Source organism: Streptomyces profundus (genome assembly GCF_020740535.1).
In the GTDB taxonomy this organism is placed as follows: domain Bacteria; phylum Actinomycetota; class Actinomycetes; order Streptomycetales; family Streptomycetaceae; genus Streptomyces; species Streptomyces profundus.
The window spans coordinates 3,878,304-3,989,783 of record NZ_CP082362.1 but is presented as its reverse complement, the minus strand read 5'-3'; the positions used below and the strand labels follow the sequence as shown (position 1 = coordinate 3,989,783).

General features: G+C 72.7%; 109 protein-coding genes and 1 riboswitch (2 of these 110 running past the window's edge). Of the genes, 63 read left to right on the top strand and 46 right to left on the bottom strand.

Going from position 1 to position 111,480, the window contains the following annotated elements; genetic code table 11:
• Both K4G22_RS17665 and pdxH read right to left on the bottom strand, forming a co-directional pair.
• Positions 1-348: the 5' portion of a PAS domain-containing protein gene (locus K4G22_RS17665; protein ID WP_228081253.1), read on the bottom strand. Its footprint begins 1,086 nt before the window's first position; only the first 348 of its 1,434 coding nucleotides appear in the window; its start codon is at positions 346-348; its stop codon lies beyond the left edge, outside the window.
• A 464-nt stretch (positions 349-812) separates the two neighbouring features.
• On the bottom strand, positions 813-1,439 hold the full coding sequence (gene pdxH / locus K4G22_RS17660) for a pyridoxamine 5'-phosphate oxidase (RefSeq protein WP_228084130.1): 627 nt from the start codon (positions 1,437-1,439) through the stop codon (positions 813-815).
• A 336-nt stretch (positions 1,440-1,775) separates the two neighbouring features.
• Here pdxH and K4G22_RS17655 point away from each other — a divergent pair, with 336 nt between their 5' ends.
• On the top strand, positions 1,776-2,861 hold the full coding sequence (locus K4G22_RS17655) for a citrate synthase 2 (RefSeq protein WP_228081252.1): 1,086 nt from the start codon (positions 1,776-1,778) through the stop codon (positions 2,859-2,861).
• Positions 2,862-2,946: 85 nt separating this feature from the next.
• A complete protein-coding gene (locus tag K4G22_RS17650) occupies positions 2,947-3,846 on the top strand; it encodes a PhzF family phenazine biosynthesis protein (protein WP_228081251.1) in 900 nt (299 codons plus the stop codon).
• A 99-nt stretch (positions 3,847-3,945) separates the two neighbouring features.
• On the opposite strand, the gene K4G22_RS17645 is transcribed toward K4G22_RS17650, so the two are convergent.
• The 3 genes from K4G22_RS17645 to K4G22_RS17635 all read right to left on the bottom strand — a co-directional run bounded on the left by K4G22_RS17645 (position 3,946) and on the right by K4G22_RS17635 (position 10,125).
• Positions 3,946-5,466 carry a sodium:solute symporter family protein gene (locus K4G22_RS17645; protein WP_228081250.1) on the bottom strand — a complete coding sequence of 507 codons (1,521 nt, stop codon included), beginning with the start codon at positions 5,464-5,466 and terminating at the stop codon, positions 3,946-3,948.
• 58 nt (positions 5,467-5,524) lie between these two features.
• A complete protein-coding gene (locus tag K4G22_RS17640) occupies positions 5,525-6,784 on the bottom strand; it encodes an enolase C-terminal domain-like protein (protein WP_228081249.1) in 1,260 nt (419 codons plus the stop codon).
• Positions 6,785-7,284: 500 nt separating this feature from the next.
• On the bottom strand, positions 7,285-10,125 hold the full coding sequence (locus K4G22_RS17635) for an FAD-binding and (Fe-S)-binding domain-containing protein (protein ID WP_228081248.1): 2,841 nt from the start codon (positions 10,123-10,125) through the stop codon (positions 7,285-7,287).
• Positions 10,126-10,335: 210 nt separating this feature from the next.
• On the opposite strand from K4G22_RS17635, the gene K4G22_RS17630 reads away from it, so the two are divergent.
• From K4G22_RS17630 to serC, 7 genes are all read left to right on the top strand, one after another.
• Positions 10,336-11,835, top strand: a complete 1,500-nt coding sequence (locus tag K4G22_RS17630) for an ATP-binding protein (protein ID WP_425336715.1) — start codon at positions 10,336-10,338, stop codon at positions 11,833-11,835.
• Positions 11,832-12,302 (top strand): roadblock/LC7 domain-containing protein, encoded by a 471-nt coding sequence (locus K4G22_RS17625; protein ID WP_228081247.1) that lies wholly within the window; start codon positions 11,832-11,834, stop codon positions 12,300-12,302. The genes K4G22_RS17630 and K4G22_RS17625 overlap by 4 nt, the downstream gene beginning before the upstream one ends.
• A complete protein-coding gene (locus tag K4G22_RS17620) occupies positions 12,299-12,655 on the top strand; it encodes a DUF742 domain-containing protein (RefSeq protein WP_228081246.1) in 357 nt (118 codons plus the stop codon). The genes K4G22_RS17625 and K4G22_RS17620 overlap by 4 nt, the downstream gene beginning before the upstream one ends.
• Positions 12,636-13,247, top strand: coding sequence for a GTP-binding protein (locus K4G22_RS17615; protein ID WP_228081245.1), 612 nt, complete (start codon positions 12,636-12,638; stop codon positions 13,245-13,247). The genes K4G22_RS17620 and K4G22_RS17615 overlap by 20 nt, the downstream gene beginning before the upstream one ends.
• Positions 13,248-13,345: 98 nt before the next feature.
• Positions 13,346-14,539 carry a cytochrome P450 gene (locus K4G22_RS17610; RefSeq protein WP_228084128.1) on the top strand — a complete coding sequence of 398 codons (1,194 nt, stop codon included), beginning with the start codon at positions 13,346-13,348 and terminating at the stop codon, positions 14,537-14,539.
• On the top strand, positions 14,536-15,798 hold the full coding sequence (locus K4G22_RS17605) for a cytochrome P450 family protein (protein ID WP_228081244.1): 1,263 nt from the start codon (positions 14,536-14,538) through the stop codon (positions 15,796-15,798). Before K4G22_RS17610 ends, K4G22_RS17605 begins: the two co-directional genes overlap by 4 nt.
• A 92-nt stretch (positions 15,799-15,890) precedes the next feature.
• Positions 15,891-17,009 (top strand): phosphoserine transaminase, encoded by a 1,119-nt coding sequence (gene serC, locus K4G22_RS17600; RefSeq protein WP_228081243.1) that lies wholly within the window; start codon positions 15,891-15,893, stop codon positions 17,007-17,009.
• A gap of 81 nt (positions 17,010-17,090) precedes the next feature.
• Here the strand turns inward: serC and K4G22_RS17595 are convergent, their stop codons facing one another.
• Genes K4G22_RS17595 through K4G22_RS17585 form a run of 3 tightly spaced genes read right to left on the bottom strand, consistent with a single transcriptional unit; the run spans position 17,091 to position 19,569 of the window.
• Positions 17,091-17,669 carry a Uma2 family endonuclease gene (locus K4G22_RS17595; RefSeq protein ID WP_228081241.1) on the bottom strand — a complete coding sequence of 193 codons (579 nt, stop codon included), beginning with the start codon at positions 17,667-17,669 and terminating at the stop codon, positions 17,091-17,093.
• A 23-nt stretch (positions 17,670-17,692) separates the two neighbouring features.
• Positions 17,693-18,565, bottom strand: coding sequence for an ABC transporter permease (locus tag K4G22_RS17590; RefSeq protein WP_228081240.1), 873 nt, complete (start codon positions 18,563-18,565; stop codon positions 17,693-17,695).
• Positions 18,562-19,569, bottom strand: a complete 1,008-nt coding sequence (locus K4G22_RS17585; RefSeq protein ID WP_228081238.1) for an ATP-binding cassette domain-containing protein — start codon at positions 19,567-19,569, stop codon at positions 18,562-18,564. Before K4G22_RS17585 ends, K4G22_RS17590 begins: the two co-directional genes overlap by 4 nt.
• Positions 19,570-19,748: 179 nt before the next feature.
• Here K4G22_RS17585 and K4G22_RS17580 point away from each other — a divergent pair, with 179 nt between their 5' ends.
• Entirely contained in the window at positions 19,749-20,585 is an 837-nt protein-coding gene (locus K4G22_RS17580) for a TetR/AcrR family transcriptional regulator (protein WP_228081236.1), read from the top strand.
• A 22-nt stretch (positions 20,586-20,607) separates the two neighbouring features.
• Here the strand turns inward: K4G22_RS17580 and K4G22_RS17575 are convergent, their stop codons facing one another.
• Positions 20,608-21,648: a hypothetical protein gene (locus tag K4G22_RS17575; RefSeq protein ID WP_228081234.1), complete on the bottom strand. Its 1,041-nt coding sequence runs from the start codon at positions 21,646-21,648 to the stop codon at positions 20,608-20,610.
• Between the two features lie 100 nt (positions 21,649-21,748).
• Here K4G22_RS17575 and K4G22_RS17570 point away from each other — a divergent pair, with 100 nt between their 5' ends.
• The 3 genes from K4G22_RS17570 (at position 21,749) to K4G22_RS17560 (ending at position 24,270) form a co-directional block, all read left to right on the top strand.
• Positions 21,749-22,267, top strand: a complete 519-nt coding sequence (locus tag K4G22_RS17570; RefSeq protein ID WP_228081232.1) for a hypothetical protein — start codon at positions 21,749-21,751, stop codon at positions 22,265-22,267.
• Between the two features lie 253 nt (positions 22,268-22,520).
• Complete coding sequence (locus K4G22_RS17565; protein ID WP_228081231.1) at positions 22,521-23,087, top strand: hypothetical protein; 567 nt, start codon at positions 22,521-22,523, stop codon at positions 23,085-23,087.
• A gap of 184 nt (positions 23,088-23,271) precedes the next feature.
• Positions 23,272-24,270: an aldo/keto reductase gene (locus K4G22_RS17560; protein WP_228081230.1), complete on the top strand. Its 999-nt coding sequence runs from the start codon at positions 23,272-23,274 to the stop codon at positions 24,268-24,270.
• 152 nt (positions 24,271-24,422) lie between these two features.
• Here K4G22_RS17560 and thpR read toward each other — a convergent pair whose 3' ends face one another.
• Positions 24,423-24,983 (bottom strand): RNA 2',3'-cyclic phosphodiesterase, encoded by a 561-nt coding sequence (gene thpR / locus K4G22_RS17555; protein WP_228081229.1) that lies wholly within the window; start codon positions 24,981-24,983, stop codon positions 24,423-24,425.
• A gap of 35 nt (positions 24,984-25,018) precedes the next feature.
• On the opposite strand from thpR, the gene K4G22_RS17550 reads away from it, so the two are divergent.
• Positions 25,019-25,522, top strand: a complete 504-nt coding sequence (locus tag K4G22_RS17550) for a GNAT family N-acetyltransferase (protein WP_228081228.1) — start codon at positions 25,019-25,021, stop codon at positions 25,520-25,522.
• Between the two features lie 143 nt (positions 25,523-25,665).
• Here K4G22_RS17550 and K4G22_RS17545 read toward each other — a convergent pair whose 3' ends face one another.
• Positions 25,666-27,021 (bottom strand): MFS transporter, encoded by a 1,356-nt coding sequence (locus K4G22_RS17545; RefSeq protein ID WP_228081226.1) that lies wholly within the window; start codon positions 27,019-27,021, stop codon positions 25,666-25,668.
• 74 nt (positions 27,022-27,095) lie between these two features.
• On the bottom strand, positions 27,096-27,536 hold the full coding sequence (locus K4G22_RS17540) for a MarR family winged helix-turn-helix transcriptional regulator (RefSeq protein WP_228081224.1): 441 nt from the start codon (positions 27,534-27,536) through the stop codon (positions 27,096-27,098).
• 179 nt (positions 27,537-27,715) lie between these two features.
• Here K4G22_RS17540 and K4G22_RS17535 point away from each other — a divergent pair, with 179 nt between their 5' ends.
• Positions 27,716-28,000, top strand: a complete 285-nt coding sequence (locus tag K4G22_RS17535) for a DUF2530 domain-containing protein (RefSeq protein ID WP_228081222.1) — start codon at positions 27,716-27,718, stop codon at positions 27,998-28,000.
• A 31-nt stretch (positions 28,001-28,031) separates the two neighbouring features.
• Here K4G22_RS17535 and K4G22_RS17530 read toward each other — a convergent pair whose 3' ends face one another.
• On the bottom strand, positions 28,032-28,352 hold the full coding sequence (locus K4G22_RS17530) for a hypothetical protein (protein WP_228081220.1): 321 nt from the start codon (positions 28,350-28,352) through the stop codon (positions 28,032-28,034).
• A 146-nt stretch (positions 28,353-28,498) separates the two neighbouring features.
• Between K4G22_RS17530 and K4G22_RS17525 the strand changes: the two genes are divergently transcribed.
• The 3 genes from K4G22_RS17525 to K4G22_RS17515 all read left to right on the top strand — a co-directional run bounded on the left by K4G22_RS17525 (position 28,499) and on the right by K4G22_RS17515 (position 31,138).
• A complete protein-coding gene (locus K4G22_RS17525) occupies positions 28,499-29,341 on the top strand; it encodes a helix-turn-helix domain-containing protein (RefSeq protein ID WP_228081218.1) in 843 nt (280 codons plus the stop codon).
• Positions 29,342-29,361: 20 nt separating this feature from the next.
• Positions 29,362-29,550 (top strand): DUF397 domain-containing protein, encoded by a 189-nt coding sequence (locus K4G22_RS17520; protein WP_228081216.1) that lies wholly within the window; start codon positions 29,362-29,364, stop codon positions 29,548-29,550.
• A gap of 94 nt (positions 29,551-29,644) precedes the next feature.
• Positions 29,645-31,138 (top strand): SLC13 family permease, encoded by a 1,494-nt coding sequence (locus K4G22_RS17515; protein ID WP_228081215.1) that lies wholly within the window; start codon positions 29,645-29,647, stop codon positions 31,136-31,138.
• 116 nt (positions 31,139-31,254) lie between these two features.
• On the opposite strand, the gene K4G22_RS17510 is transcribed toward K4G22_RS17515, so the two are convergent.
• The 3 genes from K4G22_RS17510 to K4G22_RS17500 form a co-directional block, all read right to left on the bottom strand.
• A complete protein-coding gene (locus K4G22_RS17510) occupies positions 31,255-31,692 on the bottom strand; it encodes an RDD family protein (RefSeq protein WP_228081213.1) in 438 nt (145 codons plus the stop codon).
• 191 nt (positions 31,693-31,883) lie between these two features.
• Positions 31,884-32,678, bottom strand: coding sequence for an endo alpha-1,4 polygalactosaminidase (locus K4G22_RS17505; protein ID WP_425336798.1), 795 nt, complete (start codon positions 32,676-32,678; stop codon positions 31,884-31,886).
• Positions 32,675-35,869, bottom strand: coding sequence for a sacsin N-terminal ATP-binding-like domain-containing protein (locus K4G22_RS17500; RefSeq protein ID WP_228081212.1), 3,195 nt, complete (start codon positions 35,867-35,869; stop codon positions 32,675-32,677). Before K4G22_RS17500 ends, K4G22_RS17505 begins: the two co-directional genes overlap by 4 nt.
• Before the next feature lie 102 nt (positions 35,870-35,971).
• Here K4G22_RS17500 and K4G22_RS17495 point away from each other — a divergent pair, with 102 nt between their 5' ends.
• Complete coding sequence (locus K4G22_RS17495) at positions 35,972-36,691, top strand: sulfite exporter TauE/SafE family protein (protein ID WP_228081211.1); 720 nt, start codon at positions 35,972-35,974, stop codon at positions 36,689-36,691.
• Positions 36,692-38,260: 1,569 nt separating this feature from the next.
• On the opposite strand, the gene K4G22_RS17490 is transcribed toward K4G22_RS17495, so the two are convergent.
• Positions 38,261-39,034: a DUF3027 domain-containing protein gene (locus tag K4G22_RS17490; RefSeq protein WP_228081209.1), complete on the bottom strand. Its 774-nt coding sequence runs from the start codon at positions 39,032-39,034 to the stop codon at positions 38,261-38,263.
• A gap of 332 nt (positions 39,035-39,366) precedes the next feature.
• Between K4G22_RS17490 and K4G22_RS17485 the strand changes: the two genes are divergently transcribed.
• Genes K4G22_RS17485 through K4G22_RS17470 form a run of 4 tightly spaced genes read left to right on the top strand, consistent with a single transcriptional unit; the run spans position 39,367 to position 42,937 of the window.
• The gene (locus tag K4G22_RS17485) at positions 39,367-40,755 is read left to right on the top strand and encodes an MFS transporter (RefSeq protein ID WP_425336797.1); all 1,389 of its coding nucleotides are present in this window, start codon (positions 39,367-39,369) and stop codon (positions 40,753-40,755) included.
• Positions 40,756-40,781: 26 nt separating this feature from the next.
• Positions 40,782-41,360 (top strand): hypothetical protein, encoded by a 579-nt coding sequence (locus tag K4G22_RS17480; RefSeq protein WP_228081208.1) that lies wholly within the window; start codon positions 40,782-40,784, stop codon positions 41,358-41,360.
• Positions 41,361-41,382: 22 nt separating this feature from the next.
• A complete protein-coding gene (locus K4G22_RS17475) occupies positions 41,383-42,093 on the top strand; it encodes a futalosine hydrolase (RefSeq protein WP_228081206.1) in 711 nt (236 codons plus the stop codon).
• Positions 42,086-42,937, top strand: a complete 852-nt coding sequence (locus K4G22_RS17470) for a 1,4-dihydroxy-6-naphtoate synthase (RefSeq protein ID WP_228081205.1) — start codon at positions 42,086-42,088, stop codon at positions 42,935-42,937. Before K4G22_RS17475 ends, K4G22_RS17470 begins: the two co-directional genes overlap by 8 nt.
• Before the next feature lie 11 nt (positions 42,938-42,948).
• Here the strand turns inward: K4G22_RS17470 and K4G22_RS17465 are convergent, their stop codons facing one another.
• Positions 42,949-44,187 carry an epoxide hydrolase family protein gene (locus tag K4G22_RS17465; RefSeq protein ID WP_228081204.1) on the bottom strand — a complete coding sequence of 413 codons (1,239 nt, stop codon included), beginning with the start codon at positions 44,185-44,187 and terminating at the stop codon, positions 42,949-42,951.
• Between the two features lie 62 nt (positions 44,188-44,249).
• On the opposite strand from K4G22_RS17465, the gene K4G22_RS17460 reads away from it, so the two are divergent.
• Positions 44,250-45,236 carry a helix-turn-helix transcriptional regulator gene (locus K4G22_RS17460; protein ID WP_228081203.1) on the top strand — a complete coding sequence of 329 codons (987 nt, stop codon included), beginning with the start codon at positions 44,250-44,252 and terminating at the stop codon, positions 45,234-45,236.
• Here the strand turns inward: K4G22_RS17460 and K4G22_RS31835 are convergent.
• Positions 45,233-45,616, bottom strand: a complete 384-nt coding sequence (locus tag K4G22_RS31835; protein WP_322785104.1) for a cold-shock protein — start codon at positions 45,614-45,616, stop codon at positions 45,233-45,235. The two genes, K4G22_RS17460 and K4G22_RS31835, sit on opposite strands and share 4 nt — an antisense overlap.
• Before the next feature lie 163 nt (positions 45,617-45,779).
• On the opposite strand from K4G22_RS31835, the gene K4G22_RS17450 reads away from it, so the two are divergent.
• Positions 45,780-46,040 carry a hypothetical protein gene (locus K4G22_RS17450; RefSeq protein ID WP_228081202.1) on the top strand — a complete coding sequence of 87 codons (261 nt, stop codon included), beginning with the start codon at positions 45,780-45,782 and terminating at the stop codon, positions 46,038-46,040.
• Here K4G22_RS17450 and K4G22_RS17445 read toward each other — a convergent pair.
• Positions 46,013-46,654 carry an HAD family hydrolase gene (locus K4G22_RS17445; RefSeq protein ID WP_228081200.1) on the bottom strand — a complete coding sequence of 214 codons (642 nt, stop codon included), beginning with the start codon at positions 46,652-46,654 and terminating at the stop codon, positions 46,013-46,015. The two genes, K4G22_RS17450 and K4G22_RS17445, sit on opposite strands and share 28 nt — an antisense overlap.
• 64 nt (positions 46,655-46,718) lie before the next feature.
• Between K4G22_RS17445 and K4G22_RS17440 the strand changes: the two genes are divergently transcribed.
• The 5 genes from K4G22_RS17440 (at position 46,719) to K4G22_RS17420 (ending at position 51,235) form a co-directional block, all read left to right on the top strand.
• Entirely contained in the window at positions 46,719-47,774 is a 1,056-nt protein-coding gene (locus K4G22_RS17440; protein WP_228081199.1) for a FecCD family ABC transporter permease, read from the top strand.
• A gap of 34 nt (positions 47,775-47,808) precedes the next feature.
• On the top strand, positions 47,809-48,882 hold the full coding sequence (locus tag K4G22_RS17435; protein ID WP_425336714.1) for a FecCD family ABC transporter permease: 1,074 nt from the start codon (positions 47,809-47,811) through the stop codon (positions 48,880-48,882).
• Complete coding sequence (locus tag K4G22_RS17430) at positions 48,879-49,772, top strand: ABC transporter ATP-binding protein (protein WP_425336713.1); 894 nt, start codon at positions 48,879-48,881, stop codon at positions 49,770-49,772. Before K4G22_RS17435 ends, K4G22_RS17430 begins: the two co-directional genes overlap by 4 nt.
• Before the next feature lie 51 nt (positions 49,773-49,823).
• Positions 49,824-50,792 carry an ABC transporter substrate-binding protein gene (locus tag K4G22_RS17425; protein WP_228081198.1) on the top strand — a complete coding sequence of 323 codons (969 nt, stop codon included), beginning with the start codon at positions 49,824-49,826 and terminating at the stop codon, positions 50,790-50,792.
• A 185-nt stretch (positions 50,793-50,977) separates the two neighbouring features.
• A complete protein-coding gene (locus K4G22_RS17420; protein WP_228081196.1) occupies positions 50,978-51,235 on the top strand; it encodes a hypothetical protein in 258 nt (85 codons plus the stop codon).
• A gap of 18 nt (positions 51,236-51,253) precedes the next feature.
• On the opposite strand, the gene K4G22_RS17415 is transcribed toward K4G22_RS17420, so the two are convergent.
• Complete coding sequence (locus K4G22_RS17415; protein ID WP_228081195.1) at positions 51,254-52,237, bottom strand: hypothetical protein; 984 nt, start codon at positions 52,235-52,237, stop codon at positions 51,254-51,256.
• A 325-nt stretch (positions 52,238-52,562) separates the two neighbouring features.
• Here K4G22_RS17415 and K4G22_RS17410 point away from each other — a divergent pair, with 325 nt between their 5' ends.
• From K4G22_RS17410 to pstB, 5 genes are all read left to right on the top strand, one after another.
• Positions 52,563-53,366, top strand: a complete 804-nt coding sequence (locus tag K4G22_RS17410; protein WP_228081193.1) for a response regulator transcription factor — start codon at positions 52,563-52,565, stop codon at positions 53,364-53,366.
• A gap of 317 nt (positions 53,367-53,683) precedes the next feature.
• On the top strand, positions 53,684-54,808 hold the full coding sequence (gene pstS / locus K4G22_RS17405) for a phosphate ABC transporter substrate-binding protein PstS (RefSeq protein WP_228081191.1): 1,125 nt from the start codon (positions 53,684-53,686) through the stop codon (positions 54,806-54,808).
• Positions 54,809-54,924: 116 nt separating this feature from the next.
• Entirely contained in the window at positions 54,925-55,908 is a 984-nt protein-coding gene (gene pstC, locus K4G22_RS17400; protein ID WP_228081189.1) for a phosphate ABC transporter permease subunit PstC, read from the top strand.
• A complete protein-coding gene (gene pstA / locus K4G22_RS17395) occupies positions 55,908-57,005 on the top strand; it encodes a phosphate ABC transporter permease PstA (protein ID WP_228081188.1) in 1,098 nt (365 codons plus the stop codon). Before pstC ends, pstA begins: the two co-directional genes overlap by 1 nt.
• Before the next feature lie 39 nt (positions 57,006-57,044).
• The gene (gene pstB / locus K4G22_RS17390; RefSeq protein ID WP_228081186.1) at positions 57,045-57,824 is read left to right on the top strand and encodes a phosphate ABC transporter ATP-binding protein PstB; all 780 of its coding nucleotides are present in this window, start codon (positions 57,045-57,047) and stop codon (positions 57,822-57,824) included.
• Between the two features lie 1,356 nt (positions 57,825-59,180).
• Here the strand turns inward: pstB and K4G22_RS17385 are convergent.
• The gene (locus K4G22_RS17385; RefSeq protein ID WP_228081184.1) at positions 59,181-60,080 is read right to left on the bottom strand and encodes a LysR family transcriptional regulator; all 900 of its coding nucleotides are present in this window, start codon (positions 60,078-60,080) and stop codon (positions 59,181-59,183) included.
• A gap of 95 nt (positions 60,081-60,175) precedes the next feature.
• Here K4G22_RS17385 and K4G22_RS17380 point away from each other — a divergent pair, with 95 nt between their 5' ends.
• Together K4G22_RS17380 and K4G22_RS17375 are read left to right on the top strand one after the other, a co-directional pair.
• Positions 60,176-60,913 (top strand): SDR family oxidoreductase, encoded by a 738-nt coding sequence (locus tag K4G22_RS17380; protein ID WP_228081183.1) that lies wholly within the window; start codon positions 60,176-60,178, stop codon positions 60,911-60,913.
• 33 nt (positions 60,914-60,946) lie between these two features.
• The gene (locus K4G22_RS17375) at positions 60,947-61,774 is read left to right on the top strand and encodes a M55 family metallopeptidase (RefSeq protein ID WP_228081182.1); all 828 of its coding nucleotides are present in this window, start codon (positions 60,947-60,949) and stop codon (positions 61,772-61,774) included.
• A gap of 12 nt (positions 61,775-61,786) precedes the next feature.
• Here K4G22_RS17375 and K4G22_RS17370 read toward each other — a convergent pair whose 3' ends face one another.
• A complete protein-coding gene (locus K4G22_RS17370; RefSeq protein ID WP_228081181.1) occupies positions 61,787-64,195 on the bottom strand; it encodes a helicase-associated domain-containing protein in 2,409 nt (802 codons plus the stop codon).
• Between the two features lie 187 nt (positions 64,196-64,382).
• Between K4G22_RS17370 and K4G22_RS17365 the strand changes: the two genes are divergently transcribed.
• The 3 genes from K4G22_RS17365 (at position 64,383) to K4G22_RS17355 (ending at position 68,617) form a co-directional block, all read left to right on the top strand.
• Positions 64,383-65,237 carry a helix-turn-helix domain-containing protein gene (locus K4G22_RS17365; protein WP_228081179.1) on the top strand — a complete coding sequence of 285 codons (855 nt, stop codon included), beginning with the start codon at positions 64,383-64,385 and terminating at the stop codon, positions 65,235-65,237.
• 775 nt (positions 65,238-66,012) lie between these two features.
• Positions 66,013-66,849: a M23 family metallopeptidase gene (locus K4G22_RS17360; protein ID WP_228081177.1), complete on the top strand. Its 837-nt coding sequence runs from the start codon at positions 66,013-66,015 to the stop codon at positions 66,847-66,849.
• Between the two features lie 118 nt (positions 66,850-66,967).
• Positions 66,968-68,617, top strand: coding sequence for a DNA repair helicase XPB (locus K4G22_RS17355; RefSeq protein WP_228081175.1), 1,650 nt, complete (start codon positions 66,968-66,970; stop codon positions 68,615-68,617).
• 14 nt (positions 68,618-68,631) lie between these two features.
• Here the strand turns inward: K4G22_RS17355 and K4G22_RS17350 are convergent, their stop codons facing one another.
• A complete protein-coding gene (locus tag K4G22_RS17350) occupies positions 68,632-69,684 on the bottom strand; it encodes a hypothetical protein (RefSeq protein ID WP_228081173.1) in 1,053 nt (350 codons plus the stop codon).
• A 117-nt stretch (positions 69,685-69,801) separates the two neighbouring features.
• Here K4G22_RS17350 and K4G22_RS17345 point away from each other — a divergent pair, with 117 nt between their 5' ends.
• The 4 genes from K4G22_RS17345 (at position 69,802) to K4G22_RS17330 (ending at position 74,145) form a co-directional block, all read left to right on the top strand.
• Positions 69,802-70,320, top strand: coding sequence for a sigma-70 family RNA polymerase sigma factor (locus K4G22_RS17345; RefSeq protein WP_228081171.1), 519 nt, complete (start codon positions 69,802-69,804; stop codon positions 70,318-70,320).
• The gene (locus K4G22_RS17340) at positions 70,320-71,003 is read left to right on the top strand and encodes a hypothetical protein (protein WP_228081170.1); all 684 of its coding nucleotides are present in this window, start codon (positions 70,320-70,322) and stop codon (positions 71,001-71,003) included. Before K4G22_RS17345 ends, K4G22_RS17340 begins: the two co-directional genes overlap by 1 nt.
• Before the next feature lie 197 nt (positions 71,004-71,200).
• On the top strand, positions 71,201-73,255 hold the full coding sequence (locus K4G22_RS17335; RefSeq protein ID WP_228081169.1) for a HelD family protein: 2,055 nt from the start codon (positions 71,201-71,203) through the stop codon (positions 73,253-73,255).
• A gap of 239 nt (positions 73,256-73,494) precedes the next feature.
• Complete coding sequence (locus tag K4G22_RS17330) at positions 73,495-74,145, top strand: HD domain-containing protein (protein ID WP_228081168.1); 651 nt, start codon at positions 73,495-73,497, stop codon at positions 74,143-74,145.
• Here K4G22_RS17330 and K4G22_RS17325 read toward each other — a convergent pair.
• From K4G22_RS17325 to K4G22_RS17315, 3 genes are all read right to left on the bottom strand, one after another.
• Positions 74,131-75,411 carry a Cmx/CmrA family chloramphenicol efflux MFS transporter gene (locus tag K4G22_RS17325; RefSeq protein WP_228084123.1) on the bottom strand — a complete coding sequence of 427 codons (1,281 nt, stop codon included), beginning with the start codon at positions 75,409-75,411 and terminating at the stop codon, positions 74,131-74,133. The genes K4G22_RS17330 and K4G22_RS17325 overlap by 15 nt on opposite strands.
• A gap of 168 nt (positions 75,412-75,579) precedes the next feature.
• Positions 75,580-75,852: a DUF4031 domain-containing protein gene (locus tag K4G22_RS17320; protein WP_228081166.1), complete on the bottom strand. Its 273-nt coding sequence runs from the start codon at positions 75,850-75,852 to the stop codon at positions 75,580-75,582.
• Positions 75,849-76,214, bottom strand: coding sequence for a hypothetical protein (locus tag K4G22_RS17315; RefSeq protein ID WP_228081165.1), 366 nt, complete (start codon positions 76,212-76,214; stop codon positions 75,849-75,851). Before K4G22_RS17315 ends, K4G22_RS17320 begins: the two co-directional genes overlap by 4 nt.
• A gap of 113 nt (positions 76,215-76,327) precedes the next feature.
• On the opposite strand from K4G22_RS17315, the gene K4G22_RS17310 reads away from it, so the two are divergent.
• From K4G22_RS17310 to K4G22_RS17300, 3 genes are all read left to right on the top strand, one after another.
• Positions 76,328-77,272 carry a MurR/RpiR family transcriptional regulator gene (locus K4G22_RS17310; protein ID WP_228081163.1) on the top strand — a complete coding sequence of 315 codons (945 nt, stop codon included), beginning with the start codon at positions 76,328-76,330 and terminating at the stop codon, positions 77,270-77,272.
• Positions 77,273-77,338: 66 nt separating this feature from the next.
• Entirely contained in the window at positions 77,339-78,253 is a 915-nt protein-coding gene (gene murQ, locus K4G22_RS17305) for an N-acetylmuramic acid 6-phosphate etherase (protein WP_228081162.1), read from the top strand.
• Positions 78,254-78,414: 161 nt separating this feature from the next.
• Positions 78,415-79,056, top strand: coding sequence for a phosphotransferase family protein (locus K4G22_RS17300; RefSeq protein ID WP_228081161.1), 642 nt, complete (start codon positions 78,415-78,417; stop codon positions 79,054-79,056).
• A gap of 178 nt (positions 79,057-79,234) precedes the next feature.
• On the opposite strand, the gene K4G22_RS17295 is transcribed toward K4G22_RS17300, so the two are convergent.
• The 4 genes from K4G22_RS17295 to K4G22_RS17280 form a co-directional block, all read right to left on the bottom strand.
• On the bottom strand, positions 79,235-79,939 hold the full coding sequence (locus K4G22_RS17295) for a class I SAM-dependent methyltransferase (RefSeq protein WP_425336712.1): 705 nt from the start codon (positions 79,937-79,939) through the stop codon (positions 79,235-79,237).
• Positions 79,940-80,035: 96 nt separating this feature from the next.
• Entirely contained in the window at positions 80,036-80,236 is a 201-nt protein-coding gene (locus K4G22_RS17290) for a DUF397 domain-containing protein (protein ID WP_228081158.1), read from the bottom strand.
• A gap of 83 nt (positions 80,237-80,319) precedes the next feature.
• Complete coding sequence (locus K4G22_RS17285) at positions 80,320-80,520, bottom strand: DUF397 domain-containing protein (RefSeq protein ID WP_228081156.1); 201 nt, start codon at positions 80,518-80,520, stop codon at positions 80,320-80,322.
• A gap of 3 nt (positions 80,521-80,523) precedes the next feature.
• The gene (locus K4G22_RS17280; RefSeq protein ID WP_228081155.1) at positions 80,524-81,396 is read right to left on the bottom strand and encodes a helix-turn-helix domain-containing protein; all 873 of its coding nucleotides are present in this window, start codon (positions 81,394-81,396) and stop codon (positions 80,524-80,526) included.
• A gap of 305 nt (positions 81,397-81,701) precedes the next feature.
• Here K4G22_RS17280 and K4G22_RS17275 point away from each other — a divergent pair, with 305 nt between their 5' ends.
• The 5 genes from K4G22_RS17275 to K4G22_RS17255 all read left to right on the top strand — a co-directional run bounded on the left by K4G22_RS17275 (position 81,702) and on the right by K4G22_RS17255 (position 84,008).
• Complete coding sequence (locus K4G22_RS17275; protein ID WP_228081154.1) at positions 81,702-82,148, top strand: NUDIX domain-containing protein; 447 nt, start codon at positions 81,702-81,704, stop codon at positions 82,146-82,148.
• A 17-nt stretch (positions 82,149-82,165) separates the two neighbouring features.
• Positions 82,166-82,339, top strand: a complete 174-nt coding sequence (locus K4G22_RS17270; protein ID WP_228081151.1) for a hypothetical protein — start codon at positions 82,166-82,168, stop codon at positions 82,337-82,339.
• On the top strand, positions 82,336-82,575 hold the full coding sequence (locus K4G22_RS17265) for a DUF7848 domain-containing protein (protein WP_228081150.1): 240 nt from the start codon (positions 82,336-82,338) through the stop codon (positions 82,573-82,575). The genes K4G22_RS17270 and K4G22_RS17265 overlap by 4 nt, the downstream gene beginning before the upstream one ends.
• Positions 82,572-82,973, top strand: coding sequence for a DUF7848 domain-containing protein (locus K4G22_RS17260; protein ID WP_228081148.1), 402 nt, complete (start codon positions 82,572-82,574; stop codon positions 82,971-82,973). Before K4G22_RS17265 ends, K4G22_RS17260 begins: the two co-directional genes overlap by 4 nt.
• 324 nt (positions 82,974-83,297) lie before the next feature.
• Positions 83,298-84,008 carry a hypothetical protein gene (locus K4G22_RS17255; RefSeq protein ID WP_228081146.1) on the top strand — a complete coding sequence of 237 codons (711 nt, stop codon included), beginning with the start codon at positions 83,298-83,300 and terminating at the stop codon, positions 84,006-84,008.
• 26 nt (positions 84,009-84,034) lie between these two features.
• Here K4G22_RS17255 and bla read toward each other — a convergent pair whose 3' ends face one another.
• The 5 genes from bla to thrC form a co-directional block, all read right to left on the bottom strand.
• Entirely contained in the window at positions 84,035-84,976 is a 942-nt protein-coding gene (gene bla / locus K4G22_RS17250) for a class A beta-lactamase (protein WP_228081145.1), read from the bottom strand.
• 94 nt (positions 84,977-85,070) lie between these two features.
• Positions 85,071-86,699, bottom strand: coding sequence for a chaperonin GroEL (gene groL, locus K4G22_RS17245; RefSeq protein ID WP_228081144.1), 1,629 nt, complete (start codon positions 86,697-86,699; stop codon positions 85,071-85,073).
• A gap of 827 nt (positions 86,700-87,526) precedes the next feature.
• Positions 87,527-87,730 (bottom strand): cold-shock protein, encoded by a 204-nt coding sequence (locus K4G22_RS17240; RefSeq protein WP_004986573.1) that lies wholly within the window; start codon positions 87,728-87,730, stop codon positions 87,527-87,529.
• A gap of 440 nt (positions 87,731-88,170) precedes the next feature.
• A complete protein-coding gene (locus tag K4G22_RS17235) occupies positions 88,171-88,446 on the bottom strand; it encodes a MoaD/ThiS family protein (RefSeq protein WP_228081142.1) in 276 nt (91 codons plus the stop codon).
• On the bottom strand, positions 88,443-89,765 hold the full coding sequence (thrC, locus tag K4G22_RS17230; protein ID WP_228081140.1) for a threonine synthase: 1,323 nt from the start codon (positions 89,763-89,765) through the stop codon (positions 88,443-88,445). The genes K4G22_RS17235 and thrC overlap by 4 nt, the downstream gene beginning before the upstream one ends.
• 16 nt (positions 89,766-89,781) lie before the next feature.
• A riboswitch (SAM riboswitch) is annotated at positions 89,782-89,922 on the bottom strand.
• Between the two features lie 230 nt (positions 89,923-90,152).
• Here thrC and K4G22_RS17225 point away from each other — a divergent pair.
• Positions 90,153-91,118, top strand: coding sequence for a glucosyl-3-phosphoglycerate synthase (locus K4G22_RS17225; RefSeq protein ID WP_228081139.1), 966 nt, complete (start codon positions 90,153-90,155; stop codon positions 91,116-91,118).
• 161 nt (positions 91,119-91,279) lie between these two features.
• Entirely contained in the window at positions 91,280-92,734 is a 1,455-nt protein-coding gene (locus K4G22_RS17220; protein WP_228081138.1) for an alpha,alpha-trehalose-phosphate synthase (UDP-forming), read from the top strand.
• A 691-nt stretch (positions 92,735-93,425) separates the two neighbouring features.
• Here K4G22_RS17220 and otsB read toward each other — a convergent pair.
• A complete protein-coding gene (gene otsB / locus K4G22_RS17215; RefSeq protein ID WP_425336711.1) occupies positions 93,426-94,253 on the bottom strand; it encodes a trehalose-phosphatase in 828 nt (275 codons plus the stop codon).
• 4 nt (positions 94,254-94,257) lie between these two features.
• The gene (locus K4G22_RS17210; RefSeq protein ID WP_228081135.1) at positions 94,258-94,515 is read right to left on the bottom strand and encodes a DUF3263 domain-containing protein; all 258 of its coding nucleotides are present in this window, start codon (positions 94,513-94,515) and stop codon (positions 94,258-94,260) included.
• A gap of 92 nt (positions 94,516-94,607) precedes the next feature.
• On the opposite strand from K4G22_RS17210, the gene K4G22_RS17205 reads away from it, so the two are divergent.
• The 4 genes from K4G22_RS17205 to K4G22_RS17190 are packed head-to-tail and all read left to right on the top strand — an operon-like array spanning position 94,608 to position 98,643.
• Positions 94,608-95,531 carry an SIS domain-containing protein gene (locus K4G22_RS17205; RefSeq protein WP_228081134.1) on the top strand — a complete coding sequence of 308 codons (924 nt, stop codon included), beginning with the start codon at positions 94,608-94,610 and terminating at the stop codon, positions 95,529-95,531.
• 42 nt (positions 95,532-95,573) lie between these two features.
• The gene (locus K4G22_RS17200; RefSeq protein WP_228081131.1) at positions 95,574-96,536 is read left to right on the top strand and encodes an ROK family protein; all 963 of its coding nucleotides are present in this window, start codon (positions 95,574-95,576) and stop codon (positions 96,534-96,536) included.
• A gap of 5 nt (positions 96,537-96,541) precedes the next feature.
• Positions 96,542-97,762 (top strand): N-acetylglucosamine-6-phosphate deacetylase, encoded by a 1,221-nt coding sequence (gene nagA, locus K4G22_RS17195; protein ID WP_228084122.1) that lies wholly within the window; start codon positions 96,542-96,544, stop codon positions 97,760-97,762.
• On the top strand, positions 97,759-98,643 hold the full coding sequence (locus K4G22_RS17190; RefSeq protein ID WP_228081130.1) for a class II fructose-bisphosphate aldolase: 885 nt from the start codon (positions 97,759-97,761) through the stop codon (positions 98,641-98,643). Before nagA ends, K4G22_RS17190 begins: the two co-directional genes overlap by 4 nt.
• On the opposite strand, the gene K4G22_RS17185 is transcribed toward K4G22_RS17190, so the two are convergent.
• Both K4G22_RS17185 and cdgB read right to left on the bottom strand, forming a co-directional pair.
• Complete coding sequence (locus K4G22_RS17185; protein WP_228081129.1) at positions 98,624-99,526, bottom strand: carbohydrate-binding protein; 903 nt, start codon at positions 99,524-99,526, stop codon at positions 98,624-98,626. The genes K4G22_RS17190 and K4G22_RS17185 overlap by 20 nt on opposite strands.
• A gap of 235 nt (positions 99,527-99,761) precedes the next feature.
• A complete protein-coding gene (gene cdgB, locus K4G22_RS17180; RefSeq protein WP_228081128.1) occupies positions 99,762-101,399 on the bottom strand; it encodes a diguanylate cyclase CdgB in 1,638 nt (545 codons plus the stop codon).
• A gap of 214 nt (positions 101,400-101,613) precedes the next feature.
• On the opposite strand from cdgB, the gene K4G22_RS17175 reads away from it, so the two are divergent.
• Positions 101,614-102,204: a flavin reductase family protein gene (locus tag K4G22_RS17175; protein ID WP_425336710.1), complete on the top strand. Its 591-nt coding sequence runs from the start codon at positions 101,614-101,616 to the stop codon at positions 102,202-102,204.
• A 10-nt stretch (positions 102,205-102,214) separates the two neighbouring features.
• Here K4G22_RS17175 and arfB read toward each other — a convergent pair whose 3' ends face one another.
• Entirely contained in the window at positions 102,215-102,658 is a 444-nt protein-coding gene (gene arfB / locus K4G22_RS17170) for an alternative ribosome rescue aminoacyl-tRNA hydrolase ArfB (protein WP_228081127.1), read from the bottom strand.
• A 162-nt stretch (positions 102,659-102,820) separates the two neighbouring features.
• On the opposite strand from arfB, the gene K4G22_RS17165 reads away from it, so the two are divergent.
• Both K4G22_RS17165 and K4G22_RS17160 read left to right on the top strand, forming a co-directional pair.
• Positions 102,821-103,396: a TerD family protein gene (locus tag K4G22_RS17165; protein ID WP_228081126.1), complete on the top strand. Its 576-nt coding sequence runs from the start codon at positions 102,821-102,823 to the stop codon at positions 103,394-103,396.
• A gap of 290 nt (positions 103,397-103,686) precedes the next feature.
• On the top strand, positions 103,687-104,220 hold the full coding sequence (locus tag K4G22_RS17160) for a hypothetical protein (RefSeq protein WP_228081124.1): 534 nt from the start codon (positions 103,687-103,689) through the stop codon (positions 104,218-104,220).
• A 20-nt stretch (positions 104,221-104,240) separates the two neighbouring features.
• Here the strand turns inward: K4G22_RS17160 and mqnC are convergent, their stop codons facing one another.
• Positions 104,241-105,431: a cyclic dehypoxanthinyl futalosine synthase gene (mqnC, locus tag K4G22_RS17155; RefSeq protein WP_228081122.1), complete on the bottom strand. Its 1,191-nt coding sequence runs from the start codon at positions 105,429-105,431 to the stop codon at positions 104,241-104,243.
• Between the two features lie 100 nt (positions 105,432-105,531).
• Positions 105,532-106,614, bottom strand: coding sequence for a helix-turn-helix domain-containing protein (locus K4G22_RS17150; RefSeq protein WP_228081120.1), 1,083 nt, complete (start codon positions 106,612-106,614; stop codon positions 105,532-105,534).
• A gap of 203 nt (positions 106,615-106,817) precedes the next feature.
• Between K4G22_RS17150 and K4G22_RS17145 the strand changes: the two genes are divergently transcribed.
• Complete coding sequence (locus K4G22_RS17145; protein ID WP_228081119.1) at positions 106,818-107,477, top strand: DUF4232 domain-containing protein; 660 nt, start codon at positions 106,818-106,820, stop codon at positions 107,475-107,477.
• 10 nt (positions 107,478-107,487) lie between these two features.
• Here the strand turns inward: K4G22_RS17145 and K4G22_RS17140 are convergent, their stop codons facing one another.
• Positions 107,488-109,014, bottom strand: coding sequence for a serine/threonine-protein kinase (locus K4G22_RS17140; protein WP_228081116.1), 1,527 nt, complete (start codon positions 109,012-109,014; stop codon positions 107,488-107,490).
• On the bottom strand, positions 109,014-109,865 hold the full coding sequence (locus K4G22_RS17135) for a menaquinone biosynthetic enzyme MqnA/MqnD family protein (protein WP_228081115.1): 852 nt from the start codon (positions 109,863-109,865) through the stop codon (positions 109,014-109,016). The genes K4G22_RS17140 and K4G22_RS17135 overlap by 1 nt, the downstream gene beginning before the upstream one ends.
• 232 nt (positions 109,866-110,097) lie before the next feature.
• Between K4G22_RS17135 and K4G22_RS17130 the strand changes: the two genes are divergently transcribed.
• Positions 110,098-110,301: a cold-shock protein gene (locus tag K4G22_RS17130; RefSeq protein ID WP_062217329.1), complete on the top strand. Its 204-nt coding sequence runs from the start codon at positions 110,098-110,100 to the stop codon at positions 110,299-110,301.
• Positions 110,302-111,041: 740 nt separating this feature from the next.
• Here K4G22_RS17130 and K4G22_RS17125 read toward each other — a convergent pair.
• Positions 111,042-111,480 carry the 3' portion of an ATP-binding protein gene (locus K4G22_RS17125; protein ID WP_228081113.1) on the bottom strand. The gene runs 119 nt beyond the window's last position, so the window shows 439 of its 558 coding nt (coding positions 120-558); its start codon lies beyond the right edge, outside the window — the gene reads right to left on this strand; the stop codon is at positions 111,042-111,044.

The window sequence follows — 111,480 nt, the reverse complement described above, 5'->3', positions numbered from 1 at the left end:
CTGGCGGGCGTCGGGGCCGGCGTCGGCCGCGGGCCGCGCCACGGCCAGCAGCCCGGCGACGGCCTCGGCCTCGTCCGCCTCGCGGACCAGCCAGCCGCCGAGCCCGGCGCGGCCGACGGCCTGTTCCGCGGTCCAGCCCAGCAGCCCCTCGGCGCGCTGGTTCCAGTGGGTGACGCGGCCCGTGGTGTCGAGAGCGAACAGGGCCGCGTCCATGCCGTCGAGCAGCGCGGAGAGCAGCCGGTCGTCGGGGACCGCCTCCTGGTCCGGCGGAGTCGCCCCCTCGGGGTGGCCGGCGGCCTGCGTGGCCTCGAAGTGATCGGGATGAGCTGCCTCGGAGTGAGTGGTCACCTGCTGTACCCCCAGCACAGAAGAGTGGGCACCGGTCGAGTGCGCGCCGATCCATTCAACTGCACGGTGACGTCCGTCACATAGAGTTTGAACCAAGGTCGTTGTCGCACCGAGACCGGGGCGGAGGTCCTCCCGGGGGCGGGACGAAAATCCCTTGGCGCCGGTGGTGGAGTTCGCCTAACGTCTGAGTCACACGAGAAGGGAGGTGGTTCGTCAGATGTATGACAACCGGACGCGTGAGGTGGCTGCGGCCTAGGCCGCTGGTTCACACGACACGTGGCGAAGCCGGCGACCGCCGGCCTATCCCAAGCAGTCACCCGATCCGCGAGCCGCCGGTAAGTCCGGCCGGCTCCCCGCGGCGCTCAGCGCCCAGGGGACCAAAGGCTCGCGGATCGTTGCTTTTGTGCCCGACGGGCCGAAGGAGTGCGAGCGCCCTCCTTCGGCCCGTCCGCCGTCGTGGCGCCTCAGGGGCAGAGCCGCCCCACGGACCAGCCGCCGTCGGCGGCGCGCTCGTAGCGCAGCCGGTCGTGCAGGCGGTTGGCGCGGCCCTGCCAGAACTCGACGGCCTCGGGACGCACCCGGTATCCGCCCCAGTTGGGTGGGGCCGGCACGTCCTCGCCCTCCGGATAGCGGGCGGCCAGCTCCGCGTACATGCCGTCGAGCGCGGCCCTTGAGGCGACGGGCGCCGACTGCTCGCTGGCCCAGGCGCCCAGCTGGGAGCCGTGCGGCCGGGTGCGGAAGTACGCCGCCGTCTCGTCCCGCCCGGTGCGGGCGACCGGGCCCTGGACGATCACCTGGCGGGCGATCGGGTGCCAGGGGAAGAGCAGGGAGACCTGCGGGTTGCCCTCGATCTCCCGGCCCTTGCGGGAGGCGTAGTTGCTGAAGAAGACGAAGCCCCGCTCGTCGAAGCCCTTGAGCAGGACCGTGCGCTGGCTGGGCCGGCCGGCCTGGTCCACCGTGGCCAGGATCATCGCGTTGGGCTCGTGCAGGCCGCCGTGCACCGTGTCGTCGAACCAGCGTTGGAACTGGGCGATCGGCTCGGCGGCCAACTCCTCCTCGGCGAAGCCGACTTCGCGGTAGTGCGCGCGCATCGAGGCCGGATCCCGCCGCTCGGGCGGCGGGGGCGGTGGGGGCTCCTGCTGGGGCGCGACCTGCCCGAGGGCGGCGGGCGAGGCGCGTCGCCCGCGCTTGGCGCGCCGGGCGGCGGGACGGCGGGGTTGGTCGGCGTTCTCGGCGTGGGACACGCGCCATATCTTGCAACATGGGTCTGACAGAGGCCCACGCCCGGGAGAATCGTTCCCCGAGCCCGCGCCGGAGGGACACGCGTGGTTAAGGTGGCCGCCAGACAGACCACCAGACCGACCGCCGGCCGGAGCGCCGGCAGGACCGCTGGATGAGCCGCCGCACGAGCCGCGAGGAGCCGCCTGATGTCCGCCGACTTCGTACCGGGTCTGGAGGGCGTCGTCGCCTTCGAGACGGAGATCGCCGAACCGGACCGCGACGGGGGGTCGCTGCGCTACCGGGGGGTGGATATCGAGGAGTTGGTGGGCCACGTCTCCTTCGGCAAGGTGTGGGGCCTGCTGGTGGACGGGGCGTTCGAGCCGGGGCTGCCGCCGGCCGAGCCGTTCCCGATCCCGGTGCACTCGGGCGACGTCCGCGTCGATGTGCAGTCCGCGCTGGCGCTGCTCGCGCCGGTCTGGGGGCTGCGTCCGCTGCTGGACATCGACGCGGAGCGGGCCAGGGAGGATCTGGCGCGGGCCGCGGTGATGGCGCTGAGCTTTGTCGCGCAGTCGGCGCGCGGCCTGGGCCTGCCGATGGTGCCGCAGCGGGAGATCGACGGGGCGGAGAGCATCACCGAGCGGTTCCTGCGGCGCTGGCGCGGCGATCCCGACCCCCGGCACGTGGCCGCGCTTGACGCGTACTGGACGTCGGCCGCCGAGCACGGGATGAACGCCTCCACGTTCACCGCCCGGGTGATCGCGTCCACCGGGGCCGATGTGGCGGCGGCGCTCTCCGGCGCGGTGGGCGCGATGTCGGGGCCGCTGCACGGCGGCGCGCCGTCCCGGGTGCTGGGCATGATCGAGGAGATCGAGCGGACCGGGGACGCCGAGGGCTATGTGCGGCGGGCGCTGGACGGCGGCGAGCGGCTGATGGGCTTCGGCCATCGGGTGTACCGCGCCGAGGACCCACGGGCCCGGGTGTTGCGGCGCACCGCGCGGGAGTTGGGCGCGCCCAGGTTCGAGGTGGCCGAGGCGTTGGAGCGGGCGGCGCTGGCCGAGTTGGCCGAGCGGCGCCCGGATCGGGTGCTGGCCACCAATGTGGAGTTCTGGGCGGCGATCGTGCTGGACTTCGCCGAGGTGCCGGCGCACATGTTCACCGCGATGTTCACCTGTGCCAGGACGGCCGGCTGGTCGGCGCACATCCTGGAGCAGAAGCGCACGGGGCGGCTCGTGCGCCCCTCCGCGCGCTATGTCGGCCCGCCGGCGCGTCCGGCGAGCGCCCTGGGCGGTTAGGGCCCCGGGCGGTTGGGGCCCGGTCCTGTCGATCGTGCCGGGAAATGGCCCCGCCCCCGGCGCGGGGGCGATCTACGCTGCCGGGATGAGCCTCTCCTTCCATATCGCGGACGTGTTCACCGACCGCCCCTTCGGGGGGAACCAACTGGCCGTCGTGCCGGGCGCCGAAGGGCTGACGGATGCCCAACTCGCCGACATCGCGCGAGAGTTCAACTTCTCCGAGACGGTCTTCGTGCTGCCGCCCGAGGACCCGGCGCACAGCGCGCGGCTGCGCATCCTGACCCCGGCGGTCGAGCTGCCGTTCGCCGGGCACCCCACGGTGGGGGCAGCCGCCGTGCTGGTGGGGCAGCAGCTGGTCGATCCGGCGGCGACCGGTGGTGTGGTGCTCTTCGAGGAGGGCGTGGGCCTGGTCTCGGTGCGGGTCGACGGGAGCTATGCCGAGCTGACGATGACCGCTCCCCATGTGACCACGGACGACCGTCCGGAGCCGCGCGCGGTCGCGGCGGCGCTCTCGCTGTCGGAGAGCGACGTGCTGGAGTGCTGGTTCGGCTCGGTCGGGGTGCCGTTCTGCTACGCGCGGCTGGCCGACGGCGCGGCGGTGGACCGGGCGGTGTTGAACCAGGCGGCGTGGGCGGCCGGCTTCGGCCCTGAGGTCGGCGGCTTCTCCTCCGATCTCTATGTGTTCGCCGGCGAGTTGACGGACGGGGCGCGGCTGCACGCCCGCTCGTTCATCCCCGGCATGGGGGTGGTGGAGGACCCCGCGACGGGTGCGGCGGCGGCCGGCCTGGTGGCCGGGGTCGCGGCCGGGCACGCGGCCGGCCCCGGCGGCTCGGGCGGCACGTTGTCCCTGACCGTCGACCAGGGCGTGGCGATGGGCCGGCCCAGTGTGATCGAGGCGTCGGCACGGTGGCGGGACGGCGAGCTGGTCGCCACCTCGGTGGGCGGCCACACGGTGCTGGTGGCCTCGGGCACGTTGACCATCTGACAACGGCCGGCGCCGGCCGGGCGCGAACGACCGGGGCCCCCGTCCTGGCAGGTGGACGGGGGCCCCGGGGTGCGGGGTGGATCGCGCGGATCGCGGGCCCTAGGGGGCCGGCACCTGGTCGCGGCCCGGTCGGTCCCCCGTGTCGTCGTCCTCGTCCGGGTCGGTGTCGAGGGAGAGCACCAACGCGTCGCGTTCCGGCGTCGATTCGGGATAGAGGAAGCCGATGCCGATATAGAGGACGAGCGAGGTCACCAGGGGCAGGCCGACGATGGCGGCCTCCGTCGAGCTGTCGATCTGGTAGCGGACGATGTACCAGACCAGCAGGCCCCCCGCCCAGGAGATGATGGCGGCCGTGGGGCCGACCCGGCGGAACCAGGGCAGCAGGCCGAGCATCAGCGGGATGGAGATCGGCCCCATGGTGGCGGCGACCAGCTGCACCACCGTGTCAAGGACGAAGCCCTCGCCTCTGGTGGTGATGGCGATCAGCATGCTGAGGCTGACGAAGAGCACGGTGGTGATCCGGGCGAACGTCAGCTGGGCGGCCTCGGTGAGCCGGCGGACCTTGGGCGCCAGCACGGGCGCGAGGTCCCGGGTGATCACGGCGGTGATCACATTGGAGTCGGAGGCGACCATGGCCATCGTGTGGGAGAAGAAACCGGCCAACATCAGGCCGATCAGGCCGGCCGGCAACAGCTCCTGGGAGAGCGCCACATAGGACTCCTCGCCCGAGGTGAGCCCGGGCACGATCAGCGGCGCGGCGACCATCGGCAGGAAGAGGATCAGCGGCCAGATCAGCCAGAGCACGCTGGAGAGCAGCGCCGAACGCTTGGCCGCCGACCCTGAGGGCGCCGCCATGTAACGCTGCGCCAGGTTCCACATGCCGCCGTTGTACTCGAAGGTCTTGACGAAGAGGAACGCGATCACCAGCCAGGTGGTGACCGAGCCGCTGATCGGGTCGCCGTGTCCGTCCGGCAGGTCGCCCCACATGGTGAACGGGAAGTCGGCGCCGAGCTTGGCCATCACGGCGAAGAGCATCGCGAAGCCGGCGACCGCCTGGATGACGAACTGGCCCATGTCGGTGAGGACATCGGCCCAGAGCCCGCCGACCGTCATATAGGCCATGGTGGCGATGCCGGTGAAGATGATGCCGACTTCGAGCGGGATGTCGGCGAAGCCCTTCAGCAGGATGGAGATCGCGACCCACTTGGCGGCGATGTCCACGACCTTGAGCGCGGCGCCGCTGTAGGCGAGGACCTGCTGGGTGGGCAGGTTGTAGCGCCGGGTCAGGTACTCCAGGGGCGACTTGACGTCGTGTTTGGAGCGCAGCCGGTTCCAGCGGGCGGCGAAGAGGAAGGCGCCGACGCCCACGCCGAGGCCGATGGTCAGGGGCCACCAGAAGTAGACGGTGATGCCGTCGTTGTAGGCGACGGCGGCGAAGGCGACGAACATCACCGCGCTGTAGCCGGACATGTGGTGCGAGATGCCGGAGAGCCACCAGGGTATGCGCCCGCTGGCGGTGAAGAAGTCGGCGACGTTGTGGATGCGTTTCTTGGACCACCAGCCGATGGCCACCACGACGAAGAAGTAGGCGGCGACCACGATCCAGTCGAGTGGGGACATCGCGGCTCCTAAGGGGGGGGAGGTGGGGAACGGGGGCGGTGCCAGGGCCGCTCGCGACTCACCAGTGACCGCGTCTGGGTTGGAACGCGGGGTCGGTGCGCCGCATGTAGGCGGTGTCGTCGCGGCGTTCGACGCCGCACTTCAGATAGTTCTCGTGCAGCACGGCCAGCGCGTCGCGGTCGAGTTCGACGCCGAGCCCGGGCCCCTCGGGGAGCGGGACCGCGCCGTCGACGAAACGCAACGCGCCGGGAGCGACCACGTCCTGTCCCTGCTGCCAGGGGGTGTGGGTGTCACAGGCGTGGTTGATGTTGGGGGTGGCGGCGGCGAGTTGGGTCATCGCGGCCAGGCTGATCCCCAGATGGGTGTTGGAGTGCATGGAGAGCTCCAGGCCGAACGTGCCGCAGAGCGCGGCGACCTGGGTGGAGCGCAGCAGCCCGCCCCAGTAGTGGTGGTCGGTGAGCAGCACGCCGATGGCGCGCCTGGCGATGGCCGGCGGCAGATGGTCGTGGGTGACCACGCACATGTTGGTGGCCAGCGGCATCGGGACCTCGGGGGCGACCTGGGCCATCCCCTCGATCTCGGGGGCCGGGTCCTCCAGGTACTCAAGGACGCCGGCGAGCGCGCGGCCGACCCGGATCGAGGTGGCCGGCGTCCAGGCCGCGTTGGGGTCGATGCGCAGCGGGAGATCGGGGAACGCGTCACGGAGCGCGAGGACCGCGTCGATCTCCTGGTCGGGCGGCAGCACGCCGCCCTTGAGCTTGATCGAGCCGAAGCCGTACTCCTCGACGAACAGCCTGGCCTGGGCGACGATGCCGGCGGGGTCGAGCGCGGGGCCGAAGCGGTCCTCGGGGGCGCCTGGATGTCCCGCCCACTTGTAGAAGAGGTAGGCGCTGTAGGGGACGGCGTCCCGCACGGGCCCGCCGAGCAGGTCGGCGACGCGCAGCCCGGCGGCCTTGCCCCTGATGTCGAGACAGGCGACCTCGAACGGGGAGAAGACCGCGTCCACGGTCTTCTGGTTGCTGCCGGCCCCGGTGAGTCCGTGCTGGTCGACGAAGACGTCCGTGCCGATGCTGGCGGCGACTCGGGCGTAGAGCGCGTGGTGGGCGTGCACCTCAAGACCGATCAGCCCGGGCACGGCGGCCCGCAGCCGGTCGAGGTGCGAGGTGTCGCCGTAGGTCTCCCCCAACCCCGACACGCCCTCGTCGGTGACGACCTCGACGACGGTCCGCAGCGCCCAGGGCTCGTGCACCCCGCTGGCGTTGAGCAGCGGCGGGTCCCGGAACGCGATGGGGGTCAGGTGGATCTCACGTATGCGCATAGCCAGCCATTCACATATTTGAATCTTGGCCATTCTCATGAACAGACCCGGCAACTGTAGAAGTGCGTCTCAGGAGCGTCAAGGGTCTGAACAGCGGGAGCCAACGCCCCTGATTCGGCCGCCTGAACGAGGGGCGGCGGCGGTAACTCCGGGGCCGGGAACCGGCCAGCGGACGGCACGGCGCATGGCTCGCGGGCCTGCGGCCATGGCCTTTCCCTACCGGCGATGTTTACGCACGGCTTCTTGACGGGTAAACGAACTCGCCGCCCACGGAAATAACGTGGCGGAAAAGCATCGTTGTCGACGGCCGGCGCCAACCGCCCCGGCCGCACAGTCCCGCCGGCCCGGCGGCGGAACGGCATTTCCCACGATGGACGAACGCCTCTTCGGACACCGGTCCGGAATTCCCCCGCCCGCCGCTGTCCGGCTTCCGCGAGAGAATCCGGGGCCCCCATCGGCGTCCGCCGGATGGGATGCCGTCGCGTGGACGCCTCTCGGCGCTAATCGGTGCCGGTCGGAGCGGGCCCCTCGATGCCGTCGGCGAGCGTTTCGGCCAGGTGGCGGGCGCGGCGGCCCGTCAGCTGCTCCAGCTGGAGCCGGCAGGAGTAGCCGTCGGCCAACAGCGCGGCGTCGTCGGGGGCTTGGCGCACCGCGGGCAGCAGCTGGTCCTCGGCGCAGGCGACGGAGACCTCGTAGTGCCCCTTCTCGAAGCCGAAGTTGCCGGCGAGTCCGCAACAGCCGCCGGAGAGCGCGCCGTCGAGGCCGGCCCTGGCCCGCAGCCGGCGGTCAGCGACGTCGCCGAGGACCGCGTGTTGGTGGCAGTGCGTCTGGCCGGCGACCGGGCGGCCGATGTTCGGCGGCGTCCAGTCGGGGGCGAGATCGGCCAGTGTCTCGGCGAACGTCCGCACCTGCCCGGCGAGTTGGGCTGCACGTGGATCGTCGGGCAGCAGCTCGGGCAGATCCGTGCGGAGCGCGGCGGCACACGGCGGCTCCAGCACGGTGACCGTGCGCCCGGCGGCCAGCGGCTCGGCCAGCCGGTCAAGGGTGCGGCGGCCGGTGGCGCGGGCGCGGTCCAGCTGCCCGGTGGAGATCTCCGTCAGCCCGCAGCACACCGCGCCCTCGGGCACGCCGACCCGGAGCCCCGCGTCGTCGAAGACCCGGACGGCGGCACGGCCGGCCTCGGGCGCCAGGTAGTTGGTGAAGCTGTCCGGGAAGAGCAGCAGATCGTCACCGCCGGCGCGGCCCTGCCGGGCCCACCAGCGGGTGAACGACTCACGGGCCAGCGGCGGGATGGCGCGCTCGGGCGCGATGCCGCCGAGCCGCTTGGCGATCGCGGCCAGCGGCGGCACCCGCGCCGCCAGGTTGGCGGGCCCGGCCAGCCGCAGCGCCGACGTCAGCCGGAGCCAGGTCGGCAGCCGGCCCATCGCGTAGTGCCCGGCGGGACGCAGCCGGCCGGCATAGTGCTGGTGCAGGAACTCGGCCTTGTAGGTGGCCATGTCGACGCCCACCGGGCAGTCGCTGCGGCAGCCCTTGCAGGAGAGGCAGAGATCGAGCGCGTCCCGCACCTCCGTGGAGCGCCAGCCGTCGGTGACCACGTCGCCCAGCAGCATCTCGTGCAGCAGCCTGGCGCGCCCCCTGGTGGAGTGGGTCTCCTCGCCGGTGGCCCGGAACGAGGGGCACATCACCCCGGCGCCCGCCTCGGTGTTGCGGCACTTGGCCACGCCGACGCAGCGCCGCACGGCGGCCGAGAAGTCCCCGTCGTCATGCGGATAGGAGAACGCGACCGGGGGCCTGGTGGGCAGCCCGGTGAACCGCAGCTGTTCGTCCAGCCTGGCCGGCCGGGCCAGCACCCCGGGGTTGAGCCCGTCGTCCGGATCCCAGGCCGTCTTGAACCGGTCGAAGAGCCCGGTGAGCCGCTCCCCGTACATCCGGGGCAGCAGCTCGGAGCGGGCGAGCCCGTCGCCGTGCTCGCCGGAGAGCGAACCGCCGTGCGCCACCACCAGATCGGCCAGGTCCTGGCTGAACTCCCGGAAGCGCGCGACGCCTTCGCGGCTGAGCAGGTCGAAGTCGATCCGCACATGGATGCAGCCGTCGCCGAAGTGCCCGTAGGGCAGGCCGCGCAACCCGTGGTCGCGCAGCAGGCCGCGGAACTCCCGCAGATAGCCGCCGAGTCGGGCCGGCGGCACCGCGCAGTCCTCCCAGCCCGGCCATGCCTCGCCGCCGTCCGGCAGCCGGGTGGCCGTACCGGAGGCGTCCTCCCTGATCCGCCACAGCGCGCGGCGCGCCGCCGGATCGGTGATCACCGTGTGCCCCGTGGTGGAGCCGGCGAAGGCCCGGCAGAGCGCCGCGGCCGAAGCCGTGGCCTCGGCCTGGTCGGCGCCGCCGATCTCGACGAAGAGCCAGGCGCCGCCGGGCGGCAGCGCCCGCGCCGCCTCCCGGCCCACCAGGTCGACGGCCATCCCCTCGACGGTCAGCGGGCCGTGCGCCAACAGCCCGGAAGCCGCGTCGGCCGCGTCGCCCTCCTCGGGATAGCCCAGCACGGCGAGCGCCCGGGCGGCGGGCTCGGCGACCAGCGCGACCGTGGCCTCGGTGATCACGCCGAGGGTGCCCTCGCTGCCGGTGAAGGCGCGGGCCCAGTCCCGGCCGCGCTCGGGGAGCAGCTCGTCCAGCGCGTAGCCGGAGATGCGGCGCGGCAGATCGGGGAACCCGGTGCGCAGCGTGGCCAGTTCGCCCGTGAGCAGCTCGTCGACGCGCTCCCGCAGCCCCGCCGGCACGCCGGTGGGGCCCCGGCCGAGGCGCGCCGACTCGCCCCGGTAGGTGAGCACTTCAAGATCCCGCACGTTGTCGGCCGTGGTGCCCCAGGCGACGGAGTGCGCGCCGCACGAGTTGTTGCCGATCATCCCGCCCAGCGTGCAGCGGCTGTGGGTGGACGGGTCGGGGCCGAACGTCAGCCCGTGCCGGCCGGCGGCGGCGCGCAGCGTGTCGCAGACGACGCCCGGCTGGACCACGGCGGTGCGGGCCTCGGGGTCGAGGGAGACGACCTCGTTCATATGGCGGGTGAAGTCCAGCACCACGCCGGTGCCGGTGGCCTGACCCGCGATGCTGGTGCCGCCGCCGCGCGCCACCACGGGCGTGCCGTGGGCCCGGCAGACCTCCAGGGCCGCGGCCACGTCCGCCGCGTCCCTCGGCGCGACCACGCCGACCGGAATCCTGCGGTAGTTGGAGGCGTCCATGGTCGCCAGCGCGCGGCTGGCCGCCTCGAATTCCACCTCGCCGCGCATCCGGGCGCGCAGCGCCGCGGCCAACTCCGTCACACCGCCGACGTCCTGTTCATCCGCCATCCCGCGCCTTAGCCGTTCCATAACTCCCAGCCTGCACCCTTTTCCCGCGCGGCGGGGCGTCCGAACACACAGAAAGCACACGCGATTCCGGAGAACCGCCAGAGAACCCCCGAAAGAACTCCGGCCGGCAGGACATCACCACGGTCCTCAACTCACCCTATAGTGTTGGCGAATTAACGCCCCTGACATCCCCCCCGAGGTCGCCGATTCATGACAGCGCACACCCTTCAGGCGCGCCCCAGGGCAGAGCGTCACCCCATGCGCCAGGCGCTGCTCGCCCTGTTGATCTCTCTCGCCGCCACCGGTGTGGCCTGGTTGGTCGCGGTCTACACCGCGCCCGACTCCGCGCGGCTGCCCCTCGCCTGGGGTGCCGGCATCGGCGGCCTGGCGCTGTGCGCCGCGGTGGCGCTCGCCGTACACGGGCGCGCCGAGACGCGGCGCCTGTCCACAACCCTGACCGAACGCGAGCGGCGCGCCGAACTCTTCGCGGACGCGATCGTGCCCGCGCTGGTCGAGCGGCTGCGTGCGGGCGCCTCGGCCGACACCGCGCTCGCCGCCACCGAACAGCCCGGGGACGAGCCCGAGGCGCGGGTGTTGCGGCTGCTGGCCGCGGAGGTCGGGCGCGGCGAGGCCGGCAAGGCCGCCGCCCTGGCCGCCTGCGCCAACGCGGCCGGCCGGATGCAGGCGCTGGCCATCAGCATGCTGGCCGATCTGCGCGAGATGGAGCACCGGCACTCGGACGAGGACGTGCTGGGCGACCTGCTGCTGCTCGACCACCGCACCGCCCAGGCCGGCCGCCTCGCGGACAGCCTCGCCGTGCTCACCGGCGCGCGCTCCGGGCGCCGCTGGGCCAAGCCGATCGTGATGGAGAGCATCCTGCGCGGCGCCATGGGCCGGATCGGCGCCTACCAGCGGGTGCGTCCGCACTCCACGGTGAACGCGGCCGTCGCCGGCCACGCCGCCGAGGGCGTGATGCACGCGCTGGCCGAACTGCTGGACAACGCCGCCAACTTCTCGCCGCCCACCGCCGAGGTGCACGTCTATGTCGAGGAGGTGCAGACGGGTGTGGTGATCACCGTGGAGGACAGCGGTCTGGTGATGAGCGATATCGCGCTGCGCCGCGCCGAGCGCGCCGTCTCGGGTGAGCGCCTCGACCCGACGGCCCTCTCCGGCACCCGCCTCGGCCTCGCCGTGGTCGGCCGGCTGGCCCGCAAGCACGGGCTGACGGTCTCCTTCCGGCCGTCGGCGCGTGGCGGCACCGGCGTGCTGCTGATGATCCCCCAGGAGCTGATCACCCGTCCCAGGGAGGCCGACCAGCTCCCCGTCGCCGCTGCCCCGCAGCCGTCGGCCGCGCCGGTCGCGCCGGCCGCGCCCGCCCTTCCCGACCCGTTCGACGGGCCGGTCGCCACGAGGGAGCACGCGCCGGCCGACGCGTCGAGCACGGACGAGCTGCCCCGGTTCGGCGACAGCGGCCTGCCGAAGCGGCGCCGTGGCCGGACGCTGGCCAACGCCAACCGCCAGGAGCTCATGCGGCAGCGGGCGCCCCAGGAGACGACCGCGGCGAACGGCCACTCGCCGGCCGAGTCCGCCGCCAGGTTCGGCGCCTTCCGCCAGGCCCTGCGGGGACGGGAGCAGACACCGCAACCGAAGGGCGAGGGGACCGACACCTCCCGCAACGCGACGTCCCACCCAGAGGAAGAAGCACCATGACCACATCATCCGCCGGGGCGAACGAGCAGCTGAACTGGCTGCTGGAGAGGCTGCTGGAGCGCACCCCCGGAGCCCGTCACGCGCTGGTGCTCTCGCGGGACGGCCTCAAGCTGTGCCGCACCCCCGAGCTGTCCGAGGACCAGGGCGACCAGCTGGCCGCGATCGCCGCCGGCATCCAGAGCCTGTCGCACGGCGCCTCCATAGAGTTCGGTGACGGCACCGGCGGCGTGCGCCAGTCCATGACCGAGTTCTACGGCGGCATCCTGTTCATCGTGGAGGCCGGCGAGGGCGCCCATCTCGCGATCGTGGCCGATCAGCAGGCGGACGTCGGGCTGATCGGGCACAACATGAACGAGCTGGTCGAGCAGTTGGGCGAGCATCTGAGCGCGGCGCCGCGCTCAGCCGACGCGGCCACCGCCTCGGACGCGGATCCGGGCCGGTCCGACAAAGACGAAGGCCCCGCGTGACGCGGCCCGGCCGGGATGACGACCCGGACCGCCTCTATACCGTGACCAGGGGCCGCAGCCGGGCGGCGTCCACCGCGTTCGACCTGGTCACGCTGGTGGTGAGCGAATCGGAGCCGACGGCTGGGATGCAGTCGGAGCACGTCAGGATCCTGCGGATCTGCCAGTTCCCCACGGCGGTGGTCGAGATCGCCGCCGAGCTGCGGATGCCGATCACGGTGGTGCGGATCCTGTTGAGCGATCTGCTCGACATGGGCCGGATCACCGCGCGCCACCCCAGGACCGCCCACACGGCGGACCACCTTCCCGACTCACATCTCCTTGAGCAGGTGCTCGTTGGACTCCGCAACCTCTGACCGCCTGGCCATACGCACCCCACTCGGCCGGGCAGCCGACAACGGTCTGAAGATCGTGATCGTCGGCGGCTTCGGCGTGGGCAAGACCACCATGGTGCGTTCCGTCAGCGACATCCGCCCGTTGAACACCGAGGAGGTGATGACGCGGGCCGGGGAGCAGGTGGACGACATCTCCGCCATCCAGGGCAAGACGTCCACCACCGTGGCGTTCGACTTCGGGCGGATCACGCTCGACGAGCGCACCGTGCTCTATCTCTTCGGTGCCCCGGGCCAGGAACGCTTCTGGTTCCTGTGGGACCGGCTCTTCACCGGCACCCTGGGCGCCGTGGTGCTGGTGGACACCAGACGGCTGGCCGACTCCTGGTACGCGATCGACCGCCTCGAACACCACGGCACCCCGTTCATCGTGGCCCGCAACGACTTCGGCGGGGCCGAGCACAGCGCGGAGCAGGTGCGGGACGCGCTGGACCTCTCCGACTCCATCCCGCTGATCGACTGCGACGCCCGTTCCCGGCCGTCGAGCAAGAACGTGCTGATCACCCTCGTCGAGCATCTGCACTCGCTGTCCACCGCCCAGGAGGCCACTCCGTGACGACTCCCGCCTCCCCGTCCGCCCCCGGCACGCGCCCCCCGCTGGACCCGGAGGCGGTGCCGCTGAGCGTCGACGGGTTCCACTCGGACCCGCACCGCATGTACCGGGAGCTGCGGCAGCGGCACGGCACGGTGGTGCCCGTGGTGCTGGTGGGGGACGTGCCGGCCTGGCTGGTCGTCGGCTACCGCGAGCTGCACCAACTCCTCAGCGATCCGGTGCTGTTCAGCCGCGACTCGGATCTGTGGAGCCAGTGGCCCCATATCGCGGACGACTGGCCGATGCTGCCGATGATCGGCCGGAAGCAGCCGTCGATCCTCTACACCGTGGGCGAGGCGCACACCCGGCGCGGCGCGATGGTCAGCGACGCCCTGGAGGCCGTCGACCAGATCGAGCTGCACGGGATCGTCGAGCACTACGCCGACCAGCTGATCGACGGCTTCTGCGGTCTTGGCGAGGCCGAGCTGATCGGCCACTTCGCCAGCTCGCTGCCGATCCTGGTGCTGGCGCGGCTCTTCGGCTTCCCCGACGCGGAGTGTCCGGCGCTGGCCAAGGGGCTCCACGACATGATCGACGGTGGCGCGGACGCGATCGCCGGGCAACAACATCTGCTCGGTTCCATGCGGAGGTTGGTCGCGGCGCGGCGCGTCCAGCCGGCCGCCGACGTGGCCACCCGGATGCTCGCCGGGGCCAGGGGCTTCTCCGACGAGGAGCTGGTGCAGGACCTGATGGTGATGTCGGCCGCCGGCCACCAGCCCACCGCCGACTGGATCGGCAACACCCTGCGGCTGATGCTGACCGACGACCGGTTCGCCGCCTCGTTCTTCGGCGGCCGGAACAGCGTCGGCGACGCGATGAAGCAGGTCCTCTGGGAGGACGCGCCCAGCCAGATCATCGCGGGGCGTTGGGCCAGCAGGGACACCCGGCTCGGCGACCGCCACATCCTGGCGGGTGACCTGCTGCTGCTGGGCATCCAGGGCGCCAACGACGACCCCCAGGTGCGGGTCGGCCCGCCCACCGGCGGCCCGGGGCTGCCCGGGGCCCCGGGAAGCCCCGGGAGCAACAACGCTTTCTTCTCCTTCAGCCACGGCGAACACCGTTGCCCGTTTCCCGCGATGGAAATCGCGGAAGTCATCGCCAGGACCGGAATCGAGGTGATCCTCGACCGGCTGCCCGACCTTGACCTGTCCATACCCCCGGAAGCGCTCCAGCGACGGCCGTCACCCTGGCTGCGCGGCATGACCACGCTCCCGGTGCGCTTCACGCCGACCACCACCCATGGAGGCCACAGATGAGCTGCCCCGTCCACCACTCCGCCGGATCCGGAGCCACCGAGACCATCGTCCTCGACCCCCTGGTCGGCGACCTGGCGGGGGAGGGGCGGGCGCTGCTGGCCGCCGGCCCCATCGCCAGGGTGGAACTCCCGGGCGGCGTGCCCGCGTTGGCGGTCACCCACCACGCGGAGGCCCGGCGGCTGCTCAACGATCCACGGCTGGTGAAGGACGTCCGCGCCTGGGGCGCCTGGCAGCGCGGCGAGATTTCCCAGGACTGGCCGCTGATAGGTCTCGCCGCGCCGCCCCGTTCCATGCTCACCGTCGACGGCGCCGAGCACCGCCGGCTGCGCGCCAAGACCGCGCAGGCGCTCACCCCGCGCCGGGTGCAGCTGCTGCGCCCCGGCATAGAGCGGATCACGGCGAAGCTGCTCGACGGGCTGTCGGCCCAGCCGGCGGGGCGTCCCGTCGATCTCAAGGCGCTCTTCGCCTATCCGCTGCCGATGGCCGTGGTCAGCGAGCTGATGGGCATCGACCCGGCCGACCAGCCGAAGCTCCGCGAGCTGTACGACGAGTTCTTCAACACCCAGACGCCGCCCGCCCGGGTGCCGGCGATGCTGGAGGAGCTGCACGACATCTTCGCCCGGACGGTCGCGGGGAAGCGCGCGCGCCCCGGCGACGACCTCACCAGCGCGCTGATCGGCGCCGACGAGGGCGGCGAGCCGCTCACCGACGACGAGGTGACCAACACCCTCCAGCTGATGGTCACCGCCGGCCACGAGACCACCATCGCGCTGATCAACAACGCGGTGCGCGGGCTGCTGGCCAACCCCGACCAGAAGGCCCGGGTGCGCGGCGGCGAGATCCCCTGGGAGACCGTGGTCGAGGAGACGCTGCGCTGGTCGTCGCCCACCTCCCACGTGCTGATACGTTTCGCCACCGAGGACATCCCGGTCGGCGACCAGGTGATCCCCAAGGGTGAGGGGTTGATCACCTCCTATGTCGCCATAGGCTGGGACGAGGCCCAACACGGCCCGGACGCCGAGCGGTTCGACATCACCAGGCCGACCCCGATACGGCACATGTCCTTCGGCCACGGCCCGCATGTCTGCCCGGGCGCGCCGCTCTCCCGCCTTGAGGGCGCCGTCGCGCTGCCCGCGCTCTTCGAGCGCTTCCCCGACCTGACGTTGGCCGTCCCCGACGGCGAGCTGCGGCACCGCCCCAACGTCACTCAGAACGACCTCTACGAACTCCCCGTCCTGCTGCACGGTCCCACGGCCTGAACGCCCTGACCCCCTGGCCACGGACCGGAGCGACACGTCTCACCTCCCGGACGAGGTGCGCGCGTGGGCACCGAGGGACTACGCTCCGGCTCGTGGCCGATATCGAGATTCCCACTGACATCAAGCCCGCCGACGGCCGGTTCGGGTCGGGCCCCTCCAAGGTGCGCGTCGAGGCGCTGGACGCCCTGGCCGCGACCGGCGTCTCCGTGCTGGGCACCTCCCACCGGAAGGCCCCGGTGAAGAGTCTGGTGGGCCGCGTCCGCGCGGGCGTGGCGTCCCTGTTCTCCCTCCCCGACGGCTACGAGGTGGTGCTCGGCAACGGCGGCTCCACCGCCTTCTGGGACATCGCCACGCACGGGCTGATCGAGGCGAAGTCCCAGCATCTGACGTTCGGTGAGTTCTCCTCCAAGTTCGCCAAGGCCGCCAGCAGGGCGCCGTGGCTGGACGAGCCCACCGTCATCAGCGCCAACCCGGGCAGCCACCCGCAGGCGCGCGCCCAGCGCGGCGTCGACGCCTACGCCCTCACCCACAACGAGACGTCCACGGGCGTCGCCGCCCCGGTCCGCCGGGTCGCCGGCGCCGACGAGGGCTCGCTGGTGCTGGTGGACGCCACCTCCGGCGCGGGCGGGCTCCCGGTGGACATCGCCGAGACCGACGTCTACTACTTCGCCCCGCAGAAGTCGTTCGCGGCGGACGGCGGCCTGTGGGTCGCGGTGTTCTCGCCGACCGCGCTGGAGCGCGTCGAGCGGATCGCCGCCTCGGGCCGGCACATCCCGGAGTTCTTCTCGCTGCCGACGGCGATCGACAACTCCCGCAAGGACCAGACCTACAACACCCCCGCGGTGGCCACGCTCTTCCTGCTGGCCGACCAGCTGGAGTGGATCAACGGCCAGGGCGGTCTGGACTGGGCCGTGAAGCGCACCGCCGACTCCTCGGGCCGCCTCTACTCCTGGGCCGAGAGGTCCGAGGTGGCCTCGCCCTATGTCGCGGACCCCGAGCAGCGCTCAGCGGTGGTCGGCACCATCGACTTCGCCGACTCGGTGGACGCGGCGAAGGTCGCCTCCGTGCTGCGCGCCAACGGCATCGTGGACACCGAGCCCTACCGCAAGCTGGGCCGCAACCAGCTCCGCGTCGCGATGTACCCGGCCGTCACCCCGGACGACGTCGAGGCCCTGACCCATTGCGTCGACTATGTGATCGAACGCCTCTGACCCTCCCAGACGCGCCAAGCGCCGGTGCCCGCCCCCTGTCCGTCGGACGAGGGGCGGGCACCGGCGTCTGTCGTGTGCGGCTCAGCGCACGTAACGCTTGAGGATCTCGGTGTCCAGGGCGAACCCCACGGGCTCGGGCATCGTGGCCACCTCGCCGAAGCTCACGGTGTGGATCTCCCGATACCGCCCCCGCTCCGGCGCGGCGTGGACGGTGACCGTGGAGTCGTCCCGATCGATCAGCAGATAGACCGGAATGCCGACCGCCGCATACGCCCCGGGCTTCTCCACCCGGTCCCGCCGGTCGGTGTCCGCGTCGTACGAGGTGATCTCCACCGTCATCAGCACCCCCTCGGGGTCGGCCCACTCCCCCTGCCCGGCGAAGTGCGCCACCGGCGCCAGCACGCCGTCCGGCCGCGCCCGCCCCTTGCGGTATGCCTCGACCACCAGCCCTCGTTCCGGGTGCAGATCCCACTCGGGGCGCGCCTGGATGCACTGCCTGATCAGCCACATGATGATGGCTCCGCGATCGCCGTCAGGCATCCTCTTCACCTCGATACGCCCGTCGATGAACTCCAGCGAGACGGTCTCCGGCGCCGCCGAGGCGAGCTCCTCGAAGTCCTCGACCGGCAGCTGAGATCCGCACATGGTCCCGGGGGTCATGGCCACCTCCTCTTTCGTCCGGCCTAGCGGCCCAGGGCCTGGTAGCGGCGGACGGCGAGGGGGAGGAAGACCGCGGTGATGACCAGCGGCCAGACCACGGACATCAGCAGCGCGTTCTCCTCGATCCAGCTGCCCCCGGTGGGCAGCGGGTTGCCGAACAGGTCACGGATGGCGTTGGCCGTGGAGGAGACCGGGTTCCACATGGCGATCGTGCCCAGCCAGTCCGGCATCATCGACGGCGGCGTGAACACGCTGGAGATCATCCCGAACGGGAAGGCCACCGCGAAGAGGTTGCCCGCCGCCTCCTGGTTGGGCGTCAACAGGCCGAGGTAGACGCCGATCCAGATCAGCGCGAAGCGCAGCAACAGCAACAGGCCGAAGGCGGCGAGCGTGGCCGCCAGCCCGCCGTCCGAGCGCCAGCCGATGGCCAGCGCGATGATCGCGATCACCACCAGATCGAGCGCCGCGTGCAGCACGTCGGAGACACCGCGTCCGGTGACCACGGCCGAGGGGGCCATCGGCATCGAACGGAAGCGGTCGATGACGCCCCGTTCCTTCTCCACCACGACCGCCATCGCGGTGTTCATGAAGCCGAAGGCCATGGTCATCGCGAAGAGGCCCGGCATCGCGAAGGACTTGTAGTCCGCGCCGTCGCCGACGTCCATGGCGCTGCCGAAGACATAGACGAAGAGCAGCACCGAGACGATCGGAAAGCCCAACTGCCAGGCGATCAGCGAGGGTTGCTTGGCAAGGTGGGTCAACTCGCGTCGGACGATGGTCAGGCAGTCGGTGACGGCCCAGTAGACACGCCGTTCGGGCCCGGGCTCGAACCGGACGACCGAGGGTGACGGGAGGGACGAGCCGCTGTCGCTGGTCCGGGTCGGGCTGCTGGTCATACGATCCGCTCCTTGCTCCGCGCGGCGGCGGCGTCCTCGGTGCTGGGACTCTCATCGGGCGGGTTGCCGGTGAGCCGCAGGAAGACCTCGTCCAGGGTGGGGCGCCGCAGCCCGATGTCGATCACGCCGATGCCTGCCTCCTCCAACTGCCTGGCGACCGCGGTGAGCGCGGCCACCCCGTCGTCCACCGGGGCGTGCACCCGCAACTCGGCCTCGTCCGTCTCGGGCCCCACACCCCTGGCGACCCGCGCCATGGTGCGGACCGTGAGCGGGATGTCGGACGGATCGGAGAGCACCACCTCAAGGCGGTCCCCGCCGACCGCGCGCTTGAGGCCGGCCGGGGTGTCCTCGGTGATGTTGCGGCCCCGGTCGATCACCGCGATCCGGTCGGAGAGCTTGTCGGCCTCGTCCAGGTAGTGGGTGGTCAGCAGCACGGTGGTGCCCTCGGCCGTCAGCGCCCGCACCGCGTCCCACACCTCGCTCCGCCCGCGCGGGTCGAGCCCGGTGGTCGGCTCGTCGAGGAAGAGCACCTCGGGCGCCAGGATCATGGAGGCCGCCAGGTCGAGCCGCCGGCGCATGCCGCCGCTGAACCCCTTGACCTGCTTGTCCGCGGATTCGGTGAGGCCGAACTGCTCCAGCAGCTCCTCGGTCCTGCGGCGGGAGGTGGCGTGGTCCAGATGGAAGAGCCGGGCGAACATGCGGAGGTTCTGCCGGGCGCTGAGGATCTCGTCCACCGCCGCGTTCTGCCCGGTCAGCCCGATCCGCCGGCGCACCAGCGCCGGTTGGGAACGGACGTCGACCCCGCCCACCTCGGCCCGGCCGCCGTCGGCCCGCAGCAGGGTGGCGAAGATCCGCACGGAGGTGGTCTTGCCGGCCCCGTTGGGACCCAGCAGCCCGCAGACCGTGCCCCTTCTCACCTCCAGGTCGAGCCCGTCCAGGGCGACCTTGTCGCCATAGCGCTTGCGCAGCCCCTCGGCGACCACTGAGTACTCGGATGACCCCATGGGAAACGTTCCCCTCCCGCGCTCGGACGCTGTGACACCAACCAACTGGGTACGGCGTACCCAATGTAGCGTACGCTGTACGCACCACATAGCGGGTTCTAGGATGGCCGGCGATGACATCGGAGAGTGAGCGCGTGACAGGCGCACGCGCGGGGAGCGCGAGCACGGGGAGCGCGGACGTGGGAAGCGAGCGCCCGGCGCAGGGACGGGACCGCGCGACCCTCGTCCGCAGCCTGGAGCTGCTCTGGCAGGGGCGCGGCCCGCGCGGCCGGGGGCCCAAGCCGGGGCTCTCCCTGGAGCGCGTGGTCACCGCCGCCATCACCCTCGCCGACCGGGAGGGCCTGGGCGCCCTCTCGATGCGCCGGGTCGCCGCCGAGCTGGGCGTGGGCACCATGTCGCTCTACCGCTACGTCCCCGGCAAGGCCGAACTGCTGAACCTGATGCTCGACCATGTCTCGGCCCCGCCCGAGCCGCCGGCGGAGAGCGGCCCGCCCGACGATCGGCCGGCCGCTCCCGACGCCTGGCGCGGCAAGCTGGAACACATCGGCTGGGGCACCTACCGGCTCTACCAGGACCATCCCTGGCTCCTACAGATCAACTCCTCGCGGCCCCTGCTGGGCCCCAACGCGCTGCTCGGCTTCAACGTGGCGGTGGCCGCGCTCGCCGGCACCGGGCTCAACGGCCGCGAGAAGGTCGGCGTGATCATGACGCTGGACGCCTATGTCACCGGGATGGCCCGGCACTTCGAGCTGCTGCGCCAGGCCAACGAGGAGTCGGACATCACGGAGGAGGAGTTCTGGGAGATACAGGGCCCCGCCATCGAGGCGGCCCTGACCGGGGAGGAGTTCACCCAGGTGATGACGCTGGAGGAGGACTCGTTCGCCGACTCCCCCGAGCAGATCACCGAGTTCGGTCTGACCCGGGTGCTGGACGGCATCGCGGCCTTTGTCGCCGCCCGGCGGGCGGAGCGCCCCGAGTCCCCGGACGCCGATCCCGGCGCCGCCTCCTGCCGTTAGGGCGCGTCGTCGGGGTCACGGCTCAGCCCTTGTCGCCCCGGGTCGGCAGGCGGCGGGAGGCCAGCAGGGCGATGGCGCCGACCACCAGCAGCGCGGTGATCGCGTTGGCGCTCAGCCCGTCGGACCCCTCGCCGTCCCCCTCGGACCCCGCCCCGTCCCCCTGGTCCCTCGCGCCGTCGCCGTCGCCCGCTGCCTCCTGGGCGCTCTCCGGCAGCAACTCGGCCTCCAGCTCGACCGGTTCGACCTGGCTCAGCCCGCCCTCCGAGCCGAACATCAGATACCGGCCGTCCAGAGTGAACGTCACCGACTCGCCCTGCCGTTGGAACGGCACCCGCACCCGGCGCTCCTGGCGCTCGGGCAGCCCCTCGTCCGTCCAGACATACATCCGCGCGGCGAAGTAGCCGCGCAGCAGCAGCCGGGTGCCGTCCGGTGAGAACGCCCCGTCGGTGACCTCCAGTTCGATGTCGGCGATCGGCTCGAAGACGTTCACCTCGGCGCTGGACAGCTCCGCCGGCCCCGCGTACAGCGCGCCGCTGCCGTCGTCCCTCTTGCTGGCGATATAGACCCGCCCCGTCTCCGGGTGCACCATCAACGCCTCGGCGTCGCGCGGCCCGTCGGCGTACTGGACGGTGTGCACGGTCGGTGTGAGGCGCGCGTCGGCCAGCGTCCCCGGCTCGGGGATCCGGTAGATCCACACCTCGGGCCACTCGCCGCCGAAGTTGTCGCCGATATCGGCGATGTAGAGGTCCCCTTCGGGGCCCAGCGAGATCGCCTCGACGTCCCTGGCCGTCACCCCGTCCAGGTCGATCGTGGCCCTGGTCTCCCCCGTCGTCCCGTCGACGGCGTAGATCCGGGCCGCGTCGTCGCTGTCGTTGTGCGTCCAGTAGACCCCGGGGTGGAGCGAACTCGCCGCCAGGCCGCTGGACTCGGTGATGCGCGGGTCCTCGATGGTGAAAACGGCCGGCGCACCGTCGTCGGCCACCGCCGGCACGCTCGCGGCGGCGCCCAGACCCGCCGCCACCAGGCACGGGAGGACGAGACGACGGGTGATCCAAGAGGCCATGCCCTAAGCCTGCCATCCCCGGCAAGCCGGTACGCGCCGCATAAACCGCCTATCGGGCACCGAAGTTGCACAGGTTAATCACGGTCTCTACGGTCACGCCATGACCGGATACGGATACCCCAACCCTCAGCCCTACCCCGTGCCGCAGCCGCCGCAGGCGGCTTTCCCTCAGCAAATACACATCATCGGCATAGCCGGCGGCGCCCTCGCCACCGTCTGCTCGCTCCTCGCCTGGACCAGGGTGGAGGGCGACAGCATCCGCGAGGGCATGCCCGACGGCATCAGGGGCACCTCGGGCGACGGCGTCTGGACCCTGATCCTGGGCCTGGTCGTCGTCGGCCTCTGCATCGGCGCCAAGGTCGCCAAGAAGCCGCTGCTCAACGCGATCGCCGGCGTCCCGGGACTGATCGCCGCGTTCATCGCCTTCGTCAACCTGGCGAGCCCCGAGCGGCTGGCCCGCACCGACCTCGAAAGCGAGATGTCGATCACGGACGCCCAGTGGGAGGTGGTCATGGGGAACTTCGACTTCACCAGCCACCTGGGCATCTACGGAGTGACCGCCGGCGCCCTGGCCAGCGTCGTCGCCGGCATCCTCGCCGCGACCAACCTGAAGAAGTAGCCGGTGGGGGCGGTGCGGAGGAACTGAAGCGACCCCAACTCCGTTGTCGGGAAAGGGATACCGGGGAGTCGGTCTGGGCATGATGGGGTTGTTCGCGAGGCGTCGCGGAAATCCGGACCAAGCGGAAAGTTCGTTCCGGATGAGGACGGCTGAGGTGCTTGGGACACAAGTGCGCAAAGATAAAAGGCGCATAAGCGTCTTATCAGTCAAGTAACTTGCGTGGGTTGATCACGCCTTCCTACGGTCTCTCGTTATGAGCGGATACGGACAACCTCAGACGCCTCCTCCGGGCGGCCAGCCCTACGGCCAGCCCCAGCAGCCGGCCCCTTACGGTCAGCCGGCCCCCTACGGCCAGCCCGCCGGCCCCGCGCCGTCAGCCCTGCCGCAGCAGCTCCACTTCGCGGGCATCGCGGGCGGCGTGCTCGCCGCCATTGGCTCGTTGCTCGACTGGGCCACGGCCGATGTCATGGGCGAGTCTCTGGGCACCAAGGGTTTGGAGGGCGACGGCCTCTGGACCCTGCTCCTGGGCATCGCCGTCATCGGCCTCTTCGCGGCCGGTCTGGCCACCAAGAAGCTGGTGCTCACCGCTGCCGCAGCTGCGCCCGCGCTGATCGTGCTGGTCTTCAGCGTGCTGAACCTGCTCGATGCGGAGCGGGTGGTGCGCGCGGAGGGCGAGAGCGAGGGTGCCACGAGCGCGCAGATCGACGAGCTCCTGTCGATGGTCGATCTCTCCACTGGTGTCGGCCTCTACCTGGTGCTGGTCGGCGCCCTGGTCGCCATCGGTGCCGGTGGGTTCGCGGCCACCAAGTTGAAGAAGTAAGTCAGCTGGTTTGCCCCAGCAATACAAGTAACAACCGGAAGTCACCAGGGACTCGCTTCCCGCTCGGCGTCCGTGGGTCGGTCATCACTCCGTGGTGGCCGACTTTCGCTTTCCGTCCCCGGCGTCGGGGCCGGCGGCGGGGCCCCTTGCTTCGAGCGCACTCCAGGGCGTTGTCTTGGCGAATATGAAGTACACACAGCTGGGACGCACGGGACTCAAGGTCAGCCGGTTGGTGCTGGGAACGATGAACTTCGGTCCGCTCACCGACGAGGCGGACAGCCATTCGATCATGGATGCCGCGCTGGACGCGGGAGTGAACTTCTTCGACACCGCGAACGTCTACGGCTGGGGCGACAACAAGGGCCGTACCGAGGAGATCCTCGGCACCTGGTTCGCGAAGGGCGGCGACCGCCGCGACAAGGTGGTGCTGGCCACCAAGGTGTACGCCAACATGGCCGGCGAGGGCCAGGAGCCGTGGCCCAACCACGACAAGCTGTCGGCGGTCAACATCCGCCGGTCCGTCGACGCCAGCCTCAAGCGGCTCCAGACGGACCACATCGATCTCTACCAGTTCCACCATGTGGACAGGAACACCCCCTGGGACGAGATCTGGCAGGCGATCGACGTGCTGGTGCAGCAGGGCAAGATCCTGTACGCCGGCTCGTCCAACTTCGCCGGCTGGCATATCGCGCGCGCCAACGAGGCGGCGGCCAGGCGCAGTTCGCTGGGCCTGGTGAGCGAGCAGTGCCTCTACAACCTGGCCGAGCGCAGCGCGGAAATGGAGGTCATCCCGGCGGCCGAGGGCTATGGCCTGGGCGTGATCCCGTGGTCGCCGCTCCAGGGCGGCCTGCTCGGCGGCGCGATCCGCAAGGAGCGGGACGGCAACGGCTCCCGGAGCACGGGCGGCCGGTCGGCCGAGGCGCTGGCGGACCCGGCGCTGCGCGCCAAGGTGCAGGCGTACGAGGACCTGTTGGAGAAGCACGGCATCGAGCCGGGCGACGCGGCGCTGGCCTGGCTGCTCACCCGGCCGGGCGTGACGGGGCCCATCGTCGGCCCGCGCGTCCGCGAGCAGCTGGACTCGGCGCTGCGCGCGGTGGAGTTGGAGCTGAGCGAGGAGATCCTGACCGAACTGGACAAGATCTTCCCGGGCCCCGGCCCCTCCCCCGAGTCCTTCGCCTGGTGAGACAGCGGTAGCGCGACCGCCGCCGCCTTCGGCTCAGCTCAGCCGAAGGCGGCGGCGATCGCCACCACGGCGAAGATCAGAACGAGGCCGGCACTGACGATACGCACACGAGTCTTGGCATCCACGCCCTCCACGGTACGCGGGCGCGTTCGCTACTCCAGCACCCCACCCAGGGGCCACTCCCCCACCGTGGTGTAGCGGGCGCCCTCGGGGAGGGTCTCGCTGCGCATCAGGGTCAGCCGGTCCGCCGTCCAGGTCCCGCCCCGGAAGCCGGCCAACGCGGTCCGCCAGCGGTCCAGGGGCGCCCCGGGGCGGGCTCGGGCCAGGGTGAGGTGCGGGCGGTACGCGTCGTAGGCGTCGCCGCCGGGGGCGCCGGCGGCGCGGCCGGCCGTCACGCTGCCGGCGGCCAGTTCGGCGAGTTCGGCCGTGTCCCCCTCGACCCCGGCCCAGAGGTGCCGGCCGGCGAAGTCGCCGCTGCCGGCGAGCCGCAGCGTCAACGGGCCGCCGGCCCTGGCCGCGTCGGCGAGCCCGTCGAAGAGCGCGGGCAGCTGGTGCCCGTCCACCTCGCCGTAGAAGGCGAGGGTGATGTGCCAACCGGCCCGATCCGTCCACCGCAGCCGATCCGCCTCGTCGAGGGCACGCAACGGGACGGCGGTCAGGGCCAGTTCGTCCATCACCTCGGGCGGCGGCACCACGGCGGCGAAGAGTCTCATAGCCGTTGATGGTAAGGCCCGCCTACGATCGCGGCATGAAGATCAGATCGGGAAGCCCGGCGGATGTGCCGCTGGTGTTGGGGATGTTGGACGGTGCGGTGGAGTGGCTGGTGGCGCGGGGGTGGAGTGGGCAGTGGGGGACGGATCCGTGGTCGTCACGGCCGAGGTCGGTGGCCAAGGTCGAGCGGATGATCGCCGAGGGTGAGCCCTGGGTCGCCGAGATCGACGGCGAGCCCGCCGGGACCCTCACGCTCACCTCGGGCCCGGGGCCCGAGGTCGCGCCCGCCGGTGAGCCCGAGCGCTATGTGCACCTGCTGGCCACCGACCGCCGGTTCGCCGGTCGGGGCGTCGGTGCCGCGCTGCTGGCGCACGCGGCGGCGGAGACCCGGCGGCAGGGCGTCGACCTGCTGCGGGTCGACTGCTACGCCGGCTCGGACGGCCGGCTGGTGGCCTACTACACCGGCCAGGGGTTCACCCCGACCGAGACGTTCACCGTCGGCGACTGGCCGGGCCAGGTGCTGGCGATGCGGGTGTCCTGAGGCCGGCCGGGGCTCACGCGCGGACGTCGGCGCAGCCGCGGACGAAGTCCCTGCCCACGGCGTCGCCGCCGGCGCCGGCTGCGCTGGCGCTCACGGCGTGCCCAGGGGCGCGCCCCGGGCGCCGTGCGCCCGGGGCTGGGGCCTCACGCCGGGCGGACGGCCGCGCCCGCGCCGGCGGGCGTCTGCTCGGCCTCGCGCGGCACCAGGGCCACGCCCCGGCTGCCGGCGCGCAGGCTGATCCGCAGCCGCAGCCCACCGACCCTGGCCAGGATCAGGGCCACACCGACGGCGGCGGCCAGGCAGACCGCGGCGCCGCCGATCAGCCCGACGCGGGCGCCGAAGGCGTCGCTGAGCCAGCCGACCAAGGGACCGCCGAACGGGGTACCGCCGACGAAGACCATCATGAAGAGGCTGATCACCCGGCCCCGCATCGCCGGGTCGCTGCCGAGCTGGATGGTGGAGTTGGCGGTCACCTGGAACGTCATGCCGGCCAGGCCGATCAGCGGCATCAGCAGCGCGAAGACCAGGAACGTCGGCGCGGCTGAGGCGATCAGCAGCAGGATCGCGAAGAGCGCGGCGGCGGCGACGGTGAACCGCATCCGGCTGCTGCCGCGCCGCGCGGCCAGCAGCGCGCCGACCACGGACCCGGAGGCCATCAGCGAGTTCAGCAGGCCGTAGGTGCCGGCGCCCGACTCGAACACCTGGTCGGTGAAGGCGACCAGCCAGATCGCGAAGTTGTAGCCGAAGGTGCCGATGAAGCCGACCAGCACGATCATCCAGAGCAGGTCGGGGCGGCCCCCGACGTAGCGCAGGCCCTCGCGCAGCTGCCCCTTGGCGCGCGGCTGGCGCTCGGCGGGGATCAGCTCTGAGGTGCGCATCATCAGCAGCCCGACGATCGGGGCGATGAAGGACAGCCCGTTGGCGAGGAACGCCCAGCCGCTGCCCACGGCGGCGATCATCACACCGGCAACGGCCGGGCCGATCAGCCGCGCGGACTGGAAGTTCGCGGAGTTCAACGAGACGGCGTTCCGCAACAGCGCGGGACCGACCATGTCCGAGACGAACGTCTGCCTGGCCGGGTTGTCGACGACGGTGACCAGGCCGACGATCAGCGCCAGCGCGTACACGTGGTAGACGTTCACGACGTTGGTGAACGTCAGCGCGGCGAGGATGAGGCCGGAGAGCCCCATGGCTATCTGGGTGCCGATGAGCAGCTTGCGCTTGTCGAGCCGGTCGGCGAGTACCCCGCCGTAGAGGCCGAAGAGCAGCATCGGGAGGAACTGGAGCGCCAGGGTGACCCCGACGGCGGCGGCCGAACCGGTCAGTTCGTGGACCAACCAGTCCTGGGCGATGCGCTGCATCCAGGTGCCGATGTTGGATATCGACGAGCCCATGAAGTGGATGCGGTAGTTCCGAACCCGGAACGAGCTGAATGTGGATACTTTGTCGGTGGCGGTCAGGGATGCGGGTGCGGAGCCTGCTCCGGGTCCCGGACTCAAGGGTGACTCTCCTCTGTACTGTTCCGTACTCTTTTGTGCCGTTCTCTGCTTCTCTGCTGATAGTGCTGCCCGCGCTACAAGTGCGCGAGTTTATGGAGGATGGGGGCGGCGGCACACAGCGCGGCCCACTCGTCCTCGTCCAGCTCGTCGGCGAGCCCGGCGAGCCAGGCGTTGCGCTGGGCGCGGCTCGCCGCGAGCATCTCCTCGGCCTCGTCCGTCGCGGCCACCAGCTTCTGCCGCCGGTCCTCCGGATGCGGCTGAAGGGCGACCAGGCCGCGCTCCTGGAGCAGCGACAGGATGCGCGTCATCGACGGCGGCTGCACATGCTCCTTGCGGGCCAGCTCCCCCGGGGTCATCGCCCCACAGCGGGCGAGGGTGCCCAGGGCGGACAGCTCGGCCAGGCTCAGCGTGCGGTCGACGCTCAGGTGGCGCATGCGCCGGGAGAGCCGCAGCACCCCGACACGCAGGGTGTTGACCGCCTCGGCGTCCTCCGGACGATCCATCGCGTGAGGCATGAACACCACCGTTCGCTCATTAGCTTGCCTAACGAAATATAGGACGATTGGTGGCCCCTGTACATTCCTGGGGGCCAAAGTCGTGAGCAACCCCACGAAGCCGACCTGTTTCCCGGCCGAAGGTACGCTGATCCGGGCAGGTTCACCGGACGGGTTGACGGCACACGGGAGGCGGCGCGATGCGCTGGGGCGATCTGGCGGACGGCAAGCGGGAGGCGCCGGAGCCGCTGGAGGGCGATCCGATCCGCACGGTGCTGATCGGCACCCTCCTGTGGGCCGCGCTCTTCCTCGCCCAGCTCCCCTTCTACGGCTGGTTCGACGACAACGACCACACCTGGTGGCTCTGGACCTGCCTGGCCGGCGCCGGCCTCGGCCTGATCGGCCTCTGGTACGTCCACGCCCGCGACCGAGCCATCCGCCGCGCGGACGCCGAAGCCGGCGAGGCGAACGCCGCCGACCGCTGAGGCGCGTCGCGCCTCAGCGGCGGGCGCGTGGTCAGCCCGCGAGGGCGGGTTCGGCGGTTTCGCCTGGTTCGGTGGGCTCGTGGTCCGGATCGGCCCAGATCAACCGCGTCGAGATGTCCGGATCCCGCTGAAACGGGACGGCCGCCAGCCGCAGCGAGCGGAGACGTAGCCGACGCCCCCCGTCCACACTCGTGACCTCCACCCTCCCGTCATCGAACCGCAGCCCCCAGGCCGCCACCCACGCGTTTTCGTTCTCCCGGTACACCTGCATCACGGCGAAGAGTCGCGGCAGCTGGCATTCGACCAGTCCACGCAGGCTCTCCTCGAACGACTCAATCGGCGGTTGTGTCATTTCTCGGTCTCCCTCAGCGAGTTGGAGCTGCCTGCATCATGGTAGGCGCTTACGTAAGCCTGAGGTATCACTCGAAAGTGTTAGTTCAATCTGTCGAATGAGGACCTAGGATCGATCTCGAACCGGCGATCAAGGGGGCGGTACTCATGACCAGTTCTTCGGCACAGCTGCGGCGGCTCGGCGCTGAGTTGCGCAGGCTGCGCGAGCTCACGGGGCGGACGCAGGGCGATCTCGGCGCGGTGCTCGGTCGCACCCACGCCAGCCTGGTGAACTGGGAGCGCGGCAAGACCAAGATCAGCAAGTCCGATCTCGCCTATCTGCTCGCGGAGTTGCGGGCGCCGGCCGAGGTCCGCAGGGGCCTGGAGGAACTGCGCGTCGCGGCCAACCAGGGCCGCTCGCCCTGGGCGACGTACGACCTGCCGGAGTGGATGCGGCCACTGGTCAGCTTCGAGGAGGACGCGGTCCGGGTCGAGACCTTCGAACCGGTGCTGGTCCCGGGCCTGTTGCAGACCGAGGAATACGCGCGGGCGATCCACGAGACGGGGCATCACAAGGTGGCGCCGGAGTTCGTGGACAAGTGGGTGGCCGCCCGGATGAAGCGACAAGAGCGGCTCAGTGGGAAGCGGCCCCTCAAGCTGCATGCGGTGATCCCGGAGGCGGTGCTGCGCCTGGCCGTCGGCGGGCCCGATGTGCTGCGGCAGCAACTCGCCAGGTTGCATGAGGCATCCACGGCCAGGAACATCACCATCCAGGTGCTGGCCGGAGACCGCAACGGTTACGGTGGCGTGGCCAGCAACTTCCTGGTGCTGCACTTCGCGGACCCCTCGTTGGACCCGCCCCTTGGCTGCTTCGACGGCCCCTTGGGCGGCTATATGATCAGCGACGAAGGCGATGTGGCTACCTTGGGGTCGATGTTCAAGGACCTGAGCCGGATGGCGCTCTCCGCGAAGGACTCCACGGAGCTGCTGGCCAAGGCCCTTGCCGGATAACGCAGGAAAGGCTCCACCCCATGACCGAGTCCCCCAACTCCCCCTGGCGCACCTCTTCCTACAGCGACGCGGGGGGCAACTGCGTGCAGGTCGCCCACCTCACCGAGGACACCATCGCCATCCGCGACAGCAAAACCCCCGACACCGGCACCCTCCGCTTCACCCCCGCCCAGCTCACCGCGTGGCTGGACGGCATCAAGCGGGGGTAGCCGGCCGTCCGTCGGCACTAAAACTGCGCAAAGCCTTGTCGAGATCATCGCCCGGGTGCCACCTTGTCCCGACGACGATCACGGGGAGGCCGAAGTGGCACCGGACGGTACGACAGCGAGCGCTGAGCGGGCGGACGAGGGGCAGGTGGGGCGGCGCCAGTGGATCGGGCTCGGCCTGGGGGTGGTACTGGCCGTCGTGGTACGGCTGATCCTCCCCGACACCCTCTCGGCGGACGGGAAGAACGTCGCCGCGGTCGCGACCCTGATGGCGGTCTGGTGGATGACGGAGGCCATCCCGCTGTCCGCCACCGCGCTGCTGCCGCTGGTGCTCTTCCCCCTGCTGGGCAACGCGGCATTCAGCGAGGTGGCCCCGCCCTACGCCAGCGAGACGATCTTCCTCTTCATGGGCGGTTTCATCCTCGCCATCGCGATGCAGCGTTGGAATCTGCACACGAGGTTCGCGTTGAGCACCGTGCTACTGGTGGGCACCAGCCCGGTCCGCATGGTCGGTGGGTTCATGATCGCCACCGGCGCGCTGAGCATGTGGATCTCCAACACGGCCACCGCCGTGCTGATGCTGCCCATCGGCGTCGCGGTGCTCGGCCTGGTGACCCAGATCGGGGACGGCCGGCGAGACCCGAACTTCGCCACCGCGCTGATGCTGGGCATCGCCTACGCGGCCTCCATCGGCTCGCTCGGCACCCTGATCGGCACCCCGCCCAACGCGTTCCTCCGCGAGTACCTGAACAGCGAGCACGACATCAACATCGGCTTCTTCCAGTGGATGCTCTTCGGGGTCCCGCTGGCCGCCGTGCTTCTGTTCCTCGCCTGGCTGACCCTGACCCGTGTCTTCTTCCGGCCGACGATCACGGAGATCCCCGGTGGTCGGGAGATGCTGCTGGAGCGCCGGCGGGAACTCGGCCCGATGAGTCACGCCGAGAAGACGGTGCTCGGTGTCTTCATCTCGGCGGCGCTGGCCTGGGTGCTGGTCCCACAGATGGAGGACCGTTGGTCCTGGGTCTCGGACTTCGGTGACTCCGGCATCGCGGTCAGCGCGGCGCTGCTGCTCTTCCTACTGCCGGCTGACACACGGGCCACCCGCCGGGTGCTGATCTGGGAGGACACCAGGGACGTGCCCTGGGGCATCCTCCTGCTCTTCGGCGGTGGGCTGAGCCTCTCCTCGCAGTTCGGTGCCAGCGGACTCAGCAGCTGGATCGGAGAGCGGGTCGGTGGCCTGGACGCCATCCCCGTTCTTCTGCTGGTGCTGGCGGTCGCCGGACTGGTGTTGCTGCTGACCGAGTTGACCAGCAATACCGCGACCGCCGCGACCTTTCTGCCCATCATGGGCGGCGTGGCGCTCGGACTCGGCATCGACCCGCTGCTTCTGGTCGTGCCCGTCGCCCTGGCCGCGACCTGTGCCTTCATGTTGCCGGTCGCCACCCCGCCCAACGCGATCGTCTTCGGCTCCGGGCAGGTCACCATCGGACAGATGGTGCGCGGCGGAGCGCTGTTGAACATTGTGGCTCTGGTGTTGATCGTCCTGGCGACCTACACCCTGGGCGTGGTCGTCCTCGACATCAGTCTCTGACTGGCTGTCCCGTCGAGCGTCTGAACAGCCGCAGTGCTTCAGCCGAAGCGCGGGAAGGGCGCGTTCGTTATCCGCTTCCCCACGTCCGCCGCCGAGACGTCGACCGTCACCTCGCCTCAGACGCGGTAGCCGTCCTGGCCGTAGCGGCGGAGGTGGCGGAGGTCGCGCCAGCGGACGGTGCGCAGGCCGCAGGCCTCGCCGACGCCGCCGCCGTCCTCGGCGGCGATCATCACCGCGAGGAACGCGTAGCCGGCCATCCAGCGCAGCGTCGCGCGCCATGGTCCGGGCCGCCCCCCGTCGGCGGCCCGGACCACGCGCAGCCCCCACAGCAGTTTGCCGACGCTGGCGCGCAGCAGGCACATGCCGAGGACGTGGTTGGCGAACGAGAAGGCCAGCGCGCAGCCGAAGAGCGCCAACAGGTAGCCCACGACCCCGAGGCTTTCCGGCGGGAGCGTCAACGCTCCGATGACCGCGATGCCCAGCGTGAGCAGCACATCCGTGGCGGTCGTCAGCACCAGCCAGCCCTCGCCGGCTTCCCGTGGCACCACCGTCATCCCAAGTCCCCCCGAAACTGGTCTCGTTCGCTGAGGGAAATCTAGGGAACGGACCCAGACAGTTCGATGCCGGTGGCGTCACGGACCCGCTACAGCGGCCCCCTCCGAGGGCTGTCCCACGGTGGCACGCCCCGGCGTGCCACCGCCTCTGGTTCGACGCGCACGGCGTCGCACCGATCGGCTGCCCGCCGTCAGCAGGGGGCGCGCCAGGCGTCGAGGTCCCAGTTCTTGGCCATGGAGCTGAGGCCGAGGCGGTCGGCCTCGGGACAGAAGTCCTCGGGGGGCAGCTCGTACTCGACGTGGAAGACGGGCTTGTCGGCGTCGATGAACGGGGTGAGGTGGTGGCATTCGGCGTAGGCCGCGCACTCCTCGTTGACCGCGAAGTCGAAGTCGTCGACCAGCTCGGGCACTTGGGGCAGGTCGTTCTTGAGGCCGACGGCCAGGCCGCGTTCGTGGGCCAGCTCGGCGACCATGCGGTTGAAGGTCAGCTGGTGTTCGGCCGTGAGGGGGAAGCCGGTTTCGTTGAGGTGGCCGTCGAGGAGGTCGGGTTCGACGGCGTCGAAGCCCTTGTCGCGACACAGGTCGAAGCGGGCGGCGAGCAGCGGGCGGAGGGTGTCGGTGGCGCGGATGTCGAGCCATCGTTCGCCCGGCCAGCCGTTGCCCTCGCCCAGCAGCTCGCCGGGGAAGGCGTCCGCGTCGGGGCGGAAGTCCTCCCAGGCACCGACGTTGACGTAGCAGATGACCCGGATATCGCGCTCGTGGAGCGTGGCGACATCCTCCTCGGTGGCCTCGAAGGCGTCGATGTCATAGACGGCGACGGGGAGTTGGAGGTCGAGCGGACCGGTCAGCTGCCACTGCCAGTCGAGGCCGGCGGTCGGCCGCCAGCGGTCGGGGTCGGCCTCCGCGCCGTCCCGTTCTGCGGCACAGGCCGGCACGGCGGCCAGCAGCAGGGCCCCCAGCGCGAGCCGGGCGGCGGGACGGCTCAGTCGAACCAACGGGCCGTCTCCAACTCGGCGGCGCGGTCGGGGTCTTCGAGGAGCGCGGCCAGCTCGAAGCGGCGCGGCCACTGGCCGGTGGCCCAGGCGAGGCCGGCCGCCAGGCCCTCGAACGTGGCGGCGTGCAGGGCGCCTTCGGCGGTGAGCCGCCAGTCCACCTCGCGGCCCTCGATCACCAGGCCGTCCTCGTGCTCCAGATACTCGGCGGGGGTCTCCTCACCCAGCAACTCCCGAGCGGCGGCCGGCACCTCGCGCAGCTGCCCGCCGTCAGGCGGGGTGGCGGGGATGGCCGCGCTCAGCAGCCGGACGTCCAACACGGCCGCCAACTCGACGGCGAGATCCGGCGGTACGGGCAGCAGCGGGCAGCTGTCCGCCAGCGGCAGCAGATCGGGCGCGTCGGCGACCAGCGCCTCGCCCGCCTCCACCACCCGCACCTCGCCGTCGACCACCGCGCGCAGCCGGTCGGGCAGGGTGACGCCCGCCGGATCGAGCTCGGCCAACAGGCCGTAGAGACCGTGGAGTTGGGTGGCGGAGACCTCGCGTTCCGGATCGCCGAGCCGGGCGAGGAGCTCGGCCGCGCCGCCCGGCTCGGCCAGCAGGGCAGCCGCCGTGGTGCGCACGCCCAGCGCGCGCAGCACCTCCTCGTCGGCCTCGGCGGTGTCCGCGTCCTCGTAGAGGCCGGCCAGCAGGGCGTCCCCGGCGGCCGACCGCAGGCCCGCCGGACGTCGGCCGTCCAGCACGGGCGCGCCACGCAGCCACCAGGCGGTGTAGGAACGGCCGCGCTCCACCGTGCCGTCGGGCATCCGCACCCGCACCCTGGACGTCAGCGCCTCGCGCAGCGGGGAGCGGCCCAGCAGCTCCAGCACGCGCGGCCACCGCGCGTCGTCGACCAGCTCCAGGTCGCGGACGGCCAGCACCTCCGTCGCGACCGGCGGCAGCGACGCCTCGGGCAGCGCGTCCAGCAGGTCCTCGCACCAGACGTCGACCGAGTCCAACAGGCCGACGTCGTCCGGCTCGGCGAACGCCCCCTCGCGCGGCTCCAGTTCGTCCGGGTCGAGCACCACGTCGTTCGACCGCACCAGCACGAAATCGGCCTGCACGCCGACCGCCGTCAGCGTGCGCTCGCCCCACTCCTCGGCCAACTCGTGGTCACAGGCCGCCAGTTCATGCTCCCTGATGACCTGCTGGAAGAGGCTGCCGGGGAAGACCAGCTCCCCGGCCGGGGTGAGCTCGCCGGTGTCGTCCGGCAGCGCCAGGGCCGCCAGCCACGGCTCCTCGCCGGGGCCGAGGTCGGCGGCCCTGGCCAGGGCCAGCACGGTGGCGGCCAACTCGGCGGCCGGCACGGCGTCCTCGTCCCACACGTCCAGATCGGCCGAGGCGGCGACGGCGCTCCGCACCTGGTGGGTGTCCAACACCGCGCGTGGCGTCGCCGCCTGGGCGCCGAGCCGCTCCAGCAGCGGGTGGGCCGCCTCGGGATGCGCCACCTTCAGGCCCAGGCGCCCCAGCTCGCCCGGGTCGGTGCCGGGCGTCGGCAGCAGCACCCGCAGCGGACCTATCGTCGTGCGCCCGTCGGCCAGCGGCACCGGCAGCCCGGTGAGCAGCTCGGGATCGACGCCGGCCAGCGACTCGTACAGCCGCCACCACCAGCCCGGCGGGCGTTCCACGCCGGCCAGGCGCTCCACGATCTCGCCCAGCGAGACCCTCTCGACCTCCAACACCCTGAGCTCCGCCCGGCGTTCGAGGCCGGCCGGGAGCAGCCCGGGGAACAGCTCGGCGAGCACCGCGACCGTGTCGATACCGGCCCGCTCGACCAACTCGGCCTCGGTGGGCCGCAACGCGACCGGCGGCTCGCTCTCCGCCGGCTCCTCCCCCGACCCCTGGGCCACCGGATCGGCCGGCTCCGGCACGCTGACATCGACGGCCGCCCTCGGCAGGAAGGCCGTGCCGGGGAGCAGATCGAGCACCAACTGGCGGAGCTGGCCGTCCAGTTCGCCACGGCCCAGCGGACCTGGCACCAGATCGAGGATCTCCGGGGTGACGGGCCGCCAGTCCGCGAGCAGCGCGGCATACGCCTCGGCGGCGCGGGCCAGCAGAAAGTCCGTGAGCGGCCCGGGCGCGACATGGCGCCGCGTGGGCTCCAGCGGGAAGCTGCCGATGAGCAGCGCCGGCAGGCCGAGCGTGTCGTCGGTGGGCGTGGGCGCGTGCAGCACCGGCGCGCTGGCCGGCGGGCTGGGGGCGCCCTCCGCGTCCACCGGCACGGCCCAGCTGATCGACCAGTGCCGCCGCTCCCGCTCCTCCAGCGGCCGGTCGGCCAACAGCGCCTCGTCCGCCTCGCCCTCCAGCGCCGAGATCCGCCAACGCGTCGACCGGACGGCGCTGCCGGCCGGCCCGGGCTCCTCGGTGATCTGCGTGTACGGGCCGAACTGGCGGCGGGTCAGCGCCCGCACGCCGCGCGGGGTGTCCAGCACCACCTCGGTGAGCGCGGGCAGCGCCAGCAGCAGGCTGTCATCCACGGCGTCCAGCAGGCGGTTGGCCAGATCCTCGGCCGCCGCGTCGCGCAGCGGCAGCCGCAGCACGGTGTCATAGCCATCTGGCACCTCGGCCTCGACCGAGGGCAGCGGCAGGCGCAGCAGCGGAACGGCGTGCCGCTCGCCGGCCCTGCGGTCCAGCTCGGCCAGCAGCCCGGGCGTCTCCTCGGCGGCGGCGCGGACCAGCTCCGTCGACTCGGCCAGCGACCAACGCACCCCGCCCCCGGCACCGGCGATCTCGGGCCGGTCGCTCACCGCCAGCACGGCGGCGAAGCCGACGCCGAACCGGCCGACGCCCGAGCCGCCGCCGGGGCCGCCGCGCTTGGCCGACGCGCGCAGCGTCGACAACGACTCGACGCCGGCCGCGTCCAGCGGCGCCCCCGTGTTGGCCGCCGACAGCACCCCGTCGCGCAGCGTGAACCGCAACCGGCCGGGATCGCCGGCACGTTGGGCGGCGTCGCCGGCGTTCTGCGCCAACTCCACGACCAGCCGGTCGCGGTAGCCGCCCCGGGCGAGGTCCTCCTCGGCGTTGGCGTCCTCCCGGAACCTGGCCGGGGAGTCCCGCCAGGCCCGCAGCACGCGCTGCCGCAGCCGCTCGGTGTGGAACGGGTCGGCGAGGCCGGGGAACGGATCGTCCGCGTGGTCGATGGTCACGTCCCGACACTATCGCCGTCCGGCGGCGCGACCGCCCCCGGTCGCTCGTTTGTTCGGCCCGGGGCCGAGGGGGGTACCGCGAAGTGCTACGTTCGACGCTCGATGACCGACATATCCTTTCTGCTCCTGGTGGGCGGCGCGGTGTTCCTCGGGTCCGCCCTACAGAGCGGGATCGGGCTCGGCCTCGGCCTCCTCGGTGCGCCGACCCTGGCCCTCGTCGAACCCTCCCTGCTGCCCGGCGGCCTGCTGATCACCTCGCTGGTGCTGCCCGTACTCACCATCGCCGGCGAACGACGCCATATCGACTGGCGCGGCCTGGCCTGGGCCCTGCCCGCACGCGTCCCCGGCTCGCTGCTCGGCGTCTGGCTGGTCGCCCGGCTCGCGCCTGACGCGCTGGCGGGCGCGGTCGGCGTGATGGTGCTGCTGGCGGTGGCCGCCTCGCTGTGGCGCGTCCGCGTCCCGATCCGCCCCGACACGCTGATCGGGGTCGGCGTCATCTCCGGTGTGGCGGGCACCGCGACCTCGATCGGCGGACCGCCGATGGCCCTCCTCTACCAGTACGAACCACCGGCGCGGGTACGGGCCACACTCGCCGCGTACTTCGTGCTCGGCGGGGCGATGTCGCTGGCCGCGCTGCTGGCCGGCGGCCAGCTCACGGGGCGCCAGGTCGGCTACGGGCTGGCCGCGACGCCCCTGGTGATCGCCGGCTACTTCCTGGGCCGGCTCCTCCGCGACCGCTTCGACGCCGCCGCACTCCGCGCGGTACTGCTCGCCGCGGTGGCGGCGGCCGGCACGAGCCTGGTGGTGCGCGCCCTCACCTAGCCGGAGGCCCGGCTGGCCCACGCGGCGCCGAGCCTCGGGCCGGGGGGCCCGGACGGCCGCTTCGAGGGCCGGGGCGGACGGGCAGCAGAGCGCCTTGCGGCTGGCGGGACGGACATATGGAGGGACGGTGGGCAGGGTCGGGGGACAGCGAAGTGGGCGCGGGCGGTGGCGGGGGACGGCGCCGGCCCCTCGGGCCGGGCGGCCGAGGCCAACGGCTGACAGCCGGCCGGCTCGGCACAGCCGGCCCTTGGCCGGGCCGGAACGGGTGCCCCCACGGGGGCCGGCGGGGCAGCGGGCGAGGGAACCCGGCCGGGGGCCACGGCCGGCTCGGCAGCGGCGAACTCGGCGCGGCCTCGGGCCGGCAGGCCAAGGCGGGGCAGCGCGGCCGGTACCCGGCCGGAGCCCGAACCGGGCAGGCCGGCGGGCCCGGGAGCGCGGCCGGGGGCAGCGGGCATACCGGGCCTCCGCCGCGCGGCCCGAACGGGAGGAGCGAACTCGGCGCAGCCTCGGGCCGGCAGGCCGGGACGGGTCGGCGCAGCCGGCCCCCGGCCGGGGCCAGGAGCGGCCAACGGGCGCCCCCGTGGGGCGGATGGGCGGGGCAAGCCCGGCCGGCGGTGGCGAACTCCGCACAGCCTCGGGCCGGCAGGCCAAGCCGGCTCGGCGCAGCCGGTTCCTGGCCGGAGCCAGGAACGGGCAACGGGCGCTCCCGTGGGGCCGGGTAGGTCGCAGAAGCCCTGCCGGAGGCAACGGCCGTACCGGCGGCGGCGAACTCCGCGCAGCCTCGGGCCGGCAGGCCGGGACGGGTCGGCGCAGCCGGTACCCGGCCGGAGCCCGAACCGGGCAGGCCGGCGGGCGCGGGAGCCCTGCCGGGGGCAGCGGGCGTACCGGGCCTCCGCCGCGCGGCCCGAGCGAACTCCGCGCAGCCTCTGGCCGGCAGGCCAAGGCGCGGCGGCGCGGCCGGCCCCCGGCCGGGGCCAGGGGCGGTCAACAGGCGCCCCCGTGGGGCGGGTGGGCGGGGCAAGCCCGGCCGGCGGTGGCGAACTCCGCACAGCCTCGGGCCGGCAGGCCAAGCCGGCTCGGCGCAGCCGGTTCCCGGCCGGAGCTGCCAGGAGCAGGCAACAGACGCCCCAAGGGGGCGGGTGGGTGGGGAAAGCAGCGGGGCCGGCGGGCGCGGGAGCCCTGCCGGAGGCAACGGCCGTACCGGCGGCAGCGAACTCCGCACAGCCTCGGGCCGGCAGGCCAAGGCGCGGCGGCGCGGCCGGCCCCCGGCCGGGGCCAGGAGCGGCCAACGGGCGCCCCCGTGGGGCGGGTGGGCGGGGCAAGCCCGGCCGGCGGCAGCGAACTCCGCGCAGCCTCGGGCCGGCAGGCCGAGGCGGGGCAGCGCGGCCGGTTCCTGGCCGGAGCCAGGAGCGGGCAACGGACAGCCCCCAAGGGGGTGGGCGGGCGGGGAAAACGCCCGGGGCCAGCGGACGCGGGAGCCCGCCCGGCGGTGGCGAACTCCGCGCAGCCGGCCCCCGGCCGGGGCCAGGAGCGGGCAGCGGACAGCCGCCGTGGGGAAAAAGGAGCCGGTCAGAGGGGGTCGGCGCCGAGGTCGTCGATGACGGGGGGTGGGGGGGGCTGGTGCTTGGGGGATTCGGCCGCCTCGGAGTGCGCTCCGCAGCCGTACGCGAGGGAGATGACGCGGCCGTCCGCCGGGGAGAACTCGTTGCCGCAGACGCCGAACGCCTGCCGGAGGCTGCCGGCGAGCGGCACCAGGAAGCCGCAGCTGACGCAGGAGGCCGGGGCCGCCTGGGCCATCGGGGTGGCGGCGCCGAACTCGTCGTCCCAGCGGTCGGCGGCCTCGCGGAGGCCCATCAGGGAGAGCACCCGGTTGCGGCCCAGGCCCAGCTCACCGGCGACATCGCGGACGGTGCCACGTCCGATGTGGTCGTCCTCGGCCAGCGGGGAGTTGGGCGGCGGCTCCTCCTCGGCGAGGAAGCCCGGTTCGAGCCTCGGGTCGTCCTCCTCGGCGGGCAGCAGATCGCCCGGGCCCAGATCGCCGGGGCGCAGCCGTTCGCTCCACGGCACCCAGTCGGGTGCCAGCAGCGCCTCCGGCCCCGGGGTGAGGGCGACCTCGTCGACCGTCACATAGCGGGCGCGCGCCGCGCGGGCGACCGTGACGGCCCAGCGCCAGCCCGGGTAGCCGGGCTCCTCGCTGGCGAAGAAGTGGGTGACGAGGCGCTCGCCGTCGGCGATCATTCCCAGATGGCCGCCAAGACGGTGCGGGAACGCCGCCTGCGCCGCCGCGTCGCGCGCTAGCTCCACCGCTTCGGCGCACAGCCGGTCGGGGGTCCGGCTTCGCATCCCAGGACTCACAAGAACTCTCCTACGGCGTTGTTCGGTGCGGGCGCCTTGGGTGGCGAACGGGGCGGACGGAGCGGACGCGGGACCGCTACGACGTCGCGCTGATCGAGGCTAGGCGCACCGTCGGGCCACGCTATCGCACGGGGCAGCGCCCTCGCGCGTGGGTTCGGTGGCGCTGGTCGGGCACGGATCGGACCGGCGGGCGAGCGGGACCGGTCCGGGCCGGGGCCAGCCCGGCGGAAGCTCCGAGAAAGACCGTAAAGCCCGTGCGGATCAGGGGAGTCAGCGCGCCCGGGGGCCTTACTCTTGCCGTTGTGGCTGCTGGCGGTCGGTTGGACACGGGAAACCCCGAGGGCAAGGCCCGCGCCGGAGTGGTCGTCCGCACCGGCCGGGCGGTGGGTCGTGGGCTGTTGGCGGTGCCACTGGCGGTGACCCGCCGGGTGCGGCGCGCGACGCACGCGCACGGCGCGGGCGAGTCGGGCATGGCGAAGCTGATCGAGTTGCACGCGGTGCATTCGGCCGGCGACATGCTGATCACCTTCGCCCTGGCGTCCACCATCTTCTTCTCGGTGCCGACGGACGAGGCGCGCGGCCGGGTGGCGCTGTATCTGGCGATCACCATGGCGCCCTTCGTGCTGTTGGCGCCGGTGATCGGGCCGCTGTTGGACCGGGTGCCGCACGGGCGGCGGGCGGCGATGGCCGGCGCGCTGCTGGCGCGCGGCATGTTGGCGCTGGTGATCGCGAGCGCCGTGGTCACCGGCGGTCTTGAGCTGTATCCGGCGGCGCTCGGCGTGATGGTCTGTTCGAAGGCGTACAACATCGTGCGGGCCGCTGTGGTGCCCCGGCTGCTGCCGCCCCGGATCTCCCTGGTGAAGGCGAACGCGCGGATCACGTTGACGGGACTGCTCTCGGCCGGGGCGATGGCGCCCGTCGGGTTCGCGCTCAACGCGATCGGCGAGCGGTGGCCGCTCTACGCGGCCTGCGCCATCACGGTCGTCGGCGCGCTGATGTCGTTTCGGCTGCCGGGCCAGGTGGATCTGGCGAAGGGTGAGCGGACGGCGCATCTGGCGGAGTTGGCGGAGATCAGGAGCGGGGACGGCGAGGGGCGCTCGGAGCGGCGCGGGTTTCTGCCGCGCGCCGGGGACTCGCCGGTGTTGCGGGCGCTGACGGCGAACGCGTCGCTGCGGGCGCTCTCCGGCTTCCTGCTGTTCTTCATGGCGTTCCTGCTGCGCGGCGAGCCGCTGCCGGGGCTGACCGCCGCGCTGTCGCTGGGCCTGGTGGGGGTGGCGGCCGGGGTGGGGAACGGCCTGGGCAACGTGCTGGGGAACTGGCTGCGGGAGCGTTCCCCCGAGCTGATCCTGTTGGCGGTGCTGGCGGTGGCCGTGGGCACCACGGTGGCCGCCGCGGTCAGCTATCTGGCGGTGACGGTGATCGCGGTGTGCGCCGCGGCCGGGATCTGTCAGGCGCTGGGCAAGCTGGCGCTGGACGCGCTGATCCAGCGGGACGTGCCGGATGTGGTGCGGACGTCGGCGTTCGCCCGTTCGGAGACCACGTTGCAGATGGCGTGGGTGCTGGGTGGCGCGGTCGGGATCTCGTTGCCGTTGATCGGCCCGCTGGGCATGGCGGTCTGTGCCGGTCTTGTCCTGTTGGGGGCCGGTTTCAGCGTGCGGGGGCTGCTCTCCGCGGCCCGTCGCGGCTCGCCGCACCCGCGCGTCAGGTGACCGGTATGGGCCGGTAACCTGCCCACATGACTGTGATCGCCAGGAACCGGGGCCGCCGGGCCTTTCGTACCATGCTCGCGCTCGGCACCGTTTCGCTGGGCGTCCTGGTGCTGTCGGGGTGTGAGAAGCCGTCCCCGAACGCGCATTTCACGTTGGACAGCAGCAGCAAGACGCGGGAGACCGCGCGGGACTGCCACGGGCACGGCGAGGCGCTGGGCGTGACACGGGCGCTTGAGTGCCTCGCCAGCGACGAGGGGGCGGTGTCGTTCTCCACCTCGCCGGGCGACACGTTCCGGATCGGCGTGGATCCGGCGGTGGCCGAGGACGGCTGGGTGCTCTTCGTCAACGAGCAGCTGTACCGGATCGAGCCGTACACCGGCACCTACCAGAGCTTCCCCAGCGGCGATCTCTACCAGATGGTGCGGGGCGAGCCGCAGCCGGGCCAGCCGCCGGTCGATGAGGAGCTGCGGCTCTCCGTCGCCCAGGTGCGCGACGAGTACGACGTGGCCGCCATCTGGGACGCCTCAAGCGAGGAGGAGTTCCAGGAGAACCTCTTCGGCCAGGTCGAGGGCGTCTGGAACGTGACGCTCACCCCCGGCGACTGAGCCGGCTGGGGGCCCGCGCACCATGGGGGAGAAGCGAACGCTGGTGGTCACGGCCGTGCCGGCCGAGCGGGACGCGGTGACGTTGGCGGCGGGCGTGGCGCCCGAGCCGTTCACGCTGCCCGGCGGCCTCTCCCTGCAACGCGGACCCGGCCTTGACGCGGTCTCGGTCGGGGTCGGCCCGGCCGCCGCCGCGGCCGGCACGGCGACGGTGCTGGCGCTGGCGCAGGGCCGCTACGACCTGGTGGTCTCGGCCGGCATCGGCGGCGGGTTCGCCGCGGTCGCCGATGTGGGTGCGACGGTGGTGTCCTCGGCGCTGGTCGCGGCCGATCTGGGCGCCGAGACGGCCGACGGGTTCCTGGACGTGGGCGAGTTGGGCTTCGGCGCTGCGGTGCACCGGCCGCCGGCCGAGCTGCTGCGGGCGGCGGCCTCGGCGGTCGGCGGCCCCTCGGGCCCGGTGCTGACCGTGTCGACGGCGACCGGAACGGCGGCCCGCGCCGCCGAGTTGGCGGCCCGGCATCCGGGGGCCGCCGCCGAGGGCATGGAGGGCCACGGGGTCGCCACGGCGGCCGTGGCGCACCAGCTCGCGGTGTTGGAGATCCGCACCGTGTCCAATCCGGTGGGCCCCAGGGAGCGCGCCGCCTGGCGCATCCCGGACGCGCTGCGCGCCCTGACGGACGCGTTCGCCGCCCTGGGCCCGGCGTTCGACCTCTGGAGGCAGAAGACCGATGGCTGACCGTCCGCTCTCCCTGACGTTCTCGCCCTGTCCCAACGACACCTTCGTCTTCCACGCCTGGGCGCACGGCCTGCTGCCCGACGCGCCCGAGGTGGCCGTGGACTACGCGGACATCGACATCACCAACGGCCGGGCGCAGCGCGGCGAGGGCGATGTGTTGAAGGTGTCGTACGCGGTGCTGCCCTGGGTGCTGGACGCGTACGCGCTGCTGCCGTGCGGCGGGGCGCTGGGCCGTGGCTGTGGCCCGCTGGTGCTGACCGGTCCTGGGGCCGGGGGCGCCGCTCCGGCCGATCTGGCGGGCCGCACGGTCGCGGTGCCGAGCGAGCGGTCGACGGCCTATCTGCTGTTCCGGCTGTGGGCGGCGGCCGAGGTGCCGTGCGGGGTGGGCGAGGTGCTGGTGCTGCCGTTCGACGAGATCATGCCGGCGGTGCGGGACGGGCGGGTGGACGCCGGCCTGGTGATCCACGAGGCGCGGTTCACCTACCAGAACTACGGGTTGACGCGGCTGGCTGATCTGGGCGAGTTCTGGGAGTCCAGCACGGGGCATCCGATTCCGCTGGGCGCCATCGTCGCCAAGCGGTCGCTGGGCGAGGAGCGGCTGGCCGCGATCACGGCGGCGATCCGGGCGTCGGTGCGGCTGGCCTGGGCCGATCCGGCGGCCAGCGAGGCGTATGTGCGGGAGCACGCACAGGAGATGGACCCGGAGGTGGCGAAGGCCCACATCGGGCTCTACGTCAACGAGTTCACCGCCGACCTCGGGGAGAGCGGGCACGCGGCGGTCGCCGAGCTGCTGGGCCGGGCGGCCGACGCGGGCCTGGTGCCCCGCGTCGACCGGCTGGGCTGACGGCGGGCCGTTCAGCCCAGCTCGCGGAAGAAGGCCCGGATGTCGGCGACCAGCAGCTCGGGTTTCTCCATGGCGAGGAAGTGACCGCCCGAGTCCAACTCGGTCCAGCGGACGATGTGGTGGTCCCGCTCGGCCCAGGGGCGAACGGTGGCATCGACGGCGGAGAGCAGCACGCCGGTTGGCACGGTGCCGCGCGCGGGCCCCGACCAGCCGGCCGCCTCGTCGCCGCCCGCACCCCAGTCGGTGGCCGTCTCGTCGCCGCCCGCACCCCAGTCGGTGGCCGACATCATCTCGTAGTAGATCTGGGCGGCCGAGGACGCCGTGGCGGTGAACCAGAAGAGTGCGACGGTGGTCAGAAAGCGGTCACGCGCCACGCTCTCCTCGGGCAGCCCGTCCTCCGGGTGGGTCAGTTCCTTGAACTTCTCGACGATCCAGGCGAGTTGACCGACCGGCGAGTCGGTGAGCGCATAGCCGACGGTGTCAGGGCGCTTCCCGTTGCACTGGAGGTAGCCGTCGTTGAAGTCCTGCATCCGCTGCCAGCGCTCGGCGTCGGCCGGGGAGAGCCCGTCCATCTCGCCCTCCGCGCCGACCGGGAAGGTGAGCATGGCGTTGAGGTGCAGCCCGATCACCCGGTCGGGGGCCAGGGCCGCGATCTCGGGGCCGACCCAGCCGCCCGTGTCATAGCCCTGGACGCCGAACCGCCGGTACCCCAGCCGGTCCATCAGCTCCACCAGGCACGCGGCCATCGCCCCTGCCCCCATGCCGGGCCCGGCCAGCGGGGTGGAGAAACCGAACCCGGGCAGTGACGGCACCACCAGGTGGTAGGCGTCCGACGGATCCCCGCCGTGGGCGGCGGGATCGGTCAGCGGCCCCAGCACGTCCAGGAAGTCCGCGAAGGTCCCTGGCCAACCGTGCAACAACAGCAGCGGGGTGGCGTCGGGGTGCGGGGAGCGCAGGTGGACGAAGTGCAGACGCTGCCCCCGCACCGAGGTCACGAACTGCGGGTGGGCGTTCAGCTCGGCCTCCCTCGCCCGCCAGTCGAAGGAGTCGCGCCAGTAGCCGACCAACTCCCTCAGATAGTCGGCGGGCACGCCCCGACTCCAGCCGGTGCCCGGCAGCTCGGCGGGCAGGCGGGTGCGGGCCAGCCGCTCGTTCAGCTCGGCGATCTCGGGCTGCGGGACATCGATCCGGAAGGGCGTGATCCGCTCGGCGGGATCGTCGCGGTGCGCTGTGTTGTGGGCGTCGTTCATGCGGGGAACCGTAGGAGGCGGTGCGGACAGGACCGGTCCTAACCATGCGGGAGACTGGGGACATGCGAGACGGTGCGGGCCCGCTGCCTCCCTCGGCCCGGCTGCTGAGGCTGCTCTCCCTCCTCCAGAGCGGACAGGACCGCTCCGGCGGGGAGCTGGCCGAGCGTCTTGGCGTGACCGCCCGCACCGTGCGCAGGGACGTCGAGCGGCTGCGCGCGCTGGGCTATCCGGTGCTGGCCGCGCGTGGCACCGCCGGATACCGGCTGGTCGCCGGTGCCGCGCTGCCGCCGCTGCTGCTCGACGACGAGGAGGCGATCGCGGTGGCCGTGGCGCTCGCGACGACGGCGAGCAGCGCGGTCACCGGGATCGAGGAGACCTCGCTGCGCGCGCTGGCCAAGCTGGAACAGGTGCTGCCAGGCCGGCTTCGGCACCGCGTCCAGACCCTGGGCACGGCCACCGTCCAGGTGTCGGCGGCCGGCCCCGAGGTCGGGGGCGAGACGCTGATGGCGCTGGCCGAGGCCAGCCGCCGGCGCGAGCGGCTGCGCTTCGACTACACCGACTCACACGGCCGCCGCGCGGTGCGCGAGGTCGAGCCGCACCACATCGTCTGCTTCGTACGGCACTGGTATCTGATCGCCTGGGACGTCCACAGGGACGACTGGCGCACCTTCCGGATCGACCGGCTGGTCCCGCGCACGCCCACCGGCCCGCGTTTCGCCCCGCGTCCGCCACCGGACGGGGACCCGGCGGCCTATCTCGCCCGCCGGCTCTCCTTCGGGACCTGGCCGCACCGGGCGACCGTCACGCTGCACGAGCCGATCGAGGAGGTGACGGAGCGGGTCTGGCCGGGGATGGGGGTGCTGGAGGCGGTGGACGAGGCGAGCTGTCGGCTGCGCGTGGGCGCCGACAGCGTCGCGTCCCTGGTCTGGATGATCACCTCGGTCGACACCGACTTCACCCTCACCGACGGCTCCCCTGAGCTGGCCCGCGCCCTGCTGCGCCAGGCCGCCCGCTGTCGGGCGGCCGTGACACCGCCGGAGGGGACCTAGACGTCCAGTTGGTCGGCGACGGCGCGGAGCATGCCGGCGATCTTCCGGCCACTGGCGCGGTCCGGATACCGGCCGCGCTCCAACTGCTGGGAGACGCCGTCGAGCAGCGTGGTCAGATCCTGCACGATGGAGGCCAACTCGTCCGGCTTGCGGCGCTGCGCGGCGGCCACCGAGGGGACCGGGTCGAGCAGCACCACCGACAGCGCCTGATCGCCGCGCTGCCCCGCCACCACCCCGAACTCGACGCGCTGTCCCGGCTTGAGCACGTCGAGGCCGCTGGGCAAGGCCGAAGAGTGCACAAAGACATCGCCGCCGTCATCACGGGAAAGGAAGCCGAAGCCCTTCTCGCTGTTGAACCACTTGACTTTGCCGGTAGGCACGTGTCCTCGTCCTCGCACTCGCATAGCAGTGAGGCGGGCCACATCAGCCCGCCAGGTCCAGGCTAGTAGCCCGGGGCCCGGTGACAAGATGCTCCCGGGCCGTTTCGGAGGATCACTGCCCCCGGCGCGTCGCAAATATGCTCGCACCTGCGATCCTGTGGGGGTGAGTACGAACTACCCGGGAGACGGCCTGGTGCGCGTGGGCGGCGTGGTGTTCGCCGTCGGTGCCGTGGCGACCCTGATCACCGTGATTCCGCTCCTCGTTGGGGCCGACCCGCTGCCGACGGCGGCGTATCTGGTGTCGATGCTGATGGGCGCCGGCTTTCTGCTCGCCGGCTGTGGCCTGATGCGGTCCATGGCGGCGCAGCGCCGGATGGACCGCGCCGCGCAGTCCGCTCAGCCCGTCGCGCCCTCCGCGAGATAGCCGGCGAGCCAGGCGGGGAACGCCGTCAGATCGTCGAGGACCACATCGGCGCCGGCGGCCCTGAGTTCGTCGGCGGGGCAGGGCCCGGTGGCGACCGCGACGGAGAGCGCGTCGGCGGCGCGCGCCCCGCGCACGTCCCCCACGTGATCGCCCACGTAGACGCCGGCCTCGTGCGCCCTGAGCGCCTCCGCCTTCCGCTCGGCCCAGAGCCAGCCGACCACCGCGTCGGGGGCCAGGCCCAGATGGTCCAGATGCAGCTTGGCGTTGCCCCCGTGCTTGGCGGTGACCACGACGCTGTGCCCGCCGTGCCGGCGCACCGTCTCGATCGCCTCGGCGGCGCCCGGCAGCAACAGGGTCGGCTCGATCGCCAGATCCACGTACATCTCGCGGTAGCGCTCCACCATGGTCGGGATCAGCTCGGCGGGGAACCAACAGGCCAACTCGTCCTCAAGCGGCGGTCCGAGCCGGCTGACCGCGAGATCGGCGTCGATGAACACCCCCGTCTCGTCGGCCAGCGCCCGATAGGTGCGGTGGATGCCGGGACGGGAGTCGATCAGGGTCATGTCGAGGTCGAAACCCACGGTCAACCGGGGTGTCCGCGCTGAGAGAGCCATACCGCTATTGTGCCCCTGGCAGATGCCTATACTTAGGCTCGCCTTACCTAACCCCAGGGACGTCATGCCAGCCATATCCGACCGCCGACCGCTCGCCGCGTCTCGCGCGACGACCTCGCGCCGGCTGGCCTGGCTCGCCGCCGGTCTTGCGGCGCTGGTGGTCGCGATGCTGCTGAGCGTGGCGCTCGGCAGCCGTTCCATGGGCCTCGACCAGGTCTGGCAGGCGCTGTTCACCGGTCCTGACCAGCTGACCGGGGAGGACGCGAGCGCCGCCAAGGTGGTGCGCGAACTGCGGGTGCCGCGCACCCTGATCGCGGTGATGGTGGGCGCGGCGCTGGGCATGGCGGGCGCGGTGATGCAGGGCCTCACCCGCAACCCGATCGCCGAGCCCGGCATCCTCGGGGTGAGTCAGGGCGCCTCAGTCGCCGTGGTCCTGGCGATCACCTTTGCCGGCGCGAACAGCCTGGACGACTACGTCTGGTACGCCTTCGCCGGCGCGGGCGTTGCCGCCGTGCTGGTCTACGGGATCGCCAACCAGGGCCGGGGCGGGGCCACTCCGGTGCGGCTCGCGCTGGCCGGCGCGGCGATCAACGCGCTGTTGGCCTCGGTGATCGCCGGAGTGCTCACCACCCATGGCGCCACCCTCGACCAGTTCAGGTTCTGGCAGATCGGATCACTGACCGACAGGAACGCGGAAATCGCCGGACAGATAGCGCCGTTCCTGCTGACCGGCGTGATCTTTGTCGCCGCAGCCGCACGGGGACTCGACGCGCTGGCGCTGGGCGACGACGTGGCCAGGGGCCTGGGCCAGAACGTGGGAGCGGTGCGGATCGTCGGCGGCGTCGGCGCCGTCGTGCTCACCGGCGTCGGGGTGGCGGCGGCAGGGCCGATCGCCTTTGTCGGCCTGGCCGTTCCCCATATCGGCCGCGCCCTGGTGGGCGGCGGACACCGCTGGCTGCTGCCGATGTCCGCGCTGCTGGGCGCCGTGGTGCTGCTGGTCTCCGACGTGGTGGGCCGACTGGTCTTCCCGCCGTCCGAGGTGCCGGCCGGGGTGATGACGGCGCTGGTCGGGGTGCCGTTCCTGATCTATCTGGTGCGCCGCTCGGGGGTCCGAGGATGAGCGCGCGCGGCACACGGGGCAGCGGGGAGCGGCCATGACCATGACCATCGGCCGGGCGACCGAGCGGCGCCTGCGGCCCACCGGCTACCTGGCGCTGCGCGCCGGGCGCGGCTCGCTCCTGCTGCACCGGCGGACGTTCGCCGTGGTGACCGCGCTGGTTCCGGTGCTGCTCGCCGCCGCGCTGGCCAGCCTCTGCCTCGGCGAGTCCACCGTGCCGCCGGCCGAAGCGGTCCGCTCGGTGCTGGGCCTCACCGACGAACACGACTTCCTGATCGGCGTGCTGCGGCTGCCCCGGCTCACCGTCGCGCTGCTGGTGGGCGCCGCGCTCGCCGTTGCCGGCGCGCTGATCCAGACCGTCGCCCGCAACCCGCTGGCCAGCCCCGACATCATCGGCGTCAGCCATGGCGCGGCGGCCTTCGCCGTCGCCGCCATGACCTTCGGCTGGGCCTCCGCCTCCGAGCTGCCCTACTGGGCCGTCGGCGGCGGCCTGTTGGCGGCCGGCCTGGTCTATCTCTTCGCCTGGCGCCGGGGACTGCACGCCGCGCGCTTCGTGCTGGTGGGCATCGGCTTCGCCATCGCGCTGCGCTCCGTCACCCAGCTCTTCCTCACCAAGGGCGACCACACCGTCGCCCAGCAGGCCCTCGTCTGGATGACGGGCTCCTTCAACGGCCGTGGCTACGCCGAGGCCCAACCGCTGGCCTGGGCCCTGCTGTTGCTGCTGCCCGCCGTCTGCTGGGCGGCCCGCGCCCAGCGGACGGTGGCCCTCGACGACGACACCGCCACCGCGCTCGGCATCCGGCTCAACGCCACCCGCGTCGGGCTGGCCACCGTCGGCGTCCTGCTGGCCGCGCTGGCCACCGGCACCGCTGGGCCCGTCGACTTCGTCGCCCTGCTCTCACCGCAGATCGCCCGCCGGCTCACCCGCACCGCGCAGATACCGCTGCTGGCCACCGCGTTGGTCGGCGCGCTGCTGACCGTGCTGGCCGACCTGGTGGCCCGGACGCTGTTCGCCCCGACCGAACTGCCGGCCGGAGTGGTGACGGCGGCCGTCGGCGCGCCCTGTCTGCTGTGGCTGATCATCAACAACCGCACCGGAGGACGGGCATGATGACCCCCTTTTCCGCTCCGTCCCCCTCGGCCTCCTCGGCCCCCTCGTCCGGCTTCGCCGCGCCGACCGGACGGCTGGCCGCCAGGGGGCTCACCCTCGGCTACGACACGGCGCGCCCCGTCGTCGCCGAACTGGACCTGGACATCCCCGACGGCCAGGTCACCGTGATCGTCGGCCCCAACGCGTGCGGCAAGTCCACCACGCTGCGCGCCCTCGGCCGGCTCCTCAAACCCCGTGACGGCGTGGTGCTGTTGGACGGCGAGGAGCTGTCCAAGCTGCCCACCCGGGGGATCGCGCAGGCGCTCGGGCTGCTGCCGCAGACCCCCGTCGCGCCCGACGCGATCACCGTCGCCGACCTGGTCTCCCGTGGCCGGCAGCCGCACCAGCGCTGGTGGCAGCAGTGGTCGGAGGCCGACGAGAGGGCCGTCGCCGAGGCCATGGCGCGCACCGACGTCACGGAGCTCGCCGACCGCGCCGTGGACGAGCTCTCCGGCGGCCAGCGGCAACGCGTCTGGATCGCCATGGCCCTGGCCCAGCGCACCGATCTGCTGCTGTTGGACGAACCCACCACCTATCTCGACATCGCGCACCAGGTGGAGGTGCTCAACCTGGTGCGCCAGCTGGCCACCGCCACGCCCGAGACACCGGCCAGGACCGTTGTCACCGTGCTCCACGACCTCAACCAGGCCGCCCGTTACGCCGACCACCTGGTGGCCATGAAGGACGGCCGGATCGCGGCCAGCGGCCACCCCGACGACATCGTCACCGCCGACCTGGTGTGGGACGTCTTCGGCCTGGCGGCCGTCGTCATCCCCGACCCGGTCACCGGCTCCCCCCTGGTGGTGCCGGAGGCACCCGCCCCCCATCCCTCCGCCACCGACCTCCACTAATTCGCCAGACCTGATTCGCCAGACCTGATTCGCCAGAAAGGCACATCCGTCATGAACCGCCGCATCACCGCCTCCGCGCTGGCCCTCGCCTGCGCCGTCGCCCTCGCCGCGTGCGGGAGCGACTCCGACGACTCGGACTCATCGGACGCCGGCAACGGCTCGGGCGACGGGGCGACGAGAACCGTCGAGACCGCGATGGGCCCCGTCGAGGTGCCGGAGAACCCGCAGCGCGTCGTGGTCCTCGACACGGCCGAGCTGGACACCGTGATCACCCTCGGCGTCATCCCGGTCGGCGCCGTCCAGGCCGACGCCACCCAGGAGTTCCTCGACTACCTGCCGCAGGACCAGCTGTCCGACATCGAGGTGGTGGGCAACATCGCCGCACCCAACCTGGAGACCATCGACCGGCTGCACCCCGATCTGATCATCGGCAGCAAGGTCAGGGACGAGGAACGCTACGACGAGCTCTCCGCCATCGCGCCCACGGTCTTCTCCGAGACGGTCGGTGCGCCCTGGAAGGAGAACTTCCTGATGCACGCCGAGGCGCTCGGCAAGTCGGAGGAGGCCGAGCAGGTCATCGCCGACTACGAGGCGCACGCGGCCGAGGTCACCGAGGCGCTGGGCGGCGCCGAGGCGGCGGCCGACATCGAGGTCACCATGCTGCGCTTCATCGAGGGCGGCAACACCCGGCTCTACGGCCGCGACAACTACATCGGCGGCGTCCTGGCCGACCTCGGCCTCGGCCGCCCGGCCATCACCGACGAGGCCACGGACGGCTTCGCCGTGGAGATCAGCCCCGAGCAGATCGACCAGGCCGACGCGGACGTCATCTACTACGCCTCCTACGGCGACCCCGACGCCTCCGGCGAAGAGGGCGCGGTCGGCGGGCCCCTGTGGGAGGACCTGACCGCCGTCCAGGAGAACCGCGCCTTCCCGGTCAACGACCAACTGTGGTACCTCGGCATCGGCTACACGGCCGCCAACCAGATCATCGACGAGATCGAGGAAACCCTGACATAGCCAGCACCTCGGCCGCGCCCACCCGGCCAGGACCCCGGGGGGCCGGTTCACTCGGGTGGGCGGTTTGGCGGTACGCGGGGCGGTGGGGAGGGTTGGGGTTCGTGGCGGAGGGCCAGGGTGTCGGTGCACAGCCGGCGCCGGACGGGATCCGGGGCCGGGCCCGCAGACCGAACGAGGAGCCCTCCATGGCGACCTACGACACCGAGATCCACACCGGCGGCGGAGGCTGGCAGCCGGACGAACCCCTGAGCGTCTCCCTCACCAACCGTGGCAGCGTCGTGCCCGAGGACGGCCCGCCCGCGACCGGCACGACGGTGACCTGGAGCAGTGAGAACGCGGGGAACGGCTCGGTGACCTTCTTCGACGACGGCACCGCCTTCCAGGGCACCGCCCAGTTCCCCGGCGAGGGCCCCGTCGGCTACCGAGGCCAGCTCAGCGGCTGACCCCGCCGCCGGCGGGGGTCACTCCCTGAGGGGGCGGCGGGCGCGGAAGAGGAGGAAGGCGGCGCTGGTCAGGGCGGCGGTGCGGAGCAGCAGGGCCCAGTCGTCGGCGAGCATCGTCTGCGCGTCGCCCTCCTGGAGCAGCTCGCCCCAGTAGCCGCCGGCCCGGCCCAGCAGCCAGACCGCGTAGACCGTCGCGACCAGGGCCGGCATGCCCACCGCCGCCCACTGTCCCTCGCGGGTGCTGAGCCGGGGCGACCAGTAGGCCAGCAGCCAGCCCAGCGCCATCGCGTAGAGCGAGGGCCACACCGCGCCGCCGACCAGGGCCGCGACGCCGGCCAGTTCGATCACGCCGCCCCGGCGCCGGCCGCTGAGGACCGCTCGGGCCAGCCGGGCGCCCCGGCGGGGCGGCCTGGGCGGGTTCTCGTCCTCCACCACCGGCTGGGTCAGGGAGGCGTCGGCGGTGGCCGCCTCCGCCTCGGCGGCCTCAAGCTCGGCCTCCAGCTCCGCTTCGGTGCTGGGGCCGCGCTCCGGGGCCGGCAGGCCGCTGGGGCCGAGCAGTTCGGGGATGTCGACGCCGCCGGTGAAGCCGCCGATCTGGCCGTCCCGCCAGCTGTCCACCCGGGGGAGCGAGCCGGTGCGCCCCATCGGCACCTCGGGCCCGGCGGCCTCTGGCCTCGCCGCCTCGGGCGTGGCGGCCTCCCGCTGCGGGGGCAGCGAAGCGGTCGGCGCTGACGACGGCGCGGCCGGCTTCGCCGCCGGAGGCGGGGCGTTGCCGCCGCCCGCCGCGTCGGCGACCACGTCCTCCGGGCTGCCGAGGCGGCCCAGGATGCGTTTCACCGAGGCGCGGCTCTCCGCCCCGGGGCCGGAACGTTCCCGCCCGATCTCGTCGCGCAGCCGGTTGACCAGGCGGACTCGTTCGGCCGCCGACATCGTGGTGCCATGAGCCAGGTCGCCGACCCGGCTCAGATAGTCGAACACCAGCTTCTCGTCTTCGATCCCCACGTCACTGTTCCCTGTGTTCGCATCGGCCGGAGCGCCCTCGCCGCGTCACGCCTCCTGATGCTACTCAGCCGGGGCCCCGCCGGGGGGCGAGCCGGTGGAACCTAGGGGAACGCCGTTGTTCATCGCGGGTTCACCGAACGCCGTACAACCCGCTACCCACAGCTCGTTACATGGTGAACGTCTCCGCGGAGACCTCATTCACGCTTTCCGGGAGCCCGCACCACGGCTACTGGTCCCAGCACATCTCCCGCGGCGAGTCGCGGCCGGGCGCCCCGTGTGCCGGCCGCTTTCTTCACTGCCGAGACCGACAGCGAGGGAGAGCCCCATGGGTGCCTGGTTGAGTTCGAGTCGGGCGACATCCCTGTCCAGCGACATGCTCGACGAGCCACCTGGATCCACCGGGGCCGCCGAGGCGCCGGCGATCGCGCCGGCACGGATACCGCTCGGCTCGCACCCGGTGGTGCTGCTGGCCGACGCGGACGAGCGCATCCGGCAGGGGCTGACCACCCAGCTGGCGAAGTACCAGGTGTCGGTGGTGCACTGCGCCGACGGGGCCGCCGCGCTGTTGGAGGCGGGGCTGCGCAAGCCGGATGTGCTGCTGGTCTCGGCCGATCTGCCGTTGATCGACGGGGCCACGGTGCTGCGCCTGGTCCGGCGTCGGCTGTCCATCCCGGTGGTGCTGGGGGTGGGCCCGGACGACACCGCGCAGGTGGCGCCGGCGCTCGCGGCCGGCGCGAGCGCCTGTGTGGCGCGCCCCTATCGGCCGCGCGAGGTGGCCCAGTTGCTGAGCCTGGCCGACCGGGGCAACCGTGGCTGGGACCAGCCGCTGGTGTGCGGTCCGCTGACGCTCGACCCCAGCACCTACGAGGTGCGGATGCACGGCGTGTCGACGGCCCGGCTGCCGTTGCGGGAGTTCCAGCTGCTGCATCTGCTGATGCTCCACGCCGAAAAAGTGATCACGCGTGATCAGATCCGAACCGAGCTCTGGGGTGAGGGCGCCCGTCGCTCCAACACCATCACCGTTCACATTCGGCGCCTGCGGGAACGGCTGGGCGACGACCCGCACCACCCGGAGATCATCCAGACCGTCCGGGGCGTCGGCTACCGGCTGGTGCCGCCCGCCGGCTGAGCGGGGCGGCCCTGGAGGCCAGCGGGGAAGGGCGATCCGCGGGCGGTTGACGGGCGAAGCGGCCCCTGCCGGAAGGCGGGGAACAGGCCCCTCAGCCGCCCGCGCTTTCGGTTTTGATCACCAGCTTTCTTCCTTAACGATTCCAACTCTTTTTGTGAAACTGCCGGTTCCGCCGAACCTATCTTTTTGTTCACCTTCTGGCCCTCACGGCTTCGCTGGCCGCTCTTACGTTCTCCACGACAACACCCAATCAAAAGTCAGCAGCCAGCAGTCATCTGCATCCCGGCCGACGGCCGGACAGGAACAAGGAGCAGGTCATGCGCAAGACGCGCGCTCGCATCGCCGCGATAGCCGTGGTGTCCGCCCTGGCACTGGTCACGGCGTGCAGCAGTGACAACGAGGACGGCAACGGGGGCAACGGGGACAACGAGAACGGCGGCACCACCGGCGGCGGCGAGGAGACCTCCGAGCTGTCCGGCACCATATCGGGCGCGGGCGCCAGCTCGCAGGTCGCGGCGCAGCAGGCCTGGCAGGCCGGGTTCCTGGGCGCCAACCCCGATGTGACCGTCAACTACGACCCGGTCGGCTCCGGCGGCGGGCGCGAGCAGTTCATCGCCGGTGGCACCGACTTCGGCGGCACCGACGCCTACCTCGCCGACGAGGAGCTGGCCGCCGCCATCGAGCAGTGCGGCGAGATCGTCCAGATCCCCGTCTATGTCTCCCCGATCGCCCTGATCTTCAACGTCGAGGGCGTCGACGAGCTGAACCTCACCCCGGAGACCATCGCGGCGATCTTCAACCAGGAGATCACCACCTGGAACGACGAGGCCATCGCCGCCGACAACCCGGACGCCGACCTGCCGGACACCGCGATCACCCCGGTGAACCGCTCCGACGACTCCGGCACCACCGAGAACTTCGTCGAGTACCTGCTGGCCGCCGCGCCCGACGCGTGGCCGCACGAGGCCGACGACGCCTGGCCCGTCTCCGGCGGCGAGGCCGCCCAGGGCAGCTCCGGCGTGGTGCAGGCCGTCGGCAGCGGCAACGGCACCATCGGCTATGTGGACGCCAGCCAGGCCAGCGACCTGAGCAGCGTCAACGTGGGCGTCGGTGACGACTTCGTCGCCTACTCCCCCGAGGCCGCGGCCAACGTCATCGAGGTCTCCGAGCGGGTCGAGGGCCGCGGCGACTCCGACTTCGCCTACGACCTGGCCCGGGACACCACCGAGGCCGGCACCTACCCGATCGTGCTCGTCTCCTACGCGATGGCCTGCGCCACCTACGACGACGCGACCAAGGCCGAGCTGGTCCAGGCCTACCTCTCCTACGTGATCAGCGAGGAGGGCCAGCTGGCCGCCGCCGAGGCCGCCGGCTCCGCGCCGATCTCCGACGCGCTGCGGCAGGAGTTCCAGCCCGCCATCGACGCCATCACGGCTGGCTGAGTCCACCCACCGGATCCCGGGCGGTCGCCCCACACCGCGACCGCCCGGCCCTCCCTGGGCCGGCCCCCCAGGCCGGCGCTCCTTCGGCCACCAGCCCGAGAAAGGGAAACCGAAGCGTGTCTTCGAGCACCGAGCTGTCACCCCCAGAGCACGAGCCACCGCCGCAGCTCCAGCGCGAGCTGTCCAGCCAGCGGGACAGCCGGCTGGGTGACCGGCTGTTCTCCACCTCCGCCGCGGGCGCCGGGGTGCTGATCCTGGTCATCCTGGCCGGCGTAGCCGCCTTCCTGCTGGTCGAGGCGTGGCCGGCACTGTGGGCCGACGCCGACGAGGTGTCAGGGGGCGACGGGATCGTCCTCTACGTCTGGCCGCTGCTCTTCGGCACGCTGCTCGCCGCGCTGATCGCGCTGCTGATCGCGGCGCCGCTGGCCGTCGCCATCGCGCTCTTCATCAGCCACTACGCGCCCCGGCGGCTGGCCTCGGCGCTCGGCTATGTGATCGACCTGCTGGCCGCGGTGCCCAGCATCATCTTCGGCCTGTGGGGCATCGCCGAACTGGCCCCGCTCACCGTGGAGCCCACCAGGTGGCTGGAGGAGAACCTCGGCTTCATCCCGCTCTTCGCCGGCCCCGCCTCGGCCACCGGGCGCACCATGCTGGTCGCCTCGATCGTGCTGGCCGTGATGATCCTGCCGATCACCACGGCCGTGATCCGGGAGGCGTTCCTCCAGACGCCCCGGCTGCACGAGGAGGCGTCGCTGGCGCTCGGCGCCACCCGCTGGGAGATGATCCGGATGGCCGTGCTGCCGTTCGGCCGCTCCAGCATCATCGGTGGCTCCATGCTCGGCCTGGGCCGGGCCCTGGGCGAGACGATGGCCGTCGCGATCGTGCTGTCCGCCTCCGGCGGCGTCACCTTCAACCTGATCAGCAGCGGCAACCCGTCCACCATCGCGGCCAACATCGCGCTGTCCTTCCCCGAGTCGTCGGGCCTGGACATCAATGTGCTGATCGCCTCAGGGCTTGTCCTCTTCGCCGTCACCCTGCTGGTCAACATGGCCGCCCGCGCGGTGATCAACCGGCGGCGTGACTTCTCGGGAGCCAACTGATGAACACGTCGAAGACCACCCAGGCGGCGGCTCCCGACGCCGGCCCGCCCCCCGTCATACCCGAGCGCCCCGCGCTCGCCCAGGGCTCGCTGCCCCGCAGGGGCGCCCCGCTGGTGCTGGCCGCCTGGGTGCTGCTGGGCGTCGCGCTGTATCTGCTCGCCGGCTGGAACCCGGCGCTCAGCGGGCTGATCGCCGCCGTCGGCTACTCCGCCACGGTCTACGGCTGGTCACGGAGCGTCGAGGGCCCCCGCAAGGCCAGGGACCGGCTGGTCACCGCCGTGGTGTCCAGTGCCTTCCTGATCGCCCTGCTGCCGCTGATCTCCGTGATCACCACCGTGCTCTCCAAGGGCTTCGCCCGCTTCGACGCCGAGTTCTTCAACAACTCGATGCGCGGCGTCGTCGGCGAGGGCGGCGGCGTGCACCACGCGCTGATGGGCACGCTGATCGTCACCGGGCTCGCCGCGCTGATCTCGGTGCCGATCGGCATGCTGACCGCGATCTACCTCGTCGAGTACGGGCGCGGCGCGCTGTCCCGCTGGATCACGTTCTTCGTCGACGTGATGACCGGCATCCCGTCCATCGTGGCCGGCCTCTTCGCCTACGCCCTCTTCGAGCTGTTCTTCGGCGCGGGCGTGCGGATGGGCATCATGGGCTCCGTCGCGCTCAGCGTGCTGATGATCCCGGTGGTGGTGCGCTCCACCGAGGAGATGCTGAAGCTGGTGCCCAACGAGCTGCGCGAGGCGTCGATGGCGCTGGCCGTCCCCAAGTGGCGGACCGTCGTCAAGGTGGTGCTGCCCACCGCGCTGGCCGGCATCGCGACCGGTATCACCCTGGCCGTCGCCCGGGTCATCGGCGAGACCGCGCCGCTGCTGGTCACCGTCGGCATCACCAACAGCGACAACTTCAACCCCTTCGACGACCGCATGGCCACCCTCTCGGTCTTCTCCTACTACCAGTACGCGACCCCGGGCATCCCGCCGGAGCCGTTCCTGGACCGGGCGTGGGCGGCGGCGTTCACGCTGATCCTCCTCGTGATGGCGCTCAACCTGGTGGCACGCCTGATCTCCCGCCTCTTCGCCCCCAAGACCCGCGCCTGACCGGCGCCGTCCCGCGATCCCCGAAGGAAGCGAAGCACTGTGGCCAAGCGCATCGAGGTCAAGGGCCTCGATATCTACTACGACAAGTTCCTCGCCGTGCAGGGCGTCTCCATGACCATCGAGCCGCGTTCGGTGACCGCCCTGATCGGTCCCTCCGGCTGCGGCAAGTCCACGTTCCTGCGCACCCTCAACCGGATGCACGAGCTGGTGCCCAAGGCCAGGGCCGTCGGCACGGTCGAGATGGACGGGACGGACCTCTACGCCCCGCACATCGACCCGGTGGCCGTCCGCCGCCACATCGGCATGGTCTTCCAGCGGCCGAACCCGTTCCCGACGATGTCGATCTACGACAACGTGGTGGCCGGTGTGCGGCTCAACAACAAGCGGATGAAGCGCGGCGAGATGGACGCGCTGGTGGAACGGTCGCTGCGCTCCGCGAACCTCTGGGACGAGGTCAAGGACCGCCTGAAGCGGCCGGGTTCCGGCCTCTCCGGCGGCCAGCAGCAGCGGCTCTGCATAGCCAGGGCCATCGCGGTGGCCCCCGACGTCCTCCTGATGGACGAGCCCTGCTCGGCGCTCGACCCCATCTCCACACAGGCCATCGAGGACCTGATGATGGAGCTGAAGAAGGACTACACGATCGTGATCGTGACCCACAACATGCAACAGGCCGCGCGGGTCAGCGACGTCACCGGCTTCTTCAACCTCCGCTCCATCGGCGAACCGGGCGGCCTGGTCGAGATGGACGAGACCACGAAGATGTTCTCCTCCCCCACCAACAAGGCGACCGAAGACTACGTCTCCGGCCGCTTCGGCTAACCGGCTCCCGCCGGGGGCTGGGCGACGACCGGCTGCGGGCCGGCGGGCGGCGGGCCGGCAGGCCGCGGGCCGGCTCCCGCCGGGGGGTGGGCGCTGCGCGCCGGCTGACGCCGGGGAGTGGGGGACGGACGGCGGGCGGCGGGGGCTGGGCGAGGCCCGCTGCCGCCGGGGGCCCCGGCGCTGCGCGCAGGCAGGCCACGGGCCGACTCCCGCCGGGGGGTGGGCGCTGCGCGCCGGCTGACGCCGGACAGTGGGGGACGGACGGCGGGCGGCGGGGGGTAACGGCCCGACTCCCGCCGGGAGGGTGGCGGACGGGCCGGCTGACGCCGGGGGCCCCGGCGCTGCGCGCCGGCAGGCCACGGGCCGGCTCCCGCCGGAGGGTGGCGGACGGACAGCGGGGGCGACGGGGGGCGACGGACCGGCTGGTGCCGGGAGGTGGAAACGGCGCCGCGCGCCGGCTGGCTGTGGTCCGGCGGGCGCCGGGGGGTGGGGGGACGGACCGGCTGGTGCCGGGAGGTGAAGGGCGGTCCGGCTGACGCCAGAGGGCGGGCCCCAGCGCCGCTCGCCGGCAGGTAGCAGGCCGGATTGCCCCGCCGGGGCCGGGCAGCGAAGGGCGCTGCTGTCGAGAGGTGGGCGACGGGGCGCTGGTGCCGGCGCTACGCGCCAGACGGCCGCAGGCCGGCTGCCCGCCGGGGGGCGGGGGACGGGCCGGGCCGGGAGGCTGCGGGCGGCAACGGCCCGGCTGACGCCGGGAGGTGGAAACGGCGCTGCGCGTCGGCAAGCCACGGGCCGGCTGCCGCCTGGGGGTAGGGGACGGGCCGGCTGACGTCGAGGGCGGGGGTGGCGCTGGCGCCAGCGGGGCCGCACGGACGGGCTGATGTCAGAGGGCGGGCCCCGGGGCCGCGCGTCGGCAGGTTGCGGGCCGGCTCCCGTCAGGGGTACGCCGTGGTCGGACACCGGCGATGTGGGCGGGCCGGCTGCTCCGCCGGGGAGGGGCAGCGAGGGGGTGCGACGGCGGGGCATCGGTCCGGGCGCTACGCGGGGACCGGCGGACGCCCGGGGGTGGGCGGCGACAGGGCGCTGGTGCCCGCGCTGTGTGCCGGACGGCTGGAGGCTGGCCGCCGCCGGCAGGTGCGAAAAGGCCCCAGCCCCCGCGCCGCGCGCGGACCGGCTGACGCCGGAGGTTCGGCGACGGGGCCACGCACCGGCAGGCCACGGGCCGGCTCCCGCCGGCAGGTGCGCGAAGGTCCCAGCCCCCGCGCCGCGCGCGGACCGGCTGACGCCGGAGGTTCGGCGGCCTGCCGGCCGCAGGCCACGGCGCTGCGGGGCGGCAAGTGCCGTGCGGTGTGGGGTCGTTCAGGTGCCGCGTGGTGGCGGGGTGGCGGCGAGTGGGTTCGTCCGAAGGTGGGTGGCGGTGTGGATGAGGGCGGCGAGGGGACGGGAGCGGCTGTGGGCGGGCCAGGCGATGTGGGTGACGACGGGGGGTGCGTCGGTCACGGGGACGGCCGCGTGTTCGGCCCACAGCCAGGCGCGGGCGGACTCGGGGAAGAGGGCCAGGGTGCGGCCGAGGGCGATCAGTTGGGCCAGCTGCGTCTGGTCGCGGATCTCGGGACCCGGCCCCGGGGCGTACCCGCCGTCGCGTGGCCAGCGGGCGGGCGGCAGGTCGGGGACGTCGCCGATGTCGGCCAGGGTCAGTGTCCGGCGGGCGGCGAGGGGATGCCGGGCCGGCAGGATGGCGACCTGGCCCTCGGTCAGCAGCTCCTCGCTGTCGAAGCCGGCGAGGGAGTTGAACGGCGCGTGCATGAGCGCCACGTCGGCGCGGCCGTCGCGCAGCATCTCGCCCTGCTCGCACATGCCGCTCGGCAGCACCTCGACCTCGGCCGCGCCGGGCTCTCTCGCGTACGCGTCGAGCAGCCCGCGCAGCAACTCGTGGGATCCGGCGGCCTTCACGGACAGCACCAGCCGGTCGCGGGGCGCGCCGCCCGCGCCCCCCGCACGCCGGGTGCGGCGCGCGGCGGCGGCCGTCGCGTCAAGGGCGGCGCGGCCCTCGTGCAGCAGCACCTCGCCGGCGCGGGTCAGGGCGACGCCGCGCCGGTCGCGCTCCAGCAGCGTGACGCCGAGGCGCCGCTCCAGCCGCTGGATCGCCCGGGACAGCGGCGGTTGGGCCATGCCGAGCCGCTCGGCGGCGCGGCCGAAGTGCAGTTCCTCGGCGACGGCCGTGAAGTACCGCAACTCGCGGGTCTCCAGAGGGTCCATGGCTCCACCGTAACCCCGGCTGATACCCGCCGGGTATGACAGGGCACCGTATCGGTGTTGGCCGCGCCGCCCGTGCGCGGGCGAGCATCGAGCGCATGAGCGAAGCGAAGATCGCGCTGGTCACCGGCGCGAACAAGGGAATCGGTCACGAGATCGCGGCCGGCCTCGGCGCCCTCGGATACCGCGTGGGTGTGGGCGCCCGCGACGAGGCCAGGCGGGAGTCCGCCGTCGAGAAACTGCGCGCCGCCGGCGCTGACGCGTTCGGGGTGCCGCTGGACGTGACCGGCGACCGGAGCGTCACCGACGCGGCGGAGCTGGTGGAACGGCGGGCCGGTCGGCTGGACGTCCTGGTCAACAACGCCGGCGTCTCGGGGGAGACGGGGCCGGGCTGGGAGCAGGACCCGACGGCGCTCGACCTCGCCATGGTCCGCGCCGTCGTGGAGACCAACGTCTTCGGCGTCATCCGGGTGACCAACGCGATGTTGCCGCTGCTGCGGCGCTCGGCGTCGCCGCGCGTCGTCAACGTGTCCAGCTCCCTGGCGTCCCTGAGCCGACAGTCGGACCCGGAGTTCGCGGCCAGCCCCGTCATGGCGGCCTACGCGCCGTCGAAGTCGTACCTCAACGCCGTCACCGTGCAGTACGCCCGACGGTTCGCCGGCACGAACATCCTGATCAACGCCGCCTGCCCGGGGCTGGTCGCCACCGACTTCACCGGCTTCACCGGGCCCCGCACCCCCGAGCAGGGCGCGGCCACGGCGATCCGGCTCGCCACGCTGCCGGACGACGGCCCGACCGGTGCGTTCTTCGAGGACGCCGGCGTCATCCCCTGGTGACCCCGGTGGCCCGGGGGCATAGGGTCACCGGTCATGAAGGTGCTGGTCTCCGTCGACATGGAGGGCGTCTCGGGGGTCGTGCACCCCACCGAGACGCATCCCGACCGCTACGACTACGAACGCGGTCGCGCGCTGATGACGGCCGACACGAACAGCGTGGTGGCCGGGGTGCTGGACGCCGATCCGGCCGCCGTGGTGTGGGTCGCCGACGCGCACGGGCCGTTCCGCAACCTGCTGCCGGAGGAGCTGGACCGACGGGCGCGTCTGGTGCGCGGCAAGCCACGCCCGCTCGGGATGCTCGGCGGGCTCGACGAGAGCACCGACGCGCTTCTGCTGGTGGGCTACCACGCCCGTGCCGGTCGCGGCCCCGCCGTGCTGGCGCACACCATGAACGACGGCATCCTCGATGTGCGGGTGGCCGGGCGCTCCATGGGGGAGATCGGTCTCAACGCGGCCATGGCCGGGCATCTCGGCGTGCCGGTCGTGCTGCTCAGCGGCGACGACAGCGCCTGCGCCGAGCTTCGTGACCTCGTTCCCGGCGCGGTCACCACGGCGGTCAAGGAGGCGCTCGGTCAGGGCGCCGCCGTCGCCCTCCATCCCGAGGAGGCGCGGGAACGGCTGCGCCGCGCGGCGGCGGAGGCCGTCGCCCGGCGCGCGGACGTCCCGCCGCTGGCCATCGCGGGACCGCTGGAGGTCGAGGTCGATCTGTCCGCGCCGTCATCGGTCGACCTGGCGACCCTGGTGCCCGGGGTCACCCGCCGCGACGGCGGCCGGACGGTCGCCTTCACCGCCACCGACTTCGCCGAGGCGTACCGGCTGCTCCTGCTCCTGGCCCAGCTCGCGACCATCAGGCCCGGCTAGCCGGGCGCGGGGTCAGGTCGCGGGGGCGGTGCCGGTGATGCGGTGGAGGGGGTAGGTGCGGACCTCCTCGGCGGTGTGGTCGAAGCCGGTGACAAAGCCGCCGGCCACCCGCACCGGGGCCAGCACGTGGTGGCTGGCCGTGCCGTCCGAGCCGACATAGCCGATCCGCACCAGGCCGCCGGAGGCCGCCGCCGCGCGCAGCGCGGCGAGGGACTCCTCGGGCGAGGTGCGCGGCGGCGGGCCGACCGCCTCCGGGACCCTGGCGCCCGGCGGCGCCTCCGGCGCGGCGCCCGAGGCGTGGTCGCCGGCGCGCACGGCGCGCACCGCCGAGGTGAGCAGCGTCTCGTCGGCGGGCGGCGGCGTGTCGGGCGCTGGCGCCGGCGCCGTGCGCGCCGGCGCGCGGTGCGGTTCGCCGCCCAGCGTCACCACATCGCCCTCGGCCGTCTCGGCGGCCGGTGCCTGGCCCAACTCCCGCAGTTTTCCGAGCAGTGCGTCCGGCGCGAGGTCCGAGACCAGCACGGTGGGCGCGATACGGCGCAGCCGCAGCGCGGCGAACCCCCGGTCGGCGAGCAGCTGGCCGATGGTCGTCTCGTCCTCGCAGCGCAGATAGCTGGCCGCCGCGCCGACCCGCAGCCGCCCGTGGCGCCTGGCCACGTCGTCCACCAGGTAGTCCAGCGGCTGGGGCACCGGCGTGCGGGAGACCCGCGCCAGGAACGCGTGCAGTTCGCCGGTGCTCCAACCGGCGTCCAGCGCGCGGCGGATGGAGCCGGGCGTGAACCGGTAGACGGTCGCCCCGCCGGTGGACTCGATCTCGGCGGCCAGCGCCATCGTGGCCCGCAGATCGCGGCGGAGCGGCCCGGGGGCGATGGCCGTCAGATCGGCCTGGAGCAGCACCTGGTCCACCGGTTCGGGGAACAGCGGCGCGAGCAGCATGGCGGCGGCCGTCGGGTCGGGCGGCTGGGCCAGCAGCGGCCTGGCGAAGGAGGCCAGCGCGCCGCGCCCGGTGACGCCGAGCCGCTCGGCGTCGGCCAGCGCCGCCGCGCACAGCTGCGCGCGGGTCTCCTCGCCCACCCGGCGCGGCAGCTCCCAGCCGAGCCGGTTCGCCACGGCGGTCGGCGACGGCGCGCCGCCCGGCGGCAACTCGCCCACCAGCTCCAGCGTTCGATGGCGCAGCGCGGGCGCGGCGCCCCGGTCGAGCCCGGTGCCCAACACGGCCAACAGCCGGCCCTTGCCGTCGCGGGTGCCGACCAGGCCAGGCACCCGGGTGCCGGCCAGCCAGGCGGTGACCAGCGGCAACCAGCGGTCGCCGGTGGGCGCCTCCAGCCAGACGTCGAAGCGCGGAGTCGGCGCATAACGTTCGTCCGCCTCGCCGTCGGAGGCCAACAGTCCGGCCCCATAGGCCAGTTCAAGCCAGAAAACGGCCTCGGGCTCGGGCACGTCCAGTCCGACGGCGATCCGCTTCAGCTCGCGCAGGCCCAGGCCACCGGCCCGCAGCACCGGCGGGCCCTCGGCGTTCCAGGAGGTCAGCAGCTCCTCGACGGTGTCGAGGGCGCGGTGCGCCGCGCCGGCAGCCGCGGCGTCCACCACCGAGGGGGCGTGCGTCGTCGCCGCCGTCAGCTCGGGCGGCTCGGGCCGCAGCTCGCGGTGCACCCGGCCGCCGCGCAGCTCCAGCGCGACCTCCCTGGGCAGCACCACCGAGCCGGGCCCGGTCGGCATCAACAGGCCACGGTCGAGGAGCCAGCGCAACGGGGTGCCGGAGCGGGCCGCTTCGGCGCCGCTGCCCATGGTCCCGAACGGCGGGCCCCAGGTCAGCCGGTCGAGGGCGGCGCGCGCCCCCGGCGGGGCCTCGGCCAGCAGCGCGGCCAGCCGCTCCGGGGAGCGGAAGAGCGCGGTGAGCGCGGCCACGGCGCTCACCGGATCCCTGGTGGGCGGCAGTCCGCAGGTGGCGACGAGCTGCTGCATCCGGCTGGGCGCGATCCCCGAGGCCGTCTCGGCGAGCGTCGGGCCGAGCCCGGTGGCGCTGGGCCGGCCAGGCGTCGGCGCGAGCAGCTCCTGGGCGGTGCGCACCAGCCGCAGCGCGTCGGGACGGCCCCAGAGGAGCGCGCGGGCGCGGAGCGTGGCGAGCGCCTGGGGCAGCCTGGACTCACCGCCGGCGAGCAGTGCGCCCAGCGCGTGTTGCGAACAGGGGCGCTCGGCGATGGCCAGTGCCTCCGCCGTTTGGAGGGTGAAGGTGTCCAGATGCTCCAGCGCGCGCAGCACCGAGGGGCGGGCGCCCGCGCGGGTGGCGAGCTGGGAGAGGTCGCCCGGGAGCGGCGACAGGAGATCCGGCCTGGCGCGCAGCAGCTCGGACAGCTCCTCGTCGGAACGCGCGCGCAGTTCGTCGGCGAGGGTGCGGGGGCTGTCGGTGGAACCGCTGGTCATCCTGCCAACCGTAGCGCCAGTCCGCCCCCGGAGACATGGCTCGGGCCACCCCGGGCGGCGCTGAACCGTTTTTGTTGCAGTTTTGCCCCGGAGCAACTGTGCTCTCGCCGGCTCGAACGGCGAGTGGACTGTCGAGGTATGGGCGCGGCACACTCGGAAACCAGTCAACGGAAGGACCCGATGCACGATGCCGCCGAGGGAGAATCCCACCGCCCGACAGGCCCGACTCGGCGCGGAATTGCGCAAGTTGCGGGTGGCGGCGGGGCGTACGGCGCGGGAGACGGCGGCCATGCTCGGCACCGATCAGGGCAAGATCAGCCACATAGAGTCGGGGCGGATCGGGGTCAGCGAGGACCGCATCAGAAAACTGGCCGACTTCTACAGCTGCGCCGACGAACCGCTGCTTGACGCGCTGTGCGCCATCGCCAGGGAACATCGCGGCCAGTTCTGGTGGGACGAATATCGTGGCACCCTTGCCTCGCAGTTCCTGGCGGTGGCCGAATTGGAACATCACGCGGTGGCCATGCAGACCCTGCAGACCGTGACGGTTCCTGGCCTGCTCCAGACGGAGGACTACGCGCGGGCGCTCTTCCGTGGCGGCCTGCCCGAGCCGTCCGACCGGGAGATCGAGGTCCGGGTCCGCCACCGGATGCGCCGCAAGGTGGTGCTCGACCGGGAGGACCCGCCGCCGCTGTCCGTCTTCCTCCACGAGGCGGCGCTGCACATGCGCTTCGGCGGGCGGAAGGTCGCCAGACACCAGCTGGAGACGCTGATGGAGGCGTCCGAACGGCCGCAGGTCATGTTGCGGGTGATCCCGTTCACCAACGAGGACTTCTACGAGGTCACCCAGCCGATGCTCTATGTGCACGGGGTGGTCCCCCAGCTGGACACCATCCTGGTGGACGGCCCGACGGGCGGCGGGCTCCTCGGCGCCGACGACCAACTGGCGCACTACCGCGTCTTCTTCAGCCGCGCCACGGGACGCTCCCTGACCCCGGACGAGTCCCGCCAGCTGATCCACCACATCGCCCGCGCGCTGTAGCCCTTCCCGGGCGGACGCCACGCCTCGGCGCGGAGCGCGCCGAGGCGGCCCCGGCCCCACCGGCCGGGGCCGGCTCCGTCCCGCGCGAGGGGCCGACGACCCCGGCTTCGCCGGACAGCGCCCCAACCCGCCAAACGGCGATCCACGCCGCCCCTCCCAGAAGCGCCCCCCACCCGCCGAACAACAGACGACCGAGCCCCGCCGGACAAACCCCCGCACCAGCCCCCGCCAGAACGGCCAACAACCCCACCAAACGACGAACCAGCCCCAACCCACCAAACGGCGATCCACGCCCACCGCCGCGTCGCAGCGCACCCCCGCCCCGGACGCCACGCCTCGGCGCGGCCTGCCTCGGCGCGGAGCGCGCCGAGGCGGCCCCGGCCCCACCGGCCGGGGCCGGTTCCGTCCCGGGCGAGGGGCCGACGACCCCGGCTTCGCCGGACAGCGCCCCAATCCACCAAACGGCGATCCACGCCGCCCCTCCCGGACAGCGCACCCCACCCGCCGGACAAACCCCCGCACCACCCCCCGCCAGAACGGCCAACAACCCCACCAAACGACGAACCAGCCCCAACCCACCAAACGGCGATCCACGCCCACCGCCGCGTCACAGCGCACCCCCGCCCCCTCGCCGCGTGCAGCGCGCCGCGCGCTGCGCGGCGCCGGCGTGCGCCCGCGCGCCGCCGCCGTGCATGCCGCAGGCATGACGCGGGTAGATGCGCGAGGTGCGTGAACATGTCACGTGCGTTCTCGACCGACATCGGGAGGACCCTCGATGCGTTCCCTTCGGGTCGCAGCGCTGGCCGTGTTCGCGCTGCTGGCCGGCCTGTTGACCGTTCCCTCCGCGCTGGCCGCCGACCCGGGCACCACCGCGGCGCCCGTCTTCAAGGCCCCGTTCGCCTGCGGTCAGCAGTGGACCTACAGCCACCACTCCGCCGAGGTGCGCCGCGCGTTGGACTTCATCCGTTCCGACGGCGGCGGCACGCACGGCGCGCCGGTGCTCGCCTCGGCCGCCGGCACCGCTACCCGGCACAACCAGCCGAGCGGCGCCGGGCAGTACATCGTGGTCGACCACGGCGGCGGCTGGCAGACGTACTACTTCCACCTGGACGCCTACTCGGTGCCCAACGGCGCCTCCGTCGCCCAGGGGCAGCAGATCGGCACGACGGGCACCACGGGGAACTCGTCGGGTTCGCACATCCACTACGAGCAGCTTCTCAACGGCGTGGGCCAGAACATCGTGATCAACGGCCAGGCGCTCTCCTACCCGGGCTCGTACTACCAGGCGTATCTGACCAGCGACAACGGCTGTGGCGGCACCCCCGACCGCTACTGGGTGGACACGTTCGCCGCCACCGACGGCTATGCCGACGCCTCGACGGCCTCCCCGCAGGGCCGGCTTTTCCAGGGCACGCACTACGTCTACTGCAAGGTCGCCGGCGCGCGGTACGAGGGGACGTACGGCTACAACACCTGGTGGCTGCGGACCGACCTGGACGAGACCTACCCGGGTGGCAACGGGCGCGGCGCGCTGGTGCCGGCCTACTACCTGTCGCACTGGGGGAACGACGAGGCCAGGGACAACAACGGCACCGTGATCCCCGACTGCTGAGCCGGGCCGCGGGCCGGCGAGGCCCGGAACCTCCCGACCACCCGTCGACAGGTGTTTCACTGGAGAGCTGACGCCGCCCGTCGCGGGCGACGCTGTTACGGGTGTGTCGGAGGTACGGGTGTCCTGCTTGATCGTGCAGAGCGACAAGACGCTGCTGCTGGAGGTGGACCACGAGCAGGCCGAGGCCTGCCGGCGTGCCATCGCGCCGTTCGCCGAGCTGGAGCGGGCGCCCGAGCACATCCACACCTACCGGGTCACCCCGCTCGGCCTGTGGAACGCGCGCGCCGCCGGGCATGACGCGGAGCAGGTGGTGGACGCGCTGGTGCGCTACTCGCGCTATCCGGTGCCGCAGTCGCTGCTGGTGGACGTGGCGGAGACGATGGCCCGCTACGGCCGGCTGAGCCTGGTGAAGCATCCGACGCACGGGCTGGTGCTGACGGCGACCGACCGTCCGGTGCTCACCGAGGTGCTGCGGTCGAAGCGGATCCAGCCGCTGGTGGGGGCCAGGATCGACGACGACACGGTGGCGGTGCATCCGTCCGAGCGCGGGCAGATCAAGCAGGTGCTGCTGAAGCTCGGCTGGCCGGCGGAGGATCTGGCCGGCTATGTGGACGGCGAGGCGCACCCCATCGCGCTGTGCGAGGACGGCTGGTCGCTCCGCCCCTACCAGCGGCAGGCCATCGACGGCTTCTGGCACGGCGGCTCCGGCGTGGTGGTGCTGCCGTGCGGCGCCGGCAAGACGCTGGTGGGCGCGGGGGCGATGGCGACCGCCTCGTCGACGACGCTGATCCTGGTCACCAACACGGTCTCGGCGCGGCAGTGGAAGTCCGAGCTGGTGCGGCGCACCACGCTGACCGAGGACGAGATCGGCGAGTACAGCGGCACCCGTAAGGAGATCCGCCCGGTCACCATCGCCACCTACCAGGTGCTGACCACCAAGCGGAAGGGCGTCTATCCGCATCTGGAGCTGTTCGACTCCAGGGACTGGGGGCTGATCCTCTACGACGAGGTGCATCTGCTGCCGGCGCCGGTCTTCAAGTTCACCGCCGACCTCCAGGCCCGCCGGCGGCTTGGGCTGACCGCGACGCTGGTGCGCGAGGACGGCCGCGAGTCGGACGTGTTCTCGCTGATCGGCCCCAAGCGGTTCGACGCGCCGTGGCGGGAGATCGAGGCGCAGGGCTATATCGCGCCGGCCGACTGTGTCGAGGTGCGGGTGGATCTGAGCGAGTCGGAGCGGCTGGCCTATGCGATGGCGGAGCCGGAGGAGCGGTACCGGTTCTGCGCCACCACGGACGCCAAGCGCCGGGTCGCGGAGGACCTGGTGCGGCTGCACGAGGGGGCGCAGACCCTGGTGATCGGCCAGTACATCGACCAACTCGACGAGTTGGGCGAGCAGTTGAACGCGCCGGTGATCAAGGGCGAGACGACCAACGCCAAGCGGGAGCAGCTCTTCAACGCCTTCCGTTCCGGCGAGGTGCGGGTGCTGGTGGTGTCCAAGGTGGCCAACTTCTCGGTCGACCTGCCGGAGGCGACGGTCGCCATCCAGGTCTCCGGCACCTTCGGGTCCCGGCAGGAGGAGGCGCAGCGCCTGGGCCGGGTGCTGCGGCCCAAGGCCGACGGGCACGAGGCGCGGTTCTACTCGGTGGTCGCCAGGGACACCATCGACCAGGACTTCGCGGCGCACCGGCAGCGGTTCCTGGCCGAGCAGGGCTACGCCTACCGGATCGTGGACGCGTCCGACCTCCCGTCCGACGAGCGGCCGGCGTAGGGACGCTCAGCCGCTCAGCCGTGCACCTCGGTCACCACCCGCTCGGCGAACCGCTCAAGCTCCGCGCGCCGGTCGGGCTCGATCCGGACGCCGTCCAGGTCCCTGAGCACGAGTTCGATCTCGACGACCACATTGCCGCGCTGGTGACGCAGCGTGACGGAGTGGAAGACGTCGCCGTGCCGCTCGGCCACCAGCCAGGGCTGCCCGCCGACCCGCTCCGACCTGGCGCCCGGGAGCGAGTCCCCCTCGTACTGGTCGCGCGCGCGGTCGGTCGGTGACTCCTCGTCCGGGCCGTCCCAGGGATAGCGGAGCAGGATCAGCTCCAGATGTTCCATGTGCCCGCCGGCGGAGCAGTACCCGAGGTCGCCTGGGAAGGAGTGGAAGCCCGGCTCGCTCAGGAGCGACGGGTCGTCGGGCAGCAGCTCGCCGCCGTGGCGCTCGACCACGTCGCAGGCCCCGGGCAGGGCGGCCACCGTCTCGCTGCCCGGCCACCAGGGGGCGTGCCAGGGCGCGTCCCGGTGCAGGCCCAGGGCGACGAGCGCCAGGGCGGCCAGGACGACGGCGGAACGCGGGGCCCAGCGCCGCCACCACGGCGCGCCGTCCGTCTCCCCGACGGGGATGTCCTCGGCGTGCTCGGCGACGGCCGCCCGCAGCCTCGTCAGCTCCCGCGCGAACCGGCGGGGGCCGAACAGGCGCCTGGGCACCGGCAGTCGACGTCGCCCGCCGGCCCGTCGCGTCAGCTCGACGGCGCCGCCGGCCACCACGACGGCCTCGACCACGGACCAGGGGCTGACCCGTTCCTCGCCCGCCAGGCGCCGTTCGTGCACCGCGTGCGGGGTCAGCGTGACGCTGGTGGCCCGGGACTCCAGCAGCCGCCAGCCGGCGAGGCCGCCCAGCAGCGCGAAGGCCATCCCCAGCGTGGACAGTTGCTCGCGGAAGGCCGCCACGCTCGTCGTCCAGGCGACGGCGGTGGCCACCCCCCAGCCGGACGCCACCCACCAGGGGACGCCGAACCGCACCCGTCTCTCCCCCATGCCCCACTCCCCCTCGCGCGTCCATCCGAGCATGAGCGGTCCCCCGGGGTTCCGCAACAATCAGCGGCCGTCAGGAAAAGTTCTCGCGCCGACCAACATCCCGGGCCGCTGGGACGTCGTCACCCCGTCAGGGCGGCATGGAGGAGGACGATGCACGGATGCGATTTCGACGCCTGGTACGCGGCGTTGTGGCCACAGGTCTATCGGACGGTGGCGGTCAGCGTCGGCGATCGGGATCTGGCGGAGGAGGCGGTGGCCGAGGCGTTCGCCAAGGCGCTGGCCCGCTGGCCGGGTCCGGCGCACGCCGACAACCCGCCGGCGTGGCTGCACCGGGTCGCCGTCAACGAGGTGCGGACGCGGTGGCGCCGCGCACGGCTGGAGCGTCGCACGGTGCGGCGGCTGGCCACCCGGGAGGTGCGGCGGGTACCGCCGCCCGACCCGGGGGACGACGGGCTCTGGGCGGCCGTGGCCGGCCTGCCCGACCGGATGCGACAGATGGTCGCGCTGCGCTATGTCCTCGATCTGCCGGAGGCGGAGATCGCCAGCTCCCTCGGGGTCTCCCGGGGCACGGTGGCCTCCACCCTGAGCAAGGCCCGCGGGAGACTCGCGGTCGCCTTGGCCGAGTCCCAGCACCCGGCGGCCCGGCTGGCCGCGGAGAAGGAGATCTGATGTCCGATCAACCACATGCGGAAGAGGAGCGGTTGCGCGCGTCCCTGGGCGCGGTGCCCGCGCCGGACGCGCCGCCGGTGGACGGGATCGCCCGCCGGGCCACCACCCTGCGTCGGCGCCGCCGGGCGGCCTGGGTCTCCGGCATCCTCGGTACCTCGGTCGCCGCCGTAGCGGCGTTCGCCGTGGTGGTGCCGGCGGCCGTGGGGTCGACGGACGACGGGCCGACGGTCGCCGACGGCGAGCCGACGGAGCCGGCGGTGGACCCCGAGCCGGACGAGGTGCCGGTCTCGGACGGCGTGCGGGTGCTGTCCAACGGCGAGTACCGGGTGGAGATCCACCGGGGCGAGGTGCTGGACGAGGCGGCCGGGCAGGCGATGCTGGAGCGGCTGCGCGCCGAGGGCATCGCCGCCGGGATGATCACCGAGGACTGCCCCGCGCTGCCGGGGTTGGTGGTGCCCAACGAGCTGCCCGAGGGCGCCGTCGAGGAGGAGCTCGCGCCCGCGGACCGTGGCGACCCCAGGACCGTCATCTACCCGGACCGCTTCCCGGACGGGGTGGTCCCGCTGGTCGGACTGGACGAGATCACCGTCCGGTGGGACGGGCGGGGCGGCAGTCTCGCGGTGGCCGGCGTCCGGGTCGGCGATACGCCTCCGACCTGTGTGCCGGCCCCGCTCCCCTGGTAGGCGCGCGAGCCCTCGGGGGCGGAGCGGCGGCTCCGCCCCCGAGGGCGCCGGGAAAACGGTTTGCGGAGCGGAGCGGGGGCCGCCTAGGCTTCCGTGCTTCCTCCTCCCGAGCCTGACGCGCAGGGCAGGAGCCGTCCGGACGGCAACCGGGTGGCACCCCGACCCCTTGGCCCGCAGTGCATCCCGGAGGCTCAGCCGTGTCCACCCATCCCTCCTCCGCCGCGTCCTCGAACCCGCTGGAGACGGAACGCGCCCATCTGGCCGAATCCCGCGCGGCGTTGCGCGCGATGCGCGAACACACCGAGTCGCTGGACATCAGCGATGTCACGGCGAACTGGGTGAACGCCGAGGTCCTCGCCAGCGAGATGGAGCAGCGGATCAAGGCCCTGGCCGATCTGGCGGGCACCCCGCTGTTCTTCGGCCGGCTGGACTTCCACCAGCGGGTGGACGCCGAGGGCGAGCACGGCTTCCGCTTCTACATCGGCCGCCGCCATGTGCACGACGCCTCGGGCGATCCGATGGTGATCGACTGGCGCGCGCCGATCTCCCAGTCGTTCTACCGGGCCTCGAAGAAGGAACCGATGGATGTCGAGCTGCGGCGTCGATTCGGCTATGACGGCGGGGAGTTGACCGCCTACGAGGACGAGCACCTGACCGACCCGGCGGAGGAGGACACCGGCAGCGCGCTGCTCCAACGCGAGATCGAGAAGCCGCGCGTCGGTCCGATGCGCGACATCGTGGCCACCATCCAGCCGGAGCAGGACGAGATCGTCCGTGGCGCGCTCGGCGAGACGGTCTGCGTGCAGGGCGGTCCCGGCACCGGGAAGACCGCCGTCGGCCTGCACCGGGTGGCGTTCCTGCTCTATGCGCACCGGGAACGGCTGGCCCGCAGCGGCACCCTGGTGATCGGTCCCAACCGGTCGTTCCTGCGCTATATCGAGCAGGTGTTGCCCACCCTTGGCGAGTTGGAGGTCAAACAGGCCACCGTGGACGAGTTGGTCGGCCATGTGGAGCTGCGCTCCACGGACGACGCGCGGGCCGCCACCGTCAAGGGCGACGCGCGGATGGCGCAGGTGCTGCGCCGCGCGGTGCGCGCCGGGGTGACGCTGCCGACGGAGCCGGTGATGGTGGTGCGCGGCTCCCGGCGCTGGCGCATCCCGGCCTACGAACTGGCCGAGCTCGTCGAGGAGTTGCTGGCCAGGGACATGCGCTACGGCGCCGCTGGCGAGGCGCTGCCGCAGCGGATCGCGCATCTCGTGCTGGTGCGGATGGAGCAGTCGGGCGAGGCGCCCGACGACCGGGTGCAGAACGCGGTGGCCCGCAACCCGGCCGTCAAGGCCGCCGTCAAGGCGATCTGGCCGACCGTCCACCCGGCGAAGCTGGTGCTGCGGCTGCTGTCCGACGCGGCGTTCCTCGCCGAGCAGGCGGACGGCATCCTCACCCCGGAGGAACAGCGCGCCATTCTCTGGGCGAAGCCGCCGCGCGGCATCAGGACGGCGCGGTGGTCGGCGGCCGACGCGGTGCTGATCGACGAGGCGAACGACCTGGTGACGCGGACCGGCTCGCTCGGGCATGTGGTGCTCGACGAGGCGCAGGACCTCTCCCCCATGCAGTACCGGGCGGTCGGCCGCCGCTGCGGCACCGGCTCGGCGACCGTGCTGGGCGATATCGCGCAGGGCACCACCCCCTGGGCGACCAGGAGTTGGGCCGAGGCGCTCACCCACCTTGGCAAGCCGGGCGCGCATGTGGAGGAGCTGACCCTGGGCTTCCGGGTGCCGCGTCAGGTGATCTCCTACGCGTCCCGGCTGCTGCCCGCCATCGCGCCCGAGCTGACGGAGGCCACCTCGATCCGGGAGTCGGCCGGCTCGTTGACGGTCCGCCGGGTGGTCGAGGCGGAGCTGGACGCGGCGGCGCTGGACGCCTGCCGGGCGGCGCTGACCCACGAGGGCTCCACCGGCCTGATCGCCGCCGACGACCGGCTGCCGGCGCTGGCCGCCGCGCTGGCCGCCGCCGGGCTGCCGTATGTCGGCCCCGGGCAGGAGACCAGCGCCGAGGTCAGGCTGACCCTGGTGCCGGCCTCCCTGGCCAAGGGCCTGGAGTACGACTACGTGGTGCTGGACGAGCCGGACGCCGTCGTCACCGGCGAGCCGGACCGGCGCACCGGGCTGCGCCGGCTCTATGTGGCGCTGACCCGAGCGGTCTCCGGCCTGACCGTCGTCCACGCCAGGCCGCTGCCCGCCGAGCTGGGCTAGCGTGCGGCGCGGGCGGGCACCCCGGCCAGGGCGCGCATCGGGCCCTCGAGGCAGCCGGCGAGGGCGTCCCTTCGCCCGCGCCGCGCCCGCGCGGCCTGGCCAGACGCAGCCGTCCGGTGGCGGTCAGCAGGGCGTATGAGGGCGGAACACGAGGGCCTCCTGGCGATCGGCGTCGGGATCGCGATCCACACCGAACCCAGAAGGCCCTCGCCCGCGCGGCCCGGCGGCAGAATGGCGCCATGGCCACCTCTTCCGCGCACCCGGCGCCCGACCTGTCCGAGCTGTCCGACCGCTATGGCGCGCTGCCCGACGGCGGTGGCCGAGCGGTCGGCGAGCAGCTGCTGGCGCGCTGGTCGGAGCCGCACCGCCGCTACCACACCGTGGATCACCTGCGCTTCACGCTGGCCCGGCTGGACGAACTGGCGGAACACGCCGACGAGGCGAACGCCGCCGCCGATCCCGTGGCCGTCGAGCTGGCCGCCTGGTTCCATGACGCGGTCTACGATCCGCACGCCGCCGACAACGAGGAGCGCAGCGCCGAGCTGGCCGAGACGCTGCTGCCCGACTCGCCGCGCCGCCCGGCGGTGGCCCGACTGGTGCGGCTCACCGCCGGCCACCGCCCGGCCGAGGGGGACGCCGACGGCGCCGTGCTCTGTGACGCCGATCTCGCGGTGCTGGCCGGCTCCCCCGGGGAGTACGCGTCCTACGCGGCGGCCGTCCGCGTCGAGTACGGGCATGTGCCGGCGGCGGCGTTCGCGGCCGGCCGCGCCGAGGTGCTGCGTCAACTCCTGGCGCGGCCCGCGCTGTTCCACACGTCCTATGGTGCCGAGCGCTGGGCGGCGACCGCCCGGTTCAACCTGCGCGGCGAGCTTTCGCTACTCACCGGCTGACGGGGAGCCCCTGGTCCCCGGGGTGGCCTCGGAAGCGGGCTCGGGGGCGGACCCGGGCGCCGCCGCCCGCCGTGCGCCGCCGGCGACCCGCCGGCCGGGGCGGGCGGCGCCGGACGCGCGGCCGTCGTCCCTGGCCTGGAGCCAGGCGCCGACCAGCGCGGCGAGCAGCAACAGCGCGCCGAGCCAGGCCGTCCACACATAGCCGAGGCCCACGTTGATCACCAGGCCGCCGGCCCAGGGGCCGAAGGTGTTGCCCGCGTTGAACGAGGCGGTCGCCGTCGCCCCGGCCAGCGTCGGCGCCGCGCCCGCCACGTTGAAGATCCGGGCGTTGAGCCCGGGGCCGCAGAGGAACGCGGCCAGCCCCAGCACCCCGGAGAGCGTCACGGCGGCCACCGGCTGCCTGGCCGTCAGCGCCACCAGGGCCAACACCACGGAGGCGGCGGCGAGCCCCGCGTAGAGGGTGCCGAAGAGATGCGCGTCGGCCAGCCGCCCGCCGAGCCAGGTGCCGACGAGCGCGCCGAAGCCGTAGAGCACCAGCACCACGGGGACCCAGCCCTCGCCCAGCCCGGTCACCTCGGTGAGCAGCGGCGCCAGATAGGAGAAGAAGCAGAAGGTGCCGGCCGCGAAGAGCGCCGTGGTGACCATCGCCAGCCAGACCCGCCGCTCGCGGTAGACCCGCAGCTCGGTCCGCAGCGGCACCCGTTCCTCGGCCGATGGCGGCCTGGTGTGGGGGACGAAGAGCAGCACCCCGACCAGGCCGAGCGCGGTCAGCGCCGCCACCGCCCAGAACGCGGCCCGCCAGCCCAGATGCTGCCCCAGCACGGCGCCGCCCGGCACCCCGGCGATATTGGCGACGCTCAGGCCGCCCAGCAGCACGGCCATGGCGCGCGCCCGCGCGTCCACCGGCACCAGGGAGATCGCCACGGCGGCGCCCACGGCCCAGAAGCCGGCGCACGCCAGCGCGCTCACCACCCGGGACGCGAACAGCAGGCCGTAGCCGGGGGCCAGCGCGCCCGCCAGATGGCTGACGCCGAAGACGGCGAGCAGCACCACCAGCGTCAGCCGGCGCGGCAGCCGCTGGGTGGCGGCGGCCAGCACGGGGGCGCCGATCACCATGCCGATGGCGAAGGCGGATATCAGCAGCCCGGCGGTGGGGATGGAGACATCGAGATCGTCGGCCACCTCGGGCAACAGCCCGGAGAGCATGAACTCACTGGTCCCCAGGGCGAACACGGCCGCCCCGATGACCAGGACGGCGGTGGGCAGCCGGAAGCGGTCGGCGGGCAGGGCGGAGCTGGAAGAAGACACGGGGTATCCCAACGCCCACGGGGGGCGTGCCCATTCCTGCCCGCCCCGAGCACCTGCCGCGCGCCGCTCACTCCGGGGCGCGCCGCACACACCCGGCGCGCCCCGCTCACTCCGGGGGCGCGCCGCTCACCGCGCCGCGCGCCAGCGCTTGCGGCGGCGCAGCCCGGAGCGGATCAGCAACCGGACCAGCCGACGGCTGTCCGTGGGCACGGCGCCCAGCGCCACCGCCTCGGCGTAACGTTCCGCCGGGAGGTCGTAGTGGTCGCGCTCGAAGGCGCGCCGAGGGGCGCCCAACGCGGCGGCGAAACGGTGCAGTTCCGCATAGGAGCTGTCGCTGACCAGATGCGACCACATCCGACCGTGTCCCGGCCAGGTCGGCGGGTCGATATAGATCGTCACTGCCGGGCCCCGGCCAGCCCGCCGACCGGTGCCACCGCCGTCCCCGTCACCGAACAGACCCAGTGCGGATCCTCGCCCAGCTCCGGCTCCACCTCCAGCGCGTGCGGGTCCTCCGCCCGGCAGAGCGGGCACAGCGGCCAGCGGCCCCTGGTCTCCAGCAGCGCGTCCTGAATGTCCTGGGCCAGCAGCCCCGGGACGAACGCCGCGCCGGCGGGCCACTGTTCGGACCACCAACGACGGTGCGAGACTGCCTGCTCAAGGAGTGAGACCTCCTCGGGGCCCGCCACCCCGTCCGCCGCCAGGTCGGCCAGCACCACGGCTCGACCCCGGTTGATGGCCTCTTCCGTGGCCGGCTCTTCCATGCTGACCATTGGACCAGAGATCGGCGGCTTTCCCGAACCGCGCGGGCCGGCCGGAACCCCGGGGGCTTGACGCGACTCTCCGTCGAAAATACGTTTCACCTGTGAGGCTAGCGATGAAGGAAAATTTCGCCCGGCGACCCGGAAGAACCCGACCCGTCGCCGTCGCGCCGAGACCCGCACCTCCCGAGCCCGGGGCGTTGGCGGCGAAGGTCCGCACCATGGCGCCCTCCATGACCCGTTCGATGCAGCGCGTCGCCGAGACCGTCGCCGGGGATCCCGCCGGCTGCGCCGCGCTCACCGTCACCGCCCTGGCCGAACGCACCGGCACCAGCGAGGCCACGGTGGTCCGCACCGCCCGCCTGCTGGGCTACCCCGGCTACCGCGATCTGCGCCTGGCGCTGGCCGGTCTCGCCGCCCAACAGGCGTCGGGGGCCGCCCCCGCCGTCACCGCCGACATATCGGTCGACGACCCGCTGAGCGAGGTGGTCGCCAAGCTCACCCAGGACGAGCGGCAGACCCTCACGGACACCGCCGGCGCCCTGGATCTGGCCCAGCTGGAGGCCGCCGTCGCCGCGTTGGCCGAGGCCAGACGGATCGACGTCTACGGCATCGGCGCGTCGTCGCTGGTCGCCCAGGACCTGGCGCAGAAGCTGCTCCGCATCGGGCTGATCGCCCACGCCCACACCGACCCCCATCTGGCCGTCACCAACGCCGTCCAGCTGCGCGGCGGCGATGTGGCGGTGGCCATCACCCACTCGGGGCGCACGGTGGACGTGATCGAGCCACTCCAGGCCGCCTTCGACCACGGCGCCACCACCGTCGCGATCACCGGCCGCCCCGACGGCGAGGTCACCCAGTACGCGGACCACGTCCTCACCACCTCGACGGCCAGGGAGAGCGAGCTGCGCCCCGCCGCCATGTCCAGCCGCACCAGCCAACTCCTCGTCATCGACTGCCTGTTCATCGGCGTCGCCCAACGCACCTACGAGACGGCCGCCCCCGCCCTGCACGCCAGCTACGAGGCGCTCGCCCACCGCCACTCCCCCCGCGAACGCTGACCCACCCGCCCGTCCCCCGAGTGCCGCCCCCGAAGCACTCCCCCTCGCACGGAGAGCCGCCCGCGCATGTCCACGGAGTTCGACACCCTCACCACCGAGGAACACCGCCCCGACCTGGCCGATATCGACCGGCGTTCCACGATCGACATCGCCCGTGCCATGAACGCCGAGGACAGCCGCGTCCCCGGCGCCGTGGCCGAGCAGCTGCCCCGTATCGCCGCCGCGATCGACGCGGCGGCCGACCGGATGGCGCGCGGCGGACGCCTGATCTACCTCGGCGCCGGCACCGCCGGCCGACTCGGCGTGCTGGACGCCAGCGAGTGCCCGCCGACGTTCAACACCGGGCCCGACGAGGTCATGGGCCTGATCGCCGGCGGGCCCACGGCCCTGATCTCCGCCGTCGAGGGTGCCGAGGACAGCAAGGAGCTGGCGGCCGAGGACCTGACCGCCCTGGGCCTGACCCCCGACGACGTGGTGGTCGGCGTCTCCGCCTCGGGCCGCACCCCCTACGCCGTCGGCGCCGTCGAACACGCGGCCGAGCTCGGCGCGTTGACCGTCGGCGTCTCCTGCAACGCCGACTCCCCACTGGCCGCCGCGGCCGACCACGGCATCGAGGTGGTCGTCGGCCCCGAGCTGATCGCCGGCTCCACCCGCCTGAAGGCGGGCACCGCGCAGAAGCTGGTGCTCAACATGATCTCCACCATCACCATGGTCCGGCTGGGCAAGACCTACGGAAACCTGATGGTGGACGTCCGCGCCTCCAACGAGAAGCTGCGCGCCCGCTCCCGCCGGATCGTCGCCGTCGCCACGGACGCCCCGGCCGACACCGTGGAGCACGCGCTGACCGCCACCGGCGGCGAGGTCAAGGACGCCATCCTCAGCATCCTCGGCGACGTGGACGCGCCCACCGCCCGCCGCCTCCTCACCGAAACCCACGGCCACCTCCGCGCCGCCCTCCGCCTGGCCCTCAGCCCCTCCTAGAGTGCGGGGCCACGAGCCCTTTCGACCACGCCGGCCTGCCCGCCACCGTCCGGGAGGCGCACCCGCTGGGCGGCGGGACATACAACGCGCTCTGGCGCCTCACCCTCGCCGACGGAAGCGTGCTGATCGCCAAGCTCCCCCCGCCCGCCGAAAGCCCCGCCATGACCTACGAACGGGGGCTGCTGCGCGGCGAGGCCGAGTTCTACCGCATAGCCAGGGAGTACCACGCCGCGCCCGTGCCCGAGGTGGTCTTCTTCGACGAGGCGGACCCCTCCGGAATGCTGATGACCGAGCGCCCCGGCCGCCCTTGGAACGAGGCGGCCACCGACCTCGACGCCCCCGCCACCGCCCGGCTGCGCCACCAACTGGGCTCCTGTGTCGCCCGGTTGCACCAAATCACCGGCACCCGTTTCGGCTACCCCGGCGGCGCGATCCCGATGGCCGACAGCTGGCGCGAGGCGTTCACGGCGATGCTCGCCGCACTCCTCCACGACGCGGAACGCTACCGCGCGCCCCTCCCCCTGCCGCTGGACCGCGTCCACGCGTTGACGGAGGCCGCCGCCCCCGCGCTGGAGATGGTCACCACGCCGGCCCTGGTCCACTTCGACCTATGGCAGGGCAATGTGCTGCTGCACAACGGCGAGATCAGCGCCCTGATCGACGGCGATGGGGGCACCTCCCGGAAGGAGTCCGGGGGAGGACGTTCTGGGGCGACCCGCTGGCCGAGCTGGTCTCCCTCAACCTGCTGGCCGACCCCCTCGGCGACCCCGACCTCCTCGCCGGCTATACGGCCGCAGGCGTAACGTTCCCCACGGACGACGCCGCCCGCGCCCGCCTCGCCCTCTACCAGACCTACCTCTACCTGATCATGCTCACCGAGGGCGCCCCCCGCGGCTACACCCCACGCCAACTCGCCTGGACCCAGGACACGGTGACCCCCCGACTCAACGCGCCCCTGACCCCCCTGGCCGACCTGACCGGCTAACCCGCACGGGCCCGCAGCAGAAGCGTGTCAACACCCTGGGCGTCGTCGGCCGATGCGGGCAGCAACTCGATGTCGATGTCGGCGAATCCTGCCTCGGTGAGAAGCCCGACCCACACGTGTTCCCTCAGCACCCACCGGCGCATCGTGGCGGGCTCGCCGTTCGGCCCCCTGGCCGCAACGTCCGCATGCGTGACGTCGGCCTCGGCCGGCTCACCGCTCGGATAGTGCGCGAGGGTGGAGAACACCAGCCGCCCCCCGGGCCGCAAGGCAGCCGCCGCCAAAGGCAGCAGGTCACGCGGATCAGTGAAGTCCAGGGCCCCGAAAACGCTGAACAACACGTCGTACGACGCGGGCACCGCGCGCAGATGGGCCACCACGTCCGCGCGAACCAGCCGCAGACACGGCACGCGGTCAGCGAAGAGATCGCTCGCCATCGCATGCTGCGCGGCCGAGGCGTCAACCGCGTCGACCCTCCCCACTCGGTGCCGGACGGCCAGGTACGCGGCATGACGCCCCGCCCCGGCACCCAGGTCGGCGACACACAAGCCGGTCAGATCGCCCAACACCTCCGCCCCAGGCCCAGCATCCTGCCCCCAGGCCCAACGGAAGTCCTCCGGCATACCGCGCTCGACGGCGGCCCGCCTGCGACCGTAGTGATACCAGAGATCGAGAGTGGCGGAGGTGGTGGTCACCCGCGCCATCCTCGCCGGTTCGGCGCGAGGAGGGGCGAGTTCGACCGAAACTCACCCATCTGCCACCGGCTACGACTGCCGGCAGCACCCCGCGCCGCGCGGCGGTCAGGGGCGGTCGGCCGTAACCAAGCCGACGAACGAGGCCCAGGCCGCAGGCGCGAAGGTGAACGCACCCAGGCCGCGATCCTTGCTGTCGCCAACCGCCAACAGACCGTCATGGGTCAGCTGCACCTCCACACAATCGCCGGTGTTCCCGCCGCTGTAGCTGGACTTCCACCAACCACGCTCGGGCAGGTCAAAACGCATCCGCGCACCTCGCTTCTCTCGTCAGAGGACTCCTGCGAATGCGGCTGCCCAGGAGGCTGGGCAGCCGCATCGGACGGCGTTGGTCAGTCGGCGTCGGCCACGATCGTGTCGAGGAACGAGGACCAGGCCGCAGGGGCGAAGGTGAACGCACCCAACCCGCGATCCTTGCTGTCGCCGACCGCCAACAGGCCGTCATGGGTCAGCTGCACCTCCACACAATCGCCGGTGTTCCCGCCGCTGTAGCTGGACTTCCACCAACCACGCTCGGGCAGGTCAGAACGCATCCTCTACCTCATTTGCCTCTCCAGATCTCCGGCGATGCTGGAGATCAACCTCATCGACTCGTCCGACGATAGAGCCTGCGCCCTGAGGTGATCAGTGGTGCGGCGGAAGGCCCGCACCTGCTCTTCCTCCTCGATGAAGACTCGGCCGTCCGCATACTCGATGAAGGCGAACTCCATGCTGATCGGGTTCGGGTAGGAGAACAGCGTGAAGCCGCCATCAAGACCCGCGTGGACACCACGCTCATAGGGGACGATCTGGATGGTCAGCGTGGGCGGATTGGCAACGTCCACCAGCTTGTACAGCTGCTCGGCATGCACCTTCGGGCCGCCGATCTGCCGGTGGAGGGCCGCTTCGTCCAACAGGCAGATGAAGTGCGGAGGATTGGGCGCCGCCAGAACCTCCTGGCGCTTCATCCGGATGCCGACACCCGTGTCGACGCCGCCCGCCATGTGGACCGGGAAGCTGCTGATCAGCGCCCGAGCGTAGGCCTCCGTCTGAAGCAGTCCCGGCACAAGCAACGGTGAGAACTGCACCATGCTGGCGGCAGAGGACTCCAGGTCGATGAGCTGGTGAACCGTCGGCGGGATCCCGCCGCGCTCGTGGTGCCACCAACCCCGCTTCCTGGCCTCACGGTTGAGCTGGTCAAGGACCTCGAAGTGGCTGCCCTCGCCCTCCTCGACGCCATACAGCCTCAGCAGCTCGAAGAGTTCGGGGCGGCTGATGGGGCTGCTGCCGTTCTCGATGCGGCTCATCTTCGAGTCGTCCATGTCGATATGCACGGCTGCGGCCTCCTGCTTCACCCCCGCCGCCGTACGCAGCCGCCTCAACTCCATCCCCAGCAGGTACCGACGCACGGTCACCGGTCGTCTCGCCATGGCCCCTCCTTCGCGGTTCCCTCGGCACATTCTGACGCAGGCCCGCCACCGACTTTCAAGCCTCTTCACCCTCAAGGGTGAAGCGAGTTGAGATTCCCACATCCCGCTCTTGCCATGCCCGCCTCTGAACCTCCATGCTGATTGCACGACGCGGTGCGCATGGCGCACTACGCGGAGTCGTCTGTCCCCGGGGCCGAGTCTGCCCAGTCCTGGCCCCGGGGGGAGCCGTTGTCGTGCCGTTCGGCACCTGCGGCGCGTCCTGCGGGCGCGCCCCCAACATCCCTCTCCCTGCACGGAGTTGCGCTATGCCCACTTCTTCGAATCTGACCCTGCGGGTCTCCCTGCTGGCCACCACCTACGACAACCACGTCCTGATGGTGCGAGACGAGAGCACGGATGATGACGCCTGGACCCTGCCGGGAGGCACCGTGCCGGCCGGGGAGTGCCCGGTGCGAACCGCCCAGCGGTTCGCCGTCGAGCAGACGGGCTACTTCCAGCCGTTCGACTACGCCCTCTCCGTGAGCCTGGAGACCGACACCGACGGCGAGTTGACCGGCGTGGAGTACCTGCTCGACGGCGGACAGACGGGAACCGTGCCCACCGAGGCCGACGCGCTCCACGTGTCCGCCCGGTGGCAGCCGATGAGCGAGCTGCTGGAATCACGACCGGCCGTGCAGCACGCGCTGCTCGCCCTGGCACGCGGGGAGCGCGTTCCGGTGCTGGTCAACGGCGAGCAGCCGAACGCGGACTGAGCGGGCGGTGATCAGCGATGACCGGATCGCAGGAAGAGGACGAGACCGAGGCCCCGGAGCCGGAGGCCGGACCGGCGGAGCCGGACGAGGACGGACAGGACGACGGACGCGCGGCGTTGCTCCGGCGGCTGCGCGAGGTGAACGCGCGGAGCGAACGCGACTTCCGGATGAAGGGTGGCCAGTTGTGGTGACGCGCAGGAGCTACCGGTTCCGGCAGTACACGCTGAAGCCCGACGAACGGGCGGACGCCGAACGGACGTTGTTCGTCATGGAGTGCCTGAGCTGCGGCTTCTTCGGGACGAAGGGGGAGGACGCGGAGGAGGGCAGCGAGTGGGCGGTCGAACACGTCAAGCACCACCCGGACCATCTCACCTACCGCGAACACATCACCCGGCCCTACCAGTTCGAGCCGGGTGAGTGGCAGTGAACGAGTGGGTGCACCCGCCGGCGAGGTCGCCGCTCATCCGGAGCGCGGACTGGGTCCTGAGCGAGGAACGGGGGGCCGGCGCGCCGCAGGCGATCTACGGCGCGGAGTGCATGACCTGCGGCGACCGTTCGACGCTCGCCGACAACGACGCGCAGCCGGTCGCCGTGTGGTGCATCTTTCACACCCAACAGGACCCGGATCACGATCTGTTCCTCGTCCGCGCCGAGAAGCACTGGCGGGTTCACCCACGCGACGACGAGGGCGACGACGAGAACGCGGACGGCACGCCCGCACCGCACCCGATCGCGGCCTTCTTCGACAAGGCGTTCGGGCCCTCGTTTGTCGGGTTGATGTGCCTGCTCACCGCGCTCACCGGCTATCTCCTGGCCCTCAACTGACAACCTGGGACACGGAGTTCATGCCCCACACCACCATCGTCAGTTCACCGCTGCCGATAACGTTCGCTGTCCTGGCGCTGGTCCCCCGGAGCGGCCAGGTGCTGATGGTGCGGCGCCAGGGGCGGGGCGGGTGGACCCTCCCGGCCGGACGCCGCCTTCAGTTGAGCGCCCCGGCCGGGAAGGGCCGCGTCGCCCCCTGGCGGTGGGGGTGGGGTGGTGCTTGAATCGGCGCGGCGGAACCGGCGTTGACCGTTCTACGCGCGTATCACGCGCACTGCCGGGGCCGTCATGTCCCCCTCCCCTCACACCGCCTCCGGAGACATCGTGAGACTCTCCTCCCTTGCCCGCATATCGCTCGGCATCATGCTGGCGACCGTTCTGGCCTTCCTGGTCGCGCCCACCAGCCAGGCGCGGCCCGCCGCAGCGGCGGAAACGGCCGTTCAGCCGCTCGCCAGCGGCACCGTCAGCGTGTACCCGCCCATCCAGGGGGCCTCCACCTGGGACCGGTTCGGGCAGACGCCGCCCTCCTCGCACCACCGGGTCTTCTCCAACTGGGGCTATCTGAACGACTGGTCGGTCGACATCTACCGCAACCCGGGCGGCACCGTCGTCTCCCCGTTCGGCACCACGACCTCCACCGGCCAGCCGGTCGCCGTCCGCGTCGTGACCGTCGCGGCCGGATGCGCCACGGGGAACCTCGCCGACGGCGGCTACCGGATCGGCCTGGAGGCCACGAACGCCAACACCGGCGAGGTGATCGCGCGCGCCGATGTGATGCATGTCGACAACAAGCCGGCCGGGATCACCGTCGGCGCCACGGTCGGTCCCTGGACCAAGCTCGGCGAGACCGGGCGGTTCCGCTACTCATCGTGCTACCAGGTCAACGGGGACACCGGCGCGCATATCCATTTGGAGGTCATCAACCGGACCCGCTACTCCTGCTACATCGGCCGCTCGGCCAACACCCAGCTGACCGACCTCACCGTCATCGGCCGGACCGGCACCCAGAACACCGGCCCCCAGCAGGCCTGCTAACCCGCGCCGGGCTGCCGGGGGGTGCGTCAGTCGGCTGGGGCCGTGCGGCCGAGGGCGTTCGTGGTGAGCGTCGCGGCCTCGGCGATCAGGGCGTCGTCGGCCTCGGCGCCCTCCTCGTCCCGGGTGGACATGACGGCCATGACGATCGGCTCGCCACCGTCGTCCGGCCAGACGACCGCGATGTTGTTGCGGCCCCCGTAGCCCGCGCTGCCGCTCTTGTCGGCGACGGCCCAGCCGTCCGGGAGGCCGGCGCGGATCAGGGGCTGGCCGGTGGTGTTGGTCAGCATCCACATCCGGAGCAGTTCGCGTTCGCCCGGGCCCAGCGCCTCACCGAGCAGGAACGTCCGCAGGCTCTCGGCCATCGCGCGGGGGGTGCTGGTGTCCCTGACGTCGCCCGGCGCCCCCTCGTTCAGCTCCGTCTCCCACCGGTCCATCTCGATGACGTCGTCCCCCAGCTCCGCCAACACGGCCTCAAGCCCCTCGGGCCCGCCCAGCGTGTCGAGGAGCAGATTGGCGGCGGTGTTGTCGCTGTACCAGAGGGTGGCCGCGCAGAGTTGACGCAACGTCATCCCTTCGTTGACGAAGTTCTCGGTCACCGGCGCATGGGCCACCAGATCGTCCGAGGTGTAGTCGATCACCTCGTCGATCCCGTCGAGACCGTGCTCCCTGAGCACCGCGCCCACGGCCAGGGCCTTGAAGGTGGACGCGTAGGCGAACCGTTCGTCCGCGCGATGGGCGACCTCCCGGCCGGTGCCGGTGTCCAGCGCGTACACGCCGAGCCGCGCGTCGAACGCGTCGGACAGCTCGTCGAACGCGTCGGCGAGCGACGCCTCGTCAACGACGGCTTCGGACGCCGTCGGCGCGCTCGGCCGCGACGGCTCCCCCTCGGCGGCCCCGCCGCCGCAGGCGGGCAGCGCGACCAGCACCAGCAGCCCGGCCATCCGGGCGGCACACGGCAGCTGTCTCATGGGAAACCCTCCAGGTCCGGCACGCCGCGAGGGCGGCGCCCCCCGGCTCGGGGGGCACCGCCCTCGCGTTGACGCGGTGAGGAAGTGGCAGGACTCAGAAGTCCATGCCGCCGCCCATGCCACCGGCGGCCGGGTCGGCGCCGGCGGAAGCCTTCTCCGGCTTGTCGGCGATGACGGCCTCGGTGGTCAGGAAGAGCGCCGCGATGGAGGCGGCGTTCTGCAGCGCCGAGCGCGTGACCTTGGTCGGGTCCGGGATGCCCGCGGCCAGCAGGTCGACGTACTCGCCGGTGGCGGCGTTCAGGCCCCAACCCGGAGTCAGGTTGCGGACCTTCTCCACCACGACGCCGCCCTCAAGGCCGGCGTTGACGGCGATCTGCTTCAGCGGAGCCTCCAGAGCCAGCTTGACGGCGGCGGCACCCGTGGCCTCGTCGCCCTCCAGCTCCAGCTTCTCCAGCGCCGAGGCGGCCTGGAGCAGGGCCACGCCACCACCGGCGACGATGCCCTCCTCGACGGCGGCCTTGGCGTTGCGCACCGCGTCCTCGATGCGGTGCTTGCGCTCCTTCAGCTCCACCTCGGTGGCGGCACCGGCCTTGATGACGGCCACGCCGCCGGCCAGCTTCGCCAGACGCTCCTGGAGCTTCTCGCGGTCGTAGTCCGAGTCGGAGTTCTCGATCTCGGCACGGATCTGGTTGACCCGACCCTGGACCTGGTCGCTGTCGCCGGAACCGTCGACGATGGTGGTCTCGTCCTTGGTGATGACCACCTTGCGGGCGCGGCCCAGCAGGTCGAGGGTGGCGGACTCCAGCTTGAGGCCGACCTCCTCGGAGATGACCTGGCCACCGGTGAGGATGGCGATGTCACCGAGCATGGCCTTGCGACGGTCACCGAAGCCGGGAGCCTTGACGGCGACCGACTTGAAGGTGCCCCGGATCTTGTTGACGACCAGGGTGGACAGCGCCTCGCCCTCGACGTCCTCCGCGATGATCAGCAGCGGCTTGCCCGACTGCATGACCTTCTCCAGCAGCGGAAGGAGGTCCTTCACGTTGCCGATCTTGGAGTTGACGATCAGGATGTAGGGGTCCTCAAGCTCCGACTCCATCCGCTCCATGTCGGTGGCGAAGTAGGCCGAGATGTAGCCCTTGTCGAAGCGCATGCCCTCGGTCAGCTCAAGCTCAAGGCCGAAGGTCTGCGACTCCTCGACCGTGATGACGCCTTCCTTGCCGACCTTGTCCATGGCCTCGGCGATCAGCTCGCCGATCTGCGGGTCGCCCGCGGAGATGGACGCGGTGGAGGCGATCTGCTCCTTGGTCTCGACCTCCTTGGCCTGGCTCAGCAGGGCCTCGGAGACCTTCTCCACGGCGGCCTCGATACCGCGCTTCAGCGCCATCGGGTTCGCACCGGCGGCCACGTTGCGCAGGCCCTCCCGGACCAGCGCCTGGGCCAGGACGGTCGCCGTCGTCGTACCGTCGCCGGCGACGTCGTCCGTCTTCTTGGCGACCTCCTTGACCAGCTCGGCGCCGATCTTCTCGTAGGAGTCCTCCAGCTCGATCTCCTTGGCGATGGACACGCCATCGTTGGTGATCGTCGGGGCGCCCCACTTCTTCTCCAGGACGACGTTGCGGCCCTTGGGGCCCAGCGTGACCTTGACGGCGTCGGCGAGCTGGTTCATCCCGCGCTCAAGGCCGCGCCGCGCCTCCTCGTCGAACGCGATGATCTTGGCCATGTGAAGGGGTCCTCCCAGAACAGGGGTGGATTACTCCGGACCGCGCTGGCGCCCGCGACGGACGGCCCCTGGGGGATGGTTCCTTACCCCACCCCACCGAAGAACCTCACCGAACCGGTCCTTGCTGTCACTCTCACCCGTAGAGTGCTAACGCCCATGATTAGCACTCGGAGGGGGAGAGTGCAAGCGTAGGCCCCTCTGGGGGCGGAGCTTGCACGTTTTGGGGGCACCCCCGGGCGAAGCCTGGGGGTGCAAGCGTGGGCCCCTTCGAAGCCGGCCGCTGGCACGACTGGGGGCACCTCCCGGGCGAAGCCTGGGGGAGCAAGCGGCAGCTCGCCAGAGCTGCCGCGCGCACGTTTTGGGGGCACCCCCGGGCGAAGCCTGGGTAGCCCCTCCGGGCAGGTACGCGACGCGGCTCCGCCGGGCCGGGGCCGGGCACGGCCCGGCGGGCGCCGAACCTCCCGGGCCCTGCCCCCGCTACCGGCACGTTCCCGCCACGGGCAGTGGCCGAAACGGGCACACCAGCACCCGGCCGAGCCCGACACGGCGAAGAGGGCGCGCCCGGGCCAGCCCCGGGCGGAGCGCCCTCTCGCAGCCGCACGCAGGCCGCGTCGCGGCCCGTGCGGCGCCGGCGGTGGCACGGGAAGGGGCGGGCCAGCGCCCGGGGGCGCCCGCCGCGTGGCTGGGGCCCCGAAGGGGGCCCCACGCTGGCGTTCGCGCCTACGCGCCCCAGGGGGGCGCCTGGCCAGCGCGCGGCCAGCGCGCAGCGAGGCCCGCACCCTGGACGGGTGCGGGCCTGCGGTAAGGCTGCGGTAACGCTCGGCGGTTCAGGCAGTCACCCGGACCATGTCGGCCTGTGGACCCTTCTGCCCCTGAGAGATCTCGAACTCGACCCGCTGCCCCTCTTCCAGGGTGCGGTAGCCGTCCATCTGAATCGCGCTGTAGTGGACGAACACGTCCGCACCACCGTCTACCGCGATGAAGCCGTAGCCCTTCTCCGCGTTGAACCACTTGACGGTGCCCTGAGCCATTCCTTACTCCCCATTTTGCCGGCCTTTTCACGAGCCCACACCTCGCGGACCCGGGTCAGACCTCTCAGACTCCACCCCCGGGCGGTGTGGGGGTGTGCGCCGGAACGTTCGACCGCCGCTGAATGTATCTGGACGGACGCCCAGTGCAACAGGCCATTCGCCGGAGAATTCTCGCGCCACCAGAACGGGCAAATACCGCGAAAGCGCAGGTAGTTGAGCATTTCGACGGGGTTTTTTCTGGCCAACCAGACAATTGGTGCATCAATTTCCGGCACATAATTTGCGCGCGGGTCGCGCATTCATATGCGAGTGGCACGTTTTCGCCACCGGGAGGGGCTCAGAACCCTGCCACTGTATCGCCAGCGTGCACGCTTCCGCCCCGCGACCCGCAGGTCACGGGGCGGAAGCGGCCACACCTCGGGGCCGTCGTCGGCGGCCCGTCAGCCGCCGGCGACCGCCGGGATGATGGAGACGCCGGCGCCGTCCGGGGTCGGCGTGGCGAGGCCCTCGGTGAAGCGGACGTCGTCGTCGTTCACATAGACGTTCACGAAGCGCCGCAACTTGCCCTCGTCGTCCAGGACCCGGCCGGCGATGCCCTGGTGGTTGCGGTCCAGGTCGGCCAGCACCTCGTTGAGCGTCCCGCCCTCGGCCGTGACCTCGGACCGGCCGTCGGTGTAGGTACGCAGAATGGTGGGGATGCGGACGGTGACGCTCATGCCAGGCCAGCCTCTCGGAACGAGTCCAGGTTCGGACGGATGGTCGCGGACGGGCCGGTGGTCGGTGCCACCGCGTCCAGGGTCTTCAGGCCGTCGCCGGTGTTGAGGACGACGGTGGTCGCCTCCGGGTCGAGCAGCCCGGCGGCCAGCAGCTTGCGGGTCACGCCGACGGTGACGCCGCCGGCGGTCTCGGCGAAGATGCCCTCGGTCCTGGCCAGCAGCTTGATGGCGGCCACGATCTGCTCGTCGTCCACGTCCTCGACCGCGCCGCCGGTGCGCCGGGCGATGTCCAGCACATAGGGGCCGTCGGCCGGGTTGCCGATGGCGAGGGATTTGGCGATGGTGTCCGGTTTCACCGGGCGGACCACGTCATGGCCCTCGCGGAAGGCGCGGGAGACGGGGGAGCAGCCTTCGGCCTGGGCGCCGAAGATCTTGTAGGGACGGTCCTCGACCAGGCCGAGCTTGATCAGCTCTTTCAATCCCTTATCGATCTTGGTCAGTTGTGAACCGGAAGCGATCGGGATCACCAGTTGGCCGGGCAGTTTCCAGCCCAGTTGTTCACAGATCTCGTAGGCGAGCGTCTTGGAACCCTCGGCGTAGTAAGGCCGCAGGTTCACGTTGACAAAGCCCCAGCCCTCGCCGATCGGATCGCCGATCAGCTCGCTGCAGAACCGGTTGACATCGTCGTAGGTGCCCTCGATGGCGACCAGCTCGCCGCCGTAGACGGCGGCCATCACCACCTTGCCCTGCTCCAGATCGTGCGGGATGAACACGCAGGACCGCAGGCCCGCCCTGGCAGCCGCCGCGCCCACGGCGCCGGCGAGGTTGCCGGTCGACGAGCAGGAGAGGGTGGTGAACCCGAAGGCGCGCGCCGCCTCCACCGCGTTCGCCACCACCCGGTCCTTGAACGAGTGGGTCGGGTTGGCGGAGTCGTCCTTGATGTACAGGCCGCCCGTGACGCCCAGTTCGGCGGCCAGCCGGTCGGCCCGGACCAGCGGGGTGCAGCCCGGGTTGAGGTTGGGCTTCTCGGCCACATCGGCCGGCACCGGCAGGAGCGGCGCGTAGCGCCAGATGCTGTTGGGGCCCGACTCGATGGTGCGGCGCAGCGCCTCGGGATCGCCGCTTGGCAGGTCGTAGGCGACCTCAAGCGGCCCGAAACAGGACGCGCAGGCGAAGATCGGCCCGAGCGGGAAGCGTTCGCCGCACTCGCGACAGGAGAGCGCGGCGGCGGGTCCGAGATCGACGTCGGAGCCTGAGGAACCGGGGGAGCCGGAGGTTTCGGCGGACTCGTCGGCGTTGGCCGAGGTGAGTACAGACATGGGTACGAGGCCCTTCTCCTCATCTTCCCCGTGGCGGCTCTCGCCACAGGACGGAATTGGCACCTGCCCCACCGGAGAGCCTCGTGCTGTCACGAGATCCGGTGGAAGGGTTGCCGGGGCTTCAACGGGCCGTTCCCTCTGCCCCTCTGGATGAGCGGTATGCGGTTGTCGGTATGTGGTTGTCAACGCGGTCCCGATATGCGGAGGACACCTGCGCTGTTCGAGACTGTAACGGACAGCCCGCACAATGGCTCGGGCCGTCCGCTCCGCGAGACGACCCGAGCAGGTGGCCAGAAAACCCGGCGGCAGCGGGTTGGGCCACCCCAGGAAGGGGCAGACGCGGCCATACGGATGCAAATGTGGCTGAATCGAACAGGAGCGACATTCGTGCTGGAAGAGGCAGAGAAGTGGCTGAGCCGCCGGTCCTGGGGCGTCACTGACCGCTCGATGGCGCAACTGCTGCACGCCAAGCGTGCGGCGGGAGCGGCCGGCAGCATCAGCGTGGTTCTCCCCGCGCTCAACGAGGAGACCACGGTGGGTGCCATCGTGGAAGCGCTGCGGCGCGACCTGATGGAGGACGTGCCACTGATCGACGAGCTACTCGTGGTGGACTCGGGGTCCACCGACCGCACCTCGGAGGTGGCCGCGGCGGCGGGCGCCAAGGTCGTGCACCGGGACGAGATACTGCCCCGCGTGCCGACCCTCCCCGGCAAGGGCGAGGTCCTCTGGCGGTCGCTGCTGGCGACCAGTGGGGAGATCATCTGTTTTGTCGACGCCGACCTGCGGGACTTCGACTCCCGCTTCGTCTCGGGCACCCTCGGCCCGTTGCTCACCGAGCCGGACGTGCAGCTGGTCAAGGCCATGTACGACCGTCCGCTCGGCGACCAGCCGTCCGGCGCCCGCCAGGGCGGCCGGGTCACGGAGCTGGTCGCCCGACCGCTGCTGAACCTGCACTGGCCGCAGCTGGCCGGCGTGGTCCAGCCGCTGGGCGGTGAGTACGCGGCCCGCAGATCGCTGCTGGAGCGGCTCCCGTTCCCCGTCGGCTACGGCGTGGAGCTGGGCCTGCTGATCGACACGCTCAACGTGGCGGGGCTCGACGCGGTGGGTCAGGTCGATGTCGGGGAGCGCAAGCACCGGCATCAGGACGGCCAGGCGCTGGGCCGGATGTCGGCGGCGATCATGCGCACCGCGCAGTGCCGGCTCCCCGGCACGATGCTGCCCAGCCGGATCGGGCTGACGCAGTTCCAGCGGACCGAGGACGGCGGTTTCACGCCCGAGACCCATCCGATCCTCGCCGACGAACGCCCGCCCATGTCGACCATCCCCGAGTACGCGGCCCGGCAGGCGGCGTAGCGCCCGGAACGGGCCCGTTCCGGGCCCGGAGCACCGCCCGAGTCCGGCCGGCTGTGACGTGGCACACGTTTCCCGCCCGTCACAGCTGGCTAGCCTCCGGCGTGAGCCCATGGGGCTTCTGGCCCTTCCTCGCCCCTCGTCGCGACAGAGACGGATCCCCGATGACCGCCGAGCTTCCCGAGACAGCCGGCCAGGTGCTGGTGGCCTCCAACCGAGGCCCGGTGAGCTACACGCGCTCGGCCGACGACGGCTCGCTGACCGCCAAGCGCGGCGGCGGGGGCCTGGTGTCGGGCCTCTCCGCGCTGGGCGCCGACGCGGGCACCTGGGTCTGCGCGGCGCTGAGCGAGGACGACAGGGCCGCCGCGCGCGCCTTCGACGGCCGGCCCCCGGCGGCGGACACCGGCGGCCAGTCGGTGCGGATGCTGGACATCCCGAGCGAGACCTTCGACGCCGCGTACAACGGCATCGCCAACTCCGTGCTGTGGTTCGTCCACCACCTGCTGTACCAGACGCCGCTGGAGCCGATCTTCGACGCCGAGTTCGAGGCGCGGTGGGAGCACTACCGCGCGTACAACCTGGCGTTCGCCGATGCGCTGGCCGAGGAGGCCGCCGAGGGTGCGGCCGTGCTGGTGCAGGACTACCATCTGGCGCTGGTCCCGGGGCTGCTCGCGGAACGCAGGCCCGACCTGCGGATCGGCCATTTCTCGCACACCCCGTGGGCGCCGCCGGAGCTGTTCCGGGTGCTGCCCGACCCGGTGGCCCGCGAGGTGCTGCTCGGCGTGCTGGGCGCCGACCGGGCCGCGTTCCTCACCCGCCGCTGGGCGGACGCCTTCATCGCGTGCTGCGCGGCGCTGCTGGGCGCCGAGACCACGCCTGACTCCGTCACCCACGAGGGGCGCACCACGCGGATCGGCGTGCACGGCCTGGGCGCCGACGCGGCGTTCCTGCGGGACCGGGCCGGCCGTCCGGACGTGGACGAGCGGCTGGCGGAGCTGCGGGAGCGCGTCGGCCCCGGCCGGGCGACGATCGTCCGGGTGGACCGCACGGAGCTGTCCAAGAACATCGTGCGCGGCCTGCTGGCCTACCGGCGGCTGCTCACCGACCACCCGGAGTGGCGTGGCCGGGTCGCGCATATCGCCTTCGCCTACCCGTCGCGCCAGGATCTCGCGCTCTACCGCGCGTACACGGCCGAGGTCTCGCGGGTCGCCGACGCGGTCAACGAGGAGTTCGGCGAGGACGGTTGGACGCCGGTGATCCTGCATGTGAAGGACGACTTCGCGCGCTCCCTGGCGGCCTACCGGATGGCGGACGTGGCGTTGGTCAACCCGATCAGGGACGGGATGAACCTGGTCGCCAAGGAGGTCCCCGTGGTCTCCGAGAACGGCTGCGCGCTGGTCCTCTCCCGGGAGGCGGGCGCGGCCGAAGAGCTGGGCCCGGACGCGCTGTTGGTGAACCCGTACGACATCGCGGGCACGGCCCAGGCGCTGCACGAGGCGCTGTCGCTCGACCAGGCCACCCGGGCGGCGCGGTCCCGCCGCCTCGCGAACACGGCCACGGCCCTCCCCCCCACCGCCTGGTTCCTGGCCCAACTCACGGCCCTCCGAACGACCGCCTGACCCCGCGGTCCCCTGCGGGGCGCCGGCCGGGCGGCACGAAGCCGCCCAACTCGGGTTGGGCACGCGGCCAACCGACCCCGTCGGGTCGGCAGCGGAGGCTTCCGGGAACCGGCCGAGAACGGCCGCGCCGGGGCTGTCACGGCAAGCGACCCGCCGTGCTCGGCCCAGCCCACGAGACACCCGCCCGTGTCCGGGAACCAGGCACCGAAAGCCGGCACCAGGGCCCCCACCCGCTCAACGCGGCCCGCACGCACGGCGATCGCCCCGCCAAGGCCCGGCCCCCCACCCCGCCGACGGCCACAGCGGACGGACGGGGCAGCCGCCGCCACGGCGCCATACCCGCCCGCCCCGGAAAAGGGCCGGGTGGACGGCCGAACTCCACCACCACCAGAGGCCACCCCGGCAACGCACCGGCAGAGCCGGTAAGCGGAACGGCCAGGGCCGGCGCGGCAGCGACCCGGCGAGGCCAAAAAACGGGCGGGCGGGCGGGGAAAACCGCCCCCGCCGAGGCCGTCGCGGCAGCGACCCGGCGAGGCCGTGCGGCACAGCGCAAGGCCCACCCGACCCGGAAAACGGGCGGGCGGGCGGGGAAAAACCATCCCCGCCGAGGCCGTCGCGGCAACGACCCGGCGGGACCCCGGAAAAGGGGCGGGTGGGTGGGGGAAAACGGCCGGCGCGGTGGCGACCCCGTTCAGGAGAGGCGTTCGGCCAACGCCCTGAGCAGTGCCGCGACGCCCGCCGGGCCCGGCACCGTGAGGTCGGTCGCGTCGGCGAGGGCGGAGACCTCCGCGCTGCCGCTACAGACCCGCAGCCCGGGGACGCCCTCGCCGCCGAGGGCGGTGACGGCGGCGAAGGCCGGGAGGTCGCCGAGGTCGTCGCCGGCGTAGAGCACGGAGGCGGCCTTGGTCTCGCGCGCCAGCGCGGTCAGCGCGGCGCCCTTGTCCATGCCGCCTGGGCGCAGCTCCAGGACCAGCCGGCCCGGCTCCACGGTCAGCTCGTGTCGGGCGGCCAACGCGTCCAGGGGGGCGCGCAGCGCTTCGTACGCGCCGGCAGGGTCGGCCGCGCGCCGGGTGTGCACGGCGAGCGCGTTGCCCTTGTCCTCGATGAACGCCCCGCCGGCGGCGACCAGTTGGGGCAGCTCGGCGCGCGCCGCCGCGACGCCCGGGTGCGGCGGCGGGGTGTGCAGCCGGCCCGTCGCCGCGTCCCAGCGCTCCGCGCCGTACGCGCCGAGGACGATCAGGCCGCTGAGCTCGGGGTGGTCGGCGAAGCCGCCGAGGCGGACCGCCACCTCGGCGGGGCGGCCCGTGACCACCGCCAGCACGGCGACCCGGCCGGCGAGTCGGGCGAGCGCGGGGAGGGCGTCCGGATGGGCCCTGGCCTGCTCGGGGTCGTCGACGATGGGGGCCAGGGTGCCGTCGAAGTCACAGGCGATCAGTGCGGAGGCCGGCTGGTCGAGCAGCGCGGCGAGCCCGGCGCGGCCGGACTCCGTGGCGGGAACGGGAAGTGTGCCCATGTACATGACCTTACCGTCGTGCTCGCTTGGCGTCGCGACGGCGTCGCAGCCGGTTGACCGTGACCGGGTCGTGGGCCAGGGCGCGTGGATCGTCCAACAGGGCGTTCAGCAGCTGGTAGTAGCGGGTCGGCGAGATGCCGAGCCGCTCGCGTATCGCCCGCTCCTTCGCCCCGGGGCCCGGCCAGGAGCCGCGCTCGACCGCGAGGACCGCGCGGTCGCGCTCGGCGAGATCCGCCCCGTCCTCCGGTCTGGCCGATTCCTCACTCATCAGGGCATGTTAACCAGGGGCACTGACACCCGCGCCCCGTCATACCGGCCCAAAAGGCCCGGTGACACCGACAGCGAGAACGAGGAGACCGGATGCCGTTCGACAGCAGCCTCACCGCCACCGAGATCGCCGCCCAGCCCGCCGCCTGGCGGCGGGCCGCCGAGGAGGCCGGGGCCGCGCCGGCCCCGGCGTTGCCACGTCCGGGCGAACGGGTGGCCGTGACCGGCTGCGGCACCTCGTGGTTCATGGCGCTGGCCTATGCCGCGCTGCGCGAGGCGGCCGGCCAGGGCGAGACGGACGCGTTCCCCGCGTCGTCGTTCCCGGTGCACCGCGACTACCAGCGGGTGGTGGCCATCTCGCGCTCCGGCACCACGACCGAGGTGGCGCGGCTGCTGACGGAGTTGCGCGCCCGGCGGCCGGGGGTGCCGCTGCTGGCGCTGACCGCCGACGGCTCCACGCCGGTCGGCGAAGCCGCCACGCACACCGTGGTGTTGGACTGGGCGGACGAGCGGTCCGTGGTGCAGACGGTGTTCGCGACGACGGCGCTGGCGTATCTGCGGGCGGCGCTTGAGGCGGAGGGCAGCGGGCTCGCGCCGGTGGAGGAGGCGGCGCTGGACGCGGAGGCGGCCCTGGTGCGGCCGTTGCCCGATGCGGCGTTGGCGGCCGGGCAGTGGACGTTCCTCGGCGGCGGCTGGACCTATGGCCTGGCGCTGGAGGCGGCGCTCAAGATGCGGGAGGCGGCGGGCGGTTGGACGGAGGCGTATCCGTCGATGGAGTACCGGCACGGGCCCGTCGCCATCGCCGGGCAGGGGCGGGCGGTGTGGCTGTTCGAGGCGGCGCCCGATGGCGTGTCGGAGCGGGTGCGGTCGGCCGGCGGCTCGCTGTTGGGCCCGCCGGAGGGCGATCCGTTGGCCAATCTGGTGTTGGCGCAGCGGCTCGCGGTGGCCGTCGCGAGGGCGCGTGGGCTCGATCCGGATCGCCCGCGCGGGCTCACTCGTTCGGTGATCTTGCCGTAGTGGACTAGACCTCTTCCCCTCTTCCGGGCGAGACTTGCGCGTGTGAGTCTCCAGGAGCACCCAGCGAACTACGTGATCGCCCTCGATATCGGGGGCACCACGCTCAAGGCGGCGTTGACCGATTCCGACAACGAGCCGTTGTTCCGCGCGCGCCGGGACACGGCCACCGGCGAGCCCGAGGCGGTGGTGGCCGGAATCGTGGACTTCGCCGCCGAGTTGGCCGAGGAGGGCCGCGCCAGGCGCGGCGGCCCGCCGGTGGCCGTGGGCCTGGCGGTGCCGGGCGTGGTGGACGAGGCCGCGGGCCTGGCCAGGTACAGCGCCAACCTCGGCTGGCGCGACGTGCCGTTGGCCCGGCTGGTCTCCGACCGGCTCGGCGGGGTCCCGGTGGCGCTGACCCACGATGTGCGGGCCGGCGGCCTCGCCGAGGGACGGCTGGGCGCCGGGGCCGGCGTCGAACGTTTCTTCTTCGTGGCGCTCGGCACCGGGATCGCCGGGGCCATCGGGGTGGGCGGCCGGATGGAGCCGGGGGCGCACGGGGGCGCGGGCGAGATCGGACATGTCGTCGTGCGCCCCGGCGGTCCGCGCTGCGGCTGCGGTGGCCATGGCTGTCTTGAGACGGTGGCCTCCGCCTCGGCCGTCGGCCGGGCCTGGGCCGAGGCGTCCGGCGCCGCCGGCGCCAGCGCCGCGGACGCGGCCAGGGCCGTGGCCGCAGGCGACGGGCGGGCGCTGGCCGTCTGGCGCGACGCCGTGGAGGCGTTGGCCGACGGCCTGTTGGTCGCCGTCAACCTGCTGGACCCCGAGGTGGTGATCGTGGGCGGCGGCCTCGGCGAGGCCGGCGAGATCCTGCTCGACCCGCTCCGTTCCGCCCTGGCCGCCAAGGCCACCTTCCAACGACTTCCCGCCGTGGTCCCCGCCGCTCTCGGGGAGGCCGCGGGCCGTCTCGGCGCCGGCCTGCTCGCCTGGGACCACAGTCAACTCCCCCACACCGCGGAGGTTTCCCCGTGACCCGTATCGCCGACCAGCCGGCCCACAACGCCGCCCCAGCCGCTTCGCGCACCGTGCTCGCCGGCGCCAGGGTGGTGACGCCGGACGGGGTGTGGGACGGGGCCTCGGTCACCGTCGAGGGCGGGCGGATCGTGGCCGTCCGCCAGGCGCCGGCGGAGCCCGCGGCCCCGGAGAGCCCGAAGGACCCGGCGGCGGTCGATCTGTCGGGGCACTGGCTGGTGCCCGGGTTCGTCGATCTCCATGTGCACGGGGGCGGCGGCGCCTCGTTCTCGGCCGGGACCGCGGACGAGGCGCTGCGGGTGGTCGCGACCCATCGGGCGCATGGCACGACCACCCTGGTCGCCTCGATGGTGACCGGCGCGCTGGAGGATCTCGCGGCGCAGGCGGGGGCGCTGTCCGAGCTGGTGGAGCAGGGCGACCTGGCCGGACTGCACTTCGAGGGCCCGTTCATCGCCGAGAACCGCTGTGGCGCGCACGATCCCACGCTTTTGCGGGATCCGGATCCGGCGGACGTCCGCAAGCTGATCGACGCGGCCAGGGGCACGGCGCGGATGCTGACGCTGGCGCCCGAGCGGCCCGGTGGCCTCGACTCGGTGCGGCTGCTGCGCGACCACGGGGTGATCGCGGCCGTCGGCCACACCGACGCCAGCTACGAGGTGACGCGGCGGGCCGTCGACGCGGGCGCCAGCGTGGCCACCCACCTGTTCAACGCGATGCCGCCGCTGGCCCATCGGGCGCCAGGCCCGATCGCCGCGCTCCTTGAGGACGAACGGGTCACCGTCGAGCTGATCAACGACGGCACCCATCTGCACCCGTCCGTGCTGGCGTTGGCGTTCCGCTCGGCGGGCGCCGACCGCGTCGCGCTGATCACCGACGCGATGGGCGCGGCCGGGATGGGGGACGGCAGCTACCCGCTGGGCCCGCTGCGGGTCGAGGTGACCGACGGGGTGGCGCGGATCGCCGAGGCCGGGACGCCGCCGGGCACGGGCGCCATCGCCGGCTCCACGTTGACCCTGGACCGCGCCTTCCAGCACGCGGCGACGGTGGACGGGCTGCCCGTCGCCGAGGTGTCGCGGTCGCTCTCCGGCACGCCGGCCAGGCTGCTCGGGGTGGCCGACCGGGTGGGGTCGATCGAGGCGGGCAAGGACGCCGATCTGGTGGTGCTCGACGCCGCCTTCGAGCTGGTCGGGGTGGTGCGCAAGGGCGAGTGGGTGGTGCGGCCGTGACGCTCGCCGGCTGCCGGGAGCTGCTGGCCGACGCGCGGCGCCGGGGCGCCGCGCTGGCCGCGTTCAACGTGATCACGCTGGAGCACGCGCAGGCGGTGGCGGCCGGGGCGGCGCGGGTCGGCGCGCCGGCGGTGCTCCAGCTGTCGCAGAACGCCGTGGCCCACCACGGCGGCCGGCTGGCCCCGCTGGCCGCCGCGCTGCGCGCGGTGGCCGCGGAGGCGCCCACCGGGCTGGCGCTGCATCTGGACCATCTGGACCAGGGTCCGCTGGGCCGGGAGCTGCTGCGGGCCGCGCCGGCGGCCGGGTTCGGCTCGGTGATGTTCGACGGCTCCCGGCTGCCGGCGGCGGAGAACCTCGCGGCCACGGCGGCGGCGGTGCGCTTCGGGCGGGAGCACGGGCTGCTGGTCGAGGCCGAGTTGGGCCGGATCGGCGGCAAGCCGGGCGACGCGCACCGCCCGGGGGTGCGCACCGATCCGGTCGAGGCGGCGGAGTTCGTGCGGGCCACCGGCGTGGACGCGCTGGCCGTCGCGGTGGGCAGCAGCCACGCGATGACCAGCAGGGGCGCCCGTCTCGACCATCGGCTGATCGCCGGGCTGCGCGCCTCCGTCGCCGTGCCGCTGGTACTGCACGGCTCCTCGGGGGTGCCGGACGACGAGCTGCGGCGGGCGATACGGGCCGGCATGACCAAGGTCAACATCGGGACGGCGCTCAACGTGGCGCTGACCGCCGCCGTCCGGGAGCGGCTGGCGGCCGATCCGGCGCTGGTGGATCCGCGCCCCTATCTGGCCGATGGCCGGGAGGCGATGGCGGCGGCGGTGGCCCGGCTGCTGACGGTGCTGGCGGACGCCGCCGCCGGGCCGGCTACAGCTGCTCGTCCGTGACGAAGAGCTCGTCGATGGCCGCGTCGCAGGAGCCGCCGCAGGTGTACTCGACGGTGTTCTGGCCGCGGACCAGCTCGACCTGGTTGAAGGTGCGCACCCAGCTGGTGTCCCACTCGTCGTTGGGGCTGTAGTCCACCAGCTTGACCGGGTCCTCCCTTGGCGTGCCGTTGACCGAGAACGACATGGTCTGGTCGTCGGTGATCACCGAGTAGCCGGTGTAGAGGTAGTACATGCCCGGCTCGCCCTGGAAGTCGAAGGACCAGCTGACGGTGGCGCCCTGCCGGCCGGCGAGCGCGACATAGGAGCCGGAGTCCGAGCGGGCGCCGTCGAAGGTGGCCTCCAGCGCGGCGCCGCCGCCGAGCGAGAGCTGGGTGATGTCGGCGGCCGGCAGCTCCTCGGGCTCCGCGTCGTCGCTGGGCTCCGGATCCGGGTCGCCCTCGCTCGAACCCTCGTCGTCGCCGTCGTCGGCGCCGCCGGTGGGCTCGGTGGTCTCCCCGCCGCCCGCCTCGTCGTCGCCCCCCTCGTCGTCGCTGAACAGGATGGCGGCGCCGATGCCGAGCACCACGGCGAGCACCACGGCGATGGCGCCGACGAGCAGCCCGTTGCGGCGGGAGTCCTGGTCGTTCCTGCGGCGGTCGGGCGGGCCGCCGTAGCCGCCGCCCTGCGTCTCGGGCGCGGCGTAGCGGGCGTCCGGCGACGGCTGCTGCCGGTATCCCTGCTGTCCGCCGAAGGTGCGCTCCCCCACCGGGCGCACCTGGTTGTACGAGGGCTGCCGGGGGGCCACCGGCTGCTGGCCCGCCGCTCCGCCCTCGGGTCGATAGAGGTAGGCGAACGGGTCGTCGCCCTCGTCAGGCGTTCCCTGGCCGGTGTTCCCCGCGCTCATCGACTGCCGCTCCTTCGTTGCCGCGTTACCACATGTCCCACCCCATCGTTCTGCGCGCGAGCCTACCCCGTTCGAGCGAAGCGCTGGGCCAGGGAGCGACGCTCCCGGCGGGGGCCGGCGGGCTCGCCCGAGGGGACACGCGCCGAACGTTCTGGGGGCGTCCCACGGGTGTGCGAGATCGTTCGTGGAACGCACAGTTCCGGTCGTGAACGGTCGCATCGGGCAGGGCGGCCGGTCAGCTGGCGCGGCGCCGGCCCTGGGCGCGGGCGCGCTTCTCGACATACATCCGCTGGTCCGCCGACTCCAGGACCTCCTCGGTGGTCATCCCGCAGGCGGCCCAGCCGATGCCGAAGCTGGCGCCCACCCGCACGCCACGGCCCTCGACCCGGATGGGCGGCACGATCGAGCCGCGCAGCCGCATGGCCAGATCCGACGCGTCCGACGGGCGCAGGCCCTCGGCCAGCACCACGAACTCGTCGCCGCCGAGCCTGGCCACCGTGTCGTTGTCCCTGACCCCCTGCTCCAGCCGGCGCGCCACCTCGACCAGCACCGCGTCGCCGCAGACGTGGCCGAACTGGTCGTTGATCGACTTGAAGCCGTCCAGATCGCAGAAGAGCACGGCCAGGCCCTTGCCGTCGCCGCCCGGGGCGTCCGGCTGCCAGACGTGCTCGTGGTGGTCGAAGACATGGGCGCGGGCGTACGCCGACACGTCGCCCGACTGCCCGAAGAACGCCGCCGTCATCGCCTCGGGGCCGGTCGGCACCGGGATGTGGAGGTGCGGCGGCGTGGCGCAGATCCGGCTGCTCAGCCGGGCCCGCAGCTCCGCGCTGTTGGGCAGCCCGGTCAGCGAGTCATGGCTGGCGCGGTGGGCCAGGGCCAGCTCGTGCCGCTTGCGCTCCTCGATGTCCTCGACGTGGGTGAGCTGCACCTGGGGCCCGGCCCCCGCGTCGGCCACCACCGAGTTGCGCAGGCTGACCCAGACATAGGAGCCGTCGTTGCGGGCCAGCCGCAGCTCGGCCCGGCCGCCGTCGTTGGTGGTGCTCATCAGCACCGCCCTGTCCTCGGTGTGCACCAGATCGGCGAAGCTGTAGCGGCGCAGCGCGGCGACGGTGCGGCCGAGCAGCCGGCAGAGCGCGTCGTTCACCCGCAGCAGCCGGCCGTCGCTGTCGCCGCCGACCTCGGCGATCGCCATCCCGCTGGGCGCGTACTCGAACGCCTGCCGGAAGCTCTCCTCGCTGGCCCGCAGCGCCTGCTGCTCGCGCTCAAGGCGGACCAGCGCGCGCTGCATGTTGCCGCGCAGCCGGGCGTTGCTGATGGCGATGGCGGCCTGGGAGGCGTAGAGCTGGAGCGCCTCGCAGCCCCAGGGGCCCGGGCGGCGGCCGTTGCGCGGCTTGTCGACCTCAAGGACGGCGAGCAGCTCCCCGTCCGAGGCGCACATCGGCGCGAAGAGGCGGTCCATCGGATGCCACTCGTCGGGGTAGCGGGGGGCGGGACCCGTGGTGTGCCACTGGGGGACGTCGTCGTGGTCCAGCACCCAGCCCTCGGTGTACGGGATGAAGCGGAGCTCGCCCCAGCGCTCCCCCATGGTCAGCCGGCGCTCCCAGGACTCCCGGGAGCCGGTGCGGCCGGCGATGGCGGCCTCGGCCTTGTCGGTCTCGACGCGGTCGCTGCCGGCCACGGCGGCGACCAGCAGATCCCCGTCGGGTCTGACCACGTTGACGGAGGCCAGTTCGAAGCCGAGCGCGGTCACGGTGCCGTCGGCGATGGTCTGGAGGGTGTCCGCCATGCTTCGGGCGGTGTTCAGCTGAGCGACGACCTGGTGCAACTCCCGCAGCGAGGCAAGGCGCACATAGGGCTCCGTCTCCGTTTCCATCACTCCCCCGGAAGCGCGAAATGCACGTGCAGATACTGAGGCCACTGAATCACAGGGAGCTGCCCACTAGGTACACAGGGTCAGCGATTAGTAGCCTACTGTGACTCATGTCACACTGCGAGCAGGTTCCGTCGCGCGATGTAGGACGAGTCCCCACAAAGCCTTGGTTCCATGGCCCGATGCCGACCCCCGGAAGGGGGGTTAGCGTGCCCGGGTGTCTCTTCCAGCCCAGCACCCCTCGCCCCCCGTCGACGCCGACCCGCCCCGCGCGGCGCCGGGCGACCCCGTCGCGCATGCTGAGGGGGTGAGCGAGGAGGAGTTCCGAGGCGCGATGGCCAGGCTCGCCGGCGGGGTCGTGCTGATCACCGCGCACGACGGGGACGAGGGGCCGCGCGGCGCCCCGGCCGGGATGACGGCGACGGCGTTCCTCTCCGTCTCCCTCGAACCGCCGCTGGTGCTGGCCAGCGTGCGCACCGGCTCCCGGATGGACGAGATCCTTGAGGCCCAACCCCTCTGGGCCGCCTCGCTGTTGGGCCAGGAGCAGCGCGTCACCGCGGGCCGGTTCGCGATGAGCGGGCGGCTCAGCGACCGGCTGCTCTTCCAGGAGGTGCCCCATGTGCTCGGCGACCTCACCGGAGCGCCGCTGCTGAAGGGCGCGCTCGCCGCGCTGGAGTGCCGCACCGAGAGCCGCGTCCCCGCCGGCGACCACACCCTGCTGATCGCCCGGGTCCTGCGCACCGAGGTGCCGGGGGAGGCGGGCGACCCGCTGCTCTACTACCGGGGCGCCTACCGCCGGATGAGCTGAGGCCCGCCCCTCAGTCCCACTGGGCGCGGCCCGTGCGGCCCTTCTTCAGCTCGGAACGCCGCCGCTTCTCCCGCAGCCGGCGCTCCACCAGGGAGCGCGGCGGCTTCTTGGCGCGGCGCGCCCTCGGGGGCGGCGCGGTGGCCTCGGCCAGCAGCCCCAGCAGTCGCTCGACGGCGGCCTCGCGGTTCCGCCACTGCGAGCGGCGCTCGCTCGCGCGCACCACCAGCGTCCCCGAATCCGTCAAACGGCCGGCGAGACGGGCGAGGGCGCGCTCCTTCCAGAGCTCTGGCAGCGCCCGGGAGGCCGCGATGTCGAAGAGCAACTCCACCTGGGTGTCGGACGTGTTGACATGCTGCCCACCCGGCCCCGAGGCGCGCGAGAAGCGCCAGCGCAACTCCGACTCGGGGAGGCTGACCGCATCACGGATGAGGTAGGGACCGGACATACGTTCCATGTTCCCGCGTCCGCCCCCGGGACGCATATCGTTTTCCCACGGTCAACTCACGTTTCTCCCAAGGCGCTGTGGAACCGGCGCTCGGCTGACATCGTTGGGGACAGTGAGGGTAACGTCTTCGCAAAGAAGACCCGGAACGATCCGTACTAAGGGGATATCTCCATGGGTGTGAGCCTGTCCAAGGGTGGCAACGTCTCGCTGAGCAAGGAGGCTCCGGGCCTGACCGCGGTCACCGTCGGCCTGGGCTGGGATGTCCGCACCACCACCGGTACCGACTTCGACCTCGACGCGAGCGCCCTGGGCGTGAACGCCGAGGGCAAGATCGCCTCCGACCAGCACTTCATCTTCTACAACAACCTGGTCACCCCCGATGGCACCATCCAGCACACCGGGGACAACCTCACCGGCGAGGGCGAGGGCGACGACGAGCAGATCAAGGTCAACCTGGCCGGTCTGGGGGCCGATGTCGACAAGATCGTCTTCCCGGTCTCGATCCACGACGCCGACAACCGCGGCCAGAACTTCGGCCAGGTCCGCAACGCCTTCATCCGCGTGGTCAACCAGGCGGACGGCGTCGAGCTGGCCCGTTACGACCTGACCGAGGACGCCTCCACCGAGACGGCCATGGTCTTCGGCGAGCTCTACCGCAGCGGCGCCGAGTGGAAGTTCCGCGCCGTCGGCCAGGGCTACGCCTCCGGCCTGGCCGGTATCGCCCAGGACTTCGGCGTCAACGTCTGAGCCCACCGGTCGCCGGTGGCGCCCCCCGCAGCCCGCGGGGGCGCCGCCGGCCCGGACACGGGCCGCAGGGCCCTTCCCTGGGGCCTCCCCGAGGAGGGGGCGTCGAACGCGGCGTCCGGCGAGAGCAGTTCGTCGATCCCCGGGGCGTCCGCCATGGGCGGGCGACCGCCCGACGAGGGCCCCGAACCGGGGCGGCGTCCGGGCGGCGGAGCGGGGGAATTACGGCGAGAATTCCCGCGTGCGGCATGGGTACTTGCCTTCCCCACCCCCGTACTGAAGGGTATGGGCCCATGCAGATCGTCATCACCTCGCGGAAGGCGGCGACGCTCGACACCTGGCGACGGGCGCGCGTGGCCGGCCCCGAGGTGACGTTCCACCAGGGGTGGCGCTCCGCCATGCCGGTGGACGCGATGGTGGTGGCCGGCGTGCACGCCTTCCCCCGGCTCGGCGGACGCCCCCGCTGGGACCGCGCGCAGATCATCGAGAACACGCACTACGACGCCTGGCCCAAGTTCCTGGTGGTGCCGCCGACTCGGCCGATGGTGCTGGGCGAGGACGGCGTCGCCCGGATCCACCCCGACTTCCGCCGGATCAGGCCCGCGTCCTATGCCGCCTCCGAGGCGATCGCCGAGATCGTTCGCTGGAACGCGACCCAGGACGACGCCATCTCGGCCACCGAAGTGAACCTGCCGCTGCTGGAGTTCGACAATCCGGCGGACGCCTCCAGCGCCCGCGCCTTCCAGGCCGCGCTCCGCGACCGGCTCACCGCCGAGACCGTGCCCGCCGGCCTCACCCCCGCCAGCGCGGCTGGCCGGTACGGATAGCCGGCCCGGGCGGGCAGCCCTCAGTTGGCGTCGATCAGGCGCAGTTCGGGGTGCGCGGTGCCGCCTTCGATCGCGGTGGAGGAGAGATGCGACACCACCCGGTCGTCGACCGGGTCGAGGGCCGGGTCCTCGTGCACCACCAGGTGCTCGTAGGTGGTGGCCCGCTGGGCCGGTACCCGGCCGGCGGAGCGGATCAGCTGGATCAACTCCACGCGGTTGGAACGGTGCTTGGCGCCCGCCGACGAGACCACGTTCTCCTCCAGCATCACCGAGCCGAGGTCGTCCGCCCCGTAGTGCAGGGAGAGTTGACCGACCTCCTTGCCCGTGGTGAGCCAGGAGCCCTGGATATGGGCCACGTTGTCCAGGAAGATCCGGGCGATCGCGATCATCCGCAGATACTCGAAGAGCGTCGCCTGGGTCTGGCCCCGCAGCTTGTTGTTCTCCGGCTGGTAGGTATAGGGAATGAACGCGCGGAACCCGCCCGTGCGGTCCTGCACCTCGCGCACCATCCGCAGATGTTCGATCCGCTCGGCGTTGGTCTCCCCCGTGCCCATCAGCATGGTGACCGTGGACTCGACGCCGAGGCGATGGGCCGTCTCCATGATCTCCAGCCACTCCTCGCCCGACTCCTTCAGCGGGGCGATCGCCGTGCGCGCCCTGGCGGGCAGCAGCTCGGCGCCGGCACCGGCGAAGGAGTCAAGACCGGCCGCGCTCAGCCGGCGGATCGCCTCCTCGGGGGTGACCGCCGAGATACGCGCCATATGGGCCACCTCGGAGGCACCGAGTGAGTGGATCACCAGCTCGGGGAACGCCTTCTTGATGGCCGAGAAGTGCTCCTCGTAGTACTCGACGCCGAAGTCCGGGTGGTGGCCGCCCTGGAACATGATCTGGGTGCCGCCCAGCTCCACCGTCTCGGCGCAGCGGCGCAGGATGTCGTCCAGATCCCTGGTCCACACCTGGTCGCTCTTGGGCGGCGCGTAGAAGGCGCAGAACTTGCAGGCCGTGACGCAGGCGTTGGTGTAGTTGATGTTGCGCTCGATGATGTAGGTGGCGATGTGCTCCACCCCGGCGTAGCGCCGCCGGCGCGCGGCGTCGGCCGCCTGCCCCAGCGCGTGCAACGGCGCGGAACGGTAGAGGTCCAGCGCCTCCTCGGGGGTGATCCGCCCGCCCTCGGCGGCACGCTCCAGCACGCTGGCGAACTCGGCGCCCATCACGTTCCCTCCGACGATTCGACTGCCGTCCGGCCATGTCACGGCCGCTCCAGCGTACGCCAGCCCCTCCCCCGCACGGGGTGCGGCCGGGGGGCGCGGCTCAGCCGGTGGGCGCCGGGTACCAGTCGGTGCCGCCGAGGAGGAAGCCCCACTCGGGCTGGCCGCTGGTGGCGCTGGTGCGCAACGGCTCGCCCTCGTCGTCGATCCGCAGCACCCCCTCGCGGTCGCCGCTGGACCACTCGAGGTCCAGATACCAGTCGACGTCATGGGCCTCGGTGCGCGCGGTGACATAGACGACCAGCGGGTCGGACTCGTCCACCCACAGCGGCAGTTCGGACTGGTCGGCGCCGGCGGTCAGCGCGGGGGCCGCCGCGTCCAGGTCGACGTCGAACGCGGCGGTGTCGACGGGGCCGCCGCCGCAGGCGCTGTAGCCGGTGTAGAGGTTCCAGGGGAGCGGCTCGTCGGCCCTGGTGACGCGCACATGCAGGTCCCGCAGGACCACCGTCTCGTCGCCCGTGCCCTGGATGGTCAGCTCGACGTACTGCCGCCCGGCCGGGACGGCGCCCATCGCGCGGGCCCAGCCGGGCGCCTCGGGCTCATGGGGCGGCGGCGGGACCGACTCGGGATCCGCGTCGACGAGGTAGTGGTTGCCGCAGGGACTCTCGAACGCGTGGGGGCGGACGGTCACGGCCACCGGGGCCGGCCCGTCGCCGGCCGGCGGCGGCTGCCGCTGGGCGGCCTGGTCCTCGTCGTCGTCGCGCAGGGCGAGCAGCAGCCCCGCGGCCAGGGTCAGGGCCGTGGCCGCCGCCACGGCGCCGACCACGGCCCCGGGCCGCCACCGCCGCCGCGCCGGCGGCACGGCGGCGACGGCCGGCACGGGCGCTGCCGGCGCCACGGCCGCCGGCTCGGGCTCCGGGGCGCGCCGGTCCCGTTCGCGCGCCGTGTCGGCGGCGATCCAGCGGCGGTGGAGCTCCATCAGCTCCTCGGCCGTCGCCCCGCACTGCCGCGCGAACCGCTCCACCGTCGCGAACTCGGGCGGCAGTCCTTCCCCCTTGCAGTAGCGGTGCACCGTCGAGGGGCTCAGATGCAGGCGCTTGGCCAACGTGCCGTAGCTCAGCCCGGAGCGGCCCTTCAACTCCGCGAGCAGCGCCGCGAGATCGGCGATCTCCACATCCGCGGCCATGTCTCCCCCTCGTTCCCCGTCCCACCCCGGCATTCGACGCGCCTGACATCCTCGCAGGTCACTGACGGTTCGAATGTTCCGACCTCCCGTCCCGGACGTTGTGGCTGGTGGCCGGGACGAGGGACGACCCATCCTGTGGTCGTCCGGCGAACACCTCGCCGGTTCCCTCGCACCACAGCCCGACGTCAAGAAAGCAGACCGCCATGAACGTTCGCCCGCTCCGCCGCCGCACCCGGACGCTTGTCGCCGCCGTGGCGGCCGTCGCCGCCCTCTCTCTCACCGCCTGCGAGGACGAGGAGATCCCCCAGGACGGGAGCGCCGGCGGGGGCAGCGACGCCGTGGACGACGCGCCCGGTGAGTCGGGCGAGCCAGAGGAGGGCGACGAGACCGGCGTGGAGCCGGGGCAGGGCACCCTGGAGGGCGGCGCCGGCGAGAGCGAGGCGGACACCGCGCCCTGCACCGACGCGAACACCGAGGTGACCGTCTCGCCGGTCGAGCGGCCCATCAACCATCTGCTGATCACCGTCACCTACACCGGTGACGAGGCGTGCTTCGCCTACCACGGGCCCTATCTGGGGTTCGAGGGCGCGCAGGCCCCGCTGCCGTTCGTCGAGGACAGCCGGCCGGGGAGCGTGACCGCGCTGGGGCCCGGCGAGTCGGCGTACGCGGGCGTGATCACCTCGTCCGCCGACTCGCCGGAGGGGTTCACCGTGGACGGCCTGACCCTCTCCTTCGCGTCGGCGGACAGCGGCGCGGTGGGCGAGACGCTCCAGCTGCCGGCGCCCGGCGGCGAGGTGTTCCTCGGCGACGCGGCGGCCGTCACCTACTGGCAGCCCTCGCTGGACGAGGCGCTCGTCTGGTGACGTGCGGCCGTCACCCCTGGCGCGCGGCGACGCCCTCGTAGGAGTTGTCATCGGCGTAGCCGTTGAAGGCCAGCTGACCGTTCTCGATCTGGCGCAGCACGAACTCGTAGGGCTCGGGATAGCAGGCGGCGCTCAACGTCGAGCGGCTCGGGTCGAGTTCGGTCAGGAACGTCAGCTGGCCCTCGGCGACCGCGCTGAGCGTCAGCTCGTCCACGCAGAGCGACAGGCCGATGGCGTCGGTCGCCGAGACGGTGCCCACCACGTCGCCGACCTGTCCCTCGGCGAGCTCGACGGTGACCGTGCCGATCGGCATCCCGCTGATCGACGCGTTGCCCGTCCACTCGCCGAGATAGGCGGCCGGCACCCCCTGCGGGTCCTCCCCTTCCTCCCCGAGCAGCAGGATGCCGCCGACCACGGCGGCGGCCACCAGGGCGAGGCCGAGGACCAGCCCCAGGACCAGCCGGCCGCGCCGGCGCGGCGGGGCCGGCGGGGAACCGCCGGGGGGCGGGAACGGCGGGGTGGCGGGCCCTGGCGCCGCCACCGTGTGCGCATACCCGGGGGCGACGGGGGCGGCCGGGGTGGTGGCGACGGGGGTGCTCGGGGCGGCCGGGGTGGTGGCCGGCCCCGGGTCGTGGCCGGTGTCCAGGTCCAGCAGGCGCACCGCGTGCCGGCTGGCGTCCTCGACGACCGGCTGCGGCAGCCAGCCCGAGCCGACAAGACCGGCGGCGCCCGCGTCGCCGGCGTACGCCCCGGCCACCTCAAGCGGGGTCGGCCGGCCGGCCGGGTCCTTGTCGAGACAGGCCGCGATCAGCTCCCTCGCCTGCGGGGGGACCGCGTCCAGTTCGGGTGGCTCGTGCACCACCCGGTAGAGCAGGTGAGCGGCGCTGCCCCCGGGGAACGGGGGCCGGCCGCCGGCGGCGAAGGCCAGCACCGCGCCGAAGGAGAACACATCGGTGGCCGGGGTCAGCTCCCGGCCCAGCACCTGCTCGGGGGACATGTAGCCGGGCGAGCCGATGGAGACCCCGGTGGTGGTCAGCCGGGCGGTGCCGCCGTCGGTCGCCCTGGCTATGCCGAAGTCGATCAGCCGGGGGCCGTCCAGCGCCAGCAGCACGTTGGACGGTTTGACGTCGCGGTGGACCAGCCCGTGCCGGTGCACCGCGGCCAGCCCCTCACCGAGGCCGGCGCCCAACGCCCGCACCGTGTGCGCCGGGAACGCGCCATGCGCGGCCACCGCCCGTTCCAGGTCGGGGCCCGCGACATAGCCGGTGGCCACCCAGGGCACCTCGGCCTCCGGGTCGGCGTCCAGCACGGGCGCCGTCCAGTCGCCGCCGACCAGTTGGGCCGCGGCCACCTCCCTGGCGAACCTGGCCCGGAACCGCTCGTCGGCCGCGATATGCGGGTGCACCAGCTTGACCGCGACGGTCCGACCGCCGGCGCTGCGCCCCAGATAGACCCGGCCCATGCCGCCCCGGCCCAGCCGGCCCAGCAGCCGGTACGCGCCGACGACGGGCGGGTCGTCCTCCGTCAGCGGATCCATCAACGCGGCTCCGGCGCGTCCAGCAGCTCCACCCGGTGGTTGCCGCCCAGATCCATCCGGCGGGCGAACTCGGCCATGCCGGCGAGCTGCCGCTCCTCCAGCCGGAAGTCCAGGGTGGTGAAGTAGCGCTCCAGCACCTCGGCGTCGAAGTCCTCCCAGCGCGCCGCCTGTTCGGCGACCTTGCCCACCTCGGCCAGGGACAGGTCCCGGGAGGCGAGAAACGCGCGGTGCACCTCGCGGACGGTCTCCGGGTGCCGCTCCAGATAGTCGCGGCGCACGCACCAGACCGCGAAGACGAAGGGGAGCCCCGTCCAGTCGTGCCACATCTGCCCCAGGTCGTGGACCTCCAGGCCGAGCCGGGGCGCGTCGTGCAGCGAGGCGCGGAGCGCGGCGTCGCCGATCAGCACGGCGGCGTCCGCCTCCCGCATCATCAGGCCGAGATCGGGCGGGCAGGTGTAGTAGTCGGGCCGCACCCCGTGGCGCTCGGCCAGCAGCAGCCGGGCCAGCCGCACGGAGGTGCGGGAGGTGGAGCCGAGCGCCACCCGGGCGCCGTCCAAGCGCTCCAGGGGCACCTGGGAGACGATCACGCAGGACATCACCGGCCCGTCGCAGCCCACCGCGATATCGGAGAGCGCCACAAGATCGTCGGTGTGGCCGAGGAAGTCCATGAGCGAGACGGGGCCCATGTCCAGCTCGTCGGCCACCAGCCGCTCGCCGAGCCGCTCCGGAGTGTCCTTGGCCAGCTCCAGATCCAGTAGCGTGCCGGTCCTCGCGAGGCCCCAGTACAGGGGGAGACAGTTGAGGAACTGGATGTGGCCGACACGAGGGCGATTCCGGTGGTGTGTAGTCACCTAAGGGAGGGTACGCCTGAGGTCGTGCGAGCCAACGTTCAGGGACAGGTCCACCCGACGGGTGATCTCTGCTCTTCCGACCGTGCACACCCCGTGCTAGGCTCGCGCCGAGTTGCAGTTTGGTTTCCCTTGCAGTACGAGCCTGCGGAGCATGTGACCGCGGGCTTTCGTCGTTTTCAGGCTTCATGCAGGTTCTGGAGCAGGGCGACCCTTTTAGGCCCAGGGAGGGCTTATGGCTACCGGAACCGTCAAGTGGTTCAACGCCGAGAAGGGCTTTGGCTTCATCGCCCAGGATGGCGGCGGCCCTGATGTCTTCGTTCACTACTCCGCAATCAACGCCACCGGTTTTCGTTCTCTTGAGGAGAGCCAGGCCGTGACCTTCGACGTCACCCAGGGTCCGAAGGGCCCCCAGGCGGAGAATGTCAACGTGGTCTGACGCCAGTTCTTCGGCGTAACCCAAGAAGCCCCTGTCCTCACCGACAGGGGCTTCTGTTTTCCCGTTTCTTCCCGTGTCCCCCGTTTCCCCCGGATTCCCCCGCGCCCGGCGGCCCTTCGACGTCCGGCGGCCCTTGGGCGCCTTATGAGGGGACGCACCCGGCTTTCCGGGGGTTTCCCGGCCTATCGCTCCTTTCCCCACCTGCCGGGGGCGCCCCGGATTCCCGCCGGCGGCAACGGGCCCTCGGCGGCCGGGGAGTTCCGGTCGGCATCGCCGTGGAGAGCTCCGGGATTCCGCGCCCGACGGCCGACATTCCCGGAATCCGGGATTCCGGAATCACGTTCCGCAGTCGGGGAATTCGGGATGTCCCGATGGCGGGGCGACGCCTCGGGCCGCTCGGCGGACGAGCCCCGGGCCGCCGCCGCGCCGCGACCGTCGCCAACCCGCCACGCGGGCCCAGGGCCCCGGCGGCCGAGAAGCCCGTCGGGGAGCGGGCCCGCCCGCCAACCCGACCCTGGCGATCGGAAGTTGGGGCGCCACGCTCCGCTATGCGACGGGGCTCACATCCGGATCAGCGCCGGTCCTCTTGCGGGCGGGGCGTGCCCACGTCAGAGTTCTTGGCATACGGCACTCCCGCCGTCGAGCCGCTCCGGCGGGTGTGCCGTCTCAGCGGAGGGCTGCTTTCAGGCCATCCGCTGTCGATGTCGGATGGCTGGAACCAGTCGCCTCCGGCCGGGAGTTCACTCGTTCCCCGACGGTCCGCCGCCCAGGTCGAACCGGCAGAAGACGCTCTTGCCGCCCTGGTCGATCGGGGCCCACCAGGTCGCGTCGGCGAGGCTCTGCACGATGAACAGGCCGCGTCCGCCCTCGGCGAGCAGCGCGTCCGCCGAACCGCTGGACGGGTCGAGCGGATCGCCGGCGGGCAGCGTCGGCGGCGTCGAGTCCTCGTCCGAGACCTCGACGAACAGCGAGCGCGGCCAGTAGCGGAAGGCCACCACCACCCGCCGCGCGCCGGCCAGTTGGACGCGGCGGCCGTCCGGTGTCGCGTGGTGGATGGCGTTGCCGACGAGCTCGGAGACGCACAGCTCCACATCGTCGGCGAGCCGCTCCAGGCCCCACTCGGCCAGCACATGGCGCGCGGTGTGGCGGGCGGCGGTGGGGGTGTCCGGATAGTCGGCG

Coding starts and splice junctions, on each gene's coding strand:
- pstA (WP_228081188.1), top strand. CDS start 55,908: ATGAACACGTCGAAGACCACCCAGGCGGCGGCTCCCGACGCCGGCCCG.
- K4G22_RS17525 (WP_228081218.1), top strand. CDS start 28,499: ATGACCAGTTCTTCGGCACAGCTGCGGCGGCTCGGCGCTGAGTTGCGC.
- K4G22_RS17645 (WP_228081250.1), bottom strand. CDS start 5,466: ATGTCCCCACTCGACTGGATCGTGGTCGCCGCCTACTTCTTCGTCGTG.
- K4G22_RS17375 (WP_228081182.1), top strand. CDS start 60,947: ATGAAGGTGCTGGTCTCCGTCGACATGGAGGGCGTCTCGGGGGTCGTG.
- K4G22_RS17365 (WP_228081179.1), top strand. CDS start 64,383: ATGCCGCCGAGGGAGAATCCCACCGCCCGACAGGCCCGACTCGGCGCG.
- K4G22_RS17340 (WP_228081170.1), top strand. CDS start 70,320: ATGTCCGATCAACCACATGCGGAAGAGGAGCGGTTGCGCGCGTCCCTG.
- K4G22_RS17625 (WP_228081247.1), top strand. CDS start 11,832: ATGACCACATCATCCGCCGGGGCGAACGAGCAGCTGAACTGGCTGCTG.
- K4G22_RS17295 (WP_425336712.1), bottom strand. CDS start 79,939: ATGGCGCGGGTGACCACCACCTCCGCCACTCTCGATCTCTGGTATCAC.
- K4G22_RS17520 (WP_228081216.1), top strand. CDS start 29,362: ATGACCGAGTCCCCCAACTCCCCCTGGCGCACCTCTTCCTACAGCGAC.
- K4G22_RS17635 (WP_228081248.1), bottom strand. CDS start 10,125: ATGGCGGATGAACAGGACGTCGGCGGTGTGACGGAGTTGGCCGCGGCG.
- groL (WP_228081144.1), bottom strand. CDS start 86,699: ATGGCCAAGATCATCGCGTTCGACGAGGAGGCGCGGCGCGGCCTTGAG.
- K4G22_RS17235 (WP_228081142.1), bottom strand. CDS start 88,446: ATGAGCGTCACCGTCCGCATCCCCACCATTCTGCGTACCTACACCGAC.
- K4G22_RS17475 (WP_228081206.1), top strand. CDS start 41,383: ATGGGGGAGAAGCGAACGCTGGTGGTCACGGCCGTGCCGGCCGAGCGG.
- K4G22_RS17315 (WP_228081165.1), bottom strand. CDS start 76,214: ATGGAAGAGCCGGCCACGGAAGAGGCCATCAACCGGGGTCGAGCCGTG.
- K4G22_RS17150 (WP_228081120.1), bottom strand. CDS start 106,614: ATGGCCGCGGATGTGGAGATCGCCGATCTCGCGGCGCTGCTCGCGGAG.
- K4G22_RS17350 (WP_228081173.1), bottom strand. CDS start 69,684: ATGCTCGGATGGACGCGCGAGGGGGAGTGGGGCATGGGGGAGAGACGG.
- K4G22_RS17280 (WP_228081155.1), bottom strand. CDS start 81,396: ATGGCGAGACGACCGGTGACCGTGCGTCGGTACCTGCTGGGGATGGAG.
- K4G22_RS17140 (WP_228081116.1), bottom strand. CDS start 109,014: ATGGATCCGCTGACGGAGGACGACCCGCCCGTCGTCGGCGCGTACCGG.
- thrC (WP_228081140.1), bottom strand. CDS start 89,765: ATGTCTGTACTCACCTCGGCCAACGCCGACGAGTCCGCCGAAACCTCC.
- pstS (WP_228081191.1), top strand. CDS start 53,684: ATGCGCAAGACGCGCGCTCGCATCGCCGCGATAGCCGTGGTGTCCGCC.
- K4G22_RS17330 (WP_228081168.1), top strand. CDS start 73,495: ATGGCCACCTCTTCCGCGCACCCGGCGCCCGACCTGTCCGAGCTGTCC.
- K4G22_RS17630 (WP_425336715.1), top strand. CDS start 10,336: ATGACAGCGCACACCCTTCAGGCGCGCCCCAGGGCAGAGCGTCACCCC.
- K4G22_RS17300 (WP_228081161.1), top strand. CDS start 78,415: ATGACCTACGAACGGGGGCTGCTGCGCGGCGAGGCCGAGTTCTACCGC.
- K4G22_RS17465 (WP_228081204.1), bottom strand. CDS start 44,187: ATGAACGACGCCCACAACACAGCGCACCGCGACGATCCCGCCGAGCGG.
- K4G22_RS17435 (WP_425336714.1), top strand. CDS start 47,809: ATGACCATGACCATCGGCCGGGCGACCGAGCGGCGCCTGCGGCCCACC.
- K4G22_RS17610 (WP_228084128.1), top strand. CDS start 13,346: ATGTACCGGGAGCTGCGGCAGCGGCACGGCACGGTGGTGCCCGTGGTG.
- K4G22_RS17540 (WP_228081224.1), bottom strand. CDS start 27,536: ATGCCTCACGCGATGGATCGTCCGGAGGACGCCGAGGCGGTCAACACC.
- K4G22_RS17575 (WP_228081234.1), bottom strand. CDS start 21,648: ATGGCCTCTTGGATCACCCGTCGTCTCGTCCTCCCGTGCCTGGTGGCG.
- K4G22_RS17160 (WP_228081124.1), top strand. CDS start 103,687: ATGCAGATCGTCATCACCTCGCGGAAGGCGGCGACGCTCGACACCTGG.
- arfB (WP_228081127.1), bottom strand. CDS start 102,658: ATGGAACGTATGTCCGGTCCCTACCTCATCCGTGATGCGGTCAGCCTC.
- K4G22_RS17595 (WP_228081241.1), bottom strand. CDS start 17,669: ATGACCCCCGGGACCATGTGCGGATCTCAGCTGCCGGTCGAGGACTTC.
- K4G22_RS17285 (WP_228081156.1), bottom strand. CDS start 80,520: ATGCGTTCTGACCTGCCCGAGCGTGGTTGGTGGAAGTCCAGCTACAGC.
- K4G22_RS17650 (WP_228081251.1), top strand. CDS start 2,947: ATGAGCCTCTCCTTCCATATCGCGGACGTGTTCACCGACCGCCCCTTC.
- K4G22_RS17590 (WP_228081240.1), bottom strand. CDS start 18,565: ATGACCAGCAGCCCGACCCGGACCAGCGACAGCGGCTCGTCCCTCCCG.
- K4G22_RS17495 (WP_228081211.1), top strand. CDS start 35,972: ATGACCGACATATCCTTTCTGCTCCTGGTGGGCGGCGCGGTGTTCCTC.
- K4G22_RS17480 (WP_228081208.1), top strand. CDS start 40,782: ATGACTGTGATCGCCAGGAACCGGGGCCGCCGGGCCTTTCGTACCATG.
- K4G22_RS17290 (WP_228081158.1), bottom strand. CDS start 80,236: ATGCGTTTTGACCTGCCCGAGCGTGGTTGGTGGAAGTCCAGCTACAGC.
- K4G22_RS17205 (WP_228081134.1), top strand. CDS start 94,608: ATGCCGTTCGACAGCAGCCTCACCGCCACCGAGATCGCCGCCCAGCCC.
- K4G22_RS17165 (WP_228081126.1), top strand. CDS start 102,821: ATGGGTGTGAGCCTGTCCAAGGGTGGCAACGTCTCGCTGAGCAAGGAG.
- K4G22_RS17640 (WP_228081249.1), bottom strand. CDS start 6,784: ATGCGCATACGTGAGATCCACCTGACCCCCATCGCGTTCCGGGACCCG.
- murQ (WP_228081162.1), top strand. CDS start 77,339: ATGTCCACGGAGTTCGACACCCTCACCACCGAGGAACACCGCCCCGAC.
- K4G22_RS17430 (WP_425336713.1), top strand. CDS start 48,879: ATGATGACCCCCTTTTCCGCTCCGTCCCCCTCGGCCTCCTCGGCCCCC.
- K4G22_RS17655 (WP_228081252.1), top strand. CDS start 1,776: ATGTCCGCCGACTTCGTACCGGGTCTGGAGGGCGTCGTCGCCTTCGAG.
- K4G22_RS17445 (WP_228081200.1), bottom strand. CDS start 46,654: ATGGCTCTCTCAGCGCGGACACCCCGGTTGACCGTGGGTTTCGACCTC.
- K4G22_RS17385 (WP_228081184.1), bottom strand. CDS start 60,080: ATGGACCCTCTGGAGACCCGCGAGTTGCGGTACTTCACGGCCGTCGCC.
- K4G22_RS17270 (WP_228081151.1), top strand. CDS start 82,166: ATGACCGGATCGCAGGAAGAGGACGAGACCGAGGCCCCGGAGCCGGAG.
- K4G22_RS17130 (WP_062217329.1), top strand. CDS start 110,098: ATGGCTACCGGAACCGTCAAGTGGTTCAACGCCGAGAAGGGCTTTGGC.
- K4G22_RS17425 (WP_228081198.1), top strand. CDS start 49,824: ATGAACCGCCGCATCACCGCCTCCGCGCTGGCCCTCGCCTGCGCCGTC.
- K4G22_RS17550 (WP_228081228.1), top strand. CDS start 25,019: ATGAAGATCAGATCGGGAAGCCCGGCGGATGTGCCGCTGGTGTTGGGG.
- K4G22_RS17380 (WP_228081183.1), top strand. CDS start 60,176: ATGAGCGAAGCGAAGATCGCGCTGGTCACCGGCGCGAACAAGGGAATC.
- K4G22_RS17220 (WP_228081138.1), top strand. CDS start 91,280: ATGACCGCCGAGCTTCCCGAGACAGCCGGCCAGGTGCTGGTGGCCTCC.
- mqnC (WP_228081122.1), bottom strand. CDS start 105,431: ATGGGCGCCGAGTTCGCCAGCGTGCTGGAGCGTGCCGCCGAGGGCGGG.
- K4G22_RS17535 (WP_228081222.1), top strand. CDS start 27,716: ATGCGCTGGGGCGATCTGGCGGACGGCAAGCGGGAGGCGCCGGAGCCG.
- K4G22_RS17210 (WP_228081135.1), bottom strand. CDS start 94,515: ATGAGTGAGGAATCGGCCAGACCGGAGGACGGGGCGGATCTCGCCGAG.
- cdgB (WP_228081128.1), bottom strand. CDS start 101,399: ATGGAAACGGAGACGGAGCCCTATGTGCGCCTTGCCTCGCTGCGGGAG.
- K4G22_RS17370 (WP_228081181.1), bottom strand. CDS start 64,195: ATGACCAGCGGTTCCACCGACAGCCCCCGCACCCTCGCCGACGAACTG.
- K4G22_RS17605 (WP_228081244.1), top strand. CDS start 14,536: ATGAGCTGCCCCGTCCACCACTCCGCCGGATCCGGAGCCACCGAGACC.
- K4G22_RS17410 (WP_228081193.1), top strand. CDS start 52,563: ATGGGTGCCTGGTTGAGTTCGAGTCGGGCGACATCCCTGTCCAGCGAC.
- K4G22_RS17310 (WP_228081163.1), top strand. CDS start 76,328: ATGAAGGAAAATTTCGCCCGGCGACCCGGAAGAACCCGACCCGTCGCC.
- K4G22_RS17345 (WP_228081171.1), top strand. CDS start 69,802: ATGCACGGATGCGATTTCGACGCCTGGTACGCGGCGTTGTGGCCACAG.
- K4G22_RS17470 (WP_228081205.1), top strand. CDS start 42,086: ATGGCTGACCGTCCGCTCTCCCTGACGTTCTCGCCCTGTCCCAACGAC.
- K4G22_RS17440 (WP_228081199.1), top strand. CDS start 46,719: ATGCCAGCCATATCCGACCGCCGACCGCTCGCCGCGTCTCGCGCGACG.
- K4G22_RS17145 (WP_228081119.1), top strand. CDS start 106,818: ATGAACGTTCGCCCGCTCCGCCGCCGCACCCGGACGCTTGTCGCCGCC.
- K4G22_RS17530 (WP_228081220.1), bottom strand. CDS start 28,352: ATGACACAACCGCCGATTGAGTCGTTCGAGGAGAGCCTGCGTGGACTG.
- pdxH (WP_228084130.1), bottom strand. CDS start 1,439: ATGCGCGCGCACTACCGCGAAGTCGGCTTCGCCGAGGAGGAGTTGGCC.
- K4G22_RS17240 (WP_004986573.1), bottom strand. CDS start 87,730: ATGGCTCAGGGCACCGTCAAGTGGTTCAACGCGGAGAAGGGCTACGGC.
- otsB (WP_425336711.1), bottom strand. CDS start 94,253: ATGTACATGGGCACACTTCCCGTTCCCGCCACGGAGTCCGGCCGCGCC.
- K4G22_RS17490 (WP_228081209.1), bottom strand. CDS start 39,034: ATGCGAAGCCGGACCCCCGACCGGCTGTGCGCCGAAGCGGTGGAGCTA.
- K4G22_RS17585 (WP_228081238.1), bottom strand. CDS start 19,569: ATGGGGTCATCCGAGTACTCAGTGGTCGCCGAGGGGCTGCGCAAGCGC.
- K4G22_RS17560 (WP_228081230.1), top strand. CDS start 23,272: ATGAAGTACACACAGCTGGGACGCACGGGACTCAAGGTCAGCCGGTTG.
- bla (WP_228081145.1), bottom strand. CDS start 84,976: ATGAGACAGCTGCCGTGTGCCGCCCGGATGGCCGGGCTGCTGGTGCTG.
- K4G22_RS17360 (WP_228081177.1), top strand. CDS start 66,013: ATGCGTTCCCTTCGGGTCGCAGCGCTGGCCGTGTTCGCGCTGCTGGCC.
- K4G22_RS17275 (WP_228081154.1), top strand. CDS start 81,702: ATGCCCACTTCTTCGAATCTGACCCTGCGGGTCTCCCTGCTGGCCACC.
- K4G22_RS17185 (WP_228081129.1), bottom strand. CDS start 99,526: ATGAGCGCGGGGAACACCGGCCAGGGAACGCCTGACGAGGGCGACGAC.
- K4G22_RS17565 (WP_228081231.1), top strand. CDS start 22,521: ATGAGCGGATACGGACAACCTCAGACGCCTCCTCCGGGCGGCCAGCCC.
- K4G22_RS17510 (WP_228081213.1), bottom strand. CDS start 31,692: ATGACGGTGGTGCCACGGGAAGCCGGCGAGGGCTGGCTGGTGCTGACG.
- thpR (WP_228081229.1), bottom strand. CDS start 24,983: ATGAGACTCTTCGCCGCCGTGGTGCCGCCGCCCGAGGTGATGGACGAA.
- K4G22_RS17570 (WP_228081232.1), top strand. CDS start 21,749: ATGACCGGATACGGATACCCCAACCCTCAGCCCTACCCCGTGCCGCAG.
- K4G22_RS17420 (WP_228081196.1), top strand. CDS start 50,978: ATGGCGACCTACGACACCGAGATCCACACCGGCGGCGGAGGCTGGCAG.
- K4G22_RS17460 (WP_228081203.1), top strand. CDS start 44,250: ATGCGAGACGGTGCGGGCCCGCTGCCTCCCTCGGCCCGGCTGCTGAGG.